An 84,325-nucleotide genomic window follows, 5' to 3' on the forward strand; every position below is an offset into this window, starting at 1 on the left:
ATTGGCTATATCCTAGCCTTTTCAGGCCCGATGATTTCTAAACGGGACAGCAGTGCTTTTTGTTATTACTATTTGTTCTATTGAGATATGCCTTCATAATTGCTATACGAGCTATACAAACATTGTCTTTGCTGCTAGTCTCTGCTCTTATTCTGCAAATACATGCAGAAAACAAGGTGAAAGGATATGCCTTCCCTTGGAAGATACTCTTGACTATTGATTCTGTGAGATTTGGAGTGATATTATTTCTCCATTTCCCGTCATTACTATGGCGTGTTACTGCAGCCAACATACTATTAATTCCCATATATGGCTTCTTGTCTCGACGAGTATCAATAACTTCCATATCTTTAAAATGACGTAGAATCATTCCTGCAAATTCTTTTAAAGAGCATTCAGACCAGTAAACAACAGCAATTCGTGCTGCGTTTGGAGCAAGTCCAAGTATATAGAATCTATCGTCCAAAGAAGTCTTCAAACTTCCCGAATCTATAGAAGCAAAGACTTTACGCACTTGCTCTATTTTGGCGTTAGGGTCGTCCAACTCTTCGTCGGTTATTCCCAACAAGTCAAACAGACTCTCCTCTGTCTGTTCAGCAACCTTGGAATTAGAAGAAGCCCAAAATACGAAAGTTCGGTCTCCTACACCAAATTTGTTATGCGACCCTTTTTGCAGCATAGCATTAAGAGCAGTTGTATAGGCAAATTCTGCATTTTTACCAATTGGAGCATTGAAACCTTGTTCTTTTCCATAAGAATCAAAACCGCGATCCGTTTTAAAAGAAACTAAAGGCCCCGTATCTTTTGTTAACTTTATCGTGGAATGAAGTCTTGATATAGAGTTTTTCTGTCCAGTTACTAAACATATTCCATTCATACCCTCGTCATTTCGATTCAAAACTAAATCCCATACAGTCTTATCTTCTGCTGCAATTTTAAATTCACCTTGCAGCAAAAACGATATGTTTTTGTTGGACTTAAGCATCTCGTCATATAACAAATCCTTTTTGATAGTTTCTTCTATGGCACCATTATTCTTATAGAATTTAGCTATGGCATCTAAATAACTATCATTAACAGCTTGCTCTTTAAATGCAGCAATCATATTAATAAAAGTTTTATTTTTCTTAGAACTTTCACCAGAACCTCCTATAACATACTCATAATTATCCCAAAGATAATTTGGAATATATTTTTTACCACTGCGCTTTACAGTTTGTAATACTATAAAAGCTTGAGCGGTCTTTTTATCTTTCATTCTACTTTCTATTCTAAGAAAAGAACCATCTTTATCTATCACGATAAGGTAGCCAATCTCTTTTAGTTCTAAGCCCTTTTGGGCTAAACCTTCACATCTATTATAATAGTCATATAATGCTCGTAATATCATTTTAAAATCTCCTCACTGTTAATTGGTGGAACAATAATTACGCCATCTTTCATTTGTGGACGATAGAACATTGGCTGGATGTTCTTCTTATCAGCAAAGTCCATATCATAGAGCATGATTCCTAAGTCTTTAGTACCACCTTGCCCTTCAGATATTGGTGGAGTCAATGCCTCATCATCAGGATTAACGAGACGGAAAGAGGCAGAGAACTCACGAGTACCAAGATAAGGCTGGTTGAAACATTGTCCTTTGCTTGCTCTACGCTCAAATATCTGATAATACTTCATCGGATTCTCATCTTTACCCGGCTCATGAGAAAACAAATCTCCTTCCGCCTTTCGCTTCGATACTGAACGGAACTCCATCTTTGCCCAAATTCGATAATAAACATCTTTTAAAAGCAAACTATTTTTCTGTTGACGATTTACAAGCTTATTATCTTTATCAACTTCATCAATATAAAATGCTTTGATGGTTCTAACACTCGCTGTTGATCCTATTTCATTACGTCTCACAGAAGTCCATTTGATAGGTTTCAACACCTCTATCTTGGTTATCTGCCAATGAATGGCAGGCTTCCAAAATATAGCCTCGAATATAGCTCGTGCTGCTGATGGGGTAATCACATCATAGCTAACACGTTCAACTTTAAATTCGGGTCTTGTAAAGCAAGCCATATCGCCCCACACCTCCAAACAATATTCTTTATCAGTATATTCCATATTACTATTTTTCTTCTTCCTTATCGTTACTATTATCTTCCAAACTTTTCTTTGACTGCTGAGCCTCAAAGAATCTTTTTGCAGAAAGTGGAGAAACTACTTGACGTCCTGTTTTGGATTCGAGTTCCTCTTTTGCAACACGCGCTACATTACCACCTTCTTTAGCACATTGCTTATTTTCATCCAAAGTCTGAGGATTCTTTGCCTTAGTAATGCTCGTTGTTGAGAGTTCTGCAAGCATGTTAAGAATAAGTTCCTCGTTGGTCATATTGTCACGCAGATTTTCCTTTTTCAAACCTTTATATCGTTTGTATTCTTTTGTTGTTCTACCAGCCCAAGCCTGATAGATTATATCTGTTAAAGATGCAAACTGTACCCCTTCCTCAACATTATGAAGCTTCCATTGGTCTGTCAAGTCCTTGCGTATCTCAATACTTTTCAAACGTTGGTTAATCCAATTGTCCGAATATCCCAATCGTTTGTAGTCTATCATGGCCTGCTGTATACTTAATTCTGGATCTTGCATTTGATCCAGTCTGTCTGCTCCAACTTTAGCAAGCCACATTTTAAAAGGTTCAGCCTTTGGAGATGGTACAGACTGAATAATACGTAAGAGTTGCTCTGTATCAGCAACATCCGTTAATCGCATTTTACCATCAGCTGCACGCATTTTCAAAGCGTTACAGTTTGTAACGGTTTCATTTCCCTCATCTTTAAGTCGCTTCTTTAAGACTCTCCAATAGGTTTGAGGATTAGGACTTTCAGTCAAAACCGCAATAACGTCAACAATAGAAAAGTACCATTTTTCCTGATCATCATCCCAAATGGCACGAATCTTATCATCCCCAAATAGCTTTATCGAATTTTTCTTTACCATATCATTTCCATTTAAATAATAATCGATTTGTTCGCCCAATTATTATCGATGCACAAGCCTATATGTTCATCATACTGCTGTTTATAATCGACAACAAAGAGTCCCTCTTTTTTCTCACTAATGACACCCATATCTAACAAAGCTTTGAAATCTGGCTCGTAGGCACTTATAGTATACTTTGATAATTTCTTCATTAAAGAATATGATGGACCTTTTATAAGTATCTGTTGAATAATATCCATACTGTTCTCCCAGCATACTACAACATTTATGCCAACATCTTTTATAAGTTGAAACTTTAGTGCAGCCTTATGAAATAGGATTTCGTCTCGCTTATAAAGATCACTCTCCATATCATTAACATCAAAACTGTCTCTCCTGCAATATAGTTGCATGAAGTAAGACCTCATAGTACTTGGTGCAAACCAATCCAAATTGTCACAAAGACTTAGTCTGGCGTTATTTCCTTGTAAAACTTCAGCAGGGAGATTGTTACATTCTTTAGCCAAAGAAAAGACATAAGTAGTACTTAAGCCATTCTTTCCTTCTCGATTACATCGACCTGCAGCTTGCAATACAGAGTCAAGTCCAGCTTCTTGCCTATATACAATAGGAAAATCTATATCAACTCCAGCTTCTATCAATTGCGTGGAGACAACACGAATAACTTCATTCGTATCGTCCTTTAGAGCATTTTTGAGTTTTTCTAACGTCTCGCTAATATGTGCCGGACACATCATCTTTGAAAGATGTAATGTAATCCCTTCTTGTGGCAAACGTGTATAGAGTTCTTTCGCATCACGACGTGTATTAACAATACAAAGCACTCTTTTATGCTTGCTCAACATCTCTGCAACCTCATCATAAGTTCTTCCTTCATTATTGATACTTAACTTTACCCTTCGCAACTTGTCATGCAAATTAAACTCTCGAGGAATGATTTCTGTAATATGGTCAATCCCTTTGAAGGCTGCCTTCGGATTACATCCTTCTATAAGTCCACTTAACACGGGCTGACTTGCCGTAGTAAACAAGAAAGAAACATTGAATAGTTTATGGTACGTTTTCAATGAATCCACAACAGGTTGAAGATAATCCATCGGAAGTGTCTGCACCTCATCTAAGATCACTACACTGTTGACTATATTGTGAAGCTTCCTACAAACAGATGGCTTATTGCTAAACATAGATTCAAATAATTGCACATTAGTCGTTACAATTATCGGATAGTCCCAATTTTCCGTCGCCAACTTCATTTTTTCCTGAAGTCTTTCAGCTTTGATTTGCTCAGGATCCACATTGCTATGATGCTCCAAAACATTCTCTTCTCCAAAGATGCTCCGTAGAACTGATGCTGTCTGAACTATGATACTTGTATATGGAATGGCTATAATAATTCTTTTCTGACCATTTCTGATAGCATGCTTCATTGCCCATACCAAAGAAGACAAAGTTTTTCCTCCACCAGTTGGTACCGTCAAACTATAAAACCCGATTTCAGTATCTGCCATTTTAATACATTGCTGCTGGACTTGATTTCTTATAGTATTTACATTAGAATTATCAGCTTTAGCTTTCAAATCCTTCAGTTTATTTTCGAGTAAAGGCAGCAAATCATATAACGTAGCTTTATTACCTCTTAACATAGAAGATTCTTTATCCATAAAAGCTTCTGTATCAAGAAAGTCAGCATCCACCAGACATGAAAACATCATACGAGCTAAATGATGAAAATCATTAGTTTGAATCTTGAAAGCAGGTACATTTAATTTTTCCTTTCCTATATTGATATTAACTTCTGCTGGAATATCCTGATTAAGAATTCCTTCTATCTCATCATAATCATGTAAGCCTGTATGATGAGACACTATTTGATTAACGAAGAAAACATCAGCAGATTTACCATAAAGTCTCCGTGCCAAAACTCCACCAATAAATGCATGGTTATAATTACCACAAACTTTAATATCAGGCTCATATCCACTCTCTTTTTTAATATGCTGCTGAAAAGCATGTGATTCCTTACCCTTGTCATGAAGCTGCCCCAAAACTTTCCCCCATTCACTCATACCAAATTCACCAGCGAAACGAGAAGCAAGCTTAGCTACACCAACAGAATGTTCCTCATTAGATTGTATAATCCAATGACCTACATTATCTTGATATATATGTGATATTAATTCTGCCATTTTCATTTTTACTTTTATAATTTTCTTGTTCTAGCTTCCATTCTCCTCTCTCTTCCTATTGTCTCTGGAAATTCATATTTACCCCAACCAACTTCCAGCCTGTTCTTCTTGATTTTTTCATCAAACCACCAGTCGTAGTGTTCACGGGAAATCATGCGGATATCCCAGGCTGCATGTACTTGGGCGGCTATCGATATGCCATATACTTCCCTGAGGTCTATCATTTCTTCAAGCATAAGCTCATCTCGCTTTTCACTTCCCATTTCCTCGATTAAAGCCTGCTTGGTAAAGAGGAAAAAGCCAGCAAACTTATTACAGCGCTTCTCTACGTCTAACTCTGCACTTGCAGGAAAGGTAAGAAGCAGATGAGCTAACTCATGCGCTGCCGTAAAACGGAGACGTTCTATTGTTGTTTTCTCCGGACGCATATCGAGAATAATCAGGGGATGCCTCTTATCTGCCCATGTACTCATACCCCATACGTTATCAGGCAATTCTGTTGATAAAATCTTAATGCCTTTTCGCTCTAATAATCGAAGAACGCCGGAAATCGGTCCATCACCACTATGCCATCGTTTTCTCAAAAGGTCGGCAGCATGTATTGCATCCTCTAGGGTGGAAACCTTAGTTCCTTTGATAGGATTCTTAAAAAGGATGTTTTTAAAGTATTTCTCTTCATGAGAGCTAGACTGACAATATATCAAACGCTCCTTGGCAAGATACTGCTCTGCCCAAAAAGAGAGCTTTGCTTCAAGTGCTTGCAACTCGTCTTCGGACAACTTGCCATTGGAGGTGGTGCGGAGCATCGGAACATCTATCTTAAGATTGGTTCCTTCGAAATATGCCTCGCTGATATTGAGGGCTTTGGCTATGGCTTGCAGGGCATCACGCTTAGGGCGCATGATGCCTTTCTCATAACGGGAGATGCTCTGCTTGGTGATGGCTCCGTTGGTCCGCTCTACGAGTTTATCCATGCTGAGCCCCATCATCAGGCGCGCTTCCCGCAATCTTATTGAAAATGAGTCATTAGTCATAATTGTTAGTTCTTTAATTTGTTGACAAATATAATAAGAACACCTAACATTGTCACCAAGCAATATAAAGTTTTAACATTAAAAAGCACTTGGATACAGGAAGAACTAGAAGATTTAAGGAGAAAATGGAATTACACATTATTATATTAAGAAAAAGACGTGGTTTTAAAGTTTTTTCCCTTACAGGGCGCAGGGGTATTACAAACAAAAAACCCAGGGCGATTGCCCTGGGCTATGAGCTTCTGCCCTTTACCTTTCCGCTTCGCGCCGGTGACCGTTGGTTCAGGGCGTAAGGCGGACTGCAAACGAATTTATCCCTTCAAGGCTTAAGGCGGCTGCAGACGAAACAAAAACTACTTTCCTATCTTCTTCATTCTATCAACCTGTGTCTTAATTACATCAAGCGTTGATTTATCTGTAGAGAAGACGGAATTGAGACCTTGGGCTTCCTGGGCTGGATCGCCGGTATAATCATCTCCTACCTGCCACTGCTCGTGCTTCGGCTGGGCAAAACCACCCCAGCCCCAGAAGTTGCAACCGGCAAAATAACCACCAGAGGCGGCATTGTCGCCAACAAGACTGAAGACATACTTATAATAACCATCACGACCTTCTGTAGTAGAAGAAGGAGAGAAGGAGAAACCGTCACGAGGATAACCGAACTCTTCCATCACCAACGGCTTACGGATGCGACCGCAAACAGCAAGATGCTCATCGATATACTCCTTGGTGTTCTTGCAGGATACGCCCAAATCTTCCAGCAAATGGTCTTTTCTTGCCCAACTCCAGTTGTAAGGCCACAAATGGATATTGCAATAATCTACATTCCGGTCGGCACAAATGCGTTCCCAGCAATCCAACTCGTTTTCACAACCCCACTTGCCTTCACTTCCGATGGAGATGAGATGATTCTTGTCGAGCGAACGGATCAGACGGCTTGTCTCGCCCAGCCATTTCTCGAATGCAGGCAACTGCTCCTTGCTGAAGGCACGAGGCTCATTGCCTATCTGCCATGACATGATGGCTGGATCGTCCTTATATTTTTTCTTTGTATATCTATTGGTTCTAGTAAGAATGAAACGCACGTAATCATAGAAGAGTTGGTGAGCCTTATCACAGGAAGCATACTGAGCCACGAAATTCATGAATGCCGAATAGCCATCCTCATCAGGACGTGGCGCCTTGCCCAAACCTGCCTGCTCCAGATAATAGCCGTAACCGCCGCTCCATTCCCAGGAATTGTTGAGATAGAGCACAGCCACCATCTTGCGTTTGCCCATCTCCATCAGGAGATAATCGAGACCGGCAAGTATGGTATCATTATAAACGCCCGGTGCTTCCTGCAAGGTAGGTTCCACCTTGGTCTTCACTCCACGCTTGCCATCGGAACCCACCAGGATGCGCAGGTTGTCGATGCCCATCTCCTTCATCTTGTCAAGTTCACGGCAGAGTCGTTCCCGGTTGCCGCCCTGTCCCTCTGAGCCCAGGATAGCGCCATACCAGAAGTTGGTGCCTACATAATAATAAGGTTTACCATCACGAACGAAATGTCCGTCCTTTACCTGTACGAAGTCTGACTTTGCAAAGAGATTGCATGTAGCCAATGCCATCGCCAATAAAACAAATAATTTCTTCATCTATGATTCTGTTTATGATTAAGTTTGAAGTTTATGTAAATATCGGGTGCAAAGATAATAAATATGGGCAAGAAAATATGATACTTTCTTGCCCATTCTACATACAAATCCTTATAAATGTCTTTTAGTTGCTATAAGCACTCTCACCATGCTCGTAGATATCGAGACCTTCCTCCTCTACTCTCTTGTCAACACGTACACCTACTGTCTTATCAACTACCTTGAAGATGATGAAGGTAACTACGATGCTATAGATGATGCTCACCACGGTGGCTACCACCTGAACCCAAAGCTGATGCCAGTCGCCATAGAGAGCACCTTCAACGCCTTCGGCACCAGTTACATATCTTGTGGCAAAGACACCGGTGAGGATAGAACCCAGGATACCGCCCATACCATGCACGCCGAAAGCATCGAGGGCATCATCATACTTGAACTTCTCCTTTACTACCGCTACCATGAAGAAGCAGACGATGGTGGAAATGATACCGATGCAGAAGGCACCTAAGATATCCGTACTACCTGCTGCCGGAGTGATGGCAACCAAACCGGCTACAGCACCGGTACAAGCACCTACCGTAGTTGGCTTCTTGTTCACAATCCAGTCGATGAGCATCCAGGTGGTGGCTGCTGCAGCTGTTGCGATATGGGTTACGAGGAAGGCATTGGCAGCCAGACCATCAGCAGCCAAACCGCTACCGGCATTGAATCCGAACCATCCCAACCAGAGGAACGACATTCCCATGAACACGAAGGTGATGTTGTGAGGAGTGATAGGATGACCAGCACGATAATCATCACGCTTGCCTACACAAAGCGCCATGACCAAAGCGGCTACACCGGCATTGATATGTACCACGGTACCACCCGCAAAGTCGATGGCTCCCATCTCCTGCAGGAAACCGCCGCCCCATACCCAGTGGGCCATTGGAAGATAGGCGATGATAACCCAGAGAATGGTGAAAAGTACATAACCGCTGAACTTGACACGCTCGGCGAATGCACCGAGAATCAAGGCTGGAGTAATGAGGGCAAACATGCATTGGAACATCAAGAAAGTGAGCTCAGGAATGCCCGTTGGCATGATGGCATCCAAACCGATGCCGTGGAGGAAGCACTTATCGAAACCTCCGATGATGCAAGCCAAAGGGTTGCCGCTATCCGCATATTCTGTAGAGAAAGCCCAGGAATATCCGAAGGCTACCCATATCAAACTGACTACTGCCACGATGAATACCGTCTGCATCAGGATGCTGAGGATATTCTTCTGGCGCACCAAACCGCCGTAAAAAAGTGCAATACCTGGGATTGACATCAAGAGCACCAAGATGGTTGCCATGATCATCCACGCTGTGTTACCCGTATCGAGTGTTGTCAATAATAAACTGCTCATATTTATATCTTATAGTTAAATTAGAATACAATATAGTCTCTCAAATATAAACTTCAATACCAATCATAAAGTTCAATGTTCAAACCTCAAAGTTCAAAGTATCTTTATTCCTCTTTCTCTGCATTATAGAGAGCAATGTCGCCTCGCTCGCCGGTTCTGATTCGAACGGTATCCAATACAGGAATCACGAAGATTCGACCATCTCCAACTTCACCGGTCTGTGCTGCACCCTGGATGGCTGCGATGGTTGGTTCCACATTCTTGTCCCGAACCACGATGTTCAGGAGCACACGCTCGATGCTGCTGGTATCGTACATCACACCACGGTAAATGCGAGCCTGGCGCATTTTTCCCTCTCCTCTTACATTATAATAAGAGAACCACTCAATGTCGGCTGCTAAAAGCGCCTTCTTGACATCTTCGAATCTAGACTTACGGATAATTGCCTCAATCTTCTTCATAATCCTTTAATAATTAATAATGTGTTAATACCTTTATTGATTGTCTCTACTGAAAACTGATTTTCATTGGTTGTTATTACTTTTCATCTATTTCTTAACACAATGTTCGTTTTCGGCTGCAAAATTAATACATTTTGTTAGTATTTTAAAGAAATTCAATACATTTCGTTTCTATTTTTCTCCCGAAATTTTAAATTTATCCAACCAAACTGTTTTCTTCTTACATATTGTAATCTGCAAACGGTTATTGCATTACAAATTGTAAGAGAGCAAAAAATATCCACTATTTAATGTATGCTTTTTCTTGCATATTTCAACATATAGTCGTACCTTTGCAACCGAAATCAAACAAATAGTCATCGAAAGTATCGATTGATTAGCAAAAAGTCAAATCTCAACAAGAGACAAGACGTGAGAGATAAAAGAAGAAATTCAAACTTAAAGGACAACGCAATATGAAAGAAACAGTTCATTTCACCAAGATGCAGGGAGCGGGTAATGACTACATTTATGTAGACACCGAACAGTATAACATCCCTGACCCAGAGAAGGCAGCCATTGCCTGGAGTGCTTATCACACGGGCATAGGAAGCGATGGACTGGTTCTCATCGGTAAACCGCATGACGCCAGACGAGCCGACTACTCCATGCGTATCTTCAATGCCGATGGTTCAGAAGCGATGATGTGCGGCAATGCAAGCCGATGCATCGGAAAATATCTCTACGAAAAGGGATTGACGAGAAAAGACACCATCCGACTGGAAACCCTTTCGGGTGTCAAGATATTGAGATTGCACATTCAGAAAAACACGAAAACCGTGGAATCGGTGACTGTGGACATGCTGAAACCGATATTGGAAAATCCTGAGCAATTCATCGGTCCTTCAACGCTGGAAGCTGACGGAAGGACATTTGAAGGAACTTACGTATGTATGGGAAATCCACATTTTGTAACCTTTGTGGAGGACATCGACACCATCGACATCGCCCATTACGGTAAGATTCTGGAAAGAGACAAGGCTTTTCCTCAGCGCTGCAACATCGAATTCGCACAAGTGACAGATACAGACGTCATAAGAACTAGAGTTTGGGAAAGGGGAAGCGGAATAACAATGGCTTGCGGAACAGGAGCCTGTGCTACTGCCGTAGCCGCAGCCCTGACCAAGCGTACTGGCAGAAAAAGCAGTATCGTGATGGATGGCGGAACTCTCCAGATAGAACACAGTGAGGCTGACGATCATGTCTACATGACGGGACCTGCAGCCTTCTCATTCGAAGGAGAAATTGAATTATAAATAAGAGCAAACTTAAATAATAATAAGGTCGATAAAAAGACCGCAATAAAAGGAGAAACGAAATATGGCATTAGTTAATGAACATTTCCTGAAGTTGGCAAGCAATTACCTGTTCGCCGACATCGCAAAGAAGGTAACAGCCTACAAGATTGCACATCCAAAGCAGCGTGTAATCAGTCTGGGCATCGGTGATGTAACCCAGCCTCTCTGCCCTGCCGTCATCAAGGCAATGCACAAGGCTGTAGACGAGATGGCTGTGCAGGCTTCCTTCCGAGGCTACGGTCCGGAGCGAGGCTACGACTTCCTCCGCGAGGCTATCATCAAGAACGACTTCCTGCCCCGTGGCATTCATCTCGATGCCAACGAGGTCTTCGTAAACGATGGAGCCAAGAGCGATACGGGAAATATCCAGGAGATTTTGAGATGGGATAACAACATCGGCGTTACCGACCCGATTTATCCGGTTTATATAGATTCTAACGTGATGATAGGTAGAGCGGGAATCTTTGAGAATGGCAAGTGGAGTAACGTAACCTACATGCCTTGCGATGAGAGCGATGACTTCATCCCTCAGATTCCTGACCACCGTGTGGATATGATTTACCTCTGCTATCCAAACAACCCTACGGGTACGGTCATCTCGAAGGAGGAACTCAGAAAATGGGTAAACTACGCTATCAAGAACGAGAGCATCATCCTCTATGATGCAGCCTACGAGGCATATATCACCGACCCGGAAATTCCTCATTCTATCTACGAAATCCGTGGAGCCAGAAAGGTGGCAATAGAATTCCACAGCTATTCGAAGACTGCCGGTTTCACCGGTGTGCGTTGTGGTTACACCATCGTTCCAAAGGAACTGAAGGCAAAGACACTGGCCGGCGAGGAAGTGGCATTGAACCCTATCTGGGACCGCCGCCAGTGCACCAAGTTCAATGGTACCAGCTATATCAGCCAGCGTGCTGCCGAAGCCATCTACACCCCTGAGGGCAAGGAACAGGTGAAGGCAACCATCAATTACTATATGGAGAATGCCCACTTCATGAGAGCAGAACTCCAGAAACTCGGCTTGAGAGTATATGGCGGTGAGAATGCACCTTATCTCTGGGTGAAGACGCCAAACAATACACCTAGCTGGAAATTCTTCGAAGAGATGCTTTATGGTGCCAGCGTAGTCTGCACCCCTGGTGTCGGCTTCGGTCCATCAGGCGAAGGCTACATCCGACTCACCGCCTTCGGCGAGCATGAGGACTGCAAGGAAGCCATGGAGAGAATTGCCAAATGGCTGGGAAAATAGATTAAGTGAAAAACGAAGAGTGAAGAGTGAAGAATTCTATAGCTTTCTTGCTTGAATCTCTCGTGACTCACATAAAACATAAAGATAAGAACAATATGTAAAACGAAGAAAAGAACAAGAGAGAGGCAAATGAATTCATCACTCTTCGTTCTTCACTCTTCACTAAAAATAATATAAGGTATGAGCAACTTAAGATTTGAAGCTGTTTCAGAGGCTTCCAAGAGAAAGCCTGTTGAGGTAACCGCTCCTAGCGAGCGACCAAGTGAATTCTTCGGAAAGAAGGTATTCAACCGACAGAAGATGTACAAGTATCTCCCTGCAGATGTCTATGAGAAACTGGTAGATGTCATCGACAACGGAGCTCGTCTCGACCGTAACATCGCCAACGCCGTCGCCAAAGGCATCAAGCAGTGGGCTGACGAGAATGGCGTAACCCACTACACTCACTGGTTCCAGCCATTGACAGAAGGTACTGCCGAGAAGCACGATGCCTTCATCGAGCATGATGGCAAGGGTGGTATGATCGAGGAATTTTCAGGTAAGTTGCTCGTTCAGCAGGAGCCTGATGCTTCTTCTTTCCCATCTGGCGGTATCCGCTCTACCTTCGAGGCACGCGGTTATTCTGCATGGGATCCAACATCGCCTGTATTCATCATCGACGATACACTCTGTATCCCTACAGTCTTCATCTCTTATACAGGTGAGGCTCTCGACTATAAAGCTCCATTGCTCCGTTCATTGCACGCTGTAAACGTAGCAGCTACAGAGGTTTGCCACTACTTCAACCCTGATGTCAAGAAAGTTATTTCCAATCTCGGTTGGGAGCAGGAGTACTTCCTGGTAGATGAAAGCTTGTATGCTGCACGTCCTGACCTGATGCTGACAGGTCGCACCCTGATGGGTCATGATTCTGCCAAGAACCAGCAGATGGACGACCACTACTTCGGTGCCATCCCTGAGCGTGTTCAGGCATTCATGAAGGATTTGGAAATCCAGGCTCTTGAGCTCGGTATTCCTTGCAAGACCCGTCACAACGAGGTAGCACCAAACCAGTTTGAGTTGGCACCTATCTTCGAGGAGACCAACCTTGCCGTTGACCACAACATGCTCCTGATGAGCTTGATGAAGAAGGTGGCTCGCCATCACGGTTTCCGCGTACTTCTCCATGAGAAGCCATTCGCAGGCATCAATGGTTCAGGTAAGCACAACAACTGGAGTCTGGCTACTGATACCGGCATCCTGCTCCATGGTCCTGGCAAGACACCAGAGGATAACCTCCGTTTCGTAGTCTTCATCACAGAGACTTTGATGGGTGTATACAAGCACAATGGCTTGCTCAAGGCTTCTATCATGAGCGCAACCAATGCGCATCGTCTGGGCGCCAACGAGGCACCTCCAGCAATCATCTCTTCATTCCTCGGCAAGCAGTTGACCGACCTTCTCGAGCACATTGAGAAAGCCGACAAGAAGGATCTCTTCACCGTGGCTGGCAAGCAGGGCATGAAGTTGGATATCCCAGAGATTCCAGAGTTGATGATTGATAACACCGACCGTAACCGTACTTCTCCATTCGCCTTCACCGGTAACCGTTTCGAGTTCCGTGCCGTAGGTTCTGAGGCTAACTGTGCATCAGCGATGATCGTATTGAACACAGCTGTAGCTGAGGCTTTGACCGACTTCAAGAAGCGTGTGGATGAGTTGATTGCCAAGGGTGAGGATAAGACATCTGCCATCATCGATATCGTTCGTCAGGATTTGAAGACCTGCAAGCCAATCCGTTTCGATGGTAATGGTTACTCAGATGAGTGGGTAGAGGAAGCTGCCAAGCGTGGTCTGGACTGCGAGAAGAGTTGTCCAAAGATTTTCGAGCGTTATCTCGACCCTGCCTCTATCAAGATGTTCGAGGATATGGGTGTCATGAAGAAGAACGAGTTGGAAGCCCGTAACGAGGTGAAATGGGAGACCTACACCAAGAAGATTCAGATTGAGGCTCGTGTAATGGGTGACTTGAGCATGAACCACATCATCCCTGTGGCTACTCACTATCAGAGTCAGTTGGCTAAGAATGTGGAGAACATGATTGACATCTTCGGTGACGAGGAAGGCAAGAAATTGACTGCCCGCAACATCAATATCATCAAGAAGATTGCCGAGCGCACTCAGATCATCGAGACCGGTGTTGAGGAATTGGTAAATGCCCGCAAGGTAGCCAACAAAATTGAGAACGAGCACGATAAGGCTATTGCTTATCATGACACAGTAGCTCCAAAGATGGAGGAAATCCGTTATCAGATTGATAAGTTGGAGTTGACAGTAGCCGATGAGCTCTGGACCTTGCCTAAGTATCGTGAACTTCTCTTCATCAGATAATAAGCAATTTTCTGGTTTAATTATAAGTTATAGTTTTCGTTTAAGAAAAAGAAAACGCAAAAGCTCTAAAAGAGCTACTCTTCATCAGATATAACAAAGAACGATCAATCTATTTCTTTTATTGGTTGTTTAAGTTTGCGCGGAGTGTGGTTGTGAAATCACGCTCCGCTTTTTTGTATTCTAATTTACATACTCTTTTGGTCAAACCAGACTGCCAAGAATAAGATGACGGGTAGAATAAATATTTGCATTTATGCTTGGCTAATTCAGATTTTCTTCGTACCTTAGCAGCGCAAAACGTAAAGAGCGTAAGAATATGGCAAAAATAGTAAATAAATATCCTGTAGGAATTCAGACCTTTGAAGAAATCCGCGAGAAAAATTATCTCTATGTAGATAAGACCAAATACATCGTGGATTTTAGAGAAAAAGGAATGAAATATGTCTTTCTGAGTCGTCCAAGACGATTCGGCAAATCGCTTTTTGCCTCTACCCTCCAAGCCTATTTCGAGGGAAGAAAGGAACTTTTCGAGGGATTAGCCATTGCAGATTATGAAAAGGATTGGGTGAAGCATCCTGTATTTCATTTCGACTTGAGCGGTGCCAAACACATGAGCATAGAGCAACTGGAAAGATACCTGGCTGATATGCTTGAAGAGCAGGAGACCATCTGGGGCTACAAGACTCATCAGGTGGATGCAAACCTCCGCCTAAAAGACCTAGTGAAGAAAGCTTACGAGAAGACAGGCGAAAAGGCTGTAGTCATCATCGATGAATACGATGCCCCTTTGCTGGACGTAGTGCATGAAAAAGAAAATCTGCAACCGCTCCGCCGCATCATGCAGAACTTCTACAGTCCGCTGAAGATGCTCGACCCATACCTGGAGTTCACTTTCATCACGGGTATCACCAAGTTCTCGCAACTCAGCATTTTCAGCGAGCTCAACAACCTCGACAATATCAGTCTGTTTGACCAATATTCGGCAATCTGCGGTATCAGCAAGACCGAGCTTATCACGCAGATGAAACCGGACATCGAGGCTATGGGGGAAGCACTGAATATGACGTATGAGGAGTGCCTGGCAGAACTGACGCAATTCTATGACGGATATCATTTCAGCAAGAATTCTGAAGATATTTTCAATCCGTTCAGTCTGGTAAAGGCTTTGAATGCTCGGGATATTGCTCCTTACTGGTTTGGTTCCGGTACACCGTCCTTCCTCTTGAAGCTCTTGGATAAGTATCATGTCAATCTTTCTACATTGGAAAGTCAGGAGGCAGTATTGAGTTCCTTCGACCAATCTACAGAGGAAATGACGGATGCCTTGCCATTGCTTTACCAGAGCGGCTATCTGACCATCAAGAAATATGAACCGATGTTTCAGGAATATACGCTGGGCATTCCAAACAAGGAGGTACGCAACGGACTGCTAAACTCATTGATTCCCCATTATGTGAATCCTCGCCGTTCCGACAACAATGCCTTCCTTTTGGGGTTCTGCAAGGCGGTTTACCGGAATGATATCGAGGCGGCACTGGAGCACATGCGCACCTATATGGCTACGATACCATACGATCTGGAGAATCACAGCGAGAAGCATTATCAGACTATCTTCTATCTGATGTTCAGTTTCCTCAACATCTATATCCGTACGGAAGTGAAGAGCGCCATCGGCAGGGCTGATGCTGTAATGCACATGCCAGATACGATATACGTCTTCGAACTGAAGGTAGATAAGAGTGCAGAAGAAGCTTTGGCTCAGATAGACGAAAAAGGCTACATGTTGCCTTATCATTCTGAAGGTAAGCGACTGGTTAAAATCGGTATCAGCTTCGACAGTACCCAGAGAACTATCAGAGATTGGAAAATCAAGGAAGAATAAACATAGAATAAACAAGTACTTTCAATCTTAAGTTACCGAATGGTGAACAGCGGGGTGAACACTTGCCCTAAGTATTCACCTTTTCGGCTTCGGGGTGAACCCTAGTAAAAAGAACTTTGTATATACAGCGCATGCTAGAAATATAAGAGTCTAGATTATAATGGGTTATGGGGTATATTTAACACATTATTAACGCTAAAGGTTGGCATCGGGGTTCACCCTTCACCGACTTCATCGCCAAGTGTTCACCCTCACTCTTATTTAGAGAACGTTGCAAACAACAGCAAGCCCCAGCAGAATACCGCCCCCGACCTGCCCTTCTAGGGGTGGGTAGGGTAAGTCTGGCGTAAACAAGATAGTTACGATAGCTAAGTATCATGGTTACGATGGCTAAGTATCATGGTTACGATGGCTAAGTATCATACTTATGATATGCATGAGTTGGGCTTCAATTTTCTGTACCCTCTGCTACATGCTGCTCATCAGAATTTGATTATACGCATTTCTCCATCAACACAAAGGTGATGAAACCCAGGAGAAGAGCGTAGGTGGCTTGCTTCTGAAAGCCATGGGCATGGGTTTCAGGAATCATCTCATCGCTCGTTACATAGAGCATGGCGCCACCGGCAAAGCCCAACATCACGGGGAGGAAGGTGGAAGAGGCTGAACCCAAACCGAAACCCAACAGAATGCCTACCACTTCGAGCAGGGCGATGAAAATGGAAATGAAAAAGGTGCGAGCAGCAGAAACGCCTGCCATCATCAAAGGAGCGATGATGACCATTCCCTCGGGGATGTTCTGCAGGGCGATGCCGAAGGAAACGCCCCACTCCGTTGCACCTTCTGCTGAGCAGACGCTCACACCTGCTGCCATGCCCTCGGGCAGTTTGTGCAGGGCTATCGCCATCACGAAAAGCATCACATGACTGAGCCTGGCATTGTTGCGATGCTCCTCGGGATCGAGTCCCGTGATATGATGAAGATGGGGAGTCACCAGGTCTAGCACGTTCAGGAACAGGGCGCCTGCCATCACACCGATTACTACCAGCCACCAAAGTCCGGTCTGTTCGAAGGCTGGCACTATCAGTCCCAGCGTGGAAGCAGCCAGCATGATTCCGGCACAATATCCCAACACGGCATCATTCCATTTATGGGGCAACTCCTTGACGAAGAAACCCAGAATGGCACCGATAATGGTGGCACCACAAAGTCCGGCAGCACTAATCAATACGTTTGTCATTGCATTCTTTTTGTTTTTAACCTATAAAATATACCGAAGTTATCAGTAAAGTATGTGAAGATGCAGATACATCATAGAAGATAAAAAAGCATGGACAACCCTCACGGTCATCCATGCCCATCTATTTCGTATCTGATCTATTCTATATTACATGTGTATAGTCATGGTGAAATTGGTTTATTTCAACTTCTTATAACCGTAAGCTGCGTTATTACCCAACTGCTCTTCAATGCGGATAAGCTGGTTGTACTTGGCCATACGGTCGGTACGACTCATAGAACCTGTCTTAATCTGACCAGAGTTGGTTGCTACGGCAATATCGGCAATTGTAGTATCCTCGGTTTCACCAGAACGATGGGAAGTAACGGTGGTGTAACCATGGCGATGAGCCATCTCGATAGCATCCAGTGTCTCGGTGAGAGAACCAATCTGGTTCACCTTGATGAGGATAGAGTTGGCAGCACCCATCTTGATACCCTTCTCCAGGAACTTCACGTTGGTAACAAAGAGGTCGTCACCTACCAATTGGCAACGATCGCCGATGGCAGCAGTCAACTTCACCCAGTTGTCCCAATCGTTCTCATCAAGACCATCCTCAATAGAATCGATAGGATATTTAGTAATCAGTTCTTCCAGGAACTTGATCTGCTCAGCAGCAGTCAGTTTCTTACCATTAGGATCCTTCTTCTTGCCATCCTTCAACTGGCGGTAATCGTAGAACCACTCACCATTCTCCTGAACGGCAAACTCGCTGGCAGCACAGTCCATGGCAATCTTCACGTCCTTACCTGGCTCATAACCGGCATCCTTGATAGCCTGACAGATACTGTCGAGCGCATCCTCAATACCATCGAGTGCAGGAGCGAAACCGCCCTCATCACCTACGGCAGTAGAAAGTCCACGGCTCTTCAGAAGCTTAGCCAAGGCATGGAACACCTCAGCACCCATACGGATAGCCTCCTTCTCGGAAGGAGCACCCACAGGACGGATCATGAACTCCTGGAAAGCGATAGGCGCATCAGAATGAGCACCACCATTGATGATGTTCATCATAGGAACAGGAAGAGTGTAAGTATTGCAACCGCCGATATAGCGATACAATGGGATATGGAGATACTCAGCAGCAGCATGAGCCACAGCCAAAGAAACACCGAGGATGGCGTTGGCACCCAGGTTTGACTTGGTCTTAGTGCCGTCCAGTTCCAACATTTTATAATCTATGGCACGCTGCTCCAAGGCAGAGAAGCCAACCAAAGCAGGCGCAATCACCTGATTCACGTTCTCCACAGCCTTCAAGACGCCCTTGCCGCCATAGCGGTTCTTGTCGCCATCACGAAGTTCCAGCGCCTCGTTCTCGCCAGTGGATGCACCAGAAGGAACCGATGCACGACCAATGATACCTGACTTCAAAGAAACTTCAACCTCTACAGTAGGGTTGCCACGAGAATCCAAGATTTCTCTTGCATGAACATTTTCGATAATCATAATACAATACTTTTAATTACATTAAACATTTTTTCCGAGTGCAAATTTAGGTATTATCTGACAAACCACCAAATTTCGGGCATCATCAAAACTAGGTATTTGCCAAGAAATACCTACTTATAAGTATGCAGTAAATCACCATTTATCACTTCCCCGTCACTTTCCCGATTATCTCCTCGAAATCTTCCTTCTGCATGGCGCCCATCTGCATAGTGGGATTGCCCTTCATCGGGATGAAGAGGAAGGTAGGGATGCTGCGGATGCCGAAGACGGAAGCCAGTTCTGGCTCCTGATCAATATCCACCTTATAGAAATCAACCTTGCCGGCATATTTCCCGGCAAGAGATTCTACCATGGGAGCCATCATCTTGCAAGGTCCACACCAGGTGGCATAGAAATCGATAATGGCAGGACGGGAGCCTGCAAACACCCACTCATCGGGATGAGACTCGTAATCCATGATCTTCTTCCTGAAATCGGAAGCAGTAAGGGATTGTACCTTTCCAACAGAAGCAGACTGATTACTACTGCCAGCTACTGACTGACCAACCTTCTCAGCCATACTCTCAGACTCAACACGAGAAGGCAGTCCCTTTGAGCCGCCTTCCTGTTTCTTGTTATTTTGCGAACATCCCATAAAGGCTAAAGCCATCATGGCATATAAACAAACATTTTTCTTCATTTTTTTTAAAATTAATAAGCCAAATCGATTGCAACAGGATATACGCGGCATGGGTCGAAGTATTCCGCACAACTGTTCACCATTGCCTGCAAATCAGCCTTGGCAATACCGTGGAATACCTGCTTGCCATTTACCATGATGGTTACAGGCTCATTGAGGTTAACCAACTGGTCGTTGAGATAAACTCTCAGCCTTCCACCTGTAGCTACGGAATAGCTGCGGTTGAACTTCAGATCAATGCCCCACTGCTTATCCTTCAAGATAGTGGTATAATCCACATTGCTCACCTTGATGGAAACCACGTTCTTGTCTATATCCATCTCGTAGTAAGTTCTCTGCTCTGATGGACGAGCCAGCACCTGCAGGTTGTAGAAACCGGAACGATGTCTTCCATCCATCTCGAAATCCTCCCAAAGTACGGTCTTAGGATATGGATTGCGAACAAACTGCTTGAGCCAAGGAGTAGTCAGACCATAGGTGATGTGATGCTGCATACCCGGCAAGAGCTGGATGCGATGGCGGAAGATTGGAGTCTTATCTACTGACAATGGGCGAGCCAACTGCGCAGAATCGAATGCCACCTGGGTGTACCAGGTCAGGTCGCTGCGATAGAAACCGGTATCATCAGCGCCTGTGAGGAACGAGAAACCGATGTTGGCACAGTTTTCCACAGGCGCATTCTTCAGCGGTTCACCACCAGCCATCGGACCCGCTGCAGCCCAATAGTCGGCATAGAAGGAAGCGAGACGCTGACTTCCATATCCACCTTCACTGATGCCGAATACATAGAGCCGGTTGGCATCCACCTCACCCTTCAGCAGGTTCTGGCGAATCAGTTTTTCGAAAGCATACTGCTTAGAGAGATGCCACCAGCGATAGTATTCACCCTCGTTTGGAATCTGAGGGATGAAATAGATGGAAGGAGAATCCTGGAAGCTCAGTCCGAGCTTGATGCCATTAGACCACTCATGGTCCTTAGGACCCGATCCGTGGACATATAGGAAGAGCGGGAACTTACCGTCGGCAGCCACGCCCTTCTTGCCATAATAATAAGGCATCACGGCATTTGGCTCCAGGCACTGAGGCAAATTCCAGAAGCTGTTCTTTGCCAACTTCAAATCTTCAGGTTCGATGAGTTTCTCTTCCTGCAGGTTCTTGTTGGCATCGCACCATGCTGTCCAGACCATCTTCTGGTAGCTGGCGATATCCTTGCCGTCAATAGCGGCATGGAGTTTGGTGTCAAGAGGTGTGTTTTTAGCGAATTCTGCCTTACCGTCTTTCTCCAATGCTTTCTGTTGCGCTTTGAGCGACTGCAGGAAGTAGGCATTCACCTTTTTCTGCAATCCCTGTGATTGCGCCATTGTCTGGGTAGAGTAGCTTAGTGAGACAAGCGCCATCACCATGTAAATCATTTTTTTCATTTCGTACATTGATATATATAATTACTAGATTTTTCCGATTACTAGTTTTTTACTAGTCTTTCAAGGAACTAGTCTTTCAAGGAATAGGTAACCGTGGTCACCACCCTTACCTTTTTTATATAAGGAGTGTTGGAATCTCTATCCTCTATCGAGAACTGTCCCTGGTCGGCATTCATGATTTTGTCAATCTTACTCTTGCTGTTATCGGCAAACTGTGCAGCAGTCTTCTCTGCATTCTCTATTGCCTCCTGCATCATCTTAGGTTTCATCTGTCGGAAAGCAACATATTCATACTTCACCGGATTCTCGTAGCCACCATCCACGATAGCGACGCCCTTCTGGAGCAGGTCACCCTGACGGGCGATGATGCTGCGAACCAGTTTCACGTTATGCGAAGTAACGGTGATAATCGACGTGATGTTATAACGATACCCCTGGCGGTTTTCTCCATATCGCTCAGCATTGAGGTCGATGACCACAGGTGCATTCACATTGATTTCGCTCGCCTTCACGCCATTTGCCAGCAGGAAGTTTCTGATGGTTCTCGTGGTGGCGTTGATTTTTTGATAGAGTTCAGGCAGGTCATTGCCTATTTCCTTGGAAACGATAGGCCATGTCACCTTATCAGCCTCAACCTCCTTTTCGGCTAAGCCTTTTACTACCACCTTCCGGTCTTTAGCTATCACACTTTCAAGTCCCGACTTGATACAAAATCCAAGCATGATAATGCCGATGGCTAAAATCACAGCTTGCTTGATACCTGTATTTACATTCATAATAAGCCCTCCATTTATTAAGTTAAAAACGCTTACGATGGCAAAGATAAGCAAAAAGATGATAGAAGCCATCTTTTTTAATCTTTTTTATGTTCTAATCTCAACCAAGCAAGAAAGATATGTTAAATCTTCTATACAAACGATACAACCTATTGATTTTTTCACTAACTTTATACCGTTAAAATGATGTAGAACCTTTAAAACCATAACATCATGAAAATAGGTGTTCCAAAAGAAATTAAGAATAATGAGAACCGTGTGGGAATGACTCCTGCCGGAGTTGCCGAATTTATTCGACATGGTCACGAAGTGATGGTTCAGCATACTGCTGGCGAGAACAGTGGATTTGCAGACGAAGAGTATGTGAAGGTAGGAGCCAGGATCCTGCCCGACATCCAGAGTGTGTATCGCGAGGCTGAGATGATTATCAAGGTGAAGGAACCTATCGCCGAGGAATATCCACTCATCCATCAGGACCAACTCGTGTTTACTTACTTCCATTTCGCTTGCGACAAGGAGCTAACAGATGCTATGATCAAAAGCGGTGCTGTCTGTCTGGCTTATGAGACGGTGGAGACAGACAACCATCATTTGCCGCTGCTGATTCCGATGAGTGAGGTGGCAGGCAGAATGGCAATTATCAACGGTGCCTACTATCTGCAGAAGACCAAGGGAGGAAAGGGTAAACTGATGAGCGGTGTACCAGGTGTAAACCGTGCCAAAGTCCTGGTTCTTGGCGGTGGAACAGTAGGAGAAGCTGCAGCAAGAATGGCTGCTGGATTGGGAGCTGACGTATGGATTACCGATATCAGTCTGCCTCGTCTTCGCCAGCTGGAGATGGAATTGCCTATCAATGTGCACACCCTCTATTCCAATGAGCACAATATCCGAAAAGAACTTTCAGATGTAGACATCGTGGTGGGCAGCGTACTCGTTCCGGGAGACAAGGCTCCACACCTCATCACAAAGGATATGTTGAAGCTGATGGAACCGGGCACCGTATTGGTGGATGTGGCAATCGACCAAGGCGGCTGCTTCGAGACCTCTCATCCAACTACTCATTCTGATCCGATATTCATGGTAGATGGCATCGTGCATTATGCCGTGGCTAACATTCCGGGAGCCGTGCCTCATACCTCTACCACTGCTCTGACCAATGCCACTCTAAAGTATGCCCTGGCTCTTGCAGACAAGGGATGGAGAAAGGCCTGCAAGGAAGACAAGGCTTTGTATCGGGGACTGAACATCGTAAACGGCAAGGTAGTATTCAAGGCTGTAGCCGATGTCTTCGGATTAGAATACGAAGAGATGGTATTATAGGAGATTGCATTATAAATTCATGAAACATAACTTTTAAGCCCTTCGATTCCGTTGGGTTTAAAAGTTATGATGTTTTTTGTGGGTCTTTCCAATGATAAAATATGCTAAAAGAGCTTACTTCATCAACAAAAGGATATTTTTTCTTTAGGTAACTCTTGGATATATAACAAAAAAGCCTTATCTTTGCATAAGATAAGCTGCACTTGGCAAAATATTTCTAACCCAAAAACAATAAAATGGAGTACAACATGATTGGGACCGCATGGTCGTTACTGCCTCCTATCGTCGCCATCGCTCTAGCGCTGAAGACGAAGGAGGTCTATTCTTCTCTTTTTATCGGTATCATACTGGGTGCCGTTCAATATTGTATTTCGATGGGAACAGGATTCGACGGATTCCTCGTTCACCTGACCAACCACACTGTAGGTGAAGGCGATGATGCCAAGGCATACGGTTTGATACATTGCCTTTCCGACCCTTGGAACGTGGGCATTCTGGTATTCCTGGTGGTATTGGGCAGCATCGTTTCACTGATGAACAAGGCTGGCGGTTCTGCGGCATTCGGCCGTTGGGCTTCCAAGCACGTAAAGTCGAAGATTGGCGTGCAGGTAGCCACCATTCTGCTCGGTATCCTGATATTCATCGATGATTACTTCAACTGCCTTACCGTAGGTTCTGTGATGCGCCCTATCGCAGTGCGCAACGGCGTAACCAAGGAGAAACTTGCCTATCTCATCGACTCCACTGCAGCACCGGTCTGCATCATCTCCCCAATCTCCAGTTGGGCAGCAGCAGTATCGGGCTTCGTATCGGGAGGCGAGAACGGACTGGCACTTTTCTGCAAGGCGATACCTTACAATTTCTACGCCTTCTTCACTATTCTCTTTATGTTTGGCATCGTGATCTTGGGCTTCGACTTCAAGGCGATGAGCAAATATGACGCAAGACTGAAGGAATGGTATGAGCGCACCAACGGAGGAAAGCTCGATGAGGTGAGCGATACCAAGCTGCAGATCGTGGAGCATGGTGTGGGAGCCAAACAGGAAGAGAATTCGAAGAGCAAAGGCTCTGTGAGCGATCTTGTGATTCCAATCATCATGTTGATTATCTTCTGTATGGCAGGCATGGTTTATTCGGGAGGCTTCTTTGATGCCAGCAATGCCAACTATATGAACTTCGTAGATTCCTTTGCTGGTAGCAATGCCTCTATAGGTCTGGTAATTGGTTCATTGGCAGCCTTGATTCTTACTATCCTGATGTTTACGGTTCGCAAGACCTTACCATTCGATGAAGCAATGAGTAGTCTGATCAAGGGCTTCGAGGCGATGGTACCAGCCATTCTGATTCTTACCCTGGCATGGACCCTGAAGAGCATGACAGATTCGCTGGGAGCAGCAGAATATGTATCCACCGTAGTGGCAAGCAGCGCTTCTGAACTCCAGATGCTCCTGCCAGCCATCATCTTCCTGGTTGCCGCCTTTCTGGCTTTCGCCACAGGTACATCCTGGGGAACCTTCGGTATTCTGATACCTATCTGTATCGCAGTATTCCCAGGAGCCGACCCATTGCGCATCATCTCCATCTCTGCCTGCATGGCAGGTGCTGTCTGTGGCGACCATATCTCACCTATCAGCGATACCACCATCATGGCGAGTGCCGGAGCCGAGTGCAAGCATGTGCACCATGTTTCATCACAGTTGCCTTATGCCTTGACTGTAGCTACCGTCAGCTTCCTCACCTTCATCGTGGCAGGTTTCACCCATACGCTGGGAATGGTAACCAGTGCCATCATTTCATGGATATTCGGTATGGCAATGCTTGGTTTTGCTTTATTTTATTTAAATAAACGTCAGAAAAGTAAATAGTTCTTAATTAATTTGTATATTTGAAATATTTTCAATATCTTTGCAAAAGAATTTAATAAAGAACATATTAATAACTTAATACAGAATACATTATGAAGGAATTGAAAGGTACAAAGACAGAGAAGAACCTCCAGGAGGCTTTCGCTGGTGAGTCACAGGCTCGTAACAAATATACCTATTTTGCAAGCAAGGCAAAGAAGGACGGTTATGTACAGATAGCTAATATCTTTGAGGAGACAGCTGCCAATGAGAAGGAGCACGCTAAGTTGTGGTTCAAGTATCTCGAGGGCGGTGCTATCCAGGATACAGAGAAGAACCTGGAGGCTGCTGCCAATGGTGAGCACGACGAGTGGACAGAAATGTATCCACGCATGGCAAAGGAAGCTCACGAGGAAGGCTTCGAGGAGATTGCTGCCAAGTTTGAGATGGTGGCTGAAATCGAGAAGCACCACGAGGAGCGTTATCGCAAGCTCTTGAAGAACGTGCAGGACAAGCTCGTCTTCTCTCGCGACGGCGACTGCATCTGGCAGTGCTCTAACTGCGGACATATCGTAGTTGGCAAGCAGGCTCCAGAGGTTTGCCCAGTCTGCAACCACCCACAGAGCTACTTCCAGATTGAGGCTCAGAACTACTAAGATTCTATTACAGGAAATTGAACGATAGGATAGGATTATAACATAGAACCTATCATATAGAAGACTTCCTATAGAACCAGATAAAAATCCCCTGATGCAATAAGATATGCATCAGGGGATTTTCTTTTTTACCACTGGTTGATGTCGGCTTTTGCCTCTATCTTTTTCTCAACTTTATCAGGAAGTTTGGAGAAGAAGTCGTAGCCGGTGATACGCTCCACCTCATCCACCGAGTTGACAAAGTCTTTTTTCTGCAAGCCGGTAGCTCCCTGGTTGCGACAGATAAAACCGATGGCTTGCGGATTCTTGCCAGTTCGGAGGATTACCTTGAAGAAAGCATCAGGCACCACCACCTTGTTCTTACCCAGTTTGCGATGCTGCTTATTCAGGAAAATCGGACCGCATACGATATATACCTTACCGTATTTCTTTGCCCAGGTACGACACTGCTGTTCGATACTATTCCAGACACCCGCATTCAAGGCATGGGTCTGGGGACACATATTGGTCATCAGGAAGCACTCGTCCATAGCCTTCTGATTCCACTTGTTATCGCCAGCCGGACAGAGATGACCCCTATCATAACCGCTGTTGTAGTAATCTGCCTTCATTCCCTTAGGTGATGGCATATCCATATCATCCTCAAAGTCGCCACGCTTCAACTTTCCTGAAGCATGAGCGCGGGTCAATGACCATGCCACCCAGTTAGGCTGACGGGTATCGTGATTATATGATACGGTATAGGCAAAACGCTTTCTGATGGTTTGCGATACCTTTTTCTTGGAAACGGGTATTTCTATCCCCGGTGCATCACCCTGTGCTGCCGGCAACATAGAGGATGACAAGCCCAAAGTAGAGAGCAGAGCGATGACGCCAAGCAGCAGCCATCCTCTCAATTTCTTATTGAATTGAATCATCTTTAATTCTATATGAAGAGATTATTATGTATTTATCCTATTCTGCTGGATTAATCTTTTCCAACATGATTTCTATCAGTCTCGGAACCCCATAGTCTTCTATCTCACTTTCCTTGATCCAGATGTAGTCATCCGGCAACTGAGGACAGGTTTCTGTTTCCAGGAGATAGAAGTCGGCAAGAAGGATGCGATGAGTCAGAACGTGCTTGACATCTTTAGCCAATAATATCGGATTCTTCACGAAAGAAGGCAGTTCCTTGACATCCGAAACATTATAAGGCTCCCATAATCCCTGCCAGATATCTCCTTCGCCACGTCGATGGATGGCAATCATCGGTTCTGGAATTCCTGAACCATCCGCCACCGAAGATTTACACCTTATATATATATAGGAGAGATGGCGGGTCTTCACCTTTACGGTCTTGTTCTTGACAGGCAGTTCCTCCACCCTGCCACAACGCAAAGCCTCGCAGGTTTCGGCAAGCGGACAGAGCAGGCACTTCGGAGACTGTGGAGTGCATTGAATCGCACCGAAGTCCATCATTCCCTGATTATAGGATGCCGCATCGGATGCAGGCAAGAGCGATTGCGCCAGAGCAGCAAACTCTTTTTTCCCCTGGGTTGAATTGATGGGAGTATCAATACCGAAGTATCGGGAAAGCACCCGATAGACATTGCCATCAACCACAGCTGCCGGAATATCGAAAGCGAAAGAGCCGATGGCAGCAGCGGTATAATCGCCTACTCCCTTCAGGGATTTGATGCCGTCAAGGGTGTTGGGGAAAGAACCGAGAGCCACAATCTGCTTGGCAGCAGCATGAAGATTGCGGGCACGGGAATAATACCCCAAACCCTGCCAGAGTTTCAAGACATCATCCTCGCTGGCTGCAGCTAGGTCTTCTACCTTGGGATAGGTTTGCATGAACCGTTCCCAATATTCCCAACCTTGGACTATGCGGGTTTGCTGAAGGATGATTTCGCTCAGCCAGATGGCATAGGGATCCTTGGTTTCGCGCCAAGGCAAATCCCTGCCGTTTTCACGAAACCAACGGAGTATTTCTGTTGAAAAAAAAGAGTTATTGATCATTATTATGCTTTTGCCCTTTCAGGGCGTTACTTTCTTGCTTCGGTCCTTTTAGCGGATTACAAATCCGCAATAGTTACCCATACGGCGGCGGATTACAAATCCGCCGAAACAGTAACTATTCATAAAGTTCAAATCTCAATGTTCAAAGTAATTACTGCTCCGGATATTGCTCATAAATTTTCAGACCGAATTCATTGGCAAGCGCATAGGCATGTTCCATGATATCGGCGAGGATATGCTCGTAATTGACCCAAACCTTATCCTTGATGAAGAAATAGAATTCGATAGGAAGACCGCACTGGGTGGCTTCCATGTGGCGAACCATCAAGGTCAACTCCGTATTCACCTCAGGACGCTGACGCAGATATTTCTCCATAAACTTACGATAAAGCTGAAGATTGGTTGGGGCAAGGGCTGCCGGATTCTTCAGATCCTCAATATCCTTTCCTTCCGCAATATCCTTTTCTATCGCCTTCTGAAGAGATTCCTTCAACTTAAAGGAATCCTCTGTGGCGAAATGCTTGGCAAGCAAGGTCTGCTTCAAAGTCTCATCTACCAACCGGATGCTGCGGAAATCGAAATAAACAATTCGCTTTACTCTTCTTCCCCCACTCTTCTGCATACCAATCCAGTTCTGGAACGAACCATTCACCAGGGTAGCTGGCGAAATGGTAACGATGGTATTATCGAAATTACGCACCTTTACGGTAGTAAGCGACATATCCTCCACAATACCATTGGCATCCACCGATTTCACGGTAATCCAGTCGCCCTTATGCAGCATATCATTACTGGTAAGTCGCACACCGGCAGCCAGACCGAGGATGGTATCCTTGAACACCAACATCAAGACAGCAGAAGTAGCACCCAAGCCGGCAAACAAGGTCATCGGACTCTTACCCAGCAAAATAGCAACCACAACCACTCCAGCCACAAAGAGCATCAACACTCGAAGTACGCCGCAGAAGGTATGGAAATACTGCTGAGCCGAAGAACGGCGCTCATCCCCATTCTCCAATCCCTTGAAAGAACCGATGAAAACCAAAGCCGTACGTACCGACATCACTACGATATAGATACCCGTAGCACGCTCCAGAATCTCCTTGAATATCGGATATTCCAGATAGATAAGCGGCATGAGCGACCAGATAACTACGGCGGGAACGATATGGCAGGCAGAAGTAAGCACCTTCTTGTTGAAAAGCACATCATCCCAAGACGCCTCCGTCTTCTCCGTTATCTTGGATATCAACGGAACCAATATCTTCCGACATAGGAAATCGCTCAGCATCGCCAGCAAGATAGCGGTGACGGTAAGCAAAATATGACGAAGCATAGGCACATAATCACCTGTGACACCTGCCCATGTTATCATTTCATCAACAAATTTTCTAATTTCTTCCATAAATAAAAGTTTTGTGTCCAGTACCTAGCACCCTGTTCCAACAAAGTAATCACTAATAACTAATCACTAAACTCACGGTTGACAGAGCAAGGTACAAACCTTATCTGCAAAATTACGGGCATTATTGCCATGCATGATACCATTATTAATAATGGCAAAGCAAAGTTCATGACCATTGGCAGCCTTGCAATATCCAGCCAGTGAGATGATACCCGTCAAAGTACCAGTCTTTGCCCTTACATTACCATGAGTAAAACTATTCTTCATTCGCCTCTTCAACGTGCCATCCACTCCCCCGATAGGCAGTGACTGCATCAAATGCTCCTTGATATTATCATTCTTATAAGCATAACGCAGCAACTTGACCTCCAGTTCGGCACTCAGATAATTATACAAGGACAACCCGGAACCATCAGCCAATTTATAACGGGACGGATCGAGTCCAATTTTTCTAATCAACTGTCGTTCCACATTTCTGGCACTCTTGGCACTGGCTGACCGGTTGCCGGTAGAGGCAGCTATCTGATAGTACATACTCTCGGCATAGAGATTATCACTGTCTTTCATCATCTTATGCAGCACCTGATCCATTGTATGGAAACGGGTACAGATGGTAAAAGCATTAGCCGGACAAGGTTTTATGGTAGAATACATCCCTTCGTAGAGAATACCTACATCCTCCAGTTTTGCCAGAAATCTATCCATAAAGATGTCCTTACGGGCGAATACCAAAGGCGACAACACCGGATTGTCATCATCCCAGCACCATCCTTCGCCCAACAGATTAGCATCCTTCATAGAACGGTCTGCATAAATACTGCCACGGATGGTGTCGATGCCCATCTCCTTCAACCCATTGGCAAAGGCTGCCATATCATCGCTGTTAAAACGGGGATCCATGCCACCGATACAATAAACATCGCCGGTTAAGACTCCATTTTCTATGGTTCCAGTATACTTGAGAGTCGTCTTAAACTGGTAAGAACCGCCCAATTTATCCAATGCCGTAATAGCAGTCAGAAGCTTCATTGTACTAGCCGGGCGCATCAGCTGTCGCTCATTTCTCTTGTAGATACAGGAATCGGCCTCCAGGTCCCATACCATCAATCCCACCTGCGATGTCTCGAACATCTTACTCTCCAGGAGTTTGTCCAGACCAACCTGAACCGAGACAGGCCAAGGCAACTTCTGGGTATCAGTAGCCAGGGAGTCTATCAAGGTAGAATCAGCCAATTCTGTCTCGTCCTGCGATTCTACCACCTCGTCATCATTCACATCTTGAGCCTGCATTGGCAATGCAACAACCATCGCCATCATCAGGCTCAACATCATATATTTAATCTTTTCCATCACAATTGAATTCTTCACTCTTCGTTCCTCATTCTTCACTTCTTTGTCGTTTCTTAATTTCTTTCTCAAAAGCCTCTTCATTATCAGGCTGAACGGCCACCATGTTCTTATGACCATATTCTATCACTACACACCTGTCCAGTCCCATAAAAGTCTTCACCGGATGCACATCTATGATGTCGCAGACCGGTACATTCTTATTGGACGAGAACCTTCCTTCGTTGATGATCAGATACTCCATCTCATCATCCCGGTCGATAGGTTTTACCTTCTTAAAGGTATAAGTAGTATTCAGAATACGCTCTATCATGCCCACGATGACAATGGCCAGGAAGATGCCGATAATCGCCATCTTCACCCAGAAGAAATAGCCAGCCAAAAATGCAAAGACAGCCACACCCAAACGGGCTGTCAATGTAAAGCGTTTATGAAAAGTTCTATCTGCCATATCTTGTTAATATTTGTCATTTTGATAGTCTTAAAGACTATATTACCATAAATTTCGGTGCAAAATTACAAAAAATCCGTCTCTTTTTACTCATTATTAAAGAGAAATTAGTACTTTTGCAAACAATTAAGCATTATTAGAATAAACTCACATGGTTTATAAGTATGATTTTCTGATTATCGGCTCAGGAGTTGCCGGTATGAGTTACGCCCTGAAAGTAGCCAGAGCGCATAAAGGTAAAGTGTGCATGATCTGCAAAACCTCTCTCGATGAGGCGAACACTTCATTTGCACAAGGTGGTGTTGCGTCAGTTACCAACCTGGAAGTAGATAACTTCGACAAGCACATACAAGATACGATGATTGCTGGTGACTATATCAGCGATTATAAGGCAGTGAAGCAGGTTGTCACCATGGCACCGGAGCAGATCAAGGAGCTCGTGCAGTGGGGTGTCAACTTCGACAAGCAGCAGGACGGCAAGTTCGATCTTCATCGTGAGGGCGGACATAGCGAGTTCCGCATTCTTCATCATGCCGATGATACGGGTGCTGAAATCCAGCGCGGTCTGATGGAGGCTGTACGCAACTGCCCAGACATTGATATCAAGGAAAATCATTTTGCAGTAGAGATTATCACCCAGCACCACTTGGGTGCCCGTGTTACTCGCCGTACACCTTATATTAACTGTTACGGAGCCTACGTTCTGAATCCTGAAACCCAGAAGGTGGATACCTATCTGAGCAAGGTTACCGTGATGTGTACCGGTGGTTGTGGTGCTGTTTATCAGACTACCACCAACCCTGTCATCGCTACCGGTGACGGTGAGGCGATGGTTTACCGTGCCAAGGGAACCGTAGCCGATATGGAGTTTGTACAGTTCCACCCTACAGCTCTCTATCATCCAGGAGAGACTCATCCTGCCTTCCTCATCACCGAGGCTATGCGTGGATATGGTGGCATCTTGCGTTTGCCTAACGGCGAGAGCTTCATGGAGAAATATGACAAGCGATTGAGCCTAGCTCCTCGCGACATCGTGGCACGTGCCATCGATAAGGAGATGAAGATTCACGGATTGGATCATGTATGCCTGGATGTTACCCATAAGAATCCTGAGGAGACCAAGCATCACTTCCCAAATATCTACGCCAAGTGTCTCAGTATCGGCATCGACATCACTAAGGATTATATCCCTGTTCGTCCTGCAGCTCACTATATGTGTGGTGGTATCAAGGTAGATTTGAACGGATGTTCAAGCATCAACCGCCTCTATGCCCTGGGCGAGTGTTCATGCACAGGTCTGCATGGTGGCAACCGTCTTGCCAGCAACTCGCTCATCGAGGCTGTGGTTTATGCCGAGACAGCTGCCAAGCACAGCATCGAGCATGTAGATGAATATGATTTCAACGAGAAAGTTCCTGCATGGAACGATGAGGGTACCCTAACCAACGAAGAGAAGGTGCTGATTACACAGAGCGTGAAAGAGGTGGGCGAATGCATGAGCAACTATGTAGGCATCGTTCGCAGCGACCTCCGTCTGAAGCGTGCCTGGGACCGCCTCGACCTGCTTTATGAAGAGACCGAGAATCTCTTCAAGCGTGTCAAGGTGAGCAAGGAACTCTGCGAGCTCCGCAATATGATCAACGTGGGATATCTTATCACCCGCATGGCAATAGAACGCAAGGAGAGCCGTGGTCTTCACTATACCATCGACTACCCTGTTCATGCTTACGACAAAAAGGACTAATCAAACAGAATACTGATAAAAAAGCTCGGACGCAATTTGCATCCGAGCTTTTTTCATTTATCTTCTTTTTATCTCGTCAACGAGAACTTGATGCTCAAGCCGAAGTCCTGAGTGGTCGTCGGATAGCTACTGCTGGACAACAGAGGAGTATTGGTCTGACGGTCGTAATAGAAACTCATGGTAAGGAGTTTGCTGAACGTATAATCGGCAGAGAAGCTCAACTTCAAGGCATTATTGCCACTGCTGGCACTACTTGTCATGGAGGCAATATCACGAACAATGGCAGCCTGCTTGCGGAAACTGAAGTCAAGACGAAGGTTGAGATCGTGATTGGCTCCACGCATCTGCTGACTGTTAGCAGTTGCATTTCTGTTGTCCTTTCTGTTGCCAGCCCCCATCTTGGCTTTCAGTTTGCGAGCACCACCCTCAAACAAACTGAAGTTGTTGATGCGATAACCCATACCGATTACCCAGTCTTTACTGAGTGCCTCATTGAGCTGCACACTCGTCATACTGAGATTCAGCACACGCGTCTGGCGATACTCACCCTTGAGGGTCATGTTGTTATTGAATGTAACGTCCATACCTATCAATGGAGAGAAAGCCTCATTGATGCTCACCTGCGAAATGTTAAACATACTGCTAGGCGAAGGATTCCCCGTAGAAGCATCATTGATGAAGCCCAGACCGTTCATATATTCCTGATAGGTACTGTAACTGTTATAACTGCCTACTGCAAAGATGCTCTTATAAGAATGGTTGATGTTAACACTCTTGAAGTGATCACGGAACCAAGGCAACTTACCCAAACCGCTATAACGAACCGTCCAGTTAGGCAACAGTCTGCTCAAAGCCGGGAACAGCGAGAGAGAATTGCCACCCATCGAAGTATAAGCATTGAGGAAAGCCGGAATCATCACATCACCACTATACTGATTAACAGGAGTACGGGATGCATCAAACTTACCTCCACCCAATGCAGAACCCGCCGGATAAACAGTTCCTGCATATTGAGTTTCTACCCTATCACGATAACCCGCCAGGGAATTGACAAACTTCTCGAAAGTCTTGCTTCGATAACCGCTATTGGCATCACCCATTCCCTCAAAGGCTGTACTCAGCGAGATGGTACTCATCTGGAAAGAACCACTCTGAGTAGTAGGAGTTCCCTCATACATATACTGAATACTCTTCTGGGTAGTCTGGGTGCGGACAGCAGAAAGATCTATCTTCAGGTCCTTCACCGGCTCCAGCGTCATACGCAGCTGCAAGTTGTCCGTCTTACTCGTAGTGGCAGGCGTTGCAACAGAGTCATTGCGGAGCAGCCAGTCATTCTCCCTAGCCTTACCGATATAGTCATCATCCACCAGACCAAAGGCAAAATCGAGACCAGGCGCCATAGAACCCACCTTTTTCTGTCCGAAGGCATCACCAATACTTGGGGTGAAACCAGGCAGCGTGAGCTGATAGCTGCTGCGATAATTGAAGCTGACATTACGGACCATCATTGCCAACCGAGCCACCGTCTGCCAGGTCTTATACCAACTCTTTTCTTCCAGCGGTTCCTTAGCCAGTACCGAGATCTTGATTTTCTGGGCACTATCCACCTTGGAGATGAGTTTAATCTGATTATTGTCCACCTTTTTATATTTAATAGGGAACAACTTTCCATCAGCAGTCTTGGCAGACACGATAAGACGCTTGCTGTTCTTGCCATGACGGATACAGAGAGTCGTATCAGGCAAGAGCGTGATTTCCTTCTCGAATGCCTTCCTGTTCTTAGGCAATGCCTTCTTAGGATCGGCAGCCAGCTCCTTGGCATCTTTCTTTTTCTTCTCCTTCTCCTGCTTCTTGCGCTCATACTGGCTTCTGGACATCGTGCGATTGAACTTTTCATTTACCTTCTTGAGGAAAGGCACATGATTGTAGAGCTTGACCAGATTGAACGAACCATTGAGGGTCAACTCGCGATGCGTATTAATGGTATTGCCATAGGAGTTGCCATTCTCATCTTCCATACCCCGCTCCCAAGAATAGTTGGAACTATAAGAAGCATCGGTGTTCACCCAGTCGAAAACAGGCAACAGGTTGAGCGGCACCTTATAGGAAGCCGTAAAACTCTGACTATAATCGAGCGGTGTACCCCAGGTTCTGACACTATTGAGCACGGCACTTCTATATACAGAATCCTTCCAGGCATGATACTGATCAGCATAAAGATCCGTATTCACATCAGGATATGGCACATCTACCTGTGCATGGGTTGCACTCTGGAAGTTCATGTGAAGATTCTTGGTCAAGTCCCAACGCAGAGCAAATTCACGGTTCCAAAGGAACTGATCGCTGAAAGTGATAGGCAACTGCGACTTGGTAAGACTTTCCATATCACGCTCCTGCAATTCATAGGTTTCATGTGTCATCTCGGTATTGAAAGCGAGATTTTGCGGCAACCAGTTCAGTCCGAAACGCTTCAGAATGTCGAGCCACTTGCTCTTGTTCTTGATTTTCTTGAAAGGTTCCCAGGACTTATATACCGGAGTCCATGAATAATCCAATGCACCCCGCCAGTTGTCTCTCTGCTCACGAACCGTAGTTTCACCGGTAGTATGCTGATGGGCATGACTATAGGTAAAGGAGAAGTTGGCTGGGTCGTAAGGCATCGGATGGCGCTTGGTGGCAATCCCCACACGGGCATTGGATACCGAGAAGTTGGTTTGCGTAACCTTGGTCACGGCAATATTCTCGATAGAATCGCGCTCCGCCTTCGAGCCTGCAGCATCGAGAGCATCCTTCAGTTCCATATCCGTATCCATCGGATTATACTTTGGCGAAGTCTTCTCCTTGGTGACACTATAATATAAAGGTATGCTCACCTTCGCCTTGTCCGGGAAGAACTTACCCATTTCCAACGAGGTGGTCACACTATAGGTGCCATAGTTGTCGGTACTGCGGCTAGCCACGCCGTCTTCCAGACCTCCAAATCCTTCGCTGACATATCTTCCTGTAGCATTGACACTACCGAAATCAGACAGCTGCACATTGAGATTGGCATTAGCAGCCCATCCACCCTTGTTGTTATGTTCCTTCAGGCGGAGTTCATTTACCCAAACTTCACCACTCTTGACATCTCCCGAATTATTGCGCACACCAATCATCATGGTCTTCACCTCGCCAAGGCTAGGATTACCCACAATGGTCAACTTATTGTTAGGGTGCTCGCTATCGTATGCCGAGTAAGGTGCCATATAAGATGCCATGCCTTGAGCCTTAGCCTTATTACGCTCCTTCTTGAGATTGGTAAAGATGCTGAGAGCCACATCCAGCATATTCTCCTCAGGCCAAACCAACCTGCGGTCGGCAGGCACATTACGGTTGTAATTGCTGCGTGGAGCCGTGAGGGTGAGCGGAATCTCATATTCATAATAGTTATTCTTATAGTCACTACCCAGACGGATGAAGACAGCCAGCTCCCTATCCTTCAGATTTGTGGTATTCTGCTCCAAGGCATTGGCATGGGTAAACATCTGGATACGCTTATACTGACGGAGGTCGAGAGTCGTATTCTTGTATACCGCCTTGGCTTCCCCACTGGTCAGATTCTTGACAACAAGACTCAAAGCCTGCTCGTTGGATTCTACCAGCTGTGGCTGACTAGGATCCTGCTCACGACTGATGCCTGGAGGCAAGACGTAATTGACCGGAGTCTTCTCGGCATTTTCCTCAAGATTCACGGCACTAGCCTCCAAGGTTCCACCTGATGCAGCACTCAACTGCTGATCATAAGTACGCCATTCACCACGTACCAGGTCGAGCGTTCCAAAGCGCAGAACGATAGGCTTCTTGAAACCCGTAAGGAACATACGCATGAAACGGATGCTGGAGAAATCATTGATATTACCTTGTCGGCTCTCGAATTCATCTACAGGAATACGGAACTGATACCAGGTAACAGACGACTTGGTATTGTCTCGCCATGTCTGTGAATATTCTCGCTTATCCACAATATGGTTGGTACCCACAACCAAATCTTCCGGACGGATACTTACCCTATACTGGAAGTACTTCTCATATTCATTCAGCGTATAATCCTGATTGATATCTTCCACATCAGGGGTAGACTTATAAGATGTATCATAACTCTCAGAACGGCTATCGCTATCAGGCGAGTTGCCCTGAGGGTTGTTGATATACTTATAACGCTGCAAGATAGGAGCACGCATCTGATCCCAGTCACTGCCACGGAAATAGTGATAGTTATCACGTGCAGGGTCGGCAAAGATGCTGTCGAATACTGCCTGGTTCACCTTTCCCTGAATCTGGTCTAGATAAGCACTCTTATAGAATTCCTGTTCCTCGGCATCAGTCAGACCGTTGAAACCAACATCCTGCAAGGCACGGCTGCCACTGGTTGTTGCAAAAGCATAAGTTACCGTACTCTGAGTAGGAATCTTACCCCACTGAGTATAAGTAAAGCTCTTGCTGCCATCAACAGGCATACCGCTCTCATAGAACTTCTTACCATCCCGCAAGATATCTTCGCTAACCTCGCCCAGATTGATATAGAAATCTCCTCCATATTCATTAGCATCCGGCTGTTCACGGGTATAGAGGAACGGATCAAGCAACCAGAACTCGATATATTCAATGTTTGCCTGCTCGAAATCATTGGTATCGAGCTTACGCATCATACCTCCCCAGTTGAGCTGTGGATTCTTCAATGTACCATCTGCCTGCAGGTCTTCCACATTAAAGTTATAAGGACCCGGCTCTGACGGATAGTAAGCCAGGTTGAGCACACTCAGGGTATTGGTAGCACCCTGATAACTGTTCTGCTGGCGCAATGGGAACAGCTCCTTCACGTATACTTCGCGAACATAGTGATTACTGAGCTGCTTGAGGTCGCTCTTGATATGTCCAGGCGTCAAGGAACTGCCTCGACGGGTAAAGAGAGGGTCGATGCAATACCAAGCCAGACGGGAACGGTGGAAACCGCTCGTCAGTCCGGTCTTATCATTATAATCTTCCTTGAAATTGAGCGATGGCACGCTGGAGATAAACCAGGAAGTAGGCGTCATCACATCAATGCCATTCTTGGTATTTTCGAAGTCATCAATATAGGAAGCATTGTCCTGCGTACCACCAGCCTCTCCAGCCAACAACTGGGCAAACTCACTGGTAAAGGATATTTGCGATGGTTGGGTAAGATGCAGGAAAGGAATCTTGTCAAGTACATTGGTAAGCCACTGACTCTCCTTCTTCCAATTGAGATTAACACCCCAGAGAGTATTCTTCAATGGTTCAGAGCCCATCGAGACCTTCGTAGTAAGAGCCTGTTCGGAAAGATGCTGCAAGGTACCACTCATCTGGAAGTTCTTGGAGAAATCATACTCCCAGTTCACACCAAACATGGTCTTGCGAGTCTGACCATAATCCGTATTACTTTCCAGGGAAACATTGACCGAAGTACCCGCATCGATGATGCTCTGGTTGAGGATGGTAACCTCACCCGCATTGTAATCTACCGAATAGTCTGTACCCTCTGTCAGGGTAACACCACCAGCAGTTACAACGACCGAACCTTGTGGCACGTTATAGGCATCCAGGGAAATGACATTAGCTGATGAACCTTTGAACTGGCCCACCATCTGATACTTATTCTTTTCTGCAATCTGCCTGGCTACGGTCTTGGTACTGTCATACAGTTCGGTAAAGGCATATTTCTCAGCCGCATCCGCAGCCACTCCGTTCTTGACCAGATAATCACGCATATAACAGCCGAAAGGTTCTACTTTCGGAATAAACACGCGACCATTAGAAACGGTATAGCCTTCTACATAGTCGTAGTATCCATTGCTATGCGCCTTGTTGTTGTTATCAAGTCGGTCAGCCCCAAGCACACGAATGATTGGCGTATTCTTTACTCTCTGTTCAGGAATATAAGAGAGATAAACACCCGTAGTATCGCTCTGATATTTTACGTCAAGACGGAATTTCTCCTTTTCTATATTAGAGGCGAGATAATACACGTTCTTCATCATCAGGTCCCAGTTGCCCTGCTGAGGGTTACAACTGGTATTCTTGAGCGCCTTGACAAAAAGAGCCTGCTTGGTATCAGTAATATCAGAAGCAAACTCACCCACCTGATAAGTTACACCACCCGATGTATATTCATAGGCCACAGCCAATACCTGATCGGTCTGAATACCCGTCTTCAAAGAAACATAACCCAAGGCAGTATTGACGGAATACTCAGAAGAGCTCAAAAGACGGGCACTCTCCAGTTTCTCAAAGTCTGCACCACCTACCAGACCAGCCCCCTCCAGAGTAGCAGCAGCCTGGTCGATATCCCGGGCAGCCACATACTGGGTAGTCATTGCCTGATACTCGGTATTGGCACGGTTGGAAGGCACCAGTCCGGTTGCCGTCCACATCGGATTACTGATTTTAGAAGCTTCGCCAAGATCGGTCAGTGCCACGATATTTCGGGTATTGGCAGTAGTTCCCGACTTATTGGTTACCCAAATTTCCACACGGTTAATCGTAATGCCGGTAACGAGATTAGGCAACTTCTGCATCCATTCGTCATAATGATTCCTGAAATATCGGGAAAGGAAGAAGTGACGATTCTCCTCATAATCGGCAACATTGATTTCAAATGGAGTCAACTGTACGCCGCCCCTGCTGGAAACACTCTTGGATGCACTCTTCTTCTGCGAAGCCACCATCTGCAATTTCAACTTTCCAAACTGCATATCGGTTCTGACACCGAAAAGGCTGCTGGCTCCCTTGATAAGCGAAGAATTGCTGGGGAAAGACACATTTCCAGCCTCCACAAGCTTGATAATCTCGTCTTCCTTACCATCATACTTCAGTTTCATGTTCTGGGCATCATAATCCAGCGTGGCATCCGTGTTATAATTCAGGTTCATATTCACCTTATCACCCACCTTACCATTCACGTTAAGATTAATCTTCTCATCGAAGTTCATCATCGTGGTTTTCCGGTTGCGGATAGGCAAAGATGGATTATCGATGCTCTTCTTGTTCATACCCAGTTTCAACTCGGCAGAACCCTGTGTCCTGACACGGATACCGCCAGGACCGAATATTTTCTCAGCTGGTCCCAGGTCGAAATGCATATCAGAGAAGTCGAACTTCTCCTTACCCTTCGCCTGATAAATCTCATCGTTCTTCTTACGGAAGAAAGCGCTTCTCTCATTCATCTCAGTCCAGGAGTTATACTCTTCGGGAGTAAGCATGATAGGGGCCGAGAGCCAGGTATTGCCCATACGATTGCCGATAACGAAACGGTTGAGCGTATCGTTATAGACCACATCATATTTCATGTTGTCCGGGCGCTGCAAGTCAAGCGGACTCTGATAGAGGTCGCTGAGTGAATAAGGCTGGGTAAGCTGAATCTTCCAGCGGGTATTCAGCAAAGAATCAGGAATGGTATCTTCCTCCACCTTGAAGGGTTGGGCAGAAACAGAAATTTTGCTGCTCTTTCCTTTATCCTGTGCCCCATTCTTTGCTTGCTTATCCAGCTGTTTCTGCTGGGTATTAACCGGATTCTGAGTTCTTTTACGGGTACGGTTATCCTGCAAATAAGGCATGACGAGAGCATAGCTGAAGGTAGAAACCATCAGCCAGAACAGCAACAAATATATTTTTCCCTGCCTCATTTACAGATGCTAAATTCTTTTTCCTGACATTTAATTTTCTCTCTTACCGCAACTACTTGATTTGCTTCAGAGCCAACTTCACAACCTGCTCAACCGGCAAATCTGGCTGAGCCTTCAAGATGTCGACAACCACCTTGGCAGAAGGAGCCGGAGAGAAACCAAGCATGGTAAGGGCACTCACCGCCTCATCCTTCACATCGTTGTTCACCATCACCACATTGCCACCATTAGCAGGAAGTTCATCTGCGATACCAAGACTCACGATCTTATCTCTTAAATCCAGAATGATACGCTGGGCTGTCTTGAGTCCGATACCTTTTACTCCCTTCAACATCTTGTCATTGCCCGATGAAATCACGTTGCACAGTTCACTTGGCGACAAGGATGAAAGGATCATCCTCGCCGTATTTCCACCCACACCCGATACGGTGATGAGCAGACGGTAGAGTTCACGTTCCTGCTTGGTAGCAAAACCGAAAAGGGTGAAAGAATCGTCTCTTCCACCAGCCACCAGCACCTCGTGAACATAGAGTTTCACTTCCTGCTTGCCCTGGATGGCGGTATAAGTATTAAGCGAGATATTGAGTCCATATCCTACTCCTGCTGTTTCTACTACAGCCATCGCTGGAGTCAGCTCGGTCAAATCGCCATGAATATATTCTATCATATCTAATTATCTCCACATTAATTATAATAATATATATTTAAACGGCAAAATGCTCCATATATTGTATCAAGCGAAAGCCAAAGCTAAGATTCACATAAAATCACGAAACTGAAAGGAATCCATTCAAGAAGTCTTACAAATCCCCCTTTATTCTACCTAAAAATCATGATTTTATAACCTTTTGCAACTTTTATGAGTTAAAAATCTATTAAAACGTCACGTATTTCAAGAAAAAGCTATACTTTTGCAACCGGAAATAGATATCATGCGGAAATTTATCCGCAAAAACTACCCCTTAAGATAGTTGGAAGATAAGACAATAACTATCATAAGATAGAGTTTAATATATAAAAAGGTAGATTTTTAAACAGAAACAACAATAAAATAAAAGAAATAACAGATGAAAAAGTTTAGAGCAGCCGTAGTAGGTTACGGCAACATCGGTAAGTTTACAGTAGAGGCTCTCGAAGCAGCTCCTGATTTTGAGATTGCAGGTATCGTTCGTCGCCAGGGTGCTAAGGACAAACCAGCTGAGTTGGCTAACTATGAGGTAGTAGATGACATCACCAAGTTGAAGGATGTAGATGTTGCTATCCTCGCAACTCCTACCCGCTCTTGCCCTGAGTATGCTGAGAAGATCGTTGCACTCGGCATCAACACCGTAGATAGCTTCGATATCCACACCAGCATCCTCGACTACCGCACCAAGCAGATGGAGAACTGCAAGAAGGCTGGCAAGGTAAGCGTTATCTCTGCCGGCTGGGACCCAGGTTCAGACTCTATCGTACGTGTATTGATGGAAAGTCTGGCTCCAAAGGGATTGACCTATACCAACTTCGGTCCTGGTATGAGCATGGGACACTCAGTTTGCGTTCGTAGCAAGAAGGGTGTCAAGGAAGCGCTTTCTGTAACCATCCCATTGGGTGAGGGTATCCACCGCCGTATGGTATATGTAGAACTTGAGGAAGGCGCCAAGCTTGAGGATGTGACTGCAGAGATCAAGGCTGACCCATACTTCGCTCACGATGAGACTCACGTATTCGCCGTAGCATCAGTAGATGATGTAAAGGATATGGGTCACGGTGTGAACCTCGTTCGCAAAGGTGTATCTGGCAAGACTCAGAACCAGCGCTTCGAGTTCAACATGAGCATCAACAACCCTGCCCTCACCGCTCAGGTCTTGGTTAACGTGGCTCGCGCTTCATTCCGTCTCCAGCCAGGTTGCTACACCATGCCAGAGATTCCTGTCATCGACATGCTCCCAGGCACTCGTGAGGAAGTTGTTGCAACACTCGTGTAAAGACATTGAACTTTGAGCTTGGAACATTGAACTTTATGATTAGTTTTACTGGTTCAAGTTCAAAGCTCAAAGCCAAAAGTTCAAAGTTCAAAGCTCAAAGCTCAAAGTATAAAGGCTCGCAAGAAATAAAAACTTCTTGCGAGCCTTTTTTAGTATCTTATGTCTTGAGCTCAAGACATAAGCTTGAATACGTTTTCACGCTTTACTTAACGTCAGTTGCACCCTGACCAGCAACCAATGGCCAACCTGGGTTCTGGTAAACAACAGATGTAGTAAGATCGGTCTGATCACCCTCAGCTGTCTGACGGAACACGCTCTGTGCGATAGGAGACAGATAGTGAGCAGGAGTAAAGTGATAACCATCAAATACCTGGTTGTTAATCTTGGAAATCTGGTATGGACGGATATAGTCGCCACTAATGGTCTTATCACTCATATTACCCTTACCACCTTCAACATCAACCTTAGCGAGGTTAGTTGTGCCATCGAGCCATGTACCCTCGTAAACAGTACCCCAGTACTTCATACCTTCAATCTGGTAACCGTTTACCTGATCGCAAGCACGCCAACGGATTAAGTCCTCCCAACGGGAAGCCTCACCGATGAACTCATCACGACGCTCACGACGGATGTTGTAAGTAGTAGCATCAACCAACTGACCATGAGAGTAAGCACCGAAGTCCCACTTAGCCTCCTCCTGCATGTTGGTAGCTGCGATAGTCTTGTTGTAATCAGGATCTACCTTGGCACGGATGCGGAGAGCACGCCAGTACTTATCAGCTGTAGCGTCGATAGTATTGTTCTTCAACCAGGAAGCCTCCATGTAGTTGAGGAGAGCCTCTGTGCCACGGAATACGATGCTACCACTCTCGCCGTAGTCGTGATTGAGTCCCTGCTGGGAATCATAGTTTTTACCCTTCTTTACTGCGAAACCTGTCACCATACGAGTCTCGTTGTTGCCCTTTACTGTCCATGAGAGGTCGGTTGGAACAGCACCCTCACTGGTATAGTTCTCGATAGATCCATCCATCTTGGTGAAGAGCTGGATGCGAGAATCGCGATTCTGCAAGGTAGCCTTCACACCCTGGTTTTCCCAAGTTGGGTCGTAGCCTGAGCCGGCAGCGTAGATAGGCAAACCATTGCGCATGAGGAATGAGTTGACGAGACCACGTGTCCAACCAGTACCGCCGCCATTGCGCTGCAACTGCATCTGCACGTTGTGGGTAACGTTAGCCTTTGCCTTATCAAAAGCACGGTACATCAACACCTCGCTATAGCCGCTCATATCCTTGTCACAGAACATGGTGTAGTAAGGATTGAGACTTGCCAAGCTAGCATTCTGTCCCTCTGGAGCATCCGTATTCTCTACAAGGTTGCCAACGAGCTTATCACCCAATTCCTTAGAAGACTTCATAGACTCATCGAGGAAGTGATTGATGGAAGAATCGATGTCAAATCCCTGGATATCCTCAGCCTTGCCTGGCCAACCTGGACCACCTGGCACAAACGCAGTACCCTTGTGATACTTCTCCCATGTAGCCTCGAAGAGGGCTGCACGTGAACGGAGCAGGAGGGCTGCATCGCGAGAGATGCGGTTCTTGCCACCAGGAGCTGATTCCTGCAGAAGACCGAGTGCCTTGTCAAGGTCGTCGAGAATCTGCTGAGCTACCTTATAACGTGGCTGGCGCTTGGAAGACGCAACGAGAGTTTCCTTGTCATCAGGAAGCGCATTGAGCACGATAGGGAAATCACCCAAAGACTGCAACTTGTCCAAATAAAGGTAAGCACGGAGGAAGTATGCCTCACCAATGTAGTGGCGTACCTGAGCCTCAGCACCACTAATCTGCTTAGCCTCGAACTTTGGCAATACCTGATCCAGGAAATAGTTCACCGAGCGGATATTACCGAAATCCCAAGCACCACCACTCTGACCTACTTTCCAGTTTCCAGGAACCCAACGGCTAGAATAACCGGTTCCCGCCTGGTTATCGGTATCGTTATCGTAAGCAAAGGTACTCATACCATATTTACCCGGTTCAATACTTGTCAATACACCATAGAGATTCACGGTGTAGGCAGCCAGGTCGTCTGCGCTAGTGAAATAAGACGCAGGTGTCACGTTGCTTTCAGGCTCCTTGTCAAGATAGTCATCGCAACTTGTCAGACCGAGCGTCGCGCCCAATAAGAGCATTGAAATATATTTAATTTTCATAAATTGTTTCCTTTCTATAATCTAAATGATAAGTTAGAATGTTACACTAAGACCGAATGAGTAGGTTCTAGACAATGGATATGCCTTACCAATCTCATGGCCATAACCTGCTCCAATCAGCTCTGGATCACCAGCCTCTGTGAAGTTAGTGATGGTGAAGAGGTTCTCTCCAGATACGAAGAAGCGAAGATTCTCAATATAAGCCTTGCTTGTGATAGTCTTTGGCAAGGTATAACCGATGGTGAGGTTCTTCAAACGGCCATAAGCAGCATTCTGCAAATAGCGGGTCTGAGTCTGGATGTTGCGGCCACCACCCCAATCTGCACGTGGGTAGTATGCTCCCTTGTTATCCTCACGCCAGTAGTCCTCGTGGAACTTGAAACCAGTAGCCTGCCACTTACCCTGACCGATAGCGCCCCAGAATACGGCACCACCTGCTGCGTAGTCACGCTTGAGGGTTCCCTGGAAGAACACCTTGATATCAAAGCCCTTCCAAGCTGCATCGAGGTTCAAACCGAAGTTATAGCGAGGAGTAGAGTTACCGATGATGCGGCGGTCGCCAGATTTGTCGGCTGTACCCTCACCACCATTGATCTTGCCGTCGCCATCGAGGTCTTTATACATGATGTCACCAGCAGTCCAGCCACTTCCGAGTGCGCTCTGGTCAACCTTTGCGAGGTGCTTGTCCATCTCATCCTGGCTCTGTGCGATACCGATTGTGGTATAACCCCAGATGTCTCCGAGCTTAGCACCAGCATAGTATGAACCGAGCTTCTTAGATGGGTTAGGATACTTATCGATGACCACCTGGTTATCACTCAATACGAGAGATGCACCATAGCTTACCTCACCGATTACGTCACGCCAGCCAATCTGGAGATCCCAACCCTTAGATGTCATATCAAGGTTGTTCACCTTTGGAGGATTGGCACCGAGGATAACTGGCAACTCAGGAGCAGGACCTACCATGTCGAATGTCTTGCGCTGATAGTAGCCGAACGATCCTGTCAAGCGGTTATTGAAAGCACCCCAGTCGAGACCGATTTCCCATGTACGGCTCTTCTCCCATGTAAGAGTAGAAGAGACGAGATCTGGCTGTTTAGCGATATTTGGCTTAGCGCCATTAATCAACCAGTTGCCACCCTGAGAAGAGAAGCCGATGGTTGGATAGAAAGGATACCAGTTATCAGTATTCTGGTTACCCAACTGACCCCAAGAAGCTCGGAGCTTCAATGTGTTTACGTAATCAGTCAATGGCTCCCAGAACTTCTCACGGGCAATGTTCCAACCTGCAGAGAATGATGGGAAGAAGTTCCAGCGGTTCTCGCGGAGGAAACGTGAAGATCCATCATAACGGAGGTTAGCCTCGAAGAGGTAACGGCCTGCATAGTCGTAGTTGATACGACCGAAGAAACCGGCTGTAGTCCATGAGTTATATGCACCACCTACACTTGGCTTGGTGGTTGTTGTATCAAGAGTAGGAAGACCAGACATGATACCGTTCTGCTGTGCCTTCATATTGCGCTGGCGGAACCACTCACTCTGGAAACCACCCATTACCTTCATATTATGCTCGCCAAATGAATGGCTGTACTCAGCAAAGAGGTTAGGGTTGAAATAGTTTGACTTGAATGAATACTCATACACGCTTGATGTTGCGTTGATATCTACATAAGGATTGTTGTCGCAGTCGTAGGCGTATACGGTCTGCCAGTCACGGTGGTTGAACTGTGTAACAATACGGTAGTTCAGCTCAGCATTCAGAGTCAGTCCCTTTACAGGAGTTGCAACAAAAGAAAGCTGCTGTGCGAGACGGTCTGCCTGATTCTTGGCACGGCCACCATTCTGAAGACGTCCAATATAAGACTCTGGCAACCAGTTGCCATTAGGATCGGTAGTTGGCAGAATAGGCCAGTAACGGCACATATTGTGGAAGAACACATCTGTACCATTGATCAAATCACCAGGAGAATCGAAGTCCTGACGTGAGAAACGGGTATTGTAGGTCATACGCAACCAGTTGGTTATCTGTGCGTTGATTTTACCGGTCATGGTATAGCGCTGCATGCTATCATCACCATGACGGAGAAGACCACCACGGTTGAGATAGTTACCAGAAACATAGTACTGCAAACGGTCATCACCACCATTGATACTCAAGGTATGCTCCTGAGAGAAGCTGGTACCAAACTGCTCCTTGAGCCAGTCGGTATTACCAAGAGGCAAGAGTGGCGTATTGTCCCAAACCTCCCAACGGTTGTTGCTGTTCTTGAACATCTTCTGCATGGTAGGATCGCTCTGAGCCTTCTTGATCTGCTCGAGTTTCTCATCTGTAAACCAGACACCTGCACCGCTACCAACAGATGCATCGTTCATGTACTTAGCCCATGTGTAAGAGTCCATCATCTCCGGCATGTTGAGTGGAGAATCAAAACGGAAAGAGTTGTTGTAGTTAATAGAAGTCTTACCCTTCTTACCACTCTTGGTAGTAATAAGGATTACACCACCGGCAGCACGTGAACCGTAGATTGAAGAAGCAGAAGCATCCTTCAATACAGAAATGTTCTCGATGTCCTGTGGGTTGAGTGCGTTCATATCGCCCTCCATGCCGTCGATGAGCACGAGTGGAGATACAGAAGAACCGGCACCGATAGTACCTGTACCACGGATGTTAAAAGACTTGGTTGAATTAAGAGTACCACCGCTCTCTGGTGTAGAGAAGTTCATACCGGCTACTGCACCCTGAAGAGCATCAACAACAGAGTTGACTGGGCGAGCACCGAGAGTCTTGGAATCAACGGTAGAAACGGCACCAGTGAGGTTTACCTTCTTCTGAGTACCGAAACCGACAACAACGACCTCATTCAGAGTCTTGCTGTCTTCCTTCATGGTCAAATTGATTTCACCACCCTTCCATACCATCTCCACTGGCTCGAAGCCAATGTAACTGATACAGATAGTTGCGCCACGATTAACATCAGAAAGAGCAAACTTACCATCGAAATCGGTGATGGTTCCACCTTGCTTTCCCTTAACTGTGACTGTAGCACCAATTACTGGCTCCCCTGTAGGGTCAATAATGGTACCAGTGCATTGTCCGTCTTTGGACTGATTAGTTTCCTGGATACGAGTTCCCCCATAAGCCTGGGCTGGAGCCATTCCAAGAGCCATAATCATAGTACTTACTGTGAATAGTTGTCTTATCATAAGATAGAGTTTTAAAATTTGTTATTTGGTTTCTTATTTATTACGTTATATTTTTATATTTCAGTTAGCTGATGCAAAGATACGTTATTTTTTAATACGGTTAAGATTTTAAGGCAATAAATGTCAGTTTTTTAAATCTTTTTAAGTAAAATAGCCAAAAAAACAATCAAAAAAGGCTCGCAAGAGGTGTTTCTTGCGAGCCTTTTGATAAAGAATGTAAAAAAGACACTCTTCGTTATTTATGTGTCATGATATCAAGCACCATATCGTCGGTTGCTCTCATCGCATCGGCACCGATACTTGTAAGATTGTGAATACATTTATCCACATCATCATCTACGATGCCCTCTGCCGATGTCACGCATTTGCCTTCCATCGAAAGAAGAGCGGAAAGCAGGGCGGTACTGACACCCGAAGAAATCTTCAAGGCACAGCTAGGTTTGGCACCATCGCAGATCATACCTGTAAGGTTTGCCACCATATTCTTGACAGAATTGCAGATACGGGTATAATCACCACCCATCAGATAGGTGATACCACAACTGCTGCCCGTACTGGCTACCACGCAACCACATAGAGCTGAGAGTTTTCCCAAGCTCTGCTTGATATAGATAGCCGTCAAGTGACTGAGCATCAAGGCACGGATCATTTCTTCCTCAGTATTCTCATTCTCCAGAGCATATACCACTACAGGGTTGGTAGCACAGATTCCCTGATTGCCGCTACCGCTATTACTCATCACCGGAATCATGGCTCCACCCATTCGGGCATCGCAAGCTGAAGCGGTACGGGAGATGATGTGAGAGAATATGTTATTACCGAAGATGCCATGACTCAAAGGACGATCCATTGTCTTACCGAGACAATGTCCATAATTACCCTTGATACTCAATTCGGCAGCCTTCATATTATATTCCTTGGTCTTGAGGATGAAAGAGATTTCATCAAGCGGAGCTGTTGTTGCAAACTCGTAAACCATAGGAAAATTGAGTTGGATGTCATCATCAGCCTCATCACCGGCAGCACCACCACGCTTATCGAATACCACCTCGCCATTGCGCTCAGCATAAACAAAGTTGGTATGCGAACCGGAAATGATAGCTGTAGCCTGAGCATCACCGGCATAGCAGCTCACCTCTATATATAGTTTATCTACATCGCCCTGCTTCAACTTGATGTTGATTTCAGCATTCTTGATATACTGCTTGCCTTGCTCCAGACTGTCAGGAGTCAAGTCTTTGAGAACTTCAAGTTCATACTCCGGCTTTCCGATAAGGGCACCGAGTGATACGGCAATAGGCAAGCCAATCATACCGGTACCGGGAATACCCACACCCATCGCATTCTTGAGCATGTTTGGACTCAAGAGTACTTCGATGCGATCAGGGCGTTTGCCCAGAGTAGTAGCAGCCTTAGCTGTACAGAGTGCCACAGCCATCGGTTCGGTACATCCGATGGCAGGCACAACTTCCTTGTTGACGAGCGCGATGATGCGCTCACGCTTATTTTTCTCTAACATAATATAAATAGGTATTAGTCTTCCAACTGGAACAAAGGATCGTCTGGAGTCAACATGGTTGGCTTCTGGTCGAATTCCTTCAGAAGCTGCTCAGAGGCATACTTCTTGTTTACTACCAGGCGGAACATGTACTCGTTGAACCAATCGTTGGTCATGATGAAGCAACCACCAAAACCATTGTCAGCCCCCCAGCTGTTCTCTACCTTCCACTTCACAGGCTTACCTGCTGCATCCAAATCAACGGCAGTCAAAGTCATGGCATGAGTAGAACCGCTATCGAAAGTAGCGATGCGGTCAGCCTTGTTCATTGGGAATGTAGTATTGAAGAGGCTGCCATAGTCGAAGTTGTCGAGAGCCAGATAGCCACGCTTTCTGTCGAGCTGCTTGCCCACATCATAGCTTGAATACATCTTATGACCATCCTTCAAGGAAGCGATAGCGAGCTGGGCTATCTCCTCCATAGGCAGGTTCAGGTACTTCCAGTTATGACCATCGTAGGTATGACGGTCGTATTCTACCTCGTATGTCTTGTGATAAGGACGGCGTGGGTCGTTCATCACCATGATGAAGGTGCCGTTGAGATCCTTACCAACCGTCTCCTCATAGAAACTCTTAGGAGTATACTTCTTAGCCTCACCAATCTGCTTGCCATCCTTATCACGGAAAGCATAAGTGAATTCCTTTACAGGCTCGCCCAAAGTAAGGCTGAGCATGCGATAAACCTGAGCCAGCATTTCGGTCTTACGAGCCTGAATAGCAGCAGTTTTCTTTCCCTGAGCTACCATCTTGCGGAGTTCCAGACCATACTCACGGAGCTTGCTGCTGATAAGGCGGCTCATCTTGGAAGTATTGTTGCTGGAGAAAGTCTCAGGCTGAGCACTCATAGGCACGAGACCATATTTGCTAGCCAGGTCGGCAACGCCACAGAAAGTACCACCGTCGTTGAGAGGGTTCTTGAAGAAGAACTGCACCTGAGGATCCTCGATGCTCTTCTTACCGAGGTCGATGACACCCTGAAGCATGAGGTTAGCCTTCTCCAACTGGTCGTAGAAGAAGAGATAATCCTGAGAATACTCCACCACTCTACCCTGCTTGTCGTTGACAGCAAAGTTGGAACGGAGCACATTGAAGCCGCTAAACATCCAGCAACGACCCGAACTCTTCTGATTATGAATGCTCTGAGAAGGAGTCTCGATGCTGAAATGGGTATCAACAGGAGCCTCATTGGCATGATTTTTTACCAGATCATCAATATTGTTGTTAGCAACAGCATTAAAGAGAGCCTTGTGTGCAGCACATGCATGGTTTTTCTCCATCTGCTGAAGAGCAGACTGGCTGATGCCGCCACCCTTGGTCTGCGCCATCATAGACATGGAAGCCATCAGCATGGCTCCAATCAGTAATACGTTTTTTCTCATAATCTTCTATATTTATTTATTTCTTTGTGCAAAAATAACACTATTTTGCGTACTTTCCAAACTTTTATGCTGAAAAATGCGAAGACGCTTACGAATGAAAGCCATTTTCTAAAAAAACAAGTTAAATTTTTCTTAATTAACAAGGAGTTCTGCAAATACATTACGGTTTTTTATTATATTTGCAAGCGAAATACTAAGTCAAATTTACGATAGTATCGTATTGGCTACACATTGTATAACAACAAACAACAAACCTATGATTGGTAAAGTAAAAAACCGATGCTTGTTTTTGTTGGCATGGCTTGCAAGATGACAACAAATATGGGCTCATTGAAAATCATATTAGAACCCCTAAAGGACATTAAACAATGGAAAAGTATATAATTATAACCGAATTTGGAGATCAGCAAGATATAAGAGTGGGACTAAAATCTTGTAAAAACAAGTACAATCTTCTTCTCTGCTGGGCAAAACATCTTTCTTATCCTTATATTGGTATTAAATCCAAGACGAAGCTTATCGAAGATATAAAATTTGATTTGCGCGAATTTAAACAATATGTTATGAATGCCAGAAGTTATATGACGAATTTTTATCATGAATCATATCTAGTAAATGGCATCCATATAGAACTGTATATCGTTAAACGTGAGCAAAATTGCGAATCTTCATTTTTATTTAAAATATTTGTTTTTTATAAGAATTGGGATTTCCAAGTGGAGAAAGAATACAACTCCCCATTTGCTGCTTTAGTTGATAGCTTAAACATAATACAATGGAATGAATTCTCACAAGAAGAGAAAAATGAGTTTGAAAAGGTTCTAAAATCGACAAGCCATGTAAATTGCGTTATTCGCAATTTAGTTTGGAACTTAGAATGTTCCATACTTGGCAACAGTTTAAAAGTATATATCGTGAAGTCATGAAAAAGATATTATTTATAGCACTCAGCATCATACTCTCCGCTCCAACATTTGGAGCGGATGGTAATCATCGTGATTACTCCCCAAAGTTACTAGAGGCAGCTGCCTTTGACAGAACATCCACCATTCCTGTGGGCAACGATACTGGCAGCCTGGCTTTCTCTATAAAAGATAATAAGGGTGAAAATCATAGTAGAAATCAGAAGGGGAATCGCTAATGAAAAAATATTTATTTTTAACAGATTATCAAACAGGACTTATTGTGAAAACAGAGATATTAGAAGCTGAAAATGAGAAAAATGTAGTATTAAAATGGATAAAAACATTGCGTTTTCCTTATATAGGTCCTGTTGCTCGTAAGAAGATACAGGAAGAATATCTTACTGGGGTTGAATCTTCCGCTTGTATTCGTAGAATGCAAGGGCTTCATTGTATGTTCTTTTTCCAAAATAACAGAATAATTGATGCACATTTTTTGGATGTATCTTCCATTTTACAAGGAAGTACTGAATCTAAACGTAATTTAATTATTGCTTATTTCAAAGGTGGAATTTATATTTCCAAAAGCAAAGCAGAATTGCCATTAACCACAATTTCACATTGGGCAAGATACTTATCTTGGCACTATTATTCTAAAGAAGAACGTGCCGAAATCAGGAAGAACATTTATAATATTAAAGAATTAAATGAAACTTTAAAAGACTTAGTTTGGAACTTTGAATGCTCCATACTTGGCAACAATTTAAAAGTATATATAGTGAAGTCATGAAAAAGATATTGTTTATAGGTCGTGCAGGAAGTTCGAGTTTCCCTAAGATGTGAGGAAATGACTCGCATAGCTAACGAAAGAGAGGAACATCGGCTTATGCTGAAGGCTTCGTTACGCTCTATCGATTTAGGAAGGAAGGAATAAAGACAAGAGGTGGGGGATAGGCATCTTTACGAGTTGGAAAGAGCTTCTTACCATGTCGGAAAGAGTATCTTCTCGGGTTGGAGAAAGTATCATTCCGGGTGCTAGGAAGTAACTTCTCCATTGTTGCCACTAGGCTCGGCAGACCTGCTGAGCCTAGTCAGCAGGTCTGCTGACTGCAGTCGGCACCTCTGTCGAGCCTAGTGGGAACACCTTGTTGTCGTACAACTACTGGTGCGCCCATTTGGAGCTTACGCCAATCCATGGAAGCTCTCGTCATCATTCGATAATAGCAGTTCTTGCCAGTACTCAACAAGTCGTAATATGATTTCTTGTACATAGAGTGAATACTTTCACTTGCTATGCGAAACAGACACAAAGACAGGATTAGTTGAACGGCAGGAATACCTGCTTCTTTCTCCAAAGATAGCTTGCAGAGGAGATGACCTAGTCCAAAACGGGTAAAAAGTGCCATTAAATTGATTCGCAAGGATCTTTTAACACTTAATATGTTTGATAACTCAGAAAAATTGCTTAATTTTGCATTCATAACAGTTACTCTTTAAATCGTTGTTTTTTTTGTTCTTTAGCGATTACAAAGATACAACTTTTTATCGAGAAACTGATATTTTTACCCTATTATTTGGGGGTGGGAAACTTTAATAAAGAAACTATCTAATCATATAAATGTATGGAAAAAATAAAACTTGTATTAGGTATTTTATTGGGATTTACTCTTTCATTTTTTAATGCTTCTTTGCTTAAAAATAGTACAACAAAAACGGATGAGCAATACATTGTTACCAATAGCAGAGATGTATTCATATTGGATTCTGTAGAATTTAAACTTACCTCAGACTCTGTTCTTCTATATGGAAACGAAGATTCATATACAGAACTCTTATATCATTATGGAAGTATTCATAATGGTTCTAAAGAACTCTTATATTATGCATTAATCATGGCAGACAAATATTCTTATCCCGAAGCTTCTTATAATATTTTCGGCGCTATTAAAGATTTTAAAAAGAACAACACTTTATTATTGTCTGAAATGATGAGATATTACTTATTGTATGGGGCAAAAAACGGAAGTTCAAGTTCTTGTTTTCAATTAAAGGAATATTACGAAAAAGGAATATTATTCGAAAGAAATCAGAGAAAAGCAAAATTCTATGAGAATAAGATAAACGAAATTTATAAGATAAAATGGACAAAATAAGAAATATGCATAATGTTGCCTTAGGCATCATTATAGGTTTGTTTTTGGGGGGAATTTTTCAAGCACGCCCTAAGTTTGAATGGAATTTGGGAGTAAAGCAACCAGTCGTCCCTCAATGGAATATAAACAAGATAAAATCTGCAATTATTAAAGAGAAGAGCATAAAAGATTATGAATTACTTAAAGAATTATCTGGCGGGCATTTAAAAAAAGAAGACATTTTCTATGGCTTACTTATGAATGAATACCACCCTAACGATACCACTTACAAAGACCTAAGAAATGTCTTGGTTGAAATCTACAATATCCCTCCAAAAGATACCATCACTTTGATGTGGGTTAAAAAACTTGATGAAATGTACAAAAACAATAAATAGTGTTCTCCAAATTAATATTAAGTATTTAATAATTAGATATTCATAACACTTTTAATTTGGCTGTTTCACTAAAAATTAGTATCTTTGTCATGTTAAAGAGAATAATTATGAAATATAGTTCACAATATAACCCCCTTACTTTAGATTTGTTCAAATCATCTTTCGATGATCTGAACAAGACCAATCGTTGGGTGATTCTTGGTGATAAGGTTCCATGGGCAGAAGTTGAAAAGACTTATAATTCTCGCCTTGGCAACAAATATAAGGGAGCAGGCTATGCCATGATGGCTAACTCCAACATCAACAAGGTGCAAGGGTACAACAGAGGAAAGAATGAATTTTAAAGATGAAAATCATAGTAGAAACGCTAAAGGACATTAACAATGGAAAAGTATATTGTTATAACAGAATATGGAGAACAAAAGCAAGATATTACAGTAGAGAGTATATCATGTAAAAATAAAAATAACTTGCTGCTTTGCTGGGCAAGAAGAGTTTCCTATCCCCGTATTGGCATAAAATCCAAACAAAAACTTAGACGAGAAGTATTATTTCACTGCAACATATTAAACAGTAGTCTTGTCCTAGTAAATGGTACGCAAAATCTTTATACAGATCTCTATATAATAAATGGTATTTTCATTGCTGTTTATGCCATTAAAGTTAGAAAATTAATAGAAGTTTCTAATTCATATGTCATATTAGGCTTTTATAAAACATGGGGGATTATGGCAGAGAAAATATTAGATTCCCCACTGGATGCATTAAACCATTTTTTAGCCATGATTCCATGGAAAGAATTCTCACAAGAAGAGAAAAATGAGTTTGAAAAGGTTCTAAAATCGACAAGCCATGTAAATTGCGTTATTCGCAATTTAGTATGGAACTTCGAATGTTCCATACTTGGCAATAGTTTAAAAGTATATATAGTGAAGTCATGAAAAAGATATTATTTATAGCACTCTGCATCATACTCTCCGCTCCAACATTCGGAGCGGATGGTAATCATCGTGATTATTCCCCAAAGTCACCAGAGGCAGCTGCCTTTGACAGAATATCCACCATTCCAGTGGGCAACTATACTGGCAGCTTGGCTTTCTCTATACCAATCTATACATTGGTGAGCGGCGACATCAGCCTGCCTATCAGCTTGGACTACCAAGGCAATGCCATACGAGTAGACCAAGAGGCTACTTGGGTTGGATTAAATTGGTTACTGAATGCAGGAGGAGCCATCACAACGACAACTTCCGCATGCTCTACACAATATGGAGAATCGTTTCAAAAAGATTGGGATTATTTTGCCAACAAACTGTCCATGACATACATTCCCCTGGATGGTGAGTTTCCACAAATGCGATACAAGATGGATGGATGCCACCCTAATTGGCGAGGTGACCATGGTAAAAATTGGTTTAAGCAGACGCTAGAGATTGAGGGTAATAAGAACAATGACCTGTCTAGTCAATTGTATCATTTCATCCTAGACAACAAGGCTGGTGAAACTCCCACCTTCCATGCTAATTTCATGGGCAACAGTCTCTCTTATGTATGGGATAGGATGAAGAATGAGTTCTTCATTACGGGGAAAAATCAGAACTTTCAGATTACTGGATCCATCATCTCACCCACCATCATTGATGGAAAAGGAGTAAAATATTCCTTCAACGCAAAGGAGGAGAGTAGTCCAGAGGGATATTTGGTTGACCCAGAAATGGTGTATCAGGATTATACGCTATTTCTTACAAAAATAGAATCTCCCACAGGACATACCATACAACTCAGATATGTCGACAACGGTACTATAACCTCTGTATATAAAATAACAGAAAACTTATACAGCCATGAATATCCAGTAAATGCTATTGGTTCGAGCTATCGTGAAGTCAAGCCAGAAGGTTCAAACCTTCTGGATCGTAGCCTCTCACAATTATATCGGACAAAAGCTCTTCGTCTCTCGGAAATAGAATCCGACGAAGCATTGGTAAAGTTCATCCCATCCAGTGACTTTCGTAAGGATCTGGATGGGAACAGTCGCAAACTGTCAAAGATAGAAATCTACCAAAAGAATGGTTCTCAGAAAAAACTATTGAAGTCCTTTAGTTTCAGCTCCAGTTATTTTTCTAAAGTAACCACTGGAGGCAACACTGTAAAGGATTTATTTGACAATCTAGGCAACTCGTCCATTTACAACGGATGGTTTGCCTCTGACGACTTTATGTATTATAGACTGCGACTGGACAGTTACAGCGAGGAGGATTCGAATGGCAAACAAGTGGCAAAGTACTCGTTTGGCTATAATAACGGGTTGCCTTGTAAGGCTTCCGCAGCCATTGATTATTGGGGATATTACAATGGGGAGGAAAACTTCAACGGTCGTTACCACACCCTTCTTCCAAAACATTGGGATGAGTTGACTTCAGACGTAGAAGATGGTTTCCATAAAACGGTATATTTTACAGGTGCAGACCGACGTTTCAATGAAAACTGTGCCTCTGCGGGAATGCTCTCTTTCATTACTTATCCGACAGGAGGAACTACAAGTATCACTTATGAAGGGCATCGCTTCTCCAACTATAAGTATTTCGACGCTGCAAAGACGACAAGCGGAAAAAGTTTCAAGGATGTGGACATCTATGCCACCAATCAAAGCTATGGAAAGGTTAGTGGGGCATCATTAAACGAAAGTACGTTTAATATATCAGAAGAGGGGATATACAAGATGACCCTAAGCTACATGATATCCAACCTTGCCGAGCAGCCTTCCTGGCGATATATTCTAAGCAACCCTCTTCAGTTGTATCATTATAGCACCATTTATGACAGAAATGGTCCACATGAGGTGGTTAGTGCTTGTGATGTGCTGAGCGCAGTTCCAAGCGACACTGTGGGGACAAGAAACATAACAAAATCAAGGACATTAACTCTTTTCCCTGGGAAGTACAAACTGATGATTGCTGGCGGGGCATCATTAAACATTGGAGTGTGTCCCCAGCAATATTACCAGATAAAAGGCAATATCAAACTAGAAAAATCCACGTATACCTCCATCGGTGCAGGCGTGAGGGTAAAGTCCATATCTGAAAATGATGGGAATGGAAACTTTACTACGACAAATTATCGATACACCTATCCTGACTTAACTTCCTCAGGACGATTGTCAGTCCCAGCCATCTATGCAAGAAGAAAAATCTTGGTCTACCAAAATGAAATGTATCAAGATGCAGGATCGAACCAGATAAAACCTGCAACAGCTAAAGAAATTCGCTATGCGGAAGTGAGCGGCAGTAATGCAGTTCCAGATGTGCCTGTGGTAGGCTACGAGAGGGTCACCGTCAAACAGGAAAGCAATGGAACGACAAATGGTAAAGAGGTTTTTACTTACAGAAACAGACCTTGGGACACCAACATGCTTACCTATTGCCGTCAAGTGCCCGACCCAAGAAATGGCATGTTGCTTTCTGATAGCGTGTTTGATTCCAAGGGAAAACTTATCAAGACAACAGACAACAGTTATAAGTGGAGATGTGTTGACTCCCGACTTCTAAGTGCGGTCATCGAGAACATCTACAGCGGACCAAACGAGGTTACTGGTGGAAATGCTTTGGCGTCAGAAAATGCATACGCTGATGCCTTAGGAGGAGGGTGCATGCAAATATATCTATATCCATCGGTCCAGTTCGCCTTGGTTTCTTCCAATTCCAGCCAGAAAGAGTATCATGGTGATAACTGTGTTACCATAAAAACTAGTACCCAGTATGGACAGACCAACACCTTGGACTCCATCTCGGTCCAGAGCCAGTCTGAGACAGGAACAACTGTCACAACAGAAACTTTCTATCCCCAGAATGCTCTTTCCCAAGCCAATATGAAGACTTTGGCAGACAAGCACATCACCGAGATTCCCATAGAATGTCTGACATCAATATCAAATGAGGATGGCACTTACGTCATCGACTCCCAACGATATTTATATGACAACAATGGCAATATTATCACGGAATACTCGTTAGATACAGAAAGATCCATAACTAGGAGTTCGTTTAGTCTGTTAAAGGACAACTATGCCTTCTCCTCATTCAAAGCCAACGCTGAGTTTTCTTACAATTCATCAGGAAAACCTCGTGTGGTAAAGGAAAACAACTGCGATGTGGTCACCTATATATGGGGGTATTACAGCAATTACCCCATTGCCGTGATAAGAGGTGCAGACTACCCTGTGGTAAGGGACCTTCTTGGAGGGGACTCTGCTGTAAAAGCATTGGAAACGGCTCCATCTCCAACGATAAGCGCAAGGGAATTACACAGCAAATTATCCAAGTTGGCAGGCTGCTGCGTATCAACCTACAGTTTCAATCCACAAATAGGGATGGTTGAGATGATTTCTCCAAATGGAGAATCTACGACATATACCTATGACGCTTTCAGCAGATTAGCTGCCATCAAGGATCATAACGGCATTGTGTCCTCATCATTCAAATACAACTACAAACAATAAGCTTATGATGAATAAGATTAACTTTCGATGCTTATTTTTGTTGACATGGTTTGCCGCCCTGTCAACAAAGGCCCAAGTGTCTTCAGAGAACTACATTCTGACGACGGAGCGCATCAGCGACACGCAGGTCCTCTCCACCACGGTATACTATGATGGCTTGGGAAGACCCTTCGAAATGGTGGAGCAAAAGAAGACTCCAGATGGAGCCAACCTGATACATCTCCAAGAATATGATGGACTAGGACGTGATTGGAAGACATGGTTGCCTGTCAAGGGCACCGACGATTTCCTCAGCATTTCTGCGGCTCACTCCCAGGGAAATAACCAATACAGGGATAGCCATGCCTTCTCTCTAAAAGAATATGATGAAAGCCCACTCAATCGAATAAACACAGTGGAGGGAGTTGGAACTGAGTGGACTAGCCATCCCGTAAAGAAAGACAATCTCGTAAACACCTCTAAATATCCGTTGAACTGCAAATACTACCGTGTCTCCATGCAAGGATCGTTGCAAGACAAAGGGTATTATCCTCAGGGTAGGCTCTACGTTACCAAGATCACTGACGAAAACGGCAATGAGAGTTACGAGTTCAAGAACATCGCTGGCAACGTAATTCTCAAGCGTACCATCTGCTCCATCGATGAAGCAGCAGATACCTATTATATATATGATTACCGTGGAAACCTGGCATTTGTGCTTCCTCCCAATTATCAGGAGGAGCCGTCACTTGACCTCTATGCCTACCAATATAAATATGATGGGCAGGGGAATTGCACCTGGAAGAAGCTGCCAGGTTGCGAGCCTATCTACATGAAGTATGACCTCAGCGGAAGAATGATATTCTTGCAGGACGGGAACCTGAGAAAGCAAGGGCTTTGGGAGTTTTATGTCTATGACAAACTTGGACGATTGGCAGTAAAAGGCACTACTGCATCTACAAGTGATGTCAGTAAAATCCATGTCTATGCGCTATACACGGGGGCAGGCACCCTGGACGGTTACCAACTGAATGGCACTACGATTACCGCCAAGTCCCTGCTCATTACCAATTTCTATGATGACTATACTTTCATAGAGAAGCAAAACGCCTCAGAGCAGAGCATTTTGCATCTGAACGCAGCCCAAACATTGGACGCAGCGTTCCCTTCCAACAGCTCCCTCAATGCAAAGGGATTCTTAACTGGGAAGAAGGTATATACATCAGATGGTACGAATAGACATGAAATCTCCTCTATGTACTATGGTTTAAAGGGAAGAGTGGTACAAACACATTCCAGCAACTTGCTTGGAGGAAGTGAACATTTCTACACCTCTTATAACTACATAGGTTCCCCTTTGAAAACCAAGCACATTCATAGCGCAAGTGGCAAGAAAGCCATACAGGAATGCTACGAATATGCCTATGATCATGCTGGAAGACAGACTATGGTTAGCTATGCCATCAATGGCTCCGCCAACAGAGTTTTATCAACAACAGAATATGACGATTATGGAAGAATCGCCAAACAGACATTATTGGGCAAAGAGTGCATCAACAACTCCTACAACATCCGGAGTTGGAAGACTGAGATAAGTAGCACGAACTTTACCCAAACGCTTGCCTATAACAAAGCAAATGGCTTTGTTATACCTGGGACCGCACAGTACAATGGCAATATATCTGCCATGAGTTGGAAAACGGGAAACAACATAGAGAAAGGCTACAAGTTCTCCTACAACCGTCAGGACATGCTGACCGATGCCGACTATGAGGAAGGAGAATTCTTATCGGACAACATAGGTCACTATGACGAAAGCCTGTCTTATGACAAGATGGGAAACATCCTGTCATTGATACGCTACGGTTTGAGAGACGACAATAAATACGGGCTCATTGACAACCTTAGCTATGGCTACAACGGCAGTCAGCTTACCAAGGTTGATGACACGGTGAGTGGTCCATATTATGCAGGTGCCTTCCACTTTGTGGATGGTACGAAGGAGGCTACGGAGTATAGCTATGATGCCAATGGCAACATGGTGATGGACAAGAACAAGGGGATTAGCTCGATATCATACGACATCAACAACTTGCCACAGAAAATATTATATAATGATGGAAGGAAAGCTAGTTACGTATATGATGCTGAGGGAAACAAGCACTCCGTTCAATATACACTAACGGCAATGACCAACACATTGCCTCAGATGCCAGTCATGCAATCTGCAGATGCAGCATCAGCAAATGCAGTAAATGGGCAAAAGGTAATCAACTATTGTGGAAACATCATTTATGATGGTGATGAGACGATTGTGCTAAATGACGTAGGCTATGCCAAGTATGACAAAAGCGGCAACCTTTCTTTCCATTACTATCTCAAAGACCATCTAGGTGACAACCGTGTCGTTATGAACGAAAGCGGAGCTATCGAACAAATCAACGATTACTACCCTACAGGTGCATTGATGGGGAGCAGCACGAATGGCGATGTTCAGAGATACAAATACAATGGTAAGGAACTGGACCGCATGAATGGCTTGGATTGGCACGACTATGGAGTTAGGAACTATGATGCCGCTCTGGGGATATGGAGAAGCCAGGATAATTTGCAGGAAATACATCCGGACATTGGCAGCTATGTATATGTCTATAATAATCCGATGCGCATGGCTGATCCTGATGGACAGGATGGTAGAGACCGCACTATTGGTTGCATAATCGGTGCTGTTACAAACGTCATTCCTTTTTCAGGCGGACTTCGAGACACCTATACCCCAACGGATCCCGAAGACTACAACTATTCTTTACGACAGTCTGATGATACAGCGAGCAGATTAGGACTTTCATCTACAAACTGGGGTGGAATTGCAACAGTTTTTGGCAGTGCAGTAGCGGCCGCAGGTACGACTGCCATTGTGGTTACCGCAGGAACAAGTGCGACAGTTGCTGCACCAATAATTGGTGTAGGAAAGACTATAACAACGGCAGGCTTGGCTACTAGTATAGCAGGCTATGTCATGATGGCTAACTCCAACAGCAACAAGGCGCAAGGGTACAACAGAGGAAAGAAAAGCAATGTTTCATCGGGCAACAAGAATTCTCCTCATGCTAATCAAAAAAGAAAGGAGGTTAATCGACAGAAGTATGAACAACTAAAAAAAGAATATGACAAACTGGAAAAAATGCCCAATAAGACGCCCCAAATCAAAGCTGAGAAAGAACGGCTTGGGAAACAATTAAAACGAGCTCAACAACGAAAAAATTATAATGGTGAAAATCATAGTAGAAACCCTAAAGGAAATAGATAGATGTACATTATATTAATAGATATCAATCAAGGACAAAAAGTCGCATTTTTTTCCTCGGAAGTAACAGATAAAAAAGAGGCTATTCTTTCTTGTGTTTCTAAAATTAGATTCCCAAGATTAGGAATAAAGAGTATTTCTAAAATAAAAAAATATTTGATTTACAATCCATATAAACTATACAACATAACAAAATTACTTGGAGTACACAATGTTTATTATATTTCACTTACTATAAATGGAGTAAATATTGATGCAAATATTATAAAAACGAAAAAAGGCAATACTGATGCTACATATACAATAGTTGCTTATTTTAAGGAAGGAACTTATATTAGCCAAAATAAGAATATAGCCTCTATTAGTGCAATAAAACATTGGGCAAGATACTTATCTTGGCACTATTATTCTAAAGAAGAACGTGCCGAAATTAGGAAGAACATTTATAATATTAAAGAATTAAATGAAACTTTAAAAGACTTAGTTTGGAACTTCGAATGTTCCATACTTGGCAACAGTTTAAAAGTATATATTGTGAAGGCATGAAAAAGATATTATTTATAGCACTCAGCATCATACTCTCCGCTCCAACATTCGGAGCGGATGGTAATTATAAGAAAACAAAAATATACAAAACGATATAAAAAAAAGAGAAAAATACTTAGGAATATGATAGTGATGAACTATAAAATGCTAGTTAAGATTAATAAGCAAACTATTAATTATCCAAGATTAAATAAAAAACTTTCAAAAATCTTGGATGAAGGAGTAATATGGGTTAACAATTGCTATATTCTGCAATATTTCTATAAAGTGAATCAGCACTATTCTTTAGAAAACTTTGAAGATTATACTGCATACGAATGCTTCATGAATGGTTTTCATGTTGAGGATTATTGCGTTGGTAATACAATACAATATGCTTTTAGTTTCACGAATAAATTGGCTAGAATATTACAAGGTAAATGTAAATTCAAAATAATACTTTCTGTCAACAACCAAAATTGTTGTCACATTACTTTTCATTCACTTCATAATGAAGAAACGGAATGGGTAGTTATGGAACAATTGGATTCTTATTCAGAAAGTATCGCTGTTTTTATGTAATCCGCTCAAATAATTGTAGTAAAGCCCTAAAGAATTAGACTGTTTACGTATAAGAAAGGCATATTGTTCAAAATGTCTAAATTATAGTAGAACAAATAACAACTATAATGATTTTTTACAACTTTAGCTATTGAATTCAAGAAATAGAGCTTATGAAGTTAAGATTAATACATACATTATTTTTGTTGTGCATTTATCTAGGAATAAATGCGCAACAGAACATCTGTAATCATACATATCATATAGGAGACAAGATTGAGCGTCAGCAAGCCACCTTCAAACATTTTGACCAAAAAGGGGAAGGTGCTATTTGGGACTTGACTGACATCAATTTATCTGACAATGTCTCGTGGTTGACAATTACCTCCAATCCCCAAGATGAACATGGACTTATAATTAATGGACTCAATACTCGTTATTTTTGTCATCAAAACGAAACTGGCACATATTTGGATGGTTATGAGAACAACCAATCGAAAATTAGCTACAAACTAACAGACTTGATTGCTCCGCCTAATTTTGTACAGAACAGCATGACAACGGGGTATTTCAATGGATATGCCATATATTCAGAGTCAATATATTCTCGTATTTATGGAACATATGAATGCCAAGTTGATGGGCTCGGTACAATGTTACTACCATCAGGTGATACGATTACTGGTGTGACAAGGGTACATATCCAGAAACACACAGGACAACAATATCTCAAAAACATTGAGCATGCAAAGGCCTTACGCTTGTTAGTTGACAGTGTTAACATCTACACACATGATAGCATCATACAACATCTTGCTGTGGATTCCAATCTGGTAGAAACAAACATATACAAATGGTATGCACAAGGGGAGTCTTATCCGATTTACGAAACCTTAGACTCTCATGTTAAGGGTAACAATATTGGATTTAAAGTAGCTTATTATTACTCTCCACAATCATTGAAAGACAATGAATACGAGAAATCAGGAGATATTTCTCAGAGAGAGAGAGCAAAAGCTACCTCCAATGGTCGTCCCAGTATTTCCAGACATGTATTTTCTAATGGTACATTTATAGATTATTCGGTAAACGTGACTTCCGATGGTAATGTAAATGTTGTCATGTTCTGCTCTTCAAGAGCAAAGATAGATTGTAATATCCATACCATTGATGGCATGATGGTATGCCAACAAAGTTTTAAAGAATCCAGCAAGAAGACATACAACATCTGTCTTCCTTTATCGTCTCATTCACATGGCATCTACATACTCTACATTTCTGTTAACGGACAGCAATTCTCAGAAAAGTTCATCTACAAGTAATCCACATATAAGTAGAAAAATACAAAGAATTATCGGAAAAACCGAAAATATTGCTTCAAAAGTGCTTTATATAGGAAAAAAGCATTATCTTTGCAGAAGATTTTCACAAAGAAAACATGGACAAGAACAAGTTTAGTCTATTAAGTAAAATAAAATACCCAGAAGATTTGCGAAAGTTGAGTATTGACCAGCTGCCGCAAGTTTGTAAAGAGTTAAGAGAAGACATTATCGACGAGGTTGCCGTAAATCCTGGTCATTTTGCCTCCTCTCTTGGTGTGGTTGAAATAACCGTAGCCCTACATTATATCTTCAACACCCCTTACGACCGTATCGTATGGGATGTAGGACATCAGGCTTACGGACATAAAATCCTGACAGGTCGCCGCGACAACTTCTGTACCAACCGCAAATTGCACGGCATCCGTCCATTCCCTACTCCTTTAGAAAGCGAATACGATACCTTCGCCTGTGGACATGCGAGTAATTCCATTTCCGCTGCACTCGGTATGGCTGTTGCTGCAAGAGAAACTGGAGAAACCAACCGTAATATCGTTGCTGTCATCGGAGACGGTGCGATGAGTGGCGGACTGGCTTTCGAGGGTTTGAACAATGTTTCGAGCACCCCGAACGATATGCTCATCATCCTCAACGACAACGATATGAGTATCGACAGAGCCGTAGGTGGTATGGAGAAATACCTTCTCAATCTGGATACCAATGAAACTTACAACAGGCTCCGCTTCAAGGCTTCACAGTGGCTACACTCCAAAGGCTATCTGAACGAAGAGCGCAAAAAGGGAATTCTACGTCTGAACAATGCGCTGAAGTCTGCATTGAGCCATCAGCAGAACATCTTCGAAGGAATGAACATCCGATATTTCGGTCCGTTCGACGGTCACGATGTCAAGGAAGTGGCGAGAGTGCTGAAACAGCTCAAGCAGATGAAGGGTCCTAAGCTGCTGCATCTGCATACTACCAAAGGCAAGGGTTATGAACCGGCAGAAAAGAGTGCTACCATCTGGCATGCGCCGGGCAAGTTCGACCCAGAAACAGGTGAGCGACTGATTAAGGATACCAGCAACCAGCCGCCAAAATTCCAGGATGTCTTTGGCGAAACCTTGCTGGAACTGGCTCAAAAGAACCAAAAGATAGTAGGTGTGACTCCAGCCATGCCTACAGGATGCTCCATGAACATCATGATGAAGGCGATGCCTAACCGTACTTTCGATGTGGGTATTGCAGAGGGACATGCCGTCACTTTCTCTGGAGGTATGGCGAAAGATGGACTGATTCCTTTCTGCAACATCTACAGTTCGTTTGCACAGCGTGCCTACGACAACATCATCCATGATATGGCATTGCTCAATCTGCCAGTAGTTATCTGTCTGGACAGAGCGGGACTGGTAGGCGAAGATGGTCCTACCCATCACGGAGTCTTCGATATGGCAGCCCTCCGTCCGATACCGCATCTTACCATCGCTTCTCCTATGAACGAACATGAGTTGCGCAACCTGATGTATTCTGCCCAACTACCAAACCAGGGCAGCTACGTAATCCGCTATCCAAGAGGAAACGGTGTGCTGGTAGACTGGCGCAACCCGATGGAAGAAATCAAGACCGGTACCGGCAGAAAACTAAAGGATGGAAAGGACGTGGCTGTACTCACCATCGGTCCTATCGGAAATGATGCTGCCAAGGCAATCGCCGAAGTAGAAACAGAAACAGGCATGAGCGTTGCCCACTACGATATGCGCTTTCTGAAACCTCTCGACGAAGACATATTAAAAGAGGTGGGAGAAAAGTTCAGCCGCATCGTTACCATCGAAGATGGAGTAAGGATGGGCGGAATGGGTTCTGCCGTACTCGAATGGATGAACGATCACGACTATCAGCCTCACATCACCCGAATGGGAATACCAGATACCTTCGTGGAACATGGTACTGTGGCAGAACTGAGAGAAATCGTGCATCTGGATAAAGATTCAATCAAAGAAGCAATAAAGAAATGAAGATTATCATAGCTGGCGCATACGCCATAGGTACACACTTGGCGAGACTGCTGTCTCGCAGCAATGAAGAAATCACGCTCATCGACGAAAGCGAAGAGCGACTGGCAAGCATCGGCTCAGACTGTGACCTGCTCACGATGGTAGGAAAGCCTACCAGTCTGAAGATCCTGCGTGATGCAGGAGCCGACAGTGCAGACCTTTTCATTGCTGTCACCCCAATAGAGAGTACCAATATCACAGCTAGCATCCTAGCCAAGAACCTGGGTGCCAAGCGTACGGTAGCCCGTGTTGACAATCCGGAATACATGGAGCCACAAGCACAGGAATTCTTCAAGAAGCTGGGCATCAGCAAGCTCATCTATCCTGAGATGCTGGCTGCTGTAGATATCAATAACGGTCTGAAAATGAGTTGGGTTCGCCAGCGTTGGGATGTACACGACGGAGCGCTCGTCATGCTCGGCATCAAGTTGCGCGAAGGATGTGAAATCCTCAACGAACCGCTCAAGAACATCAGTGGTCCTAACGACCCATACCACGTGGTAGCCATCAAGCGAGGCAGCGATACCATCATCCCTGGTGGTAACGATGAACTGAAACTCTACGACCTCGCCTACTTCATGACTACCCGCAACTATATTCCCTACATCCGCAAGATTGTGGGCAAGGAACATTATGTAGACGTGAAGAACGTGATGATCATGGGTGGCGGACGAACTGCCGTAAGAGCCGTCAAGAAGATGCCGGAATACATGGAGTGCAAAATCATCGAGAAGGATGAGAACCGCTGCGAATATCTCAACGACATTCTGGACGAGAACAAGACCCTGATCATTCATGGTGATGGACGAGACATTCCGTTGCTCACCGAAGAAGGAATCAGAAGCACCCAGGCATTCGTTGCCTTGACCGGCAATGCAGAAACCAATATTCTGGCTTGTCTTACTGCCAAGAGAATGGGTGTGCGCAAGACGGTTGCTGCCGTAGAGAACGTAGACTATGTAAGCATGGCAGAAAGTCTTGACATCGGTACCATCATCAACAAGAAGATGATTGCTGCCAGCTACATCTATCAGATGATGCTGGATGCCGACGTGATGAACGTGCGCTTCCTGATGAATGCCAATGCCGATGTAGCTGAGTTCATCGCCAAAGAAGGTTCCAAGGTTACCAAGAAAGCGGTGAAAGACCTCGGTATGCCTATCGGTGTAACCATTGGTGGACTGGTACGCAAGGGCGAAGGTATGCTCGTTTCGGGTAATACCCAGATAGAACCAGGCGATTCGGTGATGGTATTCTGCCATAACATCAATATGAAGAAAATAGAGAAGTACTTTGTGTAATCAGCACACAAAGAACGATGATACAAAAGAGAATCAGATAAATGATAAATAGTAAACTGATATACAAGATCTTGGGGCAACTGCTTTTCATCGAGGCATTCCTGCTCTTCATCAGTCTGCTGGTAGCCTATTACTATCAGCAGGACGATATCTTCGCCTTCATTGTGGCGACACTCATCACCATCGGAGGCGGACTTATCCTGAAATGGAAGGGCCATGGAGCCGACAACTCGATGTCGCGCCGTGATGCTTACCTCGTGGTTTCGCTCTCATGGATTATCTTCAGTCTCTTCGGCACCCTGCCTTTCATGGTCAGCGGTTACATCAATAACTTTACGGATGCCTACTTCGAGACAATGTCGGGATTCACCACCACGGGTGCCACCATTCTTGACGATGTAGAATGCGTCCCGCACGGATTGCTGTTCTGGCGATCGCTCACCCAATGGATAGGCGGTTTGGGAATCGTGTTCTTCACCATCGCCCTGCTGCCATCACTTGTAGGAGGACAGACCAAGGTGTTTGCCGCCGAGGCTACGGGTCCTATCAAGACCAAGCTTCATCCCCGTCTTTCCACTTCGGCAAAATGGATATGGAGTATCTATCTGATGCTCACCATCGCCTGCATCGTATCCTACTATGTGGCGGGAATGAATCTCTTCGACAGTTTCAACTATGCGATGAGCACGACGGCAACGGGTGGTTTCGCTACCCACAACAGCAGTACCGAGTTCTTCCATTCACCAGCGCTGGAATACATCTGTACGTTCTTCTGCTTCCTGTCGGGTGTGAACTTCACCCTGCTTTATGCAGCAGTCATCAAGTTCAAGATTAAGGATCTGTTCAAGAACTCGGAATTCAAGTTTTATGCATTCCTGGTTGCGGCATTCACGGCTTTCATCATGGTAGAGCTGATGGCGATGCGCAATTATGATGTGGAACATGCCTTCCGCAGTGCCATCTTCCAGGTGGTATCCTTCATCACCACCACCGGATTGTTTAACGACGATGCAGCCGTGTGGCCTCATGTAACCTGGGTAATATTGGCAGCCTGCATGTTCTTCGGAGCCTGCTCGGGCAGTACGAGTGGAGGTTTGAAGTGTATCCGCGGCGTGATGCTGGTGAGAATGGTGAAGAATGAATTCCGCCAGATTCTGCATCCTAACGCCGTACTTCCATTGAAGATTGATGGCGTGAACGTTCCGATGCAGAAACGAGTCACCTTGCTCGCCTTCCTCACCACCTATCTCATCATCTGCCTGGTCATCTCCTTCACGATGATAGCCATGGGCATCGACAATACCAATGCCATCACCATCACCCTGAGCTGTGTGGGCAATGTGGGACCTACCTTGGGTACGGAGATTGGTCCGACGATGTCGTGGAGCGAACTGCCGGATGTGGCAAAATGGTTCTGCTCGCTGATGATGCTCATCGGACGTCTGGAGATATTCAGCGTACTGGTAATCTTTACTCCAGCCTTCTGGAGAGAGAACTAGAGTTCAAGTGAAGAACGAAGAACGAAGAGTTCTATAACAATATAACATTTTATCAACTAATTCCATAAAGTTATGAAACCATTAAAATTTGAACCACTATTGAAGTCCACCATCTGGGGTGGAAACAAGATTATCGCCTTCAAGCATCTTGACATCAAACAGGAGAAAGTTGGCGAGAGTTGGGAAATCTCAGGTGTTCCTGGCAACGAGAGCATCGTAGCCGACGGCGAAATGAAGGGCAAGAAACTCAATGAGGTAGTTGCTGAGTTGAAGGAGAACTTCCTCGGTGCAGAGAACTACAAGCGTTTTGGCAACGAGTTTCCATTGCTTATCAAGTTTATCGATGCCAATACCGACCTTTCTATCCAGGTACATCCTAATGACGAAATTGCCAAGAAGCAAGGCAAGGAACGCGGCAAGACCGAGATGTGGTATGCGCTGCCAAGCGAGCCAGATGCCAAGCTCTACAACGGCTTGAAGATGCAGATTACTCCTGAGCAGTACAAGGAGATGGTGGAGAATGATACCATCACCGATGCTCTGGCTCAGTATAACGTGAAGGAAGACGACTGCTTCTTTATCCCAGCCGGCAGAATCCATGCCATCGGAACAGGCTGTTTCGTTGCAGAGATTCAGCAGACCAGCGATGTAACCTATCGCATCTACGACTTCAAGCGCAAGGACAAGGATGGCAACTATCGCCAGCTCCACACCAAGGAGGCTGCCGAGTGCATCGACTACACCGTATTGCCAGACTATCGCCAGAACTACACTCCTGCCAAGAACCAGGGTGTTAGCATGGTACAGTGCCCTTACTTCACCACAGCCGTTTATGATCTCGATGAACCTATGACTTTGGATTATTCAGAACTGGACAGCTTCGTGATTCTGATAGGTCTGAAGGGTGAGGCTAAGATTACCGACAACGAGGGTAACGAGATTACGCTCCAGGGCGGCGAGAGCATCGTAGTTCCTGCCTCTACCCAGACCTTGAAGGTAGAAGGAACCTTGAAGTTCCTGGAGACATACGTATAAATTTAAAAGTAAAAAAGTAAAAAGGTAAAAAGAGCCTGGCGGAATGTCATCTGCCTGCTTTCTTTTTACCTTTTTACCCTTTTACCTTTTTACTTTTTTACCTTTCTAAAAATCTTTCCACGTCCCTCTGAATCTTCTGGAATTCCGGAGAGAACTGGTAGAAGGTGTTCTTCTTCATCATCATTTTCACCTTGCCCAGACTGTTCTCATAGCATGCCATCTCGGTGCGTGCCTGTTCGGAATGAACCGCCCTGGCACGGATTTCATTCTCCCTGACATTGCGCAGCGTATCGCAGACGCTCTGCACCAAAGGGCAAACCACCAGGTCGAAAAGATGATGCCCCTGTATATATAAATAGGTGTTATGCTCGTTTACCCCCAGATTATTCAGATACTGGATCATATCCGGCAGCTCATCCTTGAACGTCTTGAAGCGACGCTCCAGCTGGAAAAGCTTCGCCCTCACCTTCTTGGCAAGATAATTGATAGCCTGCTGAGGGTCCTGGATTCTGACTGATGGCAATACGATGACCTTATCGAACTCTGCCATATCAAAATGCATCGACATCTTGCGATGACGGATATAGAAGAGAAGATGCCACACGAAGAGCGGCCATATCGTACGGGAATAAGCCTCCATGAATCTTTCGAAATCGAAGATATGGGTATCGTTCAACGTCACCATCACGCAGGTTTCGTGCAATCCCTTGGAGTAACACTGGAAATTCTCGATGGCATAAGCGTAGGTATGGAAGATATAGGGATTCTCCAGCATCTGCTGCGAGGCTTCGGTAGAACCCTGCCTCAGGAAATCATAGTCGGCATCCACGCAGGCTATCATATCCCTTCCCACCCCCTTGAGCATATTCACGATAGCCGCCTTCTTGCCACGGTCGAGATGGTTGTTGCGGGTAGGAAGCAGGATTTCGAAATAGCGCGTCTCATCCTCATACTTTCCCAATACCGAACGCCAGAAGAAGACATCATCGTAGCTTTCGACGTAAGCCACTATCTTGCGCCGAGCCTTCTTCGAGGTCATCTTGTTGGCGGCCTCGAAGTAGAGGGAATTGATATTATCGGTTAAACGTTTAGCCATAATACTTTTAATCAATAATTTATAATGTATAATGTACAATGCCCCATTCTACCATTATACATTATACATTATTAATTGTACATTATTAATTACGAAATCGTGATATCGTTCACATCCGTCACCCTATCTGTCCATCCGTCCATGACCACAGCAGGACTGTGGGTGGTCATGATGATCTGGATATTCGGATTCAGTTTCAATACCAGTCCGATGAGCTGCTTCTGCCATTCGAAGTGAAGGCTGATTTCAGGCTCATCCATAAAGAGGACGTATGACTGGTTATCTTCCACCAATACAGTTAGGAGGATGGCGAGAATCTGCTTCTCACCAGCCGAGAGCTGATAAGGCGAGAGCTGCTCACCTATCTGGTTGAAACGGATTTCGTTGGCAGTACGGATGATGGTCTTGCCGGTATCCTTGAAAAGACCATCTACGATATCCTGGAACATTCTCTTCGGTTCGCTCAGTTGCTGAGCCTTGAAGGCAGCATCCGGTTCGCCACTCTGAAGCACGGCGATGATGCGGTTGCCGATGTTCACCTGATAATCCAGATACTTGCGCTGCAGCTGGAAGAGCTGCCAGTCGAGTTCGGTAACCAGGGTAAGGTCTATCTTGTTGATCATCTCTGCATTCATCAATGGTCGGTCTACCGATCGGATTACATCATAGCGAATCCACTTAGCCTCCTCCGGCTCCACCTTCAGATGCACGCCCTTGATCATGTGACTAGGAAATTCACCGCCAGCCGCCAGACCCTTTACCACCTTATTTAATATAGTACTCTTGCCCACGCCGTTTACACCACTCAGGATATTGACACGGCGGTCGAGGTTCCAAAGAATATGTTTGGTACCGCTCCATAGAGATTCTATCTCTATCTGTTTGATATAATCAGCATATTTCTGCATAAGAATAATCTCCTATCTTTAATAGTCAAGAACGGAAAAAGACTATTGTCTTAACTTCTTAACTCCTTTAACTTCCAAAAAATATACCGCAAATATAGCAAAATTCCTCGAATTTTTGTACCTTTGCACCCGATTTTATTCAAAATAAAGAAGATTTAAATAGAAATAAGGAAAAAATGGATAACAAACGACCTCTTATCGCCCACCTGTGCCTCTTCTGTTCCGGCGCATTCTGGGGACTGATGGCTCCCGTAGGCAAGGATGCCATGCTTCACGGCATCGACGGCATCGACCTCGTGAGCTTCCGTGTATTGGGTGGCGCCATCCTCTTTTGGCTCACTTCGCTCTTCACCAAGAAAGAGCATGTTCCTGTAAAAGACATCTTCAAGTTTGCTGCTGCCGGGCTCTTCGCCCTCGTATTCAACCAGTGTTCTTACACCATCGGTCTGAACATGACCTCGCCTAGCAATTCCAGCATTATGACCACCTCGATGCCTATCTTCGCCATGATACTCTCCTTCCTGATATTGAAGGAGCCTATCACCTGGAAGAAGGCGCTCGGCGTGCTGATGGGATGTGCTGGTGCCGTCATCATCATCCTGACAAGTGCTACATCCGGCAATGCCAAAGTGGGAAACATCTGGGGCGACCTGCTCTGTATGTCGGCGCAGCTATCCTTCGCCCTCTACCTGTCGCTCTTCAAGAACCTACTGTCTAAGTATTCGCTCTTCACCATCAACAAGTGGATGTTCCTCTGGGCAACCGTCCTGATATGGCCTTTCACCATCAGCCACGTAATGAGCATCGACTTTGCCAACGTTCCGATGAGCACCTGGTGGGAATCGGGCTACGTGGTTCTCTTCGGCACTTATCTGGGCTACATCTGCATGATGATTGGTCAAAAGACCTTGCGCCCTACCGTGGTATCTGTATATAATTATGTGCAGCCGCTAGTATCAGTCACCGTGAGTGTCATCGTAGGTCTCGCCGTATTCAAGGGCATGCAGGCGATTGCTGCCATCCTCGTATTCTCCGGTGTATGGCTCGTGGTCAAGAGCAAATCGAAGAGAGATATCGACCAGCACGACCACAGCCTGGCTTTCGAGAAAAGACATGCGTAGATTGCTTTAATGTCGATTTATAAAACTGAAACTGTCCCCATCTGAGATAACAGATGAGGACAGTTTTTGTTATATGAGAAAAAAGATATCAGCAACCGAAGTAAACCATCAGTCCGCCCAAAACGATATACAATAGGGCGTATGGGATAGCCGAGCGGAGAATCTCTCCATCCTTTCCCTCCATATCGCAGGCTGCAGTCGCAATGGCGATGCTCTGCGGACTAATCATCTTTCCACCCGTGGCTCCCGTGGTATTGGCAGCAACCAGCCAGTTCTCCTGACCGCCCTCCATACCGAAGAAAGTGCTCTGTCCCGTCATGCCCAACTGGTTGGCAACATGAGCCTGGAGCTTGGCAAAGAGGATATTCGAAGAGGTATCAGAACCCGTAACGAAGGTTCCGATGGCACCAATCATCGGAGCAACCAAAGGATAGAAATCGCCCGTCACAGCCACCAGTCCGGAAGCGATGGAAGTAATCATTCCCGAATAGTTCATCACACTCGCCAGGGCTATCAGCGAACAGATAGTCACCACCGTCTTGCGCAGATTCACCGTGGTACGGGCAAGAATCACCATCAGTCTCTTGAGGCTCAATCCCTGTACCAATCCACCAATCGTAGCACCCAGGAAGAGCATCAGTCCCGCATTGGAAATCCAGCCAAACTTAAAGGTGCTGTCGAGCACAGGCAGATGAACCGCACTTACCAGATGACTCTTGAGGAAAGCATTGACCGGAGGACAGAGTGCTCCGGAAACCAGGATAAATATCAATATAAAGAGGTAAACGCTCCATGCCTTCAGGCTCTCGGCAAGCGTAAAAGTTTCCTTATCCTGTACCTTGCTCTTTCTAGCAAACACCTTGGCGTATGCGATGATGGCGATGATGGCAGCCAGCGAACCGATGATGGCCGGAGTCTCTGAACCGAGATAATAGCCGCAGACAAACTGCACTACCACGGAAATCACTCCCACCCACAGGGCGATGATGAGATTCTTGACAAGATTGTGCTTATCGGTAAGCGTCAGAATGATGAAAGGCAGGATGATAAAGAGAGGTGACAGCTGGATGATGGCGAAGGCCGAAGTCTCGCAAATCTGAGCCGCCGAAGCTGATCCGCTTTCAGCCACCTCATTACAGAGCGTAGTAACCGGCACACCCACGGCACCAAATCCCGTAGCCACGGTATTGCCGATCAAGGACACCAGAGCCGAGAACATCGGTTTGAATCCGAGTCCGATGAGGATGGCTGCAGGTATCGCCACCGCCGTTCCGAAGCCCGCCATACCTTCGAGCAGTCCGCCGAATCCCCATACGAGGAGCAGAACGAGCAGTCCCTTATCATCAGTAATCGATGTAAACTGCCTCTTGATAACGTCTATCTGCTTGCTTTCCACGAGGATATTATAGCTGTAGATAGCCATCAGGATGATGATGAGAATCGGGAATACCGCCTTCAGGATGCCTTCCACCACCGCCCATCCCGTCAGGGCGATAACGCTATCCTCCGCATGTTCCGGGGCTATCATGCCTAGCGGCGAAGCAGCGAAGAGAGCGAGCAACACGGTAACAACGAGCGTCAGCAAGGCGCTTTTATGACCTGCCATCTTGAAGCCGAGCATCAGGATGAACAGCAACACGATGGGAATAATAGAAACTATTGATGCCATAAGCCATTCAGTTTTTTAATGTTTTCGATTGCTAAATTTTTTGTTTATGACTGCAAAAATAACATTTTTCTTTGAAAAAAGAAAGCATTTTTTGAAAAAAATCTTTTTTAAGATGTCCGATTTTTCAATTTCATACGTCTATAGAGTGTAAAGGTTATGAGAACAGAAGAATTCAACCATATCATCCTACCGATGCGCAGCGACTTGAAAGCGTATGCGCTAAGGTTGACTGAGAGTGACGACAATGCCGAAGACCTCGTGCAGGAAGTCATGCTCAGGCTGTGGGACATACGCCAGAATATCAAGGCAGAAGATAACCTCAAGGCGCTCGCCATCACCATCATGCGCAACAAGTTTTATGACCAGTGCCGACATGAGGAGCGGAACTTCACCACCGACAAGGTGATGGAAGTACCCATAGAAGACCGGCGGGCAGAGCAACGGGACGAGGTAAATCTCATCAGACAGATAGTGGCACAGCTCCCGCCCTTGCAGCAGCAGATATTCCGCATGAAGGAGATAGAAGGCTATACTGCCGATGAAATCATGCAGATAACGGGATGCACAGCTGATAATCTCCGAAAGAATCTCTCCAGAGCCCGACTCAAAATAAGAGAGACTTATATGAATATCGTGAAACAAAACAGAACAAAATAAAGAAGGAGGAAAGAAGATGAACGATAAAATAAAAAGAATCGATGAATTCAAGGGTATCAATGAATTCAAGACGATACAAGACTTGCTCGACAAGTATATGGATGGTGCCTCATCCAATGAGGAAGAGGCAACGCTCAGAAAATATTTCGAAGAGCATGGCAATGATATTCCAGAAGAATGGGAATCCTACCGCGCCCTCTTCAGCTATATCGGATTCGAACAGATGAATCTTTCTCAAAATCTAAAAGAAGAAGAGAAGGAGATAGAAAAGGAGGATATTCTAGAAGATGAAGAAAAGAATATCACAAAGAAAGAAGGAAAGGAAGAGGAAGCTTCTCCAAAGAAGGAAACTTTTACAAAGAAGGAAGCTTCTCGCAGCAGATGGATCAAATATTTCGGCACATCTGTAGCAGCCGCCGCTATCATCGCATTCCTGATTGTGGGCATCCAGAAGATAGCCCAGCCTCAGCCTGAATGTTATGCGGTTATCGATGGAAAGGTTTATACCGACCAGGAATTCGTGCACCATGAAGCCCTGGATGCCCTGGAAGATGTTTCGGCAGATTCCGAAGATCCATTCAGTGCCCTGGATATGATGAAACAATAAATTCATCTTTTAGATGAATCAATCAAACTATAAAGTATAATATATATAATTAAGGTATAGAATATGAAACGATGCAACTTGATAAAACGCTTCTTCATCGGACTGCTTCTTATCGTGGTAGCCTCGATTTCGGCTAATGCCCAGGAGGGACTATATGTAAAAAGTATATTCCAACGCTTCGGACACGCCAAGGGATGCAAGATGGTTACGATGCAGAATACGCAACTCAAAGGTTACAAGCTCAAGATATACAAGAGCCTGGTATATAAGAACCACGCCACGGAAATAGCCCACTATCTGAAGTCCGACCGCAAGGCTGCAAAAAAAATCAGAGAGGTGGTGGAGAATGGCAAGATGGTGAGCGGCTATTACATGATGGCACCCTTGAGCAATGGCAACAACCGCTTTATCCTCTTCAGTAATCCGAATGAAAACAAGGGAACCGTGATTTATATCGAAGGCGACCTGTCGCCCGAAGACATCATGCACCTCTGCTATTCCAGAAGATAGAAGCAACATCTTCCTATAGGAATCCTCTCAATAAGAATAAGAAACAACATAAAATATAGTATTATGAATATCAAAAACGTAATGATGATGGCTGCCATGATGCCAGCCTTCGCCCTTGCTGAAACCAACAGCAACAGTGCACCAGTCTCTGTAGAGGCTAACGACACCACAATCAGAGTGAACGACCAGAACATCGTCATCAAGCAGGATGGCGAACAGACTTCTGTGAAGATATATAAGATGAACGGCAACGAGATGACCAAGATTTCAGAGACCCAATTCGTAGATGGGCAGGAAGTAGAAAAGGTATTTGTCACCTCACCATTCATCCCTCAGACTTTGAGCAAGCGCAAGCGCAGTCTGGAGAGTCATTATCCAACCTTCTTCTTCGGCTGCAGCCAGTTGCCAGGCAGCAGGGGAAGCATGGGAGGCAACAACGAGATGCATAGTCGCGACTCCAAGTCGTGGGAATGGGGCATCACCCTCACCAGTCTCTGCTTCCGCCTTTCCAACGAAATGGCGCTCACCTCCTCTCTCTCCATCGGACAGGTACACCACCATTTCAAGGACAATTATGTATTAAGCACCGAAAACGGGATATCGGCAATGACTCCGATAGAAGGCGAAACGCTGAAGAAAAGCTATATCAGCTACAATGTGCTCCGCCTGCCTATCATGCTGGAGTGGCAGAAGCGCATAGGATGCCATGATGCATTCCTGGCGTTAGGTCCATCGGTAGAATACCGCTGGCACGAGCATTCCCGCTACTTCATAGGCAAGCACAAGCATACCGAAACGGGCGATATCAACCTCAACCCTATCGGCGTGAATCTCGAGGCCCGTGCCGGCTACTCAGGAGTGATGCTCTACGCCCGTGCCGGAGTAACCCCGCTGCTCAACAAGACCAAGGCTCCCGAGTGCTACCCGATGACCATCGGCTTAGGATTTAGACTGTAATTTCTCTCAAAAAATCGAAAAAATGCCCGAATACCACAAACGTGGTAGCAGGAATACTACTCATATGCTATTTCAGAATCCAAAAAATCGCCGTACCTTTGCAGCGTCAATCAGAACAAACAGCATGATGACTTTCAGAAGGACATCAGAATGTCTTTCAGAGAGAGAACATCAATCTGATTTCTGGGCGGCAATTTATATAAATGAATAGATTGAATATTAACGTAAAATTAAAGAAAGGACATAGATTATGAGTACAGAAAAGAAACTTCGCTTTGAGACACTTCAGTTGCATGTAGGTCAGGAAAATCCAGATCCAGCTACCGACGCTCGTGCGGTGCCTATCTACCAGACCACAAGTTACGTGTTCCGCAACTCTCAGCACGCTGCCGATCGCTTCGGACTCCGTGACGCAGGTAACATCTATGGTCGCTTGACCAACTCTACTCAGGGTGTATTCGAAGACCGTGTGGCTGCCCTCGAAGGTGGTGTAGCAGGTTTGGCTGTCGCTTCTGGCGCTGCCGCCGTAACCTACGCTCTGCAGAACATCCTTCAGAACGGCGACCACATCGTAGCTGCCGACAACATCTACGGTGGTACTTATAACCTCATCACTCATACATTATCCACACAGGGTGTCAGCTACACCATCGTAGATCCTCGCAACTTCGAGCAGGTAGAGGCTGCTATCCAGGACAATACCAAGGCACTCTATGCAGAGACCTTCGGAAATCCTAACTCAGATGTAACCGATATCGATAAGTTGGCAGAGATTGCTCATCGCCACAACATCCCATTGATTATCGACAACACCTTCGGCACCCCATACCTCATCCGCCCTATCGAGCACGGAGCAGACATCGTGGTTCACTCTGCAACCAAGTTCATCGGCGGTCACGGTTCATCTCTCGGTGGTGTCATCGTAGATGGCGGTAAGTTCGACTGGAAGGCAAATGCCGACAAGTTCCCTACTCTCGCTAAGCCAGACCCATCTTATCATGGTGCCGTATTCGCAGATGTAGCCGGAGCAGCAGCCTTCGTAACCCGAATCCGTGCGGTCATCCTTCGTGATACCGGTGCAACCATCTCTCCATTCAACGCCTGGATTCTTCTTCAGGGCTTGGAGACATTGAGCCTCCGTGTAGAGCGTCACGTACAGAATGCATTGAAGGTGGTAGAGTATCTGGAGAATAACCCTAAGGTGGCTAAGGTTAATCACCCAGCCGTTCCTTCTCATCCAGACCACGAGCTTTACAAGAAGCTCTTCCCTAACGGCGGTGGTTCTATCTTCACCTTCGACATCAAGGGCGGCGAGAAAGAGGCTTGGGAGTTCATCGACCACCTGCGCATCTTCTCTCTGTTGGCTAACGTAGCCGATGTGAAGTCACTGGTTATCCACCCAGCAACAACCACCCACTCTCAGTTGAGCCCAGAGGAGTTGGAGGAGCAGCACATCTATCCTTCTACCGTTCGCCTGAGCATCGGTATCGAGAACATCGACGACCTGATTGAGGCACTCGATGAGGCATTTACCTACGTAAAGTAGTGAGTAGTGATTAATTATTAGTGATTAATTATCAATGATTTAAATTAGAGTACAGTTATGGCAAAGATATATAAGCAGATTACTGATTTAATCGGTAAGACCCCATTGGTAGAATTGGGTAAGTATTCAGTATCCAAGGGTTTGGAGACTCCTGTAATTGCTAAGGTAGAATTCTTCAATCCTGGCGGAAGCGTAAAGGATCGTATCGCCCTTGCGATGATCGAAGACGCTGAGCAGAAGGGCATCCTGAAACCAGGTGCCACCATCATCGAACCAACCAGCGGTAATACGGGTGTAGGTTTGGCTCTGGTATCAGCCGTAAAGGGCTACCACCTCATCCTCACCATGCCTGAAACCATGAGTGTGGAGCGCAGAAACCTGGTGAAGGCTTACGGCGCAGAAGTGAGACTGACCAGCGGTAAGGACGGAATGCCTGGCGCCATCAAGGCTGCCGAGGAGCTCCGTGATTCCATCCCAGGCTCTGTGATTCTGGGACAGTTTACCAACCCATCCAATCCTGCCAAGCACTATGCCACAACTGGACCAGAAATCTGGGCAGATACCGATGGCGAGATTGATATCTTCGTAGCCGGTGTGGGAACAGGTGGAACCATTTCGGGTATCGCCAAGTACCTGAAGGAGCAGAATCCTAACGTGAAGGTGATTGCCGTAGAGCCTGCCACATCGCCTGTATTGAACGGCGGACAGAGCGGTCCTCACAAGATTCAGGGCATCGGTGCCGGTTTCGTTCCTGAGACCTACTCTTCAGAATTCATCGATGAGGTATTGGATATTCAGAACGATGATGCCATCAAGGCAGGTCGTGACCTGGCTCAGACCGAGGGCCTCTTGGTAGGAATCTCATCAGGTGCCGCCGCCTTTGCAGCCACCGAGATTGCGAAGCGTCCAGAGAACAAGGGCAAGAAGATTGTAGCCCTCTTGCCAGATACTGGCGAGCGTTATTTGAGCACTGTACTCTATGCTTTCGAGGAGTATCCATTGTAATTCACAATCGGATATTTTCTGATGAAAGCAAAATCTATCATAATGGTCAGCACGTTGATGATATCCTCCAGCATCCTCTGCTAGTAGTCATAAAGCTTGATTTTCTTCATCAAAAGAAATTATATGAGAAGACAATAGCCAACAAGATGAGCCGAGCTTTTATTCAAAGCTCAGCCCATCTTATCGTATATAATTAAAATTTAAAATCTAATCCCTTTGTGTTTCTCTGATATTATTTATATAACTTTCCAAAAGCACGACTTTTTTCATAACCACCAAGAAAATCAAAAGAAATCTGTGTAAATCCGTGAAATCTGTGGGACTAATAAACAGCAAAGAAAAAATATACACAAATATTGGTATCCAACAAGTAATTCATATCATCCAAACTTGACAGGTTCTGACTTTGACATTTTACTTTCGTTGATATTTGCTATAATATCTTCTGCCGACTGTTCGCCAACCCAAGAACCACAGCAACGTTCTACCATTTCTTTAGTTCTATCTGCTGGCGTTTTTATTTCCTCTGCATTTGCCATCGACATGGAAAGTAAAGCAATAACCTCTATCTTATCTTCCTTACTTAATTTTTCGAGTTCATGCCAATGAGGAACTTTACTTACGAGCCTATTACTTAAAGCAACAATATTCATAATTTTCTCCTTTTTAAACGTTCAACTTTGCCGCAAAAATACGCTTTTTTCTCGAAACCGCTAAGAAAACCACAAGAAATCTGCAAGTTATCAACGAATTAGCCTTAAAATCAGTAATCTATACCCCCATTATAGCAAACCCACCCCATACTGTCTTCACCTTTCCCCAGGCGGTCCCATCCCGCACAACATGGCGTAGACCTTTGATGGTCCGACAACCTTATAGCGAAGCGGTTCCGAGCACCGGAGGGCGGTTACATCCTTTCCTCTTAATGGTTAAGGGAAAGGCTTGGTTTAGGATTAAGGACCCTTCCGCTGGGGAGGGACAGGTGGGGCAAATATAGCACTGTAGGGCGTTTTCCTCCCTCTCCCCTGAGGGTTTCTGTTCCCTACAAGGGGAACCGAAGGGGTCGTAAAGACTTGAAGAAGACCGAGATGAGTTCCTTCTGCTACTTGCAATAATCAATAGTTACGACATCTTAAACTATTAATTAAGATGATTGTTTCCTTGATTCCGCAATAATAACTCCACGAAATCTTTTATATTTACAACAAAAATGCGAGGAAATTCAACCTCATTGAGAATTTTAAAGTGAGCATCATTACTCACTATACAACTTGCACCAGCAGAAAAAGCACAATCTACAAATTTGTTGTCATCCTCATCAGCTTGAATGAGATGCAACTTATAATAGGGTGTTACGAATTCCACATTCTTTTGACTTAGAATCACAGACACAACATTACTAGCAATATTTGCATTAGTTTTCTGCTCAATGATTTCTAAATACTCCTCAATAATTTCATTTGTAACGCACAAGGTCAATTTACCTTTCAAGAAATCATCCCAAATCTTACGATAAGGGCTTATCCTTGGAAGGCTCATCAATAAGCAATTAGTATCAAGAACTATCTTTCTCATTTGCCAGAGGTACGTAAATGTTCATTACCCCAGCTCTCTATAGTATCAAGAGTTATACTTCCATTATCGCACAGCTCATCAATCCCCTCATCAACCTTCTTTGCAAAGTATTGAGAGAGAACATTTTCAAGATTATCTAATTCCTGTGGAGTCTTGATATAAGACATCATTTGAAGAATCTTCATCTGAGCAGGGTTAAATACAGTCTGTTCCATTCTATTTCAATTAAACGTTCAACTTTGCCGCCAAAATTACGCTTTTTTCTCGAAACCACCAAGAAAATCAAAAGAAATCTGCAACTTATCATCAAATTGCTACAAAATCAACTGTAAACAATAAACTATTAACTGTAAACTGCTATTCCCCCGGCGGTCCCATCCCGCAAAATATGGCAAGGGCTTTGATGCCCCGCCAACCTTATAGCGTATATGATTAATTGTTATACAAATGAAAAAATACTTTTTAGCCAACAACAGAAAGAATATCTTCTGGCGATATACCCATTCTTGTTATAGCCGAGATTTTGTGTCCACCATTTGCATTTAACGAATGACCACAATGATAAAGCGTATCATCAATGACAAGCCAGCGGTCATGTGACTCTTTGCTCCATTTTCTGATATCAATATGAGCATCAGGGAACAACCTATCATGCTCCTCCATCAATCGTTGCATTCCCTGACCGACACCTACTGTATAGATAATTGCTTCCACTCCAGATTTTCTAATGTTCAGAAAGTCAAGAGTCAAGGCTGATACATAAGCATCAATAACAATTACACGATGATTTGCCGAACTAACCAAATTTTCCAATGCCACACGTGCCGTATAGAAGTCCCCCTCAAAGAAAACCATTTCTGCAGGAGGTGTAGATGTACGAATAAAGAAGTCAAGCTGCTCCTGTTGTTCTGCCTGTTTGTCTTCAATTCGTGTCATACGCAGACTATGCTCTTCCAATCGAGAATCAAACTGTCGCTGCATCGCCAATAGTTGCTGGTTAACAGAATAACCTTTTAACAAATAATTATTGAGAACACGAGTTGCCCATCTACGAAAGGCCGTAGCATTGATGCTATTTACACGATAGCCAACAGAAATAATAGCATCAAGATTGTAAAACTGCGTTTTATAGGTTTTCCCATCAGCCGCAGTATGTTCCAAAATGGAACTAACTGAATTTTGGTCAAGTTCCCCACTGTTGAAGATATTTCTCAAATGCTTTGTTATAGCTGGTCGTTTTGTACCGAAAAGGTCAGCTATTTGCTGCTGAGTAAGCCATACAGTATCATGGCTTGCATCAATCTTCACTTGAAGAGAGATGCTTTCATTTGGCTGATAGAGAACTATCTGCGACTCATCAGTAATCTGTATGTTATTATTGTCGTTTGCCATACTTGTCATTATTTACAAATAATAATTTCCAAAGTTACGACTTTTTTATCAAACCACCAAATAAAATGACTAATTCTTTTGTATTTACATTGGAAATCATCATATTTCAAATAATATGCCCTATATTTACTCATAGAAAGACGATAGCCATTGATTAACGGCTCCTTTGTCTTCCAATCTAAGAAGTTCTTCCTCTTCTGCTTTAGTAAACTTAGGAGCACCAAAGTTTTTGATGTTTGAACCATTCAGCGAATAATATCCTGATGTGTAAGGCTTACTGTTAGCTACAACATAGTTCCAAAAAATATCAGACTCCAACACCTTCTGCAAAATCTTCATCTTTCGCATATCATCACCCACGAACGCCATACCATTGTATAACAGCAAGTTTGAATTTTCTACAATAACGCAGTTTAATGGCTTATTAGCAATTTTTCGGAAAAAGAATGACTAAAAAAGCAAAAAATAGCAGATTTGAGCTTTTGTTTTGAGTTTCAAGTGGTTGTGGCAGTCGTTGGCTTTTTGTGGCATTCGTGAGGAAATGCGAAAATGGCGGATTTGAGAAGTAGAAACGCTTTCAAGTCATTACCTCAAAGAAACGCTCTAATAAGCATTTTTAACGGCTTCGGTTTTTACTTCTCAATTCTGCACAGGTTGTGAATTTGCCATGCAACTCTCATGATTTAATTTTGCACAGAACAAAAAGCAAGGAATTATGAGAAGTACATTCAAGACAGTCTTCTATGTAAACGGAAGCAAGGAGAGAAACGGAATTGTCCCTATCATGGGACGTGTGACAATCAACGGAACTATCGCACAGTTCAGTTGCAAGCTGAGCGTGACCAAGG

66 protein-coding genes and 1 pseudogene are annotated in these 84,325 nt (G+C 44.5%); 34 read left to right on the forward strand and 33 right to left on the reverse strand.

Annotated elements, in window-relative coordinates:
• Positions 1–37: 37 nt before the first annotated feature.
• Genes cas8c through F7D73_RS00970 form a run of 5 tightly spaced genes read right to left on the reverse strand, consistent with a single transcriptional unit; the run spans position 38 to position 6,212 of the window.
• The gene (cas8c, locus tag F7D73_RS00950) at positions 38–1,390 is read right to left on the reverse strand and encodes a type I-C CRISPR-associated protein Cas8c/Csd1 (protein WP_153121875.1); all 1,353 of its coding nucleotides are present in this window, start codon (positions 1,388–1,390) and stop codon (positions 38–40) included.
• On the reverse strand, positions 1,387–2,112 hold the full coding sequence (gene cas5c / locus F7D73_RS00955) for a type I-C CRISPR-associated protein Cas5c (RefSeq protein WP_153121876.1): 726 nt from the start codon (positions 2,110–2,112) through the stop codon (positions 1,387–1,389). Before cas5c ends, cas8c begins: the two co-directional genes overlap by 4 nt.
• 4 nt (positions 2,113–2,116) lie before the next feature.
• Positions 2,117–2,989 (reverse strand): BRO-N domain-containing protein, encoded by an 873-nt coding sequence (locus F7D73_RS00960; RefSeq protein ID WP_153121877.1) that lies wholly within the window; start codon positions 2,987–2,989, stop codon positions 2,117–2,119.
• 11 nt (positions 2,990–3,000) lie between these two features.
• Complete coding sequence (gene cas3 / locus F7D73_RS00965; protein ID WP_153121878.1) at positions 3,001–5,184, reverse strand: CRISPR-associated helicase Cas3'; 2,184 nt, start codon at positions 5,182–5,184, stop codon at positions 3,001–3,003.
• Positions 5,185–5,192: 8 nt separating this feature from the next.
• Positions 5,193–6,212, reverse strand: coding sequence for a helix-turn-helix domain-containing protein (locus tag F7D73_RS00970; protein ID WP_153121879.1), 1,020 nt, complete (start codon positions 6,210–6,212; stop codon positions 5,193–5,195).
• 89 nt (positions 6,213–6,301) lie between these two features.
• Between F7D73_RS00970 and F7D73_RS00975 the strand changes: the two genes are divergently transcribed.
• On the forward strand, positions 6,302–6,505 hold the full coding sequence (locus F7D73_RS00975; protein ID WP_153121880.1) for a hypothetical protein: 204 nt from the start codon (positions 6,302–6,304) through the stop codon (positions 6,503–6,505).
• A gap of 60 nt (positions 6,506–6,565) precedes the next feature.
• Here the strand turns inward: F7D73_RS00975 and F7D73_RS00980 are convergent, their stop codons facing one another.
• From F7D73_RS00980 to F7D73_RS00990, 3 genes are all read right to left on the reverse strand, one after another.
• Positions 6,566–7,849, reverse strand: coding sequence for a glycoside hydrolase 5 family protein (locus F7D73_RS00980; RefSeq protein WP_153121881.1), 1,284 nt, complete (start codon positions 7,847–7,849; stop codon positions 6,566–6,568).
• A 124-nt stretch (positions 7,850–7,973) separates the two neighbouring features.
• Complete coding sequence (locus F7D73_RS00985; protein WP_153121882.1) at positions 7,974–9,242, reverse strand: ammonium transporter; 1,269 nt, start codon at positions 9,240–9,242, stop codon at positions 7,974–7,976.
• A 104-nt stretch (positions 9,243–9,346) separates the two neighbouring features.
• On the reverse strand, positions 9,347–9,703 hold the full coding sequence (locus F7D73_RS00990) for a P-II family nitrogen regulator (RefSeq protein WP_006849503.1): 357 nt from the start codon (positions 9,701–9,703) through the stop codon (positions 9,347–9,349).
• Positions 9,704–10,158: 455 nt separating this feature from the next.
• Here F7D73_RS00990 and dapF point away from each other — a divergent pair, with 455 nt between their 5' ends.
• From dapF to F7D73_RS01010, 4 genes are all read left to right on the forward strand, one after another.
• Positions 10,159–10,998, forward strand: coding sequence for a diaminopimelate epimerase (dapF, locus tag F7D73_RS00995; RefSeq protein ID WP_153121883.1), 840 nt, complete (start codon positions 10,159–10,161; stop codon positions 10,996–10,998).
• 64 nt (positions 10,999–11,062) lie between these two features.
• Complete coding sequence (locus F7D73_RS01000) at positions 11,063–12,295, forward strand: LL-diaminopimelate aminotransferase (protein ID WP_153121884.1); 1,233 nt, start codon at positions 11,063–11,065, stop codon at positions 12,293–12,295.
• Positions 12,296–12,475: 180 nt separating this feature from the next.
• The gene (locus F7D73_RS01005; protein ID WP_006849499.1) at positions 12,476–14,665 is read left to right on the forward strand and encodes a glutamine synthetase III family protein; all 2,190 of its coding nucleotides are present in this window, start codon (positions 12,476–12,478) and stop codon (positions 14,663–14,665) included.
• 316 nt (positions 14,666–14,981) lie between these two features.
• Complete coding sequence (locus F7D73_RS01010) at positions 14,982–16,547, forward strand: ATP-binding protein (RefSeq protein WP_153121885.1); 1,566 nt, start codon at positions 14,982–14,984, stop codon at positions 16,545–16,547.
• 493 nt (positions 16,548–17,040) lie between these two features.
• Here F7D73_RS01010 and F7D73_RS01015 read toward each other — a convergent pair whose 3' ends face one another.
• The 5 genes from F7D73_RS01015 to F7D73_RS01035 all read right to left on the reverse strand — a co-directional run bounded on the left by F7D73_RS01015 (position 17,041) and on the right by F7D73_RS01035 (position 22,151).
• Positions 17,041–17,787, reverse strand: coding sequence for a ZIP family metal transporter (locus tag F7D73_RS01015; protein ID WP_153121886.1), 747 nt, complete (start codon positions 17,785–17,787; stop codon positions 17,041–17,043).
• A 177-nt stretch (positions 17,788–17,964) separates the two neighbouring features.
• Positions 17,965–19,272 carry a phosphopyruvate hydratase gene (eno, locus tag F7D73_RS01020; RefSeq protein WP_153121887.1) on the reverse strand — a complete coding sequence of 436 codons (1,308 nt, stop codon included), beginning with the start codon at positions 19,270–19,272 and terminating at the stop codon, positions 17,965–17,967.
• 145 nt (positions 19,273–19,417) lie between these two features.
• Positions 19,418–19,954, reverse strand: a complete 537-nt coding sequence (gene trxA, locus F7D73_RS01025; protein ID WP_437182272.1) for a thioredoxin — start codon at positions 19,952–19,954, stop codon at positions 19,418–19,420.
• Positions 19,955–19,965: 11 nt separating this feature from the next.
• Positions 19,966–21,375 (reverse strand): hypothetical protein, encoded by a 1,410-nt coding sequence (locus tag F7D73_RS01030; RefSeq protein ID WP_153121888.1) that lies wholly within the window; start codon positions 21,373–21,375, stop codon positions 19,966–19,968.
• A 68-nt stretch (positions 21,376–21,443) separates the two neighbouring features.
• Positions 21,444–22,151 carry an SIMPL domain-containing protein gene (locus F7D73_RS01035; protein WP_153121889.1) on the reverse strand — a complete coding sequence of 236 codons (708 nt, stop codon included), beginning with the start codon at positions 22,149–22,151 and terminating at the stop codon, positions 21,444–21,446.
• A gap of 213 nt (positions 22,152–22,364) precedes the next feature.
• On the opposite strand from F7D73_RS01035, the gene ald reads away from it, so the two are divergent.
• The 3 genes from ald (at position 22,365) to rbr (ending at position 25,971) form a co-directional block, all read left to right on the forward strand.
• On the forward strand, positions 22,365–23,471 hold the full coding sequence (gene ald, locus F7D73_RS01040; RefSeq protein ID WP_153121890.1) for an alanine dehydrogenase: 1,107 nt from the start codon (positions 22,365–22,367) through the stop codon (positions 23,469–23,471).
• A gap of 248 nt (positions 23,472–23,719) precedes the next feature.
• The gene (locus F7D73_RS01045; RefSeq protein ID WP_228117591.1) at positions 23,720–25,336 is read left to right on the forward strand and encodes a Na+/H+ antiporter NhaC family protein; all 1,617 of its coding nucleotides are present in this window, start codon (positions 23,720–23,722) and stop codon (positions 25,334–25,336) included.
• Positions 25,337–25,428: 92 nt separating this feature from the next.
• Positions 25,429–25,971, forward strand: a complete 543-nt coding sequence (gene rbr, locus F7D73_RS01050; RefSeq protein ID WP_153121892.1) for a rubrerythrin — start codon at positions 25,429–25,431, stop codon at positions 25,969–25,971.
• A 128-nt stretch (positions 25,972–26,099) separates the two neighbouring features.
• On the opposite strand, the gene F7D73_RS01055 is transcribed toward rbr, so the two are convergent.
• From F7D73_RS01055 to F7D73_RS01075, 5 genes are all read right to left on the reverse strand, one after another.
• On the reverse strand, positions 26,100–26,888 hold the full coding sequence (locus F7D73_RS01055; RefSeq protein ID WP_153121893.1) for a DNA/RNA non-specific endonuclease: 789 nt from the start codon (positions 26,886–26,888) through the stop codon (positions 26,100–26,102).
• Between the two features lie 37 nt (positions 26,889–26,925).
• Positions 26,926–27,978, reverse strand: coding sequence for an A/G-specific adenine glycosylase (mutY, locus tag F7D73_RS01060; RefSeq protein ID WP_437182273.1), 1,053 nt, complete (start codon positions 27,976–27,978; stop codon positions 26,926–26,928).
• A gap of 148 nt (positions 27,979–28,126) precedes the next feature.
• Complete coding sequence (locus F7D73_RS01065) at positions 28,127–29,380, reverse strand: mechanosensitive ion channel family protein (RefSeq protein WP_153121895.1); 1,254 nt, start codon at positions 29,378–29,380, stop codon at positions 28,127–28,129.
• 72 nt (positions 29,381–29,452) lie between these two features.
• The gene (gene dacB, locus F7D73_RS01070) at positions 29,453–30,730 is read right to left on the reverse strand and encodes a D-alanyl-D-alanine carboxypeptidase/D-alanyl-D-alanine endopeptidase (RefSeq protein WP_153121896.1); all 1,278 of its coding nucleotides are present in this window, start codon (positions 30,728–30,730) and stop codon (positions 29,453–29,455) included.
• A gap of 28 nt (positions 30,731–30,758) precedes the next feature.
• Positions 30,759–31,178: a PH domain-containing protein gene (locus F7D73_RS01075; protein ID WP_153121897.1), complete on the reverse strand. Its 420-nt coding sequence runs from the start codon at positions 31,176–31,178 to the stop codon at positions 30,759–30,761.
• A 151-nt stretch (positions 31,179–31,329) separates the two neighbouring features.
• Between F7D73_RS01075 and nadB the strand changes: the two genes are divergently transcribed.
• Entirely contained in the window at positions 31,330–32,922 is a 1,593-nt protein-coding gene (nadB, locus tag F7D73_RS01080; RefSeq protein ID WP_153121898.1) for an L-aspartate oxidase, read from the forward strand.
• Between the two features lie 68 nt (positions 32,923–32,990).
• Here the strand turns inward: nadB and sprA are convergent, their stop codons facing one another.
• Both sprA and ruvA read right to left on the reverse strand, forming a co-directional pair.
• Positions 32,991–40,604, reverse strand: coding sequence for a cell surface protein SprA (gene sprA / locus F7D73_RS01085; protein WP_153121899.1), 7,614 nt, complete (start codon positions 40,602–40,604; stop codon positions 32,991–32,993).
• Between the two features lie 52 nt (positions 40,605–40,656).
• The gene (gene ruvA, locus F7D73_RS01090; RefSeq protein WP_153121900.1) at positions 40,657–41,271 is read right to left on the reverse strand and encodes a Holliday junction branch migration protein RuvA; all 615 of its coding nucleotides are present in this window, start codon (positions 41,269–41,271) and stop codon (positions 40,657–40,659) included.
• 400 nt (positions 41,272–41,671) lie between these two features.
• On the opposite strand from ruvA, the gene F7D73_RS01095 reads away from it, so the two are divergent.
• Positions 41,672–42,571, forward strand: coding sequence for a diaminopimelate dehydrogenase (locus tag F7D73_RS01095; RefSeq protein WP_089543756.1), 900 nt, complete (start codon positions 41,672–41,674; stop codon positions 42,569–42,571).
• Between the two features lie 202 nt (positions 42,572–42,773).
• On the opposite strand, the gene F7D73_RS01100 is transcribed toward F7D73_RS01095, so the two are convergent.
• The 4 genes from F7D73_RS01100 to F7D73_RS01115 all read right to left on the reverse strand — a co-directional run bounded on the left by F7D73_RS01100 (position 42,774) and on the right by F7D73_RS01115 (position 50,927).
• Positions 42,774–44,783: a RagB/SusD family nutrient uptake outer membrane protein gene (locus tag F7D73_RS01100; protein WP_153121901.1), complete on the reverse strand. Its 2,010-nt coding sequence runs from the start codon at positions 44,781–44,783 to the stop codon at positions 42,774–42,776.
• 33 nt (positions 44,784–44,816) lie between these two features.
• Positions 44,817–47,990 (reverse strand): SusC/RagA family TonB-linked outer membrane protein, encoded by a 3,174-nt coding sequence (locus F7D73_RS01105; RefSeq protein ID WP_153121902.1) that lies wholly within the window; start codon positions 47,988–47,990, stop codon positions 44,817–44,819.
• A 235-nt stretch (positions 47,991–48,225) separates the two neighbouring features.
• Positions 48,226–49,509 (reverse strand): L-cysteine desulfidase family protein, encoded by a 1,284-nt coding sequence (locus tag F7D73_RS01110; protein WP_153121903.1) that lies wholly within the window; start codon positions 49,507–49,509, stop codon positions 48,226–48,228.
• Positions 49,510–49,523: 14 nt separating this feature from the next.
• Positions 49,524–50,927, reverse strand: a complete 1,404-nt coding sequence (locus tag F7D73_RS01115) for an aminopeptidase C (protein ID WP_153121904.1) — start codon at positions 50,925–50,927, stop codon at positions 49,524–49,526.
• A 368-nt stretch (positions 50,928–51,295) separates the two neighbouring features.
• On the opposite strand from F7D73_RS01115, the gene F7D73_RS01120 reads away from it, so the two are divergent.
• The 3 genes from F7D73_RS01120 to F7D73_RS01130 are packed head-to-tail and all read left to right on the forward strand — an operon-like array spanning position 51,296 to position 52,619.
• Positions 51,296–51,853 (forward strand): hypothetical protein, encoded by a 558-nt coding sequence (locus F7D73_RS01120; RefSeq protein ID WP_153121905.1) that lies wholly within the window; start codon positions 51,296–51,298, stop codon positions 51,851–51,853.
• Positions 51,850–52,068, forward strand: a complete 219-nt coding sequence (locus tag F7D73_RS01125) for a hypothetical protein (protein WP_153121906.1) — start codon at positions 51,850–51,852, stop codon at positions 52,066–52,068. Before F7D73_RS01120 ends, F7D73_RS01125 begins: the two co-directional genes overlap by 4 nt.
• On the forward strand, positions 52,068–52,619 hold the full coding sequence (locus F7D73_RS01130; protein ID WP_153121907.1) for a hypothetical protein: 552 nt from the start codon (positions 52,068–52,070) through the stop codon (positions 52,617–52,619). Before F7D73_RS01125 ends, F7D73_RS01130 begins: the two co-directional genes overlap by 1 nt.
• Positions 52,620–52,920: 301 nt before the next feature.
• Here F7D73_RS01130 and F7D73_RS01135 read toward each other — a convergent pair whose 3' ends face one another.
• Positions 52,921–53,100, reverse strand: a complete 180-nt coding sequence (locus F7D73_RS01135) for a hypothetical protein (protein ID WP_153121908.1) — start codon at positions 53,098–53,100, stop codon at positions 52,921–52,923.
• 351 nt (positions 53,101–53,451) lie between these two features.
• Between F7D73_RS01135 and F7D73_RS01140 the strand changes: the two genes are divergently transcribed.
• The 13 genes from F7D73_RS01140 (at position 53,452) to F7D73_RS01200 (ending at position 70,434) form a co-directional block, all read left to right on the forward strand.
• A complete protein-coding gene (locus F7D73_RS01140; RefSeq protein WP_153121909.1) occupies positions 53,452–53,982 on the forward strand; it encodes a hypothetical protein in 531 nt (176 codons plus the stop codon).
• A complete protein-coding gene (locus F7D73_RS01145) occupies positions 53,970–54,359 on the forward strand; it encodes a hypothetical protein (RefSeq protein WP_153121910.1) in 390 nt (129 codons plus the stop codon). The genes F7D73_RS01140 and F7D73_RS01145 overlap by 13 nt, the downstream gene beginning before the upstream one ends.
• Before the next feature lie 107 nt (positions 54,360–54,466).
• Complete coding sequence (locus F7D73_RS01150) at positions 54,467–54,703, forward strand: hypothetical protein (protein ID WP_153121911.1); 237 nt, start codon at positions 54,467–54,469, stop codon at positions 54,701–54,703.
• 39 nt (positions 54,704–54,742) lie between these two features.
• On the forward strand, positions 54,743–55,300 hold the full coding sequence (locus F7D73_RS01155) for a hypothetical protein (protein ID WP_153121912.1): 558 nt from the start codon (positions 54,743–54,745) through the stop codon (positions 55,298–55,300).
• Positions 55,297–58,857, forward strand: a complete 3,561-nt coding sequence (locus F7D73_RS01160; protein ID WP_153121913.1) for an RHS repeat protein — start codon at positions 55,297–55,299, stop codon at positions 58,855–58,857. The genes F7D73_RS01155 and F7D73_RS01160 overlap by 4 nt, the downstream gene beginning before the upstream one ends.
• A gap of 4 nt (positions 58,858–58,861) precedes the next feature.
• Positions 58,862–62,146, forward strand: a complete 3,285-nt coding sequence (locus F7D73_RS01165) for an RHS repeat domain-containing protein (protein ID WP_153121914.1) — start codon at positions 58,862–58,864, stop codon at positions 62,144–62,146.
• A complete protein-coding gene (locus tag F7D73_RS01170; RefSeq protein WP_153121915.1) occupies positions 62,147–62,689 on the forward strand; it encodes a hypothetical protein in 543 nt (180 codons plus the stop codon).
• Between the two features lie 123 nt (positions 62,690–62,812).
• Positions 62,813–63,250 carry a hypothetical protein gene (locus tag F7D73_RS01175; RefSeq protein ID WP_153121916.1) on the forward strand — a complete coding sequence of 146 codons (438 nt, stop codon included), beginning with the start codon at positions 62,813–62,815 and terminating at the stop codon, positions 63,248–63,250.
• 152 nt (positions 63,251–63,402) lie between these two features.
• A complete protein-coding gene (locus tag F7D73_RS01180) occupies positions 63,403–64,551 on the forward strand; it encodes a hypothetical protein (RefSeq protein ID WP_153121917.1) in 1,149 nt (382 codons plus the stop codon).
• A gap of 116 nt (positions 64,552–64,667) precedes the next feature.
• Positions 64,668–66,560: a 1-deoxy-D-xylulose-5-phosphate synthase gene (gene dxs / locus F7D73_RS01185; RefSeq protein WP_153121918.1), complete on the forward strand. Its 1,893-nt coding sequence runs from the start codon at positions 64,668–64,670 to the stop codon at positions 66,558–66,560.
• Entirely contained in the window at positions 66,557–67,900 is a 1,344-nt protein-coding gene (gene trkA / locus F7D73_RS01190; protein WP_153121919.1) for a Trk system potassium transporter TrkA, read from the forward strand. The genes dxs and trkA overlap by 4 nt, the downstream gene beginning before the upstream one ends.
• 41 nt (positions 67,901–67,941) lie before the next feature.
• Positions 67,942–69,399 (forward strand): TrkH family potassium uptake protein, encoded by a 1,458-nt coding sequence (locus F7D73_RS01195; protein WP_153121920.1) that lies wholly within the window; start codon positions 67,942–67,944, stop codon positions 69,397–69,399.
• A gap of 72 nt (positions 69,400–69,471) precedes the next feature.
• Positions 69,472–70,434: a type I phosphomannose isomerase catalytic subunit gene (locus F7D73_RS01200; RefSeq protein WP_153121921.1), complete on the forward strand. Its 963-nt coding sequence runs from the start codon at positions 69,472–69,474 to the stop codon at positions 70,432–70,434.
• Between the two features lie 97 nt (positions 70,435–70,531).
• Here the strand turns inward: F7D73_RS01200 and F7D73_RS01205 are convergent, their stop codons facing one another.
• On the reverse strand, positions 70,532–71,530 hold the full coding sequence (locus tag F7D73_RS01205; protein WP_153121922.1) for a DUF4435 domain-containing protein: 999 nt from the start codon (positions 71,528–71,530) through the stop codon (positions 70,532–70,534).
• Positions 71,531–71,619: 89 nt separating this feature from the next.
• A complete protein-coding gene (locus F7D73_RS01210; RefSeq protein ID WP_153121923.1) occupies positions 71,620–72,438 on the reverse strand; it encodes an AAA family ATPase in 819 nt (272 codons plus the stop codon).
• A gap of 176 nt (positions 72,439–72,614) precedes the next feature.
• Between F7D73_RS01210 and F7D73_RS01215 the strand changes: the two genes are divergently transcribed.
• Positions 72,615–73,559, forward strand: coding sequence for a DMT family transporter (locus tag F7D73_RS01215; RefSeq protein ID WP_153121924.1), 945 nt, complete (start codon positions 72,615–72,617; stop codon positions 73,557–73,559).
• 88 nt (positions 73,560–73,647) lie between these two features.
• Here the strand turns inward: F7D73_RS01215 and F7D73_RS01220 are convergent, their stop codons facing one another.
• The gene (locus F7D73_RS01220) at positions 73,648–75,228 is read right to left on the reverse strand and encodes an L-lactate permease (RefSeq protein ID WP_153121925.1); all 1,581 of its coding nucleotides are present in this window, start codon (positions 75,226–75,228) and stop codon (positions 73,648–73,650) included.
• Positions 75,229–75,384: 156 nt separating this feature from the next.
• Here F7D73_RS01220 and F7D73_RS01225 point away from each other — a divergent pair, with 156 nt between their 5' ends.
• The 6 genes from F7D73_RS01225 (at position 75,385) to cysK (ending at position 80,510) form a co-directional block, all read left to right on the forward strand.
• Positions 75,385–75,885, forward strand: a complete 501-nt coding sequence (locus tag F7D73_RS01225; RefSeq protein ID WP_153121926.1) for an RNA polymerase sigma factor — start codon at positions 75,385–75,387, stop codon at positions 75,883–75,885.
• Between the two features lie 16 nt (positions 75,886–75,901).
• Positions 75,902–76,492, forward strand: a complete 591-nt coding sequence (locus F7D73_RS01230; protein ID WP_153121927.1) for a hypothetical protein — start codon at positions 75,902–75,904, stop codon at positions 76,490–76,492.
• A gap of 63 nt (positions 76,493–76,555) precedes the next feature.
• Positions 76,556–77,002: a DUF6108 family protein gene (locus F7D73_RS01235; RefSeq protein ID WP_153121928.1), complete on the forward strand. Its 447-nt coding sequence runs from the start codon at positions 76,556–76,558 to the stop codon at positions 77,000–77,002.
• Between the two features lie 63 nt (positions 77,003–77,065).
• A complete protein-coding gene (locus tag F7D73_RS01240; RefSeq protein WP_153121929.1) occupies positions 77,066–77,959 on the forward strand; it encodes a hypothetical protein in 894 nt (297 codons plus the stop codon).
• 250 nt (positions 77,960–78,209) lie between these two features.
• Positions 78,210–79,505 carry an O-acetylhomoserine aminocarboxypropyltransferase/cysteine synthase family protein gene (locus F7D73_RS01245; RefSeq protein ID WP_006849406.1) on the forward strand — a complete coding sequence of 432 codons (1,296 nt, stop codon included), beginning with the start codon at positions 78,210–78,212 and terminating at the stop codon, positions 79,503–79,505.
• 57 nt (positions 79,506–79,562) lie between these two features.
• Positions 79,563–80,510: a cysteine synthase A gene (gene cysK / locus F7D73_RS01250; protein WP_153121930.1), complete on the forward strand. Its 948-nt coding sequence runs from the start codon at positions 79,563–79,565 to the stop codon at positions 80,508–80,510.
• Positions 80,511–80,890: 380 nt separating this feature from the next.
• Here the strand turns inward: cysK and F7D73_RS01255 are convergent, their stop codons facing one another.
• The 5 genes from F7D73_RS01255 to F7D73_RS01275 form a co-directional block, all read right to left on the reverse strand.
• Entirely contained in the window at positions 80,891–81,163 is a 273-nt protein-coding gene (locus F7D73_RS01255; RefSeq protein ID WP_153121931.1) for a hypothetical protein, read from the reverse strand.
• A gap of 487 nt (positions 81,164–81,650) precedes the next feature.
• Positions 81,651–82,085, reverse strand: a complete 435-nt coding sequence (locus F7D73_RS01260; RefSeq protein ID WP_117695125.1) for a putative toxin-antitoxin system toxin component, PIN family — start codon at positions 82,083–82,085, stop codon at positions 81,651–81,653.
• Positions 82,082–82,300 (reverse strand): hypothetical protein, encoded by a 219-nt coding sequence (locus F7D73_RS01265; protein ID WP_117588186.1) that lies wholly within the window; start codon positions 82,298–82,300, stop codon positions 82,082–82,084. Before F7D73_RS01265 ends, F7D73_RS01260 begins: the two co-directional genes overlap by 4 nt.
• A gap of 247 nt (positions 82,301–82,547) precedes the next feature.
• Positions 82,548–83,477, reverse strand: coding sequence for a virulence RhuM family protein (locus F7D73_RS01270; protein WP_153121932.1), 930 nt, complete (start codon positions 83,475–83,477; stop codon positions 82,548–82,550).
• Between the two features lie 126 nt (positions 83,478–83,603).
• On the reverse strand, positions 83,604–83,864 hold the full coding sequence (locus F7D73_RS01275; protein ID WP_153121933.1) for a hypothetical protein: 261 nt from the start codon (positions 83,862–83,864) through the stop codon (positions 83,604–83,606).
• A 328-nt stretch (positions 83,865–84,192) separates the two neighbouring features.
• On the opposite strand from F7D73_RS01275, the pseudogene F7D73_RS01280 reads away from it, so the two are divergent.
• Positions 84,193–84,325: pseudogene (locus F7D73_RS01280) on the forward strand (site-specific integrase); the annotation flags it as partial.

The organism is Segatella copri (genome assembly GCF_009494395.1).
In the GTDB taxonomy this organism is placed as follows: Bacteria; Bacteroidota; Bacteroidia; order Bacteroidales; family Bacteroidaceae; genus Prevotella.

What these genes read in the sequence shown, in the direction of transcription:
- F7D73_RS01205 (WP_153121922.1), bottom strand. Translation starts at nt 71,530, where the DNA reads ATGGCTAAACGTTTAACCGATAATATCAATTCCCTCTACTTCGAGGCC.
- ald (WP_153121890.1), top strand. Translation starts at nt 22,365, where the DNA reads ATGAAAATAGGTGTTCCAAAAGAAATTAAGAATAATGAGAACCGTGTG.
- F7D73_RS01155 (WP_153121912.1), top strand. Translation starts at nt 54,743, where the DNA reads ATGGAAAAGTATATTGTTATAACAGAATATGGAGAACAAAAGCAAGAT.
- F7D73_RS01200 (WP_153121921.1), top strand. Translation starts at nt 69,472, where the DNA reads ATGAAACCATTAAAATTTGAACCACTATTGAAGTCCACCATCTGGGGT.
- F7D73_RS01140 (WP_153121909.1), top strand. Translation starts at nt 53,452, where the DNA reads ATGGAAAAAATAAAACTTGTATTAGGTATTTTATTGGGATTTACTCTT.
- F7D73_RS01145 (WP_153121910.1), top strand. Translation starts at nt 53,970, where the DNA reads ATGGACAAAATAAGAAATATGCATAATGTTGCCTTAGGCATCATTATA.
- F7D73_RS01235 (WP_153121928.1), top strand. Translation starts at nt 76,556, where the DNA reads ATGAAACGATGCAACTTGATAAAACGCTTCTTCATCGGACTGCTTCTT.
- F7D73_RS01065 (WP_153121895.1), bottom strand. Translation starts at nt 29,380, where the DNA reads ATGGAAGAAATTAGAAAATTTGTTGATGAAATGATAACATGGGCAGGT.
- F7D73_RS00990 (WP_006849503.1), bottom strand. Translation starts at nt 9,703, where the DNA reads ATGAAGAAGATTGAGGCAATTATCCGTAAGTCTAGATTCGAAGATGTC.
- F7D73_RS01255 (WP_153121931.1), bottom strand. Translation starts at nt 81,163, where the DNA reads ATGAATATTGTTGCTTTAAGTAATAGGCTCGTAAGTAAAGTTCCTCAT.
- F7D73_RS01100 (WP_153121901.1), bottom strand. Translation starts at nt 44,783, where the DNA reads ATGAAAATTAAATATATTTCAATGCTCTTATTGGGCGCGACGCTCGGT.
- eno (WP_153121887.1), bottom strand. Translation starts at nt 19,272, where the DNA reads ATGATTATCGAAAATGTTCATGCAAGAGAAATCTTGGATTCTCGTGGC.
- F7D73_RS01035 (WP_153121889.1), bottom strand. Translation starts at nt 22,151, where the DNA reads ATGAATGTAAATACAGGTATCAAGCAAGCTGTGATTTTAGCCATCGGC.
- ruvA (WP_153121900.1), bottom strand. Translation starts at nt 41,271, where the DNA reads ATGATAGAATATATTCATGGCGATTTGACCGAGCTGACTCCAGCGATG.
- F7D73_RS01160 (WP_153121913.1), top strand. Translation starts at nt 55,297, where the DNA reads ATGAAAAAGATATTATTTATAGCACTCTGCATCATACTCTCCGCTCCA.
- F7D73_RS01230 (WP_153121927.1), top strand. Translation starts at nt 75,902, where the DNA reads ATGAACGATAAAATAAAAAGAATCGATGAATTCAAGGGTATCAATGAA.
- F7D73_RS01195 (WP_153121920.1), top strand. Translation starts at nt 67,942, where the DNA reads ATGATAAATAGTAAACTGATATACAAGATCTTGGGGCAACTGCTTTTC.
- F7D73_RS01030 (WP_153121888.1), bottom strand. Translation starts at nt 21,375, where the DNA reads ATGAAAAAAATGATTTACATGGTGATGGCGCTTGTCTCACTAAGCTAC.
- F7D73_RS01240 (WP_153121929.1), top strand. Translation starts at nt 77,066, where the DNA reads ATGAATATCAAAAACGTAATGATGATGGCTGCCATGATGCCAGCCTTC.
- F7D73_RS01260 (WP_117695125.1), bottom strand. Translation starts at nt 82,085, where the DNA reads ATGAGAAAGATAGTTCTTGATACTAATTGCTTATTGATGAGCCTTCCA.
- F7D73_RS00970 (WP_153121879.1), bottom strand. Translation starts at nt 6,212, where the DNA reads ATGACTAATGACTCATTTTCAATAAGATTGCGGGAAGCGCGCCTGATG.
- F7D73_RS00980 (WP_153121881.1), bottom strand. Translation starts at nt 7,849, where the DNA reads ATGAAGAAATTATTTGTTTTATTGGCGATGGCATTGGCTACATGCAAT.
- F7D73_RS01000 (WP_153121884.1), top strand. Translation starts at nt 11,063, where the DNA reads ATGGCATTAGTTAATGAACATTTCCTGAAGTTGGCAAGCAATTACCTG.
- F7D73_RS01210 (WP_153121923.1), bottom strand. Translation starts at nt 72,438, where the DNA reads ATGCAGAAATATGCTGATTATATCAAACAGATAGAGATAGAATCTCTA.
- trxA (WP_437182272.1), bottom strand. Translation starts at nt 19,954, where the DNA reads ATGAAGAAAAATGTTTGTTTATATGCCATGATGGCTTTAGCCTTTATG.
- dacB (WP_153121896.1), bottom strand. Translation starts at nt 30,730, where the DNA reads ATGGAAAAGATTAAATATATGATGTTGAGCCTGATGATGGCGATGGTT.
- F7D73_RS01105 (WP_153121902.1), bottom strand. Translation starts at nt 47,990, where the DNA reads ATGATAAGACAACTATTCACAGTAAGTACTATGATTATGGCTCTTGGA.
- nadB (WP_153121898.1), top strand. Translation starts at nt 31,330, where the DNA reads ATGGTTTATAAGTATGATTTTCTGATTATCGGCTCAGGAGTTGCCGGT.
- F7D73_RS01180 (WP_153121917.1), top strand. Translation starts at nt 63,403, where the DNA reads ATGAAGTTAAGATTAATACATACATTATTTTTGTTGTGCATTTATCTA.
- F7D73_RS01170 (WP_153121915.1), top strand. Translation starts at nt 62,147, where the DNA reads ATGTACATTATATTAATAGATATCAATCAAGGACAAAAAGTCGCATTT.
- F7D73_RS01225 (WP_153121926.1), top strand. Translation starts at nt 75,385, where the DNA reads ATGAGAACAGAAGAATTCAACCATATCATCCTACCGATGCGCAGCGAC.
- dapF (WP_153121883.1), top strand. Translation starts at nt 10,159, where the DNA reads ATGAAAGAAACAGTTCATTTCACCAAGATGCAGGGAGCGGGTAATGAC.
- F7D73_RS01005 (WP_006849499.1), top strand. Translation starts at nt 12,476, where the DNA reads ATGAGCAACTTAAGATTTGAAGCTGTTTCAGAGGCTTCCAAGAGAAAG.
- cas8c (WP_153121875.1), bottom strand. Translation starts at nt 1,390, where the DNA reads ATGATATTACGAGCATTATATGACTATTATAATAGATGTGAAGGTTTA.
- F7D73_RS01115 (WP_153121904.1), bottom strand. Translation starts at nt 50,927, where the DNA reads ATGAGAAAAAACGTATTACTGATTGGAGCCATGCTGATGGCTTCCATG.
- trkA (WP_153121919.1), top strand. Translation starts at nt 66,557, where the DNA reads ATGAAGATTATCATAGCTGGCGCATACGCCATAGGTACACACTTGGCG.
- cas3 (WP_153121878.1), bottom strand. Translation starts at nt 5,184, where the DNA reads ATGAAAATGGCAGAATTAATATCACATATATATCAAGATAATGTAGGT.
- F7D73_RS01075 (WP_153121897.1), bottom strand. Translation starts at nt 31,178, where the DNA reads ATGGCAGATAGAACTTTTCATAAACGCTTTACATTGACAGCCCGTTTG.
- sprA (WP_153121899.1), bottom strand. Translation starts at nt 40,604, where the DNA reads ATGAGGCAGGGAAAAATATATTTGTTGCTGTTCTGGCTGATGGTTTCT.
- F7D73_RS01220 (WP_153121925.1), bottom strand. Translation starts at nt 75,228, where the DNA reads ATGGCATCAATAGTTTCTATTATTCCCATCGTGTTGCTGTTCATCCTG.
- F7D73_RS01055 (WP_153121893.1), bottom strand. Translation starts at nt 26,888, where the DNA reads ATGATTCAATTCAATAAGAAATTGAGAGGATGGCTGCTGCTTGGCGTC.
- cas5c (WP_153121876.1), bottom strand. Translation starts at nt 2,112, where the DNA reads ATGGAATATACTGATAAAGAATATTGTTTGGAGGTGTGGGGCGATATG.
- F7D73_RS01110 (WP_153121903.1), bottom strand. Translation starts at nt 49,509, where the DNA reads ATGTTAGAGAAAAATAAGCGTGAGCGCATCATCGCGCTCGTCAACAAG.
- F7D73_RS01095 (WP_089543756.1), top strand. Translation starts at nt 41,672, where the DNA reads ATGAAAAAGTTTAGAGCAGCCGTAGTAGGTTACGGCAACATCGGTAAG.
- F7D73_RS01215 (WP_153121924.1), top strand. Translation starts at nt 72,615, where the DNA reads ATGGATAACAAACGACCTCTTATCGCCCACCTGTGCCTCTTCTGTTCC.
- F7D73_RS01130 (WP_153121907.1), top strand. Translation starts at nt 52,068, where the DNA reads ATGAAAAAATATTTATTTTTAACAGATTATCAAACAGGACTTATTGTG.
- F7D73_RS01245 (WP_006849406.1), top strand. Translation starts at nt 78,210, where the DNA reads ATGAGTACAGAAAAGAAACTTCGCTTTGAGACACTTCAGTTGCATGTA.
- F7D73_RS01175 (WP_153121916.1), top strand. Translation starts at nt 62,813, where the DNA reads ATGATAGTGATGAACTATAAAATGCTAGTTAAGATTAATAAGCAAACT.
- F7D73_RS00960 (WP_153121877.1), bottom strand. Translation starts at nt 2,989, where the DNA reads ATGGTAAAGAAAAATTCGATAAAGCTATTTGGGGATGATAAGATTCGT.
- F7D73_RS01015 (WP_153121886.1), bottom strand. Translation starts at nt 17,787, where the DNA reads ATGACAAACGTATTGATTAGTGCTGCCGGACTTTGTGGTGCCACCATT.
- F7D73_RS01150 (WP_153121911.1), top strand. Translation starts at nt 54,467, where the DNA reads ATGAAATATAGTTCACAATATAACCCCCTTACTTTAGATTTGTTCAAA.
- F7D73_RS01265 (WP_117588186.1), bottom strand. Translation starts at nt 82,300, where the DNA reads ATGGAACAGACTGTATTTAACCCTGCTCAGATGAAGATTCTTCAAATG.
- F7D73_RS01165 (WP_153121914.1), top strand. Translation starts at nt 58,862, where the DNA reads ATGATGAATAAGATTAACTTTCGATGCTTATTTTTGTTGACATGGTTT.
- cysK (WP_153121930.1), top strand. Translation starts at nt 79,563, where the DNA reads ATGGCAAAGATATATAAGCAGATTACTGATTTAATCGGTAAGACCCCA.
- F7D73_RS01010 (WP_153121885.1), top strand. Translation starts at nt 14,982, where the DNA reads ATGGCAAAAATAGTAAATAAATATCCTGTAGGAATTCAGACCTTTGAA.
- F7D73_RS01125 (WP_153121906.1), top strand. Translation starts at nt 51,850, where the DNA reads ATGAAAAAGATATTATTTATAGCACTCAGCATCATACTCTCCGCTCCA.
- F7D73_RS01135 (WP_153121908.1), bottom strand. Translation starts at nt 53,100, where the DNA reads ATGTACAAGAAATCATATTACGACTTGTTGAGTACTGGCAAGAACTGC.
- F7D73_RS00985 (WP_153121882.1), bottom strand. Translation starts at nt 9,242, where the DNA reads ATGAGCAGTTTATTATTGACAACACTCGATACGGGTAACACAGCGTGG.
- dxs (WP_153121918.1), top strand. Translation starts at nt 64,668, where the DNA reads ATGGACAAGAACAAGTTTAGTCTATTAAGTAAAATAAAATACCCAGAA.
- F7D73_RS01120 (WP_153121905.1), top strand. Translation starts at nt 51,296, where the DNA reads ATGGAAAAGTATATAATTATAACCGAATTTGGAGATCAGCAAGATATA.
- rbr (WP_153121892.1), top strand. Translation starts at nt 25,429, where the DNA reads ATGAAGGAATTGAAAGGTACAAAGACAGAGAAGAACCTCCAGGAGGCT.
- F7D73_RS01270 (WP_153121932.1), bottom strand. Translation starts at nt 83,477, where the DNA reads ATGGCAAACGACAATAATAACATACAGATTACTGATGAGTCGCAGATA.
- F7D73_RS01045 (WP_228117591.1), top strand. Translation starts at nt 23,720, where the DNA reads ATGATTGGGACCGCATGGTCGTTACTGCCTCCTATCGTCGCCATCGCT.